This is a genomic window from Pseudomonas machongensis (assembly GCF_034961125.1).
Lineage (GTDB): Bacteria > Pseudomonadota > Gammaproteobacteria > Pseudomonadales > Pseudomonadaceae > Aquipseudomonas > Aquipseudomonas machongensis.
The window spans coordinates 54,423-169,765 of sequence record NZ_JAYFUI010000186.1 but is presented as its reverse complement, the minus strand read 5'-3'; the positions used below and the strand labels follow the sequence as shown (position 1 = coordinate 169,765).

Below are 115,343 nucleotides of genomic sequence, written 5' to 3'. Positions count from 1 at the left end.
CTGGCCAAGGCGCGGCAGGTCGAGATCGAGGCGACCGGCAAGGCGTTGCTGCAGGCTGCCACTGCCATTGATCCGGTTGTCACCCAACTGGATCGCCAGTGCACCGAGCGTCCAGTCCTCACCTGCACCCTTGGCATCCGCCTTGAGCACCGCCGGCTGACCACGCAGGCGCCCTTTGAGGTCGAGTTGGGCATCGAGCTGCAGACGCTCGTTCTTCAATTCGCCCTTGCTGCGCAGCGGACCTGCCAGGGTGCCCGGCAGCTCCGCCAGCCAATAGGCGGGGTCGAGCGCCGACAGTTGCAGATCGACATCCCAGGTAATCGCGTCGGCAAAGCCCAGCGCCACGGCACCCGATGCCCTGCCCTGCCCGGCAACCAGTGCCAACTGTGGCAGGCGCACCTGGGTCAGGTCACCATCGAACGGGCTGGCCAGGCTGAACGCACCGGCCGGGCCATCGAGGTCTCCTTTGAAATCACCGGTGTAGGTACCGTCGCGATAGTGCACCTGGGCGTTGAAGCGTTTGAGCGTGACTTGCGGTGCTTCGTCCATCGGGTACAGACGCAGCCAGGGAAAATCGAGCCAGTCGATCCGGGCATCGGCCGTCAGCCCTTGCTGCCAGTCGGCACTGGCCTGCAACGTGAGGCGCTGGGTCTCACTGGCGCTGAGGTCCAGTGTCTCGAGTCGGGCACCCTTGGCATCGACCTTGCCGCTCAGGGCCAGGGCCACTGGCCCCTGCTCGGCCGGAAGGCTGGCCGTACCCTTGAGCAGGTATCCCTTGAGCAGGTCACCCTTGGCCTGAAGGTTGAGCTGGTTCAGTTGCAGCGGGTCGGGTAACGAGGCAGAGGGTCGGAACGTTTCGGCGCGGATCTGCAGTGTCGCGGGCAGGTGATCGGCCAGCGCTTGCAGCTCACCCTCGAGCTTCGCCTCAAGATAACCCGTGCTGGTGCCCTCGAGGGCCAAGGTCTTCTGCAGGTCGCCCTTGACGTTCAGCACCAATTGCCAGGCGTGACCATCCACTGCCGGCAGTTGCAGGGTGGCATCGGCCTGAAGCGGCCAATCCCCCTGGGGCTGCAGATTGCCCTGCAGGCTAAGGTGCAGGTCGTCACGCTGCAATTGCAGGGCGTCGATACGCAGGCCTTCGGTGGTCCAGTGGGCAGCCAGTTGCAGGTCGCCGAGCAGGTCACTGCCATCCAGGCGTAACTGACCGATCTTGACCTCACCCAGCTCGATTGCGATCGGCAAACGCAGTTCGGGCAGTTGCAACGGCCCTGTGTCCGCCTGCGACTCACTCGCAGCGAACGCCATGTCGATGCGCTCGGCCTGCAACCGCTGCACGCACAGCGTGGCACGCAACAGGCACGACGGTGACCATTGCAGTTGCGGCGCCTGCAGCTCGACCCGGCTGCCATCCTCGGCCCAGACCACACGGGCGGCCTGCCATTGGCCTCCCAGATGGCCCTGGAAGTCCTCGACCTCAAGCCCCGGCACCCGGCTCAGGGCCCAGCGGCTGCCCGCTTGCGTTCCCAGTACCAGCGCTGCGCAAAGCCCCACCAGCACCAGCAAGCCCAATACGATCGACAACACAGGTTTGAGCAGGCGCATCACAGTTCAGGCCCCATGGAGAAATGCAGCCGGATACCACCGTCGTCGTCCAGCGCGCGCGCCAGGTCCAGACGCAGCGGCCCGACTGGCGAGACCCAGCGCACGCCGATGCCGACCCCGGTCTTGAGGCTGGGCAGTTCCAGCGAATTGAACGAGTTGCCCTGGTCGATGAAGGTCGCCACGCGCCATTTCTCCGTGAGCGAATACTGGTACTCTGCACTGCCGGCCACCAGGTAGCGGCCACCGATACGGTCGCCCTTGTTGTTCTTCGGCGACAGCGTCTGGTAGTCATAGCCCCTGACGCTCTGGTCGCCACCGGCGAAGAAGCGTAGTGAGGGCGGGACGTTCTGCTGGTAGCCGTTGGTAGCGCTGCCACCGAACTGCACGCGCCCGAGGAAGCGATGGTTCTGCCCCAGGGTGGTGAGGCCCTTGAGCAGGACATTGCCATGCACCAGGTTGGTGTCGGAGCCCAGCCCTTCCTTGGCCGCCTGCAGGTCGAACTGCAGGCGATAGCCATTGTGCGGGTCGATGCGGTTGTCACTGCGCAAATAGGAAAAGCTCACCCCAGGCATCAGCAGGTTGCTCAGCCCGGAATCGTCGCCCAGGCGATACTCCTCGCGCTGGTACTTCAGCGAGATCACCCGCTGCCAGCCGCTGGGCAGCTTGCTGTGCCATTCGGGGCCGACGGTCAGCAACTTGCTGAGGGTGTCGGTGCCGGCGATCTCTTCGTTCTGGTAACCACCGGCAAAGCGCAGCTTGTCGGTCAGTGGAGGGTCCAGCGGGATGTCATACCACAGGCCGACGTTCTGCCGGGGCGCCGAGAGCTCGGTCTCCCAGCCATAACTGTGGCCTTGGGGATTGACCCAGTGCCGTGTCCAGTTGGCCTTGCCCCGTGGCCCCACGTCGGTCGCGAACCCCAGGCCAAGCCCTAGCGTTCGCGGTTTGCGGGTATCCAGGCGCACGTCCACCGGCACCACGTCATCGACCGCCGCCGTCGGCGCCGCATCGACACGTACTCCTTCGAAATAGCCACTGGACTGCAGGTCGTTATTGAGTTCGGCCACCAGTTCTGAATCGTAGGGTGTTCCCGGCTTGAAGCCGACCATGCGTTGCAGCAGGTCGTCGTCCAGCGGTGCGTCGCCGCCGAAGGTCACCTTGCCCAGGCGATAACGCGGGCCACTCTGGTACACCAGTTCGATATCCGCAACGCCTGCTTGCGGGTCTACCGCAAGGCGCTGACGGGAAAAGCGCCCGTCGAAGAAGCCATAGCGCGAAGCCTGGTTCTGGATCAGCCGCTTGGCGTCCTCGTAGACACCATGATTGAGCTGCTCGCCCGGGCGCAATGCCTTGCTGTCCGGAATGCGAAAGGCCTTCATCTCGCTCGCCGGACCTTCGATGCGCACGGTCACATTGCGCAGGCGCACCGGCTCGCCCGGGTCGACCCGAATGATCAGTTGTACGGGTTGATCGGCCTTGCTCGGCGGCTTGACCTCGGTATCGATCTGCGCCTGGTAGTAGCCCAGCGCCTGGGCCGCCTTGCGCGCCTGCTCCTCAGCCCCGCGGCTGAACCGCAGCAAGGCCTCCTCGTCGCGATCGCCCAGGCTGCCGATGTAGCCTTCGATATTGGCCTGCAACGTCTTGTTGGACGGTTTGACCCGTACCAACAGTTCGCTCTGGCCCCATGCTGTGCAGCTGGCGGCGAGCAACAGCACGCCCCAACCAAGTCTTCCTGAATACGTCATGCGGGGCATGCTACCAGAGCGAAGCGGCAGCGTAAGCCGCAGGAGGTTGCGATCAAGCAATTGGCGGGTTGGAGGACAGCGGATTCGGATGAAAGAACACTCTCTCTCGGATTGGCCCGACCGCGACCTCACCAATCTCCTGATAGCCCTGGCGCTCGTAGAAGGCCAGGTAATGGGCATTGCCGGTGTCGAGGATCACGCCTTGGGTATCGGGATCGTCGGCGCACCAGTCGTGCACCGCCTGTAACAATTGCTCACCATAGTGTTGTCCCTGAAACTGCGGGTGCACCCCCAGCAGAGGCAGCACATGGACTTGCTGACTGGGCAGGCACGCCGCCAGTGCCGCTTGATACTCGAGGTATCGACGGGTGCAGCGCCGGCCTGTTCCCAGCAGCATGCGCAGGCGCCAGGCCCAACTGTCGGCCACGCCAAGGCGACGTTGCGGCGGCACGATCAGCGCGGCACCGACCAGGCGGTCGTCGACCAGCACACCGATTGCCGGCAACTGCAGGTAGAAGTGCTGACGCACCCATTCGCGCACCATTACCCGCAGGCGCCGCTCATAACCCCGTCGCTGTGCATCGAACAGATAGGCGAAGGTCGGCTCGTGGCGATAGGCATGGTAGAGCAGCGAACGCACTTCGCGGCTGTAGCCATCGTCGAGCAGGCTGATGTGCGCCGGGGCGTCGGACATTGCGATGATCCTCCTGGAATGTACGTAACAGAGCCTTGGAGGCGTCGTGTCGCACATCGTTCCCCCTCCAGCACGTTAGCAGCGCCCCGGCGACGCTGCCACGCTGGTGATGACGGCCGATGTCGGCTAGCATCCGAGGCTTTTACCAGGATCGTCTTTCCATGAAGATCGTCTCGTTCAACATCAATGGCCTGCGCGCCCGCCCGCACCAGCTGGCTGCGCTGATCGAGAAGCACCAGCCAGACGTCATCGGCCTGCAAGAAACCAAGGTCAGTGACGATCAGTTCCCGCTGGCCGAAGTACAGGCATTGGGCTATCACGTGCATTTCCATGGCCAGAAGGGCCACTACGGGGTTGCTCTGCTCTCGCGCCAGGCGCCATTGTCGCTGGTCAAGGGCTTCAGCACCGATGAAGAGGACGCCCAACGCCGCTTCATCTGGGGCACCTTCGCCGATGCCGACGGCACCCCGATCACCATCATGAACGGCTACTTCCCCCAGGGCGAAAGCCGCGACCACCCCACCAAGTTCCCGGCCAAGCAACGCTTCTACAGCGACCTGCAGACCCTGCTCGAAGGTCAGTTCCGCAATGACCAGCCATTGGTGGTGATGGGCGATGTGAACATCTCGCCCCAGGACTGCGACATCGGCATCGGTGCCGATAACGCCAAGCGCTGGCTCAAGACCGGCAAATGCAGCTTCCTGCCCGAAGAACGTGAATGGATGGAACGCCTCAAAGGCTGGGGCCTGGTGGACAGCTTCCGTCACCTGCACCCGGAGGTAGCGGACCGCTTCAGCTGGTTCGACTACCGCAGCCGCGGTTTCGAGGACGAACCCAAGCGTGGCCTGCGCATCGACCTGATCATGGCCTCGCAGGCACTGCTTCCACGCCTGAAGGCGGCGGGCGTCGACTACGAACTGCGGGCGATGGAGAAGCCCTCGGACCACGCCCCCATCTGGCTGGAACTGGCCTGACGGCGCAGGCCACCGGACTCAACCGCGCAGGAACGCCTCGACCGCCTGCGCGGCGCTCACCGGGTCTTCCTGCATGAAGCAATGACCACCCGCCACCTGTCGCTCGCTGACATTGGCATTGAGCGCCACCAGGCGCCGCACCGAATGCGGCACGAATGGGTAGGTGGTTTCACCATGCAGGATCAGCGTCGGCGTGGTGATGCGCTGCAGACTGGGCCACATGCGCGCCGGGAAGGTGCTGAAAATCTCCACCTCACGGCCGGGTCGGCACTTGAGCACCACGCCTTCGCCGCAATCGCCGATGGCATGCCCGATATACGCGTGCAGCGCCGCGTCGCTCCAGCCCTTGAAGATCCCCCGCCCCTGCAGCGACGCCAGCGCCGCCTCACGGTCCGGCCAATGGCTGCGCCGGGTTGCGGCCTTGCGCGCCAGGGCATGACGCCGGTGCAGGCCCACCAGTGCCGCCGCGCCCATCACCCCGATCATGCGTCGGCTGAACAACACCGGATCGAGCAGTACTGCACGCTCGAACAACCCAGGCCTGCTGGCGAGGATCAGCCCGGTCAGCACCCCACCAAAACTGTGTCCGAGCGCATGGCGCGGCACATCGCCAAACACCTGGTGTCCCGCCTCGAATGCTTCCAGGACCAACTCCGCAGTGCGGTTCCAGCCACGAAAGGCGCCGCCGTGATCGCTGTCGCCGTGCCCCTGGACGTCGCACAACCACAGGTCGAAGTGCTCCCCCAGGCGCATCAGCATGGGCTCGTATGCCAGGCAGCAGAAACCGTTGCCGTGCAGAAAATGCAGCAACGGTTTGCCGCTCGGCTCGGAATGCCAACCCCGTAGCGTGAAACCTTCCGAGCAATCATGGGACCAGGGAATCAGCTGCATCGTGTACCGCACTCATCGAACTAGGAAAACGACGATTCTACAAACAGCAGCGGATACAACGAAATCACCAGCAGCAAGGCCATCAGGACATTGAACAGCATCAGCCAGCGCGGATTTTGCAGAAGGTTGCGCAAGGCGCTGCCAAACATGACCCAGATCCCCACGCTGGGCAGGTTGACCAAGGCGAACAGCGCGGCGATGACAACCACGTTGAGCACATAGCCCTGGGCCGGGGTGTAGGTGGTGATCGCACCGACCGCCATGACCCAGGCCTTCGGATTGACCCACTGGAAAGCAGCCGCTCCCCAGAAGCTCAGGGGCTTGCGCGTCCCTGCGGCATCCCCGGAGATCGGCCCGGAAGTTGCGATCTTCCACGCCAGGTACAGCAGGTAAGCGGCCCCCACGTAGCGCAGGATGCTGTACAGCGGCGGCCAGGCCTTGAACAGTTCGCCCAGCCCGAACCCCACGCCCAGCACCATCAGCATGAAGCCGATGCTGATGCCCATCGCATGGGGGATCGAACGGCGCACACCGAAGTTGACGCCGGACGCCAGCAACATGGTGTTGTTCGGCCCTGGGGTGATCGAAGAAACGAAGGCGAACAGGATGAATGCGGTGAGCAGATCGTATGAGCCGAGCATGGCAGGGACTTCCGTCAGGTACTGATTATCGTGTCCTGCCACACTAGCGGAACCCCTCTCGCACAGACCGGTACAGTTACCTTAAATTAAACCTGTACACATCACTGTACCGCCGCAGAGGGATCGAAGATCTCTTCGATACTCAACTCGAAAACCCCGGCAATGCTGAAGGCCAGCGGCAGGCTCGGATCGTAGCGACCGGTCTCGATGGCATTGACGGTCTGGCGCGAAACACCGAGCCGCTCGGCCAGTTCGGCCTGAGACCAGCCACGCCCACTTCGCAATTCACGGATGCGGTTGTTCAACGGTAACGCCTCACCCCGATGAAGGTCCCCAGCGCCCACAACGGCCCCATCAGGCTCCAGACCATGAACATCGACAAACGTGGGAAGCCTGCGGTCTCCAGAAAACCGTAGCTGAAGGTCAACAGCGCCGTCGCGACGAACGCCAGCCCCAACGCCTCCAGTTGGATGCGCCGGACCATTTCATCGAGGCTGCGCAGTTGCTGCACCACAGCCCAGGCCATACCGATCATGGCCGGCACCGGCACCAGCGCCACCAGGGTCTTGGCAATGCCTGGTGCCATGGACGCGAGGAAATGGCTGCTGACCAGCACACAGGCCATATAGGCGACGAGGAACAGGACGAATGAAATCACATGACGTTTGTGCAGCATGCCAACAGCCTCGGATGTAAAGTGTGTTTTACATTGAAGGCGAGGCCGCGCATCATGTCAAGCTTGCTTTACATCTCGGCAAGCCGGCCCAGGCCCATTACCATGGTGCCCGCCAACCACAAGGAAGCCTTCATGAGTCTGACCATCCGCCCTGCCCGTCGCGCCGACGCCGCCAAGATCCTCGACTTCATCACCGAGCTTGCCGACTACGAGCGCGCGCGCCACGAAGTGGTAGCAACCCTGGCCGATATCGAGCACAGCCTGTTCGATGAAGGCAGCACCGTGCACAGCCTGATGTGCGAGCGCGACGGCACGGCCATCGGCTTTGCCGTGTACTTCTATAGCTACTCAACCTGGCTGGGCCGCAACGGCATTTACCTCGAAGACCTGTACATCACCCCCGAACAACGCGGCGGCGGTGCTGGTCGCCAGGTACTGCGGCACATCGCGCGCGAGGCCGTAGCCAAAGGTTGCGGCCGCCTGGAATGGAGCGTACTGGACTGGAATGAACCGGCTATCGGTTTTTACCAGGCGCTGGGCGCAGAAGCGCAAGATGAATGGGTACGTTATCGCCTGGACGGCGAGCGCCTGAAGGCATTCGCACAGGGGTAAGCCGCGCCCGACCACACGACTGTGTCAAAAGTGTTACCCGGCCCCGTCCACCCAGCAAAAAATCGGGTAACACGGAAACAATTCGCGAGATTTTCAGGTCGTGAAAAATCGCAAAAAATCTCTAAGCCCTTGATTTTAATGGATATTGAAAAGTTGGCACGGCATCTGCTTTATCTCTGGCACAACAAAAATAAAAAAACGTGATACCCCAATAAAAACAACATGCACCGGCTCTGACATAACAAGAACAACACGGCAGAGGCGCAGCAAGCAGATTTTTTTGGAGTAGACACGCGTTCCAGGGGTTCGTCCCCGCGACCTGACGCAGAACAACAAAACTACCTCGAGGTAGCGACTGTCAGGATCGGATCAGCAATGATGAAGGCAGGTCAGCGCTCAAAAAAATACGTTTGCTCTTGGCCCCGGATAGGGGCCCGGTTACACCGAAACAGGCTGACAAAAACAACAACAGGCCGGTTTTCAATAATAAAAAGAACAGGCAATAACGCTTTGAGGGGAGCTTCGGCTCCCCTCAGTGCTTTGTGTTTTCCTCATTCTTCGCCTCACCACCCTCCCCCTCGACCTTCTCCACCAGCACCGGCATGCTGCTCAACACCAGCAAGGCCAGCACCGTGCTGACCAACGCCGTCGCCTCGCGCCCCATGCCCGCCGCCGTGCCGATCGCCGCCGTCATCCACAGGCCGGCTGCCGTCGTCAGCCCTTTAACGTGATTGGTGTCCTGGCCATGGCCCTTGAGAATGGTGCCCGCGCCGAGAAAACCGATCCCGGCGACGATCCCCTGTATCACCCGGCTCAGCGCCTGTGCATCGGCACCGGCCATGCTCGGTGCCAGCACGAACAGGGCTGCACCCATGGACACCAGCATGTGTGTCCGCACCCCGGCCGACTTGCCCTTGTGCTCGCGCTCGAAACCCAACACCGCGCCAAGCACCGCCGCCATCAGCAGACGCACGAGAATCCGCGTCACCTCGCCTTCATCGGTGATGTCGGTGAACTCTGCCCGTATCGCTTGCCAAACATTCTGCCACCAGGAATCCATGGGTTTCTCCACACCAGCGCGCCGTGGCCTATTGAAAGATTGACCGCTGCGTTTGCCCGGAGTGCGGCAGCATCCGCCCGGCAGAACGACGCAGCAACCCGAAGCTCGCCGTGGTCACACCCGTAACCACCTGCGGAGGGTAACGTCATGCCGGTAGAAATCGACGAAAGCAACCAACGCTGCACACTGATCGGTGACAAGCTGCGCATAGAAGGCCTGGGGCCGGAGATCGAGATCTTCACCGATGAACAACTGCGCATGTCAGTCGCCGTGCTGGCGGGTGAACGCATACCGATCACCGAAGCCGAAGCCGACGCCCTGACCGTGATCGGTGCGGTGGATAGTCGCAGACATCTCAAGAGCAGTGCTCCAGGCTCGGTAATCTGAGGCCTGCAAGGGACTTCTCGTTCATCTGATATGGTTTTTATCGCTCTACCTGAGCCTGTGCTGTAAACAGATCGGGGGCCATAGTGCCCGGGCCTGATCGAGGCCTGATGAGCGAACCACCATGAGCGAGAGAATCCCCTTCCGAATCATCCAGATCGAGCCTGCGGCCAAGACCCCCAAGCGCCACGCAGACGGGCGCATCCAGACCCGCAGCTTCACAGGCCTGTACCGCAACCTGCGGATCGGCTTCGCCGGCCTGTTGTTCGTGTTGTTCTTCGGCACGGCCTGGCTGAACTGGAACGGTCGCCAGGCCGTGCTCTGGGACCTTGCCGACAGCAAGTTCCACATCTTTGCCGCGACCTTCTGGCCACAGGATTTCATCCTGCTGTCGGCACTGCTGATCATCTGCGCGTTCGGCCTGTTCGCCATCACCGTCTTCGCCGGGCGGGTGTGGTGCGGCTACAGCTGCCCGCAGAGCGTCTGGACCTGGCTTTTCATGTGGTGCGAGAAGGTCACCGAAGGCGACCGCAACCAGCGCATCCGCCTGGCCGCCGCGCCCTGGAGCCTCGGCAAGTTCGCCCGCCGCAGCCTCAAGCATGGGTTGTGGCTGGCCATCGGGGTGATCACTGGCCTCACCTTCGTCGGTTACTTCACCCCCATCCGCCCGCTGGCCCAAGAGCTGCTGACCCTTCAGCTGGGCGGCGCAGCGCTGTTCTGGGTGGTCTTTTTCACTGCCGCCACCTACCTGAACGCCGGCTGGCTGCGTGAAGCCGTGTGCATGCACATGTGCCCCTATGCGCGCTTTCAGAGCGTGATGTTCGACAAGGACACCCTGGCCGTGGCCTACGATCCAGGTCGCGGTGAAAGCCGCGGCCCCCGCAAGAAAGGCAGCGACCGTCAGGCACAGCATCTGGGCGACTGCATCGACTGCACCCTGTGCGTGCAGGTCTGCCCCACCGGCATCGACATCCGCGACGGCCTGCAGATGGCCTGTATCGGTTGCGCTGCGTGCATCGACGCCTGCGACGGGGTCATGGACAAGATGGGCTACCCCCGCGGCCTGATCGGCTACAAGTCCGAACACAACCTCCAAGGCGGCCGCACCCACTGGCTGAGACCACGCCTGCTGGGTTACGCCACGGCCCTGCTGGTCATGATCGGTGCCCTGGTGATGGCCTTGCAGATGCGCCCGATGGTGTCGCTGGACGTCATCAAGGACCGCGGCCTGTTCCGTGAGAATGCCCAGGGCCAGATCGAGAATATCTACCTGCTCAAGATCATCAACAAGACCCAGCATCCCCAGCACTATCGACTACGTCTGGTCGACGCCGAAGGCTTCGTGCTGCACGGCAAGCAAGCGATATCCATTCCAGCCGGAGAAATGAGCGAACTGCCGGTATCGGTGGCGATGCTCGCCGACCGCCCAACGAGCAGTTCGGTAGACCTCACGTTCGAGGTACAGGACAACGACCAGCCGCAGGTGCACAGCCGTGCACGCAGCCGTTTCGTTGCGCCGCTCAACCGCTGATCCCTTACACTGCCTTGAACCTTGCCTGCCAGGCCGAATAACACAACGATGAAACGCTACGAACGATTCGCCGACGATATCGCCGAACTGATCCGCTCCGGGGTGCTTGGCCCCGGACAGCGTGTGCCCTCGGTACGCTACGCCAGCCAGACCCACGGGGTCAGCCCCTCCACGGTGTTCCAGGCCTATTACCTGCTCGAGCGCCGCGGGCTGATTCGTGCCCGGCCGCGTTCGGGCTACTTCGTCAATACCCACGCACCTCGCCAGTTCAGCGAACCCCAGGCACAGGCACCGGTCAGCGAATCCACCGATGTCGACGTCAGTGCCCTGGTATTTTCCATCCTTGATTCGATCAAGGACCCTCACACTGTCCCCTTCGGCTCGGCCTTCCCCAGCCCCACCCTGTTCCCGCTGCAGCGCCTGGCCCGCTCGCTGGCCAGCGCCAGCCGCGCCATGGACCCACGCGTGGTGGTCACCGACCTGTCACCGGGCAACCCGCAGTTGCGCCGCCAGATCGCCCTGCGCTACATGGTCGCCGGCCTGATGCTGCCGATGGAAGAGCTGCTGATCACCAATGGCGCGCTGGAAGCCCTCAACCTGTGCCTGCAGGCAGTCACAGAGCCTGGAGATCTGGTTGCCATCGAAGCCCCGGCCTTCTACGTGTGCCTGCAGGTGCTCGAACGACTGAAGCTCAAGGCCGTGGAAATTCCCGTGCACCCACGTGAAGGCATGGACTTGGGTGTACTGGCACAAACCCTGGAGAAACACCCGGTCAAGGCCGTATGGTCGATGACCAACTTCCAGAACCCGGTCGGCGCGAGCATGCCCGAGGCGAAAAAGCAGGCACTGGTCGAACTCCTGCACCGCCACCAGGTGCCGCTGATCGAGGACGACGTCTACGCCGAGCTCTACTACGCCCAGCAAGCGCCCAAGCCGGCCAAGGCCTTCGACCGCGACGGCCTGGTCATGCACTGCGGCTCGTTCTCCAAGAGCCTCGCCCCAGGCTACCGGGTGGGCTGGGTCGCCGCCGGCCGTTTCGCTCAGAAGATCGAGCGGCTCAAGCTGATGACCTCGCTGTGCGCCTCGATGCCGGCCCAGGCCGCCATCGCCGACTACCTGCAACATGGCGGTTACGATCGCCACCTGCGCAAGTTGCGCTACGCCCTGGAAGGCCAGCAGGCCAACATGCTCGCCGCCATTGCCCGCCATTTCCCGGCGCAGACACGGGTCAGCCAGCCCGCCGGCGGCTACTTCCTGTGGCTGGAACTGCCCGAGCAGATGGACGCGCTCAAGCTGTTCCACATGGCCCTGGCGCAAGGCATCAGCATCGCACCGGGGCCGATCTTCTCGCCGACCCGGCGCTTCGGCAACTGCATCAGGCTGAACTACGGCACCCCGTGGAACGACGCCACGGAGACTGCGATGGAGACACTGGGGCGTATCGTGCGCTCATTTTGAAGGATCAGCCGCTATAGTGAGGCTACCTGCACATGGACGAGCACCCGATGGACGACCCCACTCAACTGCGCCAACAGATCCTGGCCTTGCAGCAGCGCAACGGCGAGCTGGAAAACCGGCTGGCGCAGCAAGCCGAAGTATCGCCCTTGGACAACGTCCTGTTGCGCCGAGTGCACGAGCAACTCGAGCAGCGCTTCGACCAGACCCTGGCCGAACGCCGGCTGTTCATCGAGCTGGTCGATCACAGCTTGGCCAATGTCTTCGTCATCGCCCCGGACCTGCGCCTGCAAGCGATCAACCGCACCGGCCGGCAGACATTCCAACGCCTGCACGGTTTTTGCCTCAGAGTCGGCGATCGCCTGGACGAAGCGCTTGCCGGCCTGCCACAGCCGCTCCAATGCCTGCTACCACTGGTCAACCGAGCGCTGGCGGGTGAAACGGTGATCGAAAGCGTCGCCTTCGACGGGCCGCCCTATCGGCGCCACTACGAGCTGCGGATCACCCCGCTGCACAGCGACGAACGCCCGCCACTCAGCGCCTGCCTGTTCGCCTACGACATCACCGAGCGCACCCTTGAGCAGGAGCGCCTGCGCGAAGCCGAGCAGGCACTGCGCCAGGCGCAGAAAATGGAAGCGGTTGGCCAACTCACCGGCGGCATCGCCCACGACTTCAATAACCTGCTCGGCGGCATCTTCGGTGCGCTGGAGCTTGCCAAACCACGCCTGTCCGGGCTGCAGAGCGATGAGGTGAGCCGGCTGTTCGGCATCATCGAGCAAAACGCGTCCAAGGCCGCGTCACTGGTGCAGCGCCTGCTGGCCTTCTCGCGCAGACAGACATTGCTGCCCCGCGCCACCGACATCCAGCAACTGGTCGGCGACATGCTTGCGCTGCTGCAGAGCTCGCTGCGCTCGGACATCGAGCTCATCGATCGCACAGCTTCACAGCTGTGGCCAACCTGCATCGACCCCTCGCAACTGGAAAGCGCGCTGCTCAACCTGTGCATCAATGCCCGCGATGCCATGCCCGACGGTGGCACCTTGGTGATTCATTGCGAAAACCTGGAAATGACCCCGGCGCAAGCCCAACGTCTGCGGCTCGCCCCGGGCCAATACCTGCACTTGCGAGTCGAGGACAACGGCCAAGGCATGCCAGCGGAGGTGGCGCAACGAGCCTTCGAACCGTTCTACACCACCAAGCCGCTCGGGCAGGGCACTGGCTTGGGGTTGTCCATGGTGTACGGCTTCGTGCAGCAGTCTGGGGGGCAAATGCACCTCGACTCGACTCCGGGCAACGGCACCTGCGTTCACCTTTATTTGCCCAGAGCCGAAAACCTCCCGCCCCCCGAACCGCAGAGCCTGCCGGCCCCGCCCCCTGCGCGGTCAATCCTGCTGATCGAGGACCAGGCGGCGATGAAGCTGGTCATCAGCGAGCTGCTGAGCGAGGCGGGCTACGACGTGCATGCCTTCGCCAGCATCGACCGGGCGCTTGCCGCCCTGCGCAAGGGGCTGCGCCCGGACCTGCTGGTCGGCAACATCGCCTTGTCCGACAGCCCCAAGGGTCGGCAACTGATCGAAATGAATGCGGCCCTGACACCTGGCTGCACAGCCTTGCTCATCACCGGCTACGCCACCCAGACGCTGGCAGACCACGACGGGTTGCCAACAAATATCGAAATCATTTCCAGCCCGTTCGAGCTCAAAGCACTGCTCGAACGGGTGACACACATCCTGGGCTGAAGCTCAGCGCCCGCCTCCCAGATCGATGAAGCTGCCGGTGGAATAGGATGCTTTCTCCGACAACAACCAGAGGATCGCCTCGGCCACTTCCTCCGGTTGCCCACCGCGGCCCATGGGCAGGCCAGGTTCGAGCTTGGTGACGCGCTGGGCATCACCGCTCAAGGCGTGGAAGTCGGTATGGATATAACCGGGACGCACGCCGTTGACCCGCACCCCCTCGCCCGCCACTTCCTTGGCAAGCCCAAGGGTGAAGGTGTCCAACGCGCCCTTGGAAGCGGCATAGTCGACGTACTCGTTGGGCGAGCCCAGGCGTGCAGCCACCGACGACACGTTGACGATCGCACCACCCTGCCCGCCATGGCGCCGCGACATGCGCAGCAAGGCATGTTTGGCACAGAGCATCGGGCCGACCACGTTGGTTTTCATCAGCTTGAGCAGGCGGAATTCGGACATTTCGTCGACCCGGCTCTGAGTCGCGATGGTCCCGGCGTTATTGACCAGCGCGGTGACAGGGCCCAGCTCCTGGTCGATCCGCTGGAACACCTGGATCACTTCATCCTCGACGCTGGCATCGGCCCGCACGGCGATGGCCTGGGCGCCCAGCCCCCGAACCTCGGCCAGGATGCGTTCGGCAGCGTGATCGTCGGCGTGATAATTGATGCAGATGCGGTAGCCCTGTTGCGCCGCCAACCTCGCGGTCGCGGCACCGATACCGCGGCTGGCGCCAGTGATGAGAATGACCTTGTCCATGAAACTGCCACTGTCGAAGGAATAGACCTGCAAGGTTAGGGGAAAAGCCCCGATCGCGGCAACGGCTGCACGCAGCCGTGCCGCAAGTACACCTCAGTGCCCCGCCGAAGCGGGTCCGGCTTTGGCCGTGAAAGGCGGGCGAGCGAGCCACACCAGCAGGAACAAGGCGCCAAACACCCAGGTCAGCAAGGTGAAGTAGTCCACCGTCGACATCATGTAGGCCTGGCTGTTGAGAATCTGCTCAAGCTGCGCATAGCTCTGCGGACTCGCCCCGCCGAGTTGCTCGAGGGTGTGACGCGTTGCCGGGTCGTACTGACTGATGTGCTCGCTCAGGTAGGCATGGTGCTGGTCGGCCCGGCGGATCCAGATCCAGGTGGTCAGCGAGGCGGCGAAACTGCCGCCGAGTGTACGCAGGAACGTCGCCAGCCCAGAACCGTCGGCAATCTGATGCGGCGGCAGGTCCGAAAGCAGGATGGTCAGGGTCGGCATGAAGAACAGCGCTACCCCGATCCCCATGAACAATTGCACCAGGGCGATGTGCAGGAAGTCGACCTCGTTGGTGAAACCCGCACGCATGTAGCAGCTTGCGCCAATGGCCAGAAAGGCGATCCCTGCGAGCAGGCGCAGGTCGAAGCGATGCGCATACTTGCCAACGAAGGGCGACATGATCACCGGCAGCAGGCCGATCGGCGCTACCGCAAGCCCCGCCCAAGTCGCCGTGTAGCCCATCTGCGTCTGCAGCCACTGGGGCAGGATCAGGTTGATGCCGAAAAAGCCCGCATACCCGCCCACCAACACCAGGGTGCCGATGCGGAAATTGCGGTGCACGAATAGCCGCAGGTTCACCACCGGGTGCCGATCGGTGAGTTCCCAGATCACGAAGATGGCCAGGAAGACCGCGGAGATCAGGCTACCCACCACGATGAACGAGGACTCGAACCAATCCAGGTCGTTACCCTTGTCGAGCACCACCTGCAACGCGCCGACACCGACGATCAGCGTCAGCAGGCCGATGTAATCCATCGGCTGGCGACTGGTGGTCACCGGACGTGTGCGCATCTGCTGGCGCACAACGGCGGCAGCGAACAGACCGATCGGTACATTGATGAAGAAAATCCACGGCCAGCTATAGCTGTCGGTGATCCAGCCGCCGAGGATTGGCCCGGCAATCGGGGCCACCACCGTCACCATTGCCAGCAACGCAAGGGCCATCCCCCGTTTGGCGGGAGGGTAGACCGCAATCAGCAAGGTCTGGGTCATCGGATACAAGGGGCCTGCGACCACGCCCTGGAGCACGCGAAAGCCCACAAGCTCGGGCATCGACTGGGCAATACCACAGAGGAACGACGCCAGCACGAACAACAAGGTGGCCCAGATGAACAGTTTCACCTCGCCAAAGCGGCGGCTCAGCCACCCCGTCAGCGGCAGCGCAATGGCATTGCTTACCGCAAAGGAGGTGATGACCCAGGTGCCCTGCTCGTAGCTCACCCCCAGATTGCCGGAAATGGTTGGCAACGCCACGTTGGCGATGGTGGTGTCGAGCACCTGCATGAAGGTCGCCAGCGACAACCCAATGGTGGTCAGCAGCAGGCTCGGCGGGGTGAACTGGGCGGATGCGCCGTTGCTCATCGCTGCGCCGTCTTGCCACTGGCGGCGCTGTTGTCATGGATCAGCTGGGCGATCAGACGATCGGCCTCGGCCAACTGACGGTCATACACCTGGGTGGTGTAGCTGGCCTGTTGCGGCGGCTGTTGGGCCAGCGCCGGGCCACTCTGGTCGTGCAGGTCGACCTCGACCACGGTGGACAGGCCGATGCGCAGCGGATGGTCCTTGAGCTGCTCGGGGTTCAGGTGCACCCGCACCGGCACACGCTGGACGATCTTGATCCAGTTGCCCGTGGCGTTCTGCGCGGGCAGCAGGGCGAAGGCACTGCCAGTGCCGGCGCCCAGGCTGTCGACCGTCCCGCTGTACTTGACTTCGCTACCGTACAGGTCGGCGGTGATCTCCACTGGCTGACCGATACGCATGTCACGCAGCTGGGTTTCCTTGAAGTTGGCGTCGATCCATACCTGGTCGAGCGGAATCACCGCCATGGTCGCGGTGCCCGGCTGCAGGCGTTGCCCCAATTGCACGGTGCGCTTGGCGACGTAGCCGGTCACCGGCGCCACCAACGTGGTGCGAGCGTTGTCCAGGTAAGCCTGACGCAGGTCGGAGGCCGCGGCCATCACGTCCGGGTGCGACGACACCACGGTGTCGTCGATCAGCGCAGTGCTGGTGTTGAGTTGCTGGCGGGCGTTGTCCAGGGCGCTCTGCGCAGCGGTCAGGTCGTCGCGTGAGTGCGACAGCTCTTCAGCGGCGATCGCCCCGCTGTCAGCCAGGACCTTGCGCCGGGCGTAGTTCTCGCGAGCCTTCTTCAGTTCGGCCTGGCGCGTCTGCACCTGGGCCTTGAGTGCATCGACGTTACTGTACAAGCCGCGCACCTGGCGCACCGTGCGCGCCAGCTTGGCCTCGCTGGCCTGCAGCGCGACCTCGCTGTCACTGGGGTCGAAGCGCAACAGCACCTGGCCGGCGTGCACCAGGTCGCCATCGTCGGCGCCGATGCTGGTGACGGTACCCGTCACCAGTGGAGTGATCTCCACCACGTTACCGTTGACGTAGGCATCGTCGGTGCTTTCGTGCCAGCGCCCGATCAAGCTGTACCAGGCCCAGCCGGCGGCGCCGGCCAATATCAATACCAGCAACAGGGCCAGCAGCCAGGTCTTGCGCTTGCGCGTGGCGTCGGGCACTTCGGCGGGAGTGGGTGCATCCGAGGGTGTGGCCATGAAAAATACCTTTGAATCAAGTCGGATCAGGGGTGCGATCGCCGAAACGGGCAATCGTCAACGGGTCGCTGGCGGCCAAGAGAATCTTTGCCAGCAGCGTCTCGAGGATCTTGAGCTCGTCGGGTTCGAGCGAACCGACCAGCTCGTTCATCGCCATTGCCCCGATCTCCGGCAGACGGTCAGCCAGACGTTGACCGTCGTCGGTCAGCGCCAGCCGCACCTGGCGACGGTCGTCGGGGCAGCGGTTGCGCAGGATCAGGCCCTTCTGCTCGAGGCGATCGAGCATGCGCGTCATCGAACCGCTGTCCAGCCCCAGGCAGCGGCACAGTTCGGCCGGGGTATCTACCTGGTACTGGGTCACGATGATCAACACCTTGAACTGCGCAGCGGTAACGCCATCAGCTTCCAGGTGCCAGTCGAGAATGCGGTCCTTCAATAACGAGGCGCGGCCGAGCAACATGCCAATGGCGCAGGTCTGGAAGTTTTCCGGGGTGAAATGGGCCATCGGCATCGCTCAGAAAAGATGTTAGAAAATATTACTGCCTAGGCAGTTAATGTCAAAGCTTTTATTAGCAGGCTATCTAAGTCGTTGTTCCCTCAGCCCTCTCGGTGCCCCCCCTATGCCGCTGCGCCGGAAAACCGACGAAAAAAATCGCAACTGATAGTCATTCGCCATTATCTTGGTTCTCGCAGGGCCCCTCTGGCAGGTAGAATGCGCAAAACCGGGAGCCGCAATGAACCAAGACCGCCTCACCCCCCTCGACGACGATGCCATCACCGATGCCGCTGCGCACTGGTGCATGCGCCTGCACGCCGAGGATTGCTCGGCCGCCGAGCGTGAGGCGTTTGCTCAGTGGCTGGCCGCCGACACCCGGCATGCCGAGGAATACCAGGCGATGCTGGAGATCTGGCATACCGCCGACATGCTGCCGCGTGCCACCCACGTGACCGAACTGCCTGCGGCCAGGTCCCACCAGCGCAACTGGCGACCACTGGCCTCAGCCGCGGTGATCACCCTGCTCGCCCTGCCCCTGGCCGGCTGGGTTGGCTGGGAGCAAGGCTGGTTGCCCAATCGCTACCAGCATTTCGACAGCGACCAGCAGGTGCGTACGGTGCAACTGCACGACGGCAGCCAGGTCGAGCTCAACTTGAACAGCGAGCTGCGCTACCTCAACTACAAGGACCGGCGCCAGGTCGACCTGATCAAGGGCGAAGCCTTCTTCAAGGTTACCCACGACAGCGAGCACCCTTTCATCGTTCGCGCTGGTCACGGCCAGACGCGGGTCACCGGCACGCAGTTCAACGTGTGGAAGTACGAAGATCAGGTCAAGGTGACCCTGGTCGAAGGCTCAGTGCTGGTTTCCAGCAACAGTGGCGAAGGCGGCTACCGCCTCGGCCCCGGCATGCAGGCCAGCTACAGCATCGGTGACTTCGAACCGCAACTGGCCCAGAGCGACGACTATGCCAATAGCCTGGCCTGGCGCAGCGGTCGCCTGGTACTCGACAACCTCAGCCTGTCCCAGGCATTGCCGGTGATCAACCGTTACCTGGACAAGCCCCTGTTGCTGGCCGACAGCAGTGTCGGCAACATCCGCATCAGCGGCATCTACGACACCCGCGACGTCAACCGCCTGGTGAACAACCTGCCCAAGGTCCTGCCGATCTACCTGACCCGCAACGACAACGGCAGCACGGTCATCAACCGCATCCTGCCGTCCTCCGACAAGGGGTGATCGGCGCATTACAATGGCGTCATGGGCACGGACCTTTCACAACTGTAAGGCTATCGTCATGCCCTTGTTGGCTGCTGCTCGCTAGCGTGATCCGGAAACCACAGCCCTTCCGGAGAAACCCCATGAAACGACTGAGCACAGCGATCGCCCTGCTCCTGCTGGCCTTCGGCGTCCAAGCCACCGGCTTTTCCGCTCAGCGCAGCGAGCAGTTGCTGCAGGCGCACCAGCAAGCCGTGGCCGCCTACGCCATCAAGCGCGACAAGCCCATGCCGGAGATCGTCGACTACCGCTATGGCATGCCACTGGATGTGGCGCGGCTGGTGCGCCAGTCAGGCGACCCGCGCACGTGCGAGGTGGTACCGCGCCTGATGACCTTCGAGGACAGCCAGGGCACCCTGCGCACCGTGCGTTATTCGGTGCAGTCCGAATGCATCAACAACAAGTGAAAGCCCGATGCCGGCTCAATCGCCCGTCAAGGTCAGGTCCACCAGGCGCATGCTGTCGCGTCCACTGCGCTTGGACTGATACAGCGCGGCATCGCTCTGCTCGATCAGCGCCGTGAGGCTGGCCGGCGGCTGATCGAACAGGTTGGCACCGATGCTCAGGGTCACCGCCATCGGGGTGACGAAGGACTGTGAAGCGATGTCCTGGAAGCGCTCGCGCAGAATAGTGCCCAGCACCTCGACTTCGTCGCGGCGCGCATTGCCCAGCAGAATGACGAACTCATCACCCCCCAGTCGCGCTGCCAGGGCATTGGCCGGCAGCAGGCCACGAATGGTTTCGCTCAGCGCCACCAGCAGCCGGTCACCTGCGGTATGGCCGTAAAGGTCGTTGACCAGCTTGAAGTTGTCGATATCGATCAACAGCACGGCGCCAGGGCGCTCGTGGCTTGTCGCCCGCAGCAACACCGGCGCACGCACTTCCAGGGCGCGGCGGTTGAACAGCGCCGTGAGCGGATCACGCGCGGCGAGAAGCGCGATGCGCTCCTCACGCCGGTAGCGCTCGGTGCCGGTCATCGACAAGGCGATCAGCATGATCGCCATCGCCCCTTCGATCAGCGAAATCTGGATGATTTCACCGCGAAATGCCGCAAGGTCGATCAAGGTTCCCGGAATCACCACGGTCAGGGCCTTGATCACGTAGAACAGCCCGTGGATCAGCATCACGTAGCGCAGTTGCACCGCCCCCACACTCAGCGACACGCCGTGCGGACGCAGCAGGAAACTGGCACGTAGCGACACCAGGGCCACCAGCAGCGAATTGACCACCAGCATGATCTTCGACCACGACGGCCCTTCCGGCAGCAACAGCAGGCTCACCCACACCAGCACGACCAGCAGCCAGCCCCGTGACAATCGCACCTCGGTGAAACGGGCAACGCCCAGCAGGAAGCAGAAATGCGCGAACACCAGCATGCCGTTGGCGAACCAGATGCCAATCAGCAGAAAACCGTTCATGCGCAGCAGCGCGAGGGTGGAGCCTACGGTGATGGTGGCGAAACCGGCACTCCAGTAAAGCAGCGATGATTCGCGCACACTGCGCCATTCGATCGCCAGGTAAAGCGCCGCCGCTGCCGCGAGGGCGACGGTCAGGGCCAAAAGGGTTGGAGGGTCGAGCGTCATTGACCAGCGCGCCTGTCTTGAAGTGCAAAAGCAGTGATTGTAAGCGCTCCGGCCAAGATTGCAGAGTGCCACCTCATCGGATTACTGCCCGGAAAGGAAGGTGACCAACTGTCTGGCGTGGGAGCTGAGAGCTTCCCAGCTGCGAAAGCAGATACGCAGTTCCAGGGTCGCCCAACGCTCCTCCAGTGCTACCCGGCGCACCGCGAGCTCCTGCTCGGCACGCACGGCCGCGATCTCCGGGACAATCGCCAGCCCAGCGCGCTGCGCCACCAACTGGGCGATGGCCTCGAAGCTGGGCGCGCGCACGCGGATCTTCAGCGGCATGGCCAGGTTCATCGCCAGCTCCTCTACGAAGCGCTGCATCGCGCGCTCTGCCGGCAGGCAGACGAAGGCATGATCCAACGCATCGACCAGCCGCACGTGCTCACGCCCGGCCAGCTCGTGATCGGCGGGCACCAGCAGCACCAGGCGCTCGGTGCGAAAGGGCAGCGATACCAGTCCATCATTGACCAGGTTGCCGTCGAACACGCCGATCTCGCATTCCCCGGCCAGCACCACCCGCAGTACATCGACGCTCTTGTGCTCGACCAGCAGCAGGTCGACCTCGGGGTAGTCGGCCAGGAACGGCCCCAGTACTGCCGGCAGCAAGGTGCTGTTGGTGACCGTCGAGGCCGCCAGGTGCAGGTTGATGCGGCGCTGGCCGGCCAGCTCCTTGAGCGTGTCCTGCAGTTTCTGCGCCTCGCCCAGCACCCCACGAGCCGACTCCAGTACCAGCCGCCCGGAGGGGGTCAACTGCATACCGTCAGCCCTGCGGGTGAACAGGATCAGACCGCTGCGTTCCTCGAACAGGCGCAAGCGCGTGCTTGCCGCCGACACCGCCACCGGAAAACTGGCCGCAGCCTTGCTCAGGCTGCCGGTCGCAGCAATGGCAGCCAGCAGGCGCAAGTCCTGAAGATCGAAGTGCATGGGGTTTCTCCAAAAACGAACGCCATGTTCCAGAAAAAGCGATTCTAGCTTTCAAGCCTTCTATTCAGAATAAGCCTCCGACTTATTTTGTTGCGGATTCAACATGAACAGCCTGCGTACCTCACTTGAGCGACACCTGCAAAGCGGCAGCCTCTATGCAGTTCTCGCCGCCTTGGGCTTCAGCTTCAAGGCGATCTTCGTCAAGCTCGCCTACGCCGCGGGGCCTGTGGATGCCGTGACCTTGCTGGCGCTGCGCATGGGCCTGTCGCTGCCGCTGTTCGCCTGGCTGGTGTGGGCCAGTCGTGGCGCAGCGAGCACCCCACTGACCCTGGGTGACGGGTTTCGCGTGGCTGTGCTCGGGCTGTTGGGCTATTACCTGTCGAGCCTGTTCGATTTCTACGGTTTGCAGTTCATCAGCGCGGGGCTGGAGCGCCTGATTCTGTTCACCTACCCAACCCTGGTGCTGGTCTTCCAGGCCATCGCCCTGCGTGAGCGCCCTACCCCGCGCACCCTGGTGGCGATGGGCTTGTGCTACCTGGGGCTGGGGATCGCCTTCGTACATGACCTGGGCACCGCCGGCGGTGGGCACGCGGTACTGGTGGGGTCGCTATGGGTGTTCGCCAGCGCCGTCACCTACGCGCTGTATTACTCCGGTACCGGGATGATGCTCAAGCGCATGGGCTCGATGCGCATGGCCGGGCTGTGCGGTTCGGCCTCGTCGCTGATGGTGCTGGCGCACTACCTGCTGGTGGCGGATGTCACCCAGTTGGCGCAATTGCCCGCCGCGGTGTGGGCCAACGCGGCGATGATGGCGCTGTTTTCCACGGTACTGCCGATCTACTGGGTGGCCCTGGCGATCCAGCGCCTGGGGCCGACACACACTGCGGCGGTCGGCAACCTGGGGCCGGTGCTGACCATGCTCGCATCCTGGGCCATTCTCAGCGAGGCGATCTCGGGCTATCAGATTGCCGGGCTGGTTCTGGTGTTGCTAGGTGTATCACGGCTCAAGCCGGCGAAGCCCAAGGTGGCCGAGGCGCAGAAGGCTGTCGCCTGAGCCGGGTGATGGCGATTGCTTTACCGGCTAGATACAGTAGAGCCCTCAGGGCAAGGGAGCCCGTGAATAAGCCAAGATAAACCAAGCCCGGCCAAGCACTGAGCCCTTCTCGCATGACAAATCCCACAGCACGGAGCACCTGATGGAAGTCTCAAGAACGTCCCTTCTAATGAAACGCATAGGGGCGTACATCATCGATTACGGAACAATCGTCCTCCTCGGCCTGTGGCTTGCTAATCAAGAGACCCTATTGTTCGCAGGGCTTGAACTGGTCTTCGTCTATCTATTCCTATATCCCCTGTGCGAGTGGCTTTTCAAAGGTAGAACACCAGGAAAGTACGTCTTTGGACTGACCGTCATCAACGGAGCAGGCGGGCCACCAACGCTTGTTCAAGCTCTGATCCGAGGGTTCATGAGACACATTGACGTACCTCTGGGGATCATAACGATCTTCATCTATACGCAGTCCGCACGGTGCCAGCGGATCGGTGACATGCTGTCTAGAACCTATGTCATACCGTCCAAGGATCTAGCCCAGCTACGTGCGACGGTACAGGCACCAAGCCTCTGAACAGCAGGTAACCCCAAGCCCGGCCAAGCGCCGGGCTTCTTTTGCACGCAAGGACCAATGGATGCCAGCAACCGCTCAGGGACGAGTTGCCCTACTACGCCAGGTTGCTGGTGTCAGAAGGATACCGAAGTAGGAAAGCTCGGACAGGTCGAAAGTGACGATGGAGAGGATGGCCTTCCCATGGATCACTCTGAACTTGAAATTGTGGGGTATTACGAGTATTGGTGGCGGCTTCAAAAAGTAAGGAAGCTCAATTCAATGTCTTGCATGAAATGCATCTGCCTTGGCGCTCTCGCAGTCGCAACGCTCTCGGGATGCGTTACCGCGCCCACTTGGGTTAACAGGGGCCCAGTGGATCTAGACGCCTGGAACGGTCAGATGAATTGCTATACCGATGCCAATATCATCGACGGCAAACGGGTGGAAGGTACGATCTGCGCCACTGATGAATCTGGTTTCTTCGGAGGCGGCGAGCCGGAGGTCTTTTTCGGGCCTTGGAATCGCAAATTTATGAAAGAGTATGCGAGCGCAACGACTTCTGGTGTAGCTAAGGACTGGGAGGGCAAAAAGGTGCTCTTGCAATGCGCACCCACACTCGCGACTGATAACAAAACAGTCACGAAGCGCTTTTGCAAAGTTACAGTTAACGATCAGTTGCTGGTTAGCGCGACCGTCAAATACGTGCAGTAAAAATTAGGCCTCTCAGGCCTGACGACTCTAAGCCAGGCTCGGAAGGCTCGATCGAACGACCCGAATACTATTTGGGCCACAAAGACTGGACCATGATCGCCAAGGTTTATGGTCCCTGGATGCCCTCCGCTGACGTCGGAGCCGGAGGGCACACAGAGACACTTTTTGCGGGAAATGCCAGCGTTACGACAACATCACCTCTAGACCCCGCGGTTTAAGTCGAAACGATCCAACTCCATCACCTTGACCCAGGCCGCCACGAAGTCCTTGACGAATTTCTCCTTGGCATCGCTGCTGCCGTACACCTCGCTCAACGCCCGCAACTGGGCGTGGGAACCAAACACCAGGTCAACCCGCGTGCCGGTCCATTTCACCTGCCCGGTCTTGCGGTCACGGCCTTCGAAGGTCTCGTTGTCAGCCGAGGTCGGCTTCCATTCCACGCTCATGTCCAGCAGGTTGCGGAAGAAATCGTTGCTCAAGGTGCCAGGCTTGTCGGTAAACACCCCATGCTGGCTGCCACCGTGGTTGGCGCCCAACACCCGCAGGCCACCGACCAGCACGGTCAGTTCCGGCGCGGTGAGGGTCAGCAACTGGGCCTTGTCCAGCAGCAGCTTCTCGGCCTTGACGCTGTACCTGGCCTTGGTGAAGTTGCGCAGGCCGTCTGCCAGCGGCTCCAGCACGGCGAACGACTCGACATCGGTCTGCGCCTGGGAGGCATCGGTGCGACCCGGCCGGAACGGCACGTTGACAGTGTGTCCAGCGTCCTGGGCGGCCTTCTCGACCGCAGCGGAGCCGGCCAGCACGATCAGGTCGGCCAGCGAAATCTTCTTGCCGCCGCTGTTGAATTCGCCCTGGATTTTCTCCAGCGCCTTGAGCACCTTGTCCAATTGCTGAGGCTGGTTGGCGGCCCAGGAGCGCTGAGGTTCCAGGCGCAGGCGCCCGCCGTTGGCGCCACCGCGCTTGTCCGAGCCACGGAAGGTCGAAGCTGCCGCCCAGGCGGTGGACACCAGTTCGGCAACGCTCAGGCCCGAGGCCAGCACCTTGGCCTTGAGCGCCGTGATGTCCTGCTCGTCTACCAGCGGGTGATCGACCTTGGGGATCGGGTCCTGCCAGAGCAGTTCTTCCTGCGGGTTTTCCGGGCCCAGGTAACGGGCCAGTGGCCCCATGTCACGGTGGATCAGCTTGTACCAGGCACGGGCGAAGGCGTCGGCCAGTTGCTCGGGATGCTCCTTGAAACGCCGGGCGATCGGCTCGTAGATCGGGTCGAAGCGCAAGGCCAGGTCAGAGGTGAGCATCATCGGTGAATGGCGCTTGGCCGGATCGTGGGCATCGGGCACGCTGTTGGCCCCCTTGCCATCCTTGGGACGCCATTGATGGGCGCCCGCCGGACTCTTGGTCAGTTCCCACTCGAAGTTGAACAGGTTGTTCAGGTACTCGTTGCTCCAGCGGGTCGGGGTCGAGGTCCAGGTCACTTCCAGGCCGCTGGTGATGGTATCGCCACCCTTGCCAGTGCCGAACTTGTTGGCCCAACCCAGCCCTTGCAGCTCGAGCCCGGCGGCTTCAGGTTCGGCACCGACGTTGTCCGCAGGGCCTGCACCGTGGGTCTTGCCGAAGGCGTGGCCGCCGGCGATCAGGGCCACGGTTTCTTCGTCATTCATCGCCATGCGGCCGAAGGTCTCACGAATGTCCTTGCCCGAAGCGACCGGGTCAGGATTGCCCTCCGGGCCTTCAGGGTTTACGTAGATCAAGCCCATCTGCACGGCTGCCAGCGGGTTTTCAAGGTTGCGCCCTGCCGGCTCGGTACGGCTTTGCTCCTCCGGATGCTTGGCAGGCTCTGCTACCAGATCACCTTTACCGGGCGGCTGGGCCTTGCCGTAGCGGGTGTCGCCCCCCAGCCAGACCTTCTCCGAGCCCCAGTACACATCTTCGTCCGGCTCCCAGACATCGGCGCGGCCTCCGGAGAAACCGAAGGTCTTGAAGCCCATCGACTCCAACGCGACGTTGCCGGTGAGCACGATCAGGTCGGCCCAGGAAATCTTGTTGCCGTATTTCTGCTTGATCGGCCACAGCAGCCGCCGGGCCTTGTCCAGGCTGACGTTGTCGGGCCAGCTGTTGAGCGGGGCGAAGCGCTGCTGGCCGGAGCCCGCGCCACCGCGGCCGTCCGCGATGCGGTAGGTGCCTGCGCTATGCCAGGCCATGCGGACGAACAGCGGGCCATAGTGGCCAAAATCCGCAGGCCACCAGTCCTGGGAGTCGGTCATCAACGCGGTGAGGTCTTTTTTCAGGGCTTGGAAGTCAAGGCTCTTGAACGCCTTGGCATAATCGAAATCCGGGTCCATCGGATCGGACTGGCTGCCGTGCTGGTGGAGAATCCTGAGGTTGAGCTGGTCGGGCCACCAGTCACGGTTGGTGGTGCCGCCGCCTGCGGTTTGATGGAACGGGCATTTCGATTCGTTCGACATCTGCGGGTACCTTATGGGTCGGTTGTCCAGATTTCCGGTCTATGCCAGGTGTTCTGCAGCCCGAGCCGCAAGGCTCGTGCCTTCTCTTCATCAGGGGGTGGTCGGTCTGTTGCCGACGCAGGCCCGCGGCGCTGCACGCGCAAATCGCGAGGCCACGGGAAAGACTAGCCCAGCATGGGCAGAGGTCTAATAGAGCGACTATTGAAAGGCGATAGGCTGGGTCTGTCAGGCAGGTCGAGGCAGCCGCGCCCCATCGACATCGTCGATAGCGACCATGAATATCTTCAAGTTCCACCGCTGGGCCCGGAGGCGGAAGATGGCTTCATTGAACCTTCGATGAGGCATCGATCATGGCATCGATCAGCAAAGGCGGCATGCTCGCCGCGATTTTGGCCCTGCTGTCCGCTCTGGGTGGCTGTGCCGCCTCGGCCACCTCGCAGGTGGCGCAACCCTACGGCCACTTCTATTCGGCCACCGAGCTGTCCAGCGTGTCGCTGAAACCGGGCCAACATGTCGCCGTGCTGTTGGGCCGCAATGCCGCTGCCACCCTGGACTACCTGCAGCGCCATCGCGAGGTCCCTCCTTCAGTGCCTGGCGCCTCGCGTGCCGTGCAAGTGGCCACGCTCAACAGTGGCAGCCAGGCCTATGGCTGGCTGGCCCAGTCGCTGGCGCAGACCTTCGCCGAGGTCACCTTCTACGACGATCTGGACACCCTGCTCGCCGATCGCCCCGACGTGATCGTGCTACTCGATGCCCAGAGCCGCCTCGCCAGCGCCACCAGCCCGGACATCGAAACCCAGGTGGTCGCACGCTTCTACGACGACCAACTGACCTACATCGGCCGCGCCGAAGGCCAGGCCCGTGAAGCGCTGCCCAGCGACACGGCGAATGTCGCCCGCCAGTTGCAGGTCGAGCAACACGTGCAGGCCGACGCCCTGCGCAGCTTCGACGCTTCGCTCAAGGCCCTGGTCAAAGGCTGACGGTCACTTGCGCCGCTGCATCCAGGCGGCACCAAGGCCGCTCAGGCAGATGATGGCGATGCCCACGATACTGGTGGTATCCGGCACCTGGCCGAATACCACCAGGCCCAGCACACCCGCAAACACGATCTGGCAGTAGCTGAACGGCGCCAGCAGCGCCGGAGCTGCATGGCGGAAGGCCTTGGTCAGCAGCAGGTGGGCGGTCATGCCGCAACCGCCAAGGGCGAGCATCAGCAGTACGTGCTGCCATTGCGGTGTCTGCCAGAAGAACGGCACCAGCGCACTCATGATCAGGGTGTTGCACAGGCCTGCGTAGAAGTTGCTGGTGGTTGGGCTGTCATGGGCGGCCAGAATCCGGGTCAGCAGCTGGTAGAAGCAGAAACCCAGGGCCGAACCGAAGGGAAACAGGATCGCCGGGGTGAACATCGCTCCGCCCGGATGCACCACCACCAGTACCCCGATGAACCCCATCACTACCGCCAGCCACTGGCCGAGCGTGACCCGCTCCTTGAGCAGCGGAGCCGACAGCGCAGTGACCAGCACCGGGGCGAGAAAGTTGACCGACGTGGCCTCGGCCAGCGGCAGGTACTGCAGGCCCGCCGTGAACAACAGGCTGGTGCTGAGCAGGCTCAAGGCCCGCAAGGTCTGCAGCAACGGACGCCGGGTGCGCAGTACACGCAGCCCCGCCTGGGGCATGAAGATGCCGGCCATCAGCAGCGTATGCACCACATAGCGCGCCCAGACCACCATGATCACCGGGTAGATACCACCGAGGAATTTCGACAGCCCATCATGGCTGGCGAACAGGAAAGTCGCGGCCACCACCAGGGCGATGCCGCGCAAGGGGTGGTTGACGCCGGACAGCGGGGTGCGGGTGGTCATGCGGATCTCTGGGCAGGACGAACCTTGCGAGTGTAGAAGAGATGGGGCGCCGGATGGCAAGTGTTTTTGCCCGCGTCAGGGCGAGTTTACCCGCGAAGCAGACACCGTGCCTCAGTCCCTGACAATCCTGCCCGGCTTCTTCAGGCGCTCGCTGGCCGGTGCCGGTCGCCCATAGAAGTAGCCCTGGAAATGCGAACACCCTTCTGCCGCCAGGCGCTCCATCTGCTCGGCCGACTCCACGCCCTCGGCCGTAGTCTTGATCTTCAGGCTGTTGGACAGCTCGGTGATCGCGCGGATGATCGACATCGCCTCGCGACTGTCGCACATGTCGTGGACGAAGGATTTGTCGATCTTGATCCGGTCGAACGGGAACGAGCGCAGGTAACCCAGCGACGAATAGCCGGTGCCGAAATCGTCCAGCGAGATCGACACGCCAAGCTCTTTCAGCTCCCGCAGGATGCGCACGTTCTCCTCGCTGTTGCCCAGCAGCACCGACTCGGTGATCTCCAGTTCCAGGCGATGCGGGGCAAGCCCTGAGTCCGACAGTGCCAGGGAAACGGTGTGCACCAGCCCACTGTTCTTGAACTGCACCGGCGACAGGTTGACCGACACCACCTCCTGCCCTTCCCAGGTCGCCGCCTCCTGGCAGGCGAGATTCAACACACGGGCGCCAATCTCGTGGATCAGCCCGGTCTCCTCGGCGATGGGAATGAAATCCATGGGCATGATCAGGCCACGGCTGGGGTGCTCCCAGCGCAGTAGCGCCTCGTAGCCGGTGACGCTGTTGCACTGCTGGTCCACCACCGGCTGGTAGTGCAATTGCAATTGCCCCAGGTGCAGGGCTGTGCGCAGGTCGGTCTCCACTAGGCGGCGCTGGCGTGCGGCAACGTCGAGTTCGACATGGAAGCATTCGTAGCGGTTGCGGCCATTGCGCTTGGCTTCGTACAGGGCCATGTCGGCGTAGCCGAGCAGTTGCTCGGCGTTGTCCTGGTCCTCGGGCGCAAAGGCAATGCCAATGCTCACACCGACAGCGAACTGGTGCCCTTCGATCTGGAACGGCGGACAGATCGCATCGATCAGGCGCCGGGCGGTATTGCAGGCCGCCTCGCGGTTGTCCAGCCCGGCCAGAACCACGGCGAACTCATCCCCACCTAGCCGGGCCAAGGTGTCGTGCTCGCGCAGCTCCCGACGCAGGCGCTTGCCCAGGGCACGCAGCAGTTTGTCGCCGAAGGCATGGCCGAGGGAGTCGTTGATGTTCTTGAAGTTGTCCAGGTCCAGGCACAAGGTGGCGGTCAGCTTGCCACTGTCCTCGCCGCGCGCCAGCGCCTGCTTGAGGCGCTCATGGAACAAGGTGCGATTGGGCAGGCCGGTCAGCGCATCGTGATGGGCCATGTGGTGAATCTGCGCATGGGCTGCCAGTTCTTCAGTGGCGTCCTCGGCGATGAACAGCACGTAATCGGCCTGGTTGTCGCGGTTCTGGCTGAGCAGCGCGCGGCTGCGCAAGGTGCGAGCTCCCGCGACGGTTTCCACACGGGTTTCAGCGGCGTAACCCTTGGTACTGCGTGCGCCGCGCGCCAGTTGCTGCTCGAGAAACTCGGCGGCAGCCGGCACCGCGCAATCTGCGGGCAGCGTGCCAATCAGGCTCGCCCCCTGGCCACCGAACAAGCGCTCGGCCTGCTGGTTGGCCAACAGGATGCGCTGGCTGACCAGGTCCTGGACGATGACACAAGCTGGAATATTGGCGATCACCGAATCGAGAAACTGCGACAGGGTACTCATCTCCTGGCTGTACTGCTCGGCCAGCTCCTTGGCCTGCAGCAGCTCCAGCTCGTAGCGACGACGCTCGGAGATGTCACGGGTAACCTTGGCGAAACCGATCAGTTGGCCGCTGTCCTCGTCATGGATGGCCTCGATCACCACGCTGGTCCAGAAATGCGAGCCGTCCTTGCGCTGGCGTACACCTTCGGCCTGGAAGCGCCCTTCCCGACGGGCCGTCTCCAGCCCCTGTTCGGGCAGGCCGCCGACGCGGTCTTCATGGGTGTAGAACACCGAGAAATGCTGGCCGACGATTTCATCGGCCTTGTAGCCCTTGGCTCGCTCGGCCCCGGCGTTCCAGTTGATCACATGGCCGGCGCTGTCGAGCATATAGATGGCATAGTCGCGCACGCACTGCACCAGCAGGCGGAAATGCCGCTCCTGCTCGCGCTGGGCCATCTGTGCATGGTACTGCTCGGTGCAATCACGGGTGATCTTGGCGAAACCCACCAGTTGCCCGTCGTCGTCATGCACCGCCTCGATCACCACATGGGCGCGCAGCAGGCTGCCGTCCTTGCGCAGGCGCCAGCCATGCTCCTCGAAACGACCACAGCGGCGCGCCTGCTCGAGGTTGGCTTGCGGCAGGCCGGCAGCGCGGTCCGCCTCGCTGTAGAACAGCGAGTAGTGCTGCCCGACAACCTCGGCGGCCTCATAGCCCTTGGCGCGCTGCGCCCCCGGGTTCCAGTTGGCGACCACCCCCTCCGGGGTCAGCAGGTAGATGGCATAGTCCACCACGCTCTGGATCAACAACCGGTACATGACGTCGGGGCTCGCGACTAGCGACATGGCATTCTTCCTGAACCTGCGGGGCCGTTTTTCAAGATACTGGCATTATGCCGTTGAGCGACAGGATTTTGTGAAGTGGTTCACAAAAATTCGCGCACACTGCACCTCAGTGGCGCATCGCTGCAATGCGCCAGGTGTGCAACTGCGGGTCATCTTCCGGCGCGATTACCTGCACGGCGCGCGGCAACTCGGCGACGACGCGGCTGCAAAAGGCCATGGCCGCTTCATCTTGCCGATAGCAGCGCAACAGCCAGTCATGCGCGCCACTGCGGAGCATCTGGCACGCTACTGCCCGGCCAATGCCTTGACGGCGGTAGCGCTTGAGGATGAACAGGTCGGCCAGCTCGAGGGCCTCGACCCCTGGCAGCTCGCTACGCTCGACCAGCACGAAGCCGGCGATGAAGCCGTCGACCAGCACCAGGCTTGCCCCCCAACCGGACGATTGCCAGTAGCGCGCCATGTGCGCCTCGTGCAGGTAGAAACGCCCGTCCGCCTCCACGTCTTCCTGCTCCCAGTCCGAGGACTCGTAGGCATAGAACTGGTAAAGATTGCGGATGATTTCGGCATGTTCAGGGCCGGTCGGGAACAGCTCGAGTGACGGCGCTGACATGGGGCAGGCTCGCTGAAGGCAGGAGCGCCAATTCTACCCGCCCAGACAGGTTTTTCCAGGGATCGGCACCGAGATCCAAGTCCGTGGCGCCTGTCCTTGCGACAGGCGCCAGGCAAGGCTCATTTTTCTTCCAGCACGGCCCTGCCCTTCACCGCCCGCGGCCCGCGCCAGGCCCAGAACAACAGGCCGGGGAACGGCGCCCAAACCACGAACACGACCCACAACATCTTGCGCTCGGCACGGCGCTCGCTGCCGATGATGTGCCATATCGCCCAGATCTGCAGAAGAATCACCAGCACTGCGACGAGGATCCAGACCGTTCCGATTTCCATGAGCGTTCTCCTGTGAGCATGTAATGCATTTGTTCACGCCAGGCGCCAAGGGTTCATTCCAATCCGCATACCGCCAGTGCAGGGCTCGCGGCATTATCCGGCCAGTGATTGTCTTTCCCCGCAACTCCCAGCACACTCCCTGCGCCATCGAAGGAAACGGAGTCCGCTGTGCCCACGCCTCGCCAGTTCAGCAAGAAGACTAGCACCAGTAACATGTTGCGGCTCAAATCCGGCGCCAGCGACGAACAGGTGCCGTACCGCGTCGACTTCGTTCTGCTCGAGCATTTTTCCATGGCCAGTTTCACCGTGGCGATGGACGTGCTGGTCACCGCCAACCTGCTGCGAGCCGACAGTTTCCGCTTCACCCCGCTGTCGCTCGAAGGTGACCGAGTGCTGAGTGACCTGGGGCTGGAACTGGTGGCCAGCGAGCTGGACCCGCGCAAGCTCAAGGAGCCCGACCTCCTGGTCATCTGCGCCGGCCTGCGCACCCCGCTCAAATACCCCGAACTCGACCGCCTGCTGGGCGACTGCGCGGCCCACGGCATGGCCCTGGGTGGCTTGTGGAGCGGTGCATGGTTCCTCGGCCGCGCCGGGGTGCTGGGCGACTACGGTTGCAGCATCCACCCCGAACAGCGGGCCAGCCTCGCCGAACGCAGCCCGCAGACGCGCATCACGCCGGCCAGCTTCACCCTTGATCGCGATCGCCTGACCGCCGCCAGCCCCAATGGCGCCATGGAACTGATGCTGGGCCTGGTACGCCGGCTGTATGGCGATCCCTTGGCCGAAGGTGTCGAAGAGATCCTGTCGTTCTCCGGCGCCCGCTATCGCCAGGTCGGGCCCGGGGCGAAGAAGTCCATGAGCCTGCAACTTCGCACCATTGTCGAGCTGATGGAAAACAACCTGGAAGAGACCCTCAGCCTCGATCAGCTGGCCGCCTACAGCGGCCGCTCGCGTCGGCAGATCGACCGCTTGTTCCAGGCCCAGCTCGGTACCTCACCGCGGCGCTACTACATGGAGCTGCGCATCACCAAGAGCCGGCGGCTGCTGCAGTACTCGGACCTGTCGGTCATGGAAGTGGCGGTGGCGTGCGGGTTCGTTTCGGTGTCGCACTTCAGCAAGTGCTACGCGGCGTATTTCGGCTACCCGCCTTCACGTGAGCAGCGGCTGGGCGAATGATGCAAATGCTGGGCATCAGGCGCGGATGTAGTTGAGCACGGCTTCGCAGATCATCTGCTTGTGGCGCAGCTTGATTGCGTCGTCCGCCAGGTCGATCTGGAAGATCTGGCCGAAGGTATGCCGGTTCGAGACCCGATAGAAGCAGAACGAACTCATCAGCATATGCAGGTCGATGACCTCGATGCCCGCACGGAACATGCCTTCCTCGACCCCGCGCTGCAGGGTGCGCGCCAGTGATTCGAGCACCAGGCTGCTCATTTCGCGGATCACCGGCGCCTGCTTGACGAACTCACCGTAATGGATGTTTTCGGTACAGACGATGCGTACGAAGTCGACATTGTGGTCGTGGTGATCGAAGGTGAACTCCACCAGCCGGCGGATCGCCTGCTCGACCGGCAGCGACTCCAGGTCCAGGCTGTGCTCGGTCTTGCGGATGTCGCCGTAGAGCTTGACCAGGCATTCCAGGTACAGCTGTTCCTTGCTGCCGAAGTAGTAGTAGATCATGCGCTTGGAAGTGGCGGTGCGCTCGGCGATCGCATCGACCCGCGCGCCAGCCAGGCCTTGCTGGACGAACTCGTGGATCGCAGCCTGGAGAATGTCCTCGCGGGTTTTCTCCGGGTTGTTCTTGCGCGACTTGCGCGCCCCGCCCTCGGACTGACCGAGGCTGACTTGCGGATCACTCATACCGACTCACAGGCTGTTGTTTGGAATGTGCGGGGATTATCCGTGAGCCGGGCGGTGCAGGGAAGCGCGAGGGTGGAATGTGAAACGTGCTAGCCACCCGCACTCGCGCGCAGCTTGGCCATGGCCGCCAGGCGCACCGCCACGTTCGCCGCGCCGTACCCCGTGTAGTCCCCCTTGCGCTGGAGGATTTCGAAGAAGAAACGCCCCTCGAACGGTTCGGTGTACACATGGAACAGCTCGCCGCCCTGCGCATCGCGGTCGTACAGCACGTTGTAGTACGCAAGCTCGCTGAGGAACTCATCGTCGAACTCGAAGCGCGCCGCCAGATCGTCGTAGTAGTTCATCGGGATCTCCAGCAATGGCACGCCAGCCTCCTTGGCCCGTGTGACCTCGGCGAAGATGTCGGCGCAGTCGAAGGCGATATGGTGCACGCCCGAACCACGGTAGCTCGACAGGGCGTGGGCGATGGCCGTGTTGCGGTTCTCGGAGATGTTCAGCGGCAGGCGCAACGTCGCGCACGGGCTGCGCAGGGCGCGGCTCTTGACCAGCCCATAAGGGTCGGGCAGTACCACTTCGTCGTCGGCGGTGAAGTCGAACAGGCTCTTGTAGAACAGCACCCAACTGTCCAGACCCTCGGCCGGCAAGGCCAAGGCCATGTGGTCGATGCGCTGCAGCCCGCCAGCGGCAGTGGCCGACGGATCGAGGCAGAAATCACTGTCATAGATGCTCTGCCCTGCCCCGGCCGGCTCCACCAGGTAGATCAGACTGCCATCCGGCGCGCGCACCGCCGGGATTTCCCGCTCGTTGGGGCCGACCAGACCACGGAATGGCTGACCACGATAGGCCATTGCCCGCTGCAGCGCCGCCTGGGCGTCATCCACGCGCAAGGCTGCAGCGCACAGCGATGGACCATGAGCCTCGTAGAAGTTGTGGGCAAAGGAATAGGGTTCGGCGTTGAGCACGATATTGATATCACCCTGGCGCAGCAGCCTGACCGCCTTGCTGCGGTGCTGACCGGCCTCGGCGAACCCCAGGCGCTTCAACCACCCACCCAGCCGCGCACCGACCGCGTCATCTACGGCGAACTCGACGAACTCCACCCCGTCATAACGGCTCGCCGCAGGCGGTGCGAACAGCACGCCGGGTTCCACTGCGACCGCCTGCTCGGCCAGCCGCACGCGGGTCTTTTCCTCCAGGTACAGCAACGAGCGCAGACCATCGGCGGCGTTCTGACGCGAAGGTGCCGCGCGAAAGCCATCGTTGAAGACCTCAAGCGACAGCGGGCCGCGATACCCACTGGCGATGATCGGCGCAAGGAAACCTGCGAGGTCCATCTCGCCCTGGCCGGGGAAACAGCGAAAATGCCGACTCCACTCCAGCACGTCCATGGCCAGGATCGGCGCATCGGCCATCTGCACGAAGAAAATCTCCTCACCGGGAATATCGCGGATCGCACTGGGATCGCCCTTGAGCGAGAGCGTGTGGAAGCTGTCGAGAATCACCCCCAGCGCCGGATGATCGACCTTGCGCACCAGGTGCCACACCTGCTGCCAGGTGTTGACGTGTCGCCCCCAGGCCAAGGCTTCGTAACCGATGCGCAGACCCCGGGCCCCGGCGTGCTCGGCCAGCAGCCGCAGGTCATCGACCAGCACTTGCTCATCGCCCAGCGCATCGGGCTGCACGTTGCTGCACACCAGCACCAGGTCGGTGCCCAACTCCTGCATCAGGTCGAACTTGCGCGCCGCGCGGTCGAGGTTCTTGTGCAGACGATCACGGCGGCAGCCCTCGAAGTCGCGAAACGGCTGAAACAGCGTGATGGCCAGCCCCAGGTCCGCACACCGCTGCCGAATTTCACGCGGGGCACCGGCGTAATGGAGCAGGTCGTTCTCGAAGATCTCGACGCCATCAAAGCCTGCGGCAGCGATGGCTTCGAGCTTTTCAGGCAGGGTACCGCTGAGTGAGACGGTGGCGATCGAACGCTGCATGTTGAGTTCCTTGTTGTTTGCACAGGCGCAGGTTCGTCTGACCTGTGAGCCTGCTTGTTCTCGACGATGGCAGGATCGATTATTCGCAGGTAAAGTCGTGACGGCAATGCACTTTGTACGAAATGGTTAGTTTGTGTTCGATAATCGCACAAAAGCCAGCAAGGCGAATTGATTCACCGCAGATGCCTGGACCACCATGGATTCAGTCGCCGCCATCCGGGCTTATGCCTGCCCGAGGGCGACCGCCATCCGACAACCAACAAGAACAACGGAGACACCATGGCCCACTCTTCACAGGCCAAGAAAGCCACCGCCAGCGGGTGGATCGGCTCGGCCCTCGAGTACTACGACTTCTTCATCTATGCCCAGGCGGCAGCGCTGATCTTCCCGCAGATCTTCTTCCCCTCCAGCGACCCGAAGATGGCCATCATCGCCTCCCTTGCCACCTATGGCGTCGGCTACCTGGCTCGTCCGGTCGGCGCCTTCGTGCTCGGCCATTGGGGTGACACGCGAGGACGCAAGAACGTGCTGCTGCTGTGCATGTTCCTGATGGGCATCTCGACCATGGCCGTAGGCCTGCTGCCCACCTACCACGACATCGGCCTCCTCGCCCCTGCCTTGTTGGTGGTCCTGCGCCTGGTCCAAGGCTTCGCCGTGGCCGGAGAGATCTCCGGCGCCAGTTCCATGATCATGGAGCACGCGCCCTTCGGACGTCGCGGCTACTACGCCAGCTACACCCTGCAAGGCGTGCAGGCCGGCCAGGTGATGGCCGCTGCGGTATTCCTGCCACTGGCCTACTTCATGCCCAGCGAAGCGTTCAACGAATGGGGCTGGCGCATTCCGTTCCTGATGAGTGCAGTGGTGCTGATCGCAGGCTTCATCATTCGCAAGGAGGTGCACGAAACCCCGGCATTCGTTCAGGAAGAAAAACAGGACAAGGTGGCCAAGTCCCCAATCGGCGAAGCGTTCCGCCACAGCTGGAAACACATGGTGCTGGTGATGTTCATGGCACTGATGAACGTGATCCCGGTGGTCGCCACCATCTTCGGCGCGGCCTATGCGGTGCAGCCGGCCTACGCCATCGGTTTCGACAAGAGCGTGTACCTGTGGATCCCGGTGGTGGGCAATATCGTCGCGGTGCTGGTGATTCCGTTCGTGGGCAACCTGTCGGACCGCATCGGCCGGCGCCCGACCATGATTGCCGGGTGCCTGGGATCGGGCCTGCTGGCGTTCGTCTACCTGTATGCGATCAGCATCCAGAACGTGCCACTGGCCTTCGTCGGCTCGATCCTGATGTGGGGCATGGTCTACCAGGGCTACAACGCCGTGTTCCCAAGCTTCTACCCCGAGCTGTTCCAGACCCGCTACCGGGTGTCGGCCATGGCCATCGCACAGAACATCGGCACCATGCTCACGGCGATGCTGCCGGCACTGTTCGCAGCCGTCGCCCCACCCGGTTCGGAGCATATCTGGCTGGTGGTCGGGGCACTGGCCTTCGCCATCACCTGCGTGTGTGCACTGGCCGCCTATGTGGCGCCTGAAACCTACCGGATGGCGATGGAAGACCTGGGTAACCCGCAGGCCAAACCGCTGGAAAAGGACGCCTATGAAGCCAGCCGCAAAAGCAGCTTCGAGGTGGTGAGCCCGTAAGACAGTCGGGGCCGCACAGCGGCCCCGGCAACCTCAAGCCTTGACCACCGCCTGCAGGTTCCTCCACAACCGCTCCACATCCGCCCGTTCCGTCGGCAGCGCGCCGACCGACACCCGTACCATCCACCGGCCTTGCAGGGTGGCCGGGGTCACGTAGGCATCGCCGGAAGCATTGAGCCGGTCTGCCCAGCCACGGGTGTGCTCATCCAGCGCCTCACCGTCCAGCCCCTCTGGTTCATGCCGAATGCACAGGGTCTGCAACTGCACCGGCGCCAGCAGTTTCCAACCCGGCGCCGCCGCGACCTGCTCGGCCAGCCATCGGGCATTTTCCAGGTCTCGGCGCAGGCGCTGCTGCAAGGCCTCGACCCCTTCGCTGCGCAGCATGAACCACAGCTTCAGCGCACGGAACCTCCGCCCCAGCGGTATGCCCCAGTCGCGCAGGTTCTTCACTTCGCCATCCACCGACGACTGCAGGTAGCTGGGGTTGGTACTCATCACCCGGATCAGGTGCTGCGGGTCGCGCACGTAATAGATCGAACAGTCGAAGGCCACGCCCAGCCACTTGTGCGCATTGACTACCACCGAGTCGGCCAGCTCGATGCCGTCCCACATCCAGCGGCATTCGGGGAGGATCATCGCCGAGCCTGCCATCGCCGAATCGACATGCAGCCACAACCCCGCCGCCTGGGCGATCTCACCGACCGGGCGCAACGGGTCCAGGGCCGTGGTGGCGGTAGTGCCGGTGGTGGCAACCACGGCGCAGGGCTGATTGCCGGCGGCCAGGTCCTGCTCGATGGCGGCCTGCAGCGCTTCGGGGATCATGGCGAAGCGCTCGTCCGTTGGGATCTGACGAATGTTGTCGCGGCCGAATCCGGCCAGCAACGCGGCCTTGTCCACCGAGCTGTGGGCATGGGCACTGACGTAGACGATCAGCGGCTTGTCCTGGGCCTGCAGGCCGCCGCGGGCGAGGATGTAGTCGGTGCTGCGCTCACGTGCGCTGATCAGCGCGACCAGGGTGCTGGTGGAGGCCGTGTCCTGGATCACCCCGCTCCACTGCGCCGACAGCCCCAGCAGCTGGCGCAGCCAGTCGAGGGTAGTTTCCTCCAGCTCGCTCAGGGCCGGGCTGGACTGCCAGGACAGGCCGAGCACGCCAAGCCCTGTGCTGAGGAAGTCGCCGAGAACCGACGACAGCGTGCCGTTGGAGGGGAAGTAGCCGTAGAAGTCCGGATGCTGCCAGTGCGACAGGCCGGGCATCACCAGGCTGGAGACATCATCGAGGATGGCGGCGAACGGCTCGCCCTGCTGCGGCGCAGCCTCGGGCAGCGCGGCCTTGAGGTAGCCGGGCTCGACCTGGGCCATCACCGGGCGCTCGCCGACGGTCTGGCGATAGTCGGCGATCAGGTCGATGAGCTGGTGGCCGTATTGGCGGAATTGTTCGGGGGTCACTGGGCTGGCTCCTGGGCGAAGGGATGAGGTGTCAGCACCGACACCCCGCAATCAGCCCAGTCTAGGCAACCCGCCGTCGGGCAATAACCCCGTTTCGCGCATAGCTGCTATCGCAACCGCGCATCCCCGCCCTGCACGCCGAACGACGACTGGCGCCACAGCTCGAATACCCGGTTACGCAACCAGCGGTGCTCGGCCGAGGCCTGCAAGCGCTGGTGCCAGACCACCCAGTAGCGCTGGCTGTGCTCGATGAAGCCCAGCGGCCGCCAGGCCAGGCCATGCAGGCGGGACAGTTGGCGGGCGATATGCTCCGGTACCGTGGCCAACGCCTGACCATTGCCGATCACCTGCACCATGGCACTGAAGAACGGCACCTGCAGCTGCATGCGTCGCTGCAGGCCCTGGGCACGCAGGTGTCGGTCGATGAAGCTGTCCTTGTCGCCGCCGCCGGATACCCGCACATGGCGATAAGCAAGGTAGTCGTCCTGGCTGATCGTGGTGCAGGCGGTCAGCGGATGCCCGCCCGCCATCAGGCACACTGCCCGGTCTTCGCCGAGCAGCCGGCCATGCAGGTTGGGCGGGGACTCATCGAACAGTGTGGTGGCCAGATCGACCTCACCACTGGCCAGCGAGGCGTATTGGCCGGCCTGCCAGGTGCGGTACTCGAGGGATACCCCGGGCGCCTCATGCTCCAGGGCCGTCACCAGGTCCGGAAGGATGTGCTCGGCCACATAGTCGGAGGCGGCGATGCAGAAACGCCGCTCGCAACGCGCCGGGTCGAAGGCGGCAGGCTGGCGCAGGGCGCTGAGCTCATCGAGCACCTGACGCAAGGGTTCGACCAAGGTTTCGGCATGTTCGCTGAGCACATAGCCGCGCCCCTGGCGGACCAGCAGCGGGTCGCCGAAGGCATCGCGCAGGTGAGCGAGCTGCCGACTGAGGGCCGACTGGCTGCAACCCAGGCGCTCGGCGGCGTGGCTGAGGTTCTTCAATTGCAGGAGGCAATCGAGGGTGCGCAGGTGGGCCAGGCTCAGTGAGGCGAAGGTGGGGGTCATGGGGTGACCTGCGCGGGTGAGGTGGAGGGCCCCATGGCGGGGCCCATCGGGCCGCGAGGCGGCCCGGCAGGAAGTCAGTCCGTCAGACCGACATAGACGTTCTGCACGTCTTCGTTCTCGTCGATCGCCTCGAGGAAGGCCTCGACCTCGGCCAGGGCTTCAGCACTCAGGCTGGCGGCGCTCACCGGGTTTTTCGGGGTATAGCCGATCTTCGCCGAGGTGACGGTGAAACCATGCTCGGGCAGGGCCTTCTGCACCGCGTCCAGGTCGGTGGTGTCGGTGATGAACAGGGTCGAGCCCTCTTCCTCGCCGTCCTCGAAGTCCTGGGCGCCAGCTTCGATGGCGGCCATTTCCGGGTCGGCATCACCCTCCGGGGTGGCCTCGATCAGGCCGACATGGTTGAAGTCCCAGGCCACCGAGCCGCTTGCGCCGAGCTGGCCCTTGCGGAACAACACCCGGATCTGGGCGACGGTACGGTTCACGTTGTCGGTCAGGCATTCGACGATCAGCGGCACCTGGTGAGGCGCAAAGCCCTCGTAGCTGACGGCGTGGTACTGCACCGCCTCGCCATCCAGGCCAGCGCCTTTCTTGATCGCACGCTCGAGGGTTTCGCGGGTCATCGAGGCTTTCTTGGCCTGGGCGATCGCCAAGCGCAGACGCGGGTTCATATCCGGGTCAGCGCCCGACTTGGCCGCGATCTGGATCTCCTTGGCCAACTTGCCCATGATCTTGCCCTTGGCGTTGGCGGCCGTTTCTCTATGCTTGGCTTTCCACTGTGCGCCCATCTCGACTCTCTTTGTCTCAGCGGCCGGTTCAGGAAGCGACCGGCCAAAAGTGGGGAGAGTTTATACGCCCTCGCGGGTGGGATCGACAAGAAATCGCATGGCGGACATTCGCGGGCAACTCGCAGCGGCGAACCGCCGCCCCTGCAAGCGGTGGGTACCTGTGGGAGCGGCGGTGCGGCGACCCGACTTGCCCGCGAAAATGCCCACACCGACTCAGCCCTTGTCCGCCTTCCCCGCCGCCGCCGCGAACTTCGCCAACCGCACATCCAGCCGCCGCGGGCGCAGCCCTCGGTCTTCGGCGCGCTCCTTGCGCCGCACGGCATCGCGCACCATCAGCGACCCCAGGTAGCGGATCGGCTCCGGCGGGAACTGCCCCAGCGGCCCCTTGACCAGGGGCGAGCGCGTCCAGGCGTTGTCCATCCCCAGGGCCAGCGACGAAAGGATCTGCCCGCCCATGTGGCAAGGCCCTACCCCGCTGCCGGAATAGCCGAAGCCATAGAACACGTTGCCCTGCCCGTCCAGCCGGCCGAAGAACGGCAAGCCGGTCACCGAGCGATCCGATGGCCCGTTCCAGCTCGCGGCCAGCGGCACCTCGGCCAGCGCCGGGAAGAACTCGCCCAAGGTCCGCTTCAGCAGCGATCGGTAGGGTGATGGCTGATCGAAGACCGGCAGCATGCGCCCGCCATAGGCGAAGGTATTGCCGCCCTTGCCGAGCATCAGCCGACCGTCGGGTGTGTTGTGGTAGTAATGCACGAAGATGCGCGAATCGAGCACGCTGATACCGGTCTCCAGGCCCGTCTGGCGCAACAGTTCGGGGCACGGCTCGGTGATCACCATGTCGCTGGAGACGATCGCCACGCTGCGCCCGAACTGCGCGAACTGCCGCGCCATCCAGGCATTCAGGCCCAGCACGACCCGGTCGGCACGCACGGTGCCGTGGTGGGTGCGCACCTGCACCGGGGCGCCGTGCTCAAGGCTGGTCATCGCCGTGCCCTCGTGGATGCGCACGCCACGCTGCAGCGCGACCCGGCGCAGGCCACGCACCAGCTTGCCCGGCTGTACCGTGGCGGCCGCTGGCGAGAACCAGCCTTCCCGGTGGCGGTCAGAGCCTGCCCGACGCTGCACCTCATCCAGCGCCAGACGCTGGAACGAGTTGATGCCCTGGCGCTGCAGCGCGGCGATCACCGCATCGGTACTGCCGACCTGGGCGGCATTGGTGGCGGTGTACAAGGTGCCGTCCATGCGGTAGTCGCAGTCGATGTGATGTTCGGCGCAGAACGTGCCGATGGCCGCGATACTGCGCTCCGACTCACGGACCAGGCGCACCGCCTCGGCCACACCGAACAAGCGCTCCAAGGTGAAGTACTTGGCCGACCACGACAGCGCACAACCACCATTGCGCCCGCTGGCACCGGCGCCGCAGATATCCGCCTCGATCAGCAGCACATCCAGCGCCGGCAGCGCCTCCTTGAGCATCAGCGCGGTCCACAAGCCGGTATAGCCGCCACCGACGATGCACACATCACAGCGCACATCACCTTGCAGCGGCGGGCATACCGCTTCGTTTTGCGGATCCAGGGCCTGTTGCAGCCAGAACGGTCTCATCGTTTCACTTTCCTTCAGGTACGTACCGGCTTGATCGCCATGCCGGTATTGGGGGCCACGTCATGTACCGCCTGCGCACTGGCCGGGCGGCTGTTCCAGTGCGGCAGCAGCACCAGGGCGGAGAACAGCGCAGTGCCGGCGAACACGATGAACACCGTGACGCTGTCGAAATAGCCCGGCAGAAGGCCACCCAGCACCGCACCCACCGAGCCGCAGCCATTGACGAACCCGGCTGCCGTGGCACCGGCCTTGGCGGTGCCGAAGTCGATCGCGGCCGCGCCGCTGATCATCGAGTCAGGTCCGTACAGGGTCAGGCCCATGACGAACAACAGCGCAACGACCAGCACCACACTGCCGCTGTGCATCGCGGCCATGAAACCGGCCAGGGTGAAGGTCAGCAGCACCAGGCTGATCACGCAGGCCGGCATGCGCCGGGCACCGAACAGCTTGTCCGAGGCCAGGCCGATCAGGATCGGGCCGAGCAACCCGGCCAGCTCGAAGGCTGTGGGAATGATCGCCGCGCCCACCTTGCCCACTGAAGGCATCTGCTCGAAAACGATCACCGGCCCCCACAGCAGAATGGCGTAGCGCGCCGGCTTGAGCATGAAGTAGGCAAGACCCAACGTGAGTACCGTGCGGTTGCGCAGGATTTCGCGCAGCGGCGCCCAGACGCTGCACAGGTTCGCGCCTGGCGCCATGCTCTGAGGCTCCGGCTCCACCGCCGGCAGGCCGACGTCTTCGGGCTTGTTGCGCTGCAAGAAGAAGAACAGCAGCGCCACCGCTGCCACCACCACGGCGCTGGAGAAAAACGCCGCGTGCCAGCTGCCAACCAGGGTGTATGCCCACCACCCGGCAAAGGGCGAGGCCACCAGGCCGCCAAAGGCGTAGCACGAACTCCACAGCCCCAGCACCCGGCCGCGCTGGGATGACGGGAAGAAACTGCCGATGTTCTTGCACAGCCCTGCCCAGCCGGTCGACTGCGCCAGGCCCTGGACCAGCATGCAGGTGGCAAAGATCGGGAAGGTCGCGTAACTGCCCATCACCACCGCTGCTGCGGCCGAGATCAGCAGGCCGCCGAGTACCACCACGCGTGGGCCGAAGCGGTCGGCAAGCATGCCCCAGGTGAACTGACCCACGGCGTAGGCCGCCAGATAGATCGCATCGAGGTTGGCCATGGCGGCCTTGTCGAGCATGAAGCCTGGATCTTCAGCAATGCCAAGCTTGGCGACCGAGAACGCCTTGCGGGTGAAGTAGAAGGCGGCGTAGGCCAGCCAGGTGATGGCGAAGATCTGCATGCGCCACCGCTTGATGGCACCGAAAGACTGGTTCATTTGACTCTGACCTCTTGCTGAGTGTGCCGGCAGAATGTGAAGAAACGCCTGTCTTGTTGTTGTGTTGCGCACTGCATGACGGAGGGACGTCATCTGGCTGGACCATGGCCCGGCGCAAGAGCTTTTGAAGCTGCCCCGGGTTGAGCGACATGGAAGCAGCTGATGACTGATAAATAAAATCGATTTATCGTATTTCACACATAAGCCCAGCTTTTAACTGAACCTGTTCCGAGGTGTTCATGTCGGTCTCGCAAGCGCAGCTCAAGGCCTTTCACGCCGTGGCCGAACACGGCAGCTTCACCCGGGCCGCCGAGAAACTCTTCCTCACCCAGCCGGCGGTGTCCGACCAGGTGCGCAAGCTGGAGGAACGCTTCGGCGTGCTGCTGTTCCAGCGCAACAAGCGCTCGGTGCAGCTCACCGACCTGGGCGAACGCCTGTTGGGCATCAGCCAACGCCTGTTCGCCTGTGAAGCCGAAGCCCTGGAGCTGCTGCAGGATTCGCGTGCCCTGCACACCGGCAGCCTGGTGCTGGCGGTGGATGCCCCCGTGCACGTACTGCCGCAGGTTGCGCGCTTCTGCCAGCGCTACCCGGGGATTCAGGTCAAGATCGAGACGGGCAACACCGATGAGTCGCTGGCGCGCCTGTTCAGCTACCAGGCCGACCTGGCCCTGCTCGGGCGCGACGTCGATGACGAGCGGCTGTTCTGCGTGCCGATGCGGCGTGACCCGATGGTGGCCTTCGTGTCCCGGGACCACCCTTGGGCCAGCCGCGCCTCGATCAGCCTGGCCGACCTGGACGACACGCCGCTGGTCTTGCGTGAGCCCGGCTCGGTGACGCGCCAGACCCTGGAAGAAGAGATGCAGCGCGCGGGCCTGCGCATCCGCCCGGCCATCCAGGTCGAGGGTCGTGAAGCGGCGCGTGAAGCGGTGGTGGTGGGGATTGGCGTGGGCGTGGTGTCGGCGGCGGAATTCGGCGCCGACTCACGGGTGTGCGCACTCCCCATCGTCGATTGCCAACGCCACCTGACCGAGACGCTGGTGTGCCTGAGCGAACAACGCACGCGGCGAGTGGTGGCGACGTTTCTGCAGATGGTGCAAGAAGCGCTGTGACTCCATCGGTGCCGCCCCTGCGATCAGGCCGGCCCCGACAACCCTGCAATCTGCCCTATGCTGATGACTCGCCCCACAGCGGACACCGCCCACCATGCTCTACCGCCTAAGCGCCGACGCCCTGGTCCTGCTGCACCTGGCCTTCATCCTGCTGGTGCTGTTCGGCGGCCTGCTCGTGCTGCGCTGGCGCCGCGCCCTGCTCCTGCATCTGCCGGCCCTGGCCTGGGGGCTTTCGGTGGAATGCCTGCATCTGCAGTGCCCGCTGACCGGCTGGGAAAACAGCATGCGCCTGGCAGCCGGCCAGGCTGGCTACCAGGGTGGGTTCGTCGAGCACTATGTCTGGCCGCTGATATACCCTGCCGGGCTGACACCGCAGATCCAGGTGCTGCTCGGGTTGATCGTGTTGCTGCTCAACCTTGGCATCTACGGCTATGTGCTCTGGCGCGGGTGGCGTGCTAGCGGGTAGCGACCACGAACAACCGCGGGAACGGCAGCAACACCTTGCCATCGGTGGCTTTCGGGTAATCCTGCTCCATGGCCTGCAAGTAGAGCTGCAGGAAGCTTTCGCGCTCGGCCTCGTCCAGCCGCGCCAGGTACGGCCGCAGGCCCGACCCCTTGAACCACTCCACCACGGCGCCCGCGCCGCCCTCGAGGACATGGTGATAGGTGGTACGCCACACATCCACGCGTTCGCACAGCGGGCTCAGCAGGTCGTAGTAGAACGCGCCGCTGTGTCGCGGTGGCAAGGAAAAATCGCTGAACTTGTCTTTCCACGGGCCTTGGCTGGCAATCTCACGCATGCGCTTGTGGGCAGGTTCGTCAAGGTTGTCGGGAGTCTGCACCGCCAGGCTGCCACCCTCGGAAAGCTGGCGGATCAGGTGCGGGTACAGCTCACGGTGGTTCGGCACCCATTGCAACGACGCGTTGGCGAGGATCAGGTCCTGAGGTTCGGCAGCCTTCCAGGTGGCGATATCGGCTACCTCGCAACGCACCCGCGGCACCTTCAGGCGTGGTCGCTCGCGCGCCTTGTCGATCATGTCCTGGTCGCTGTCCAAGGCCAGCACCTGGGCGTCGCCATGCTGTTGCAGCAGGACCTCGGTGGAGTTGCCAGGGCCGCAACCAAGGTCAGTGGCATGGCGCACCGGCCGCGGTGGCACGGCCGCGAGCAGATCGCGCACGGCGCGGGTGCGTTCATTTTCGAAGAGCGAATATTGGGTGGCGGACCAGGCCATGGGCGACTCCTTCGGCAGTTGGAAGCGCTAGCATAGGCCTTTTCCCGAACGTCCGGGGTATCGGTCTGACCGATCCGCTTCGCCTGAACGAAAACAGGAACCGACAGCCTATGCTGGAGGTCATCCGCATAACCTCCACACGTCGCTTGCCATGAATGCCTTCCCCTATCCGCGTCTTGCCCTGCCTCTGGCCATCCTTGCGTTGATCGGCGCCTCCTTCCTGCTCGCCTCGCCCTGGATGGGCCAGGGCTTCGAGCTGTCCGACCTGTCCACCGACAGCCAGAACCGCCTGACCCGGCAACTGGAGGACGGCAGCCTGTTGACCCTGGACAACGGGTCGGCCGTGGACCTGACGTTCGACCGCGCCCAGCGACGGATCGACCTGCTCAAGGGCCAACTGTTGCTGGAGGTGGCGCGGGGCGATACCCGCCCGCTGTTCATCGTCACCCCACACGGCAGCCTGCGGCCGCTGGACGCGAAACTGATCGTCGAAAGGCTGCAGGACAGCAGCGAAGTCACCGTGCTGGAGGGGCGGGTCGAACTGACGGGCAACGACCGCCAACGCTCGCTCAACCGCGGCCAGCAGTTGCGCTTCGATGGCATCACCCCCGGCACCCTGACCCAGGTCGATACCGGCGATACCCAGGCAGCCTGGTACCTGGAGCGCCTACCCGGCGATGGTCAGCCGTTGAACGAAACGCTCGAGCGCCTGGCCCGGCACCACCGTGGCCTGCTGCTGTTCGATGCCTCCTCGCTGGCCGACCTGAAGGTCGCCGACGACCTGGCCCTGGACGACACCGACCAGGCCCTGGATGACCTGCAGGCCGCCCTGCCGATCAAGGTCGCCCGTTACACCGATTGGCTGACGGTGGTGCGGCGCAAATGAAAACGCGGCCGGTCTCTGGAGGAGCCGGCCGCGTTTTCAGTACAACCCAGGTAGCGATCAGTGCCGCTTGGCGCTACGGATCTGATGCACCACACCCATGGCCACCACGATGGCCGCGGCGATACCAGTGGAGATCACCAGGATCTGGTAGTCAGGCATGAAGGCCATGGTCACCAGTGCGGCAACGATGAAAGCGATCACCAGGTAGGTCAGCCAGGGGAACAGCCACATCTTCAGGCGCACCTCACGGCCCTCGGCGATCAGCTTGCGGCGCATGCGCAGCTGCGAGAAGGCGATCACCAGGTACACCAGCAGGGCGATCATGCCGGTGGTGTTCATCAGGGTTTCCAGCACATCCTTCGGGCGCAGGGTCTCGCTGAAGTTGATCAGCGCACAGACCACCGCCACGGCGCAGGAGCCGAGGATCGCGTATACCGGCACGCCGGTCCCGGTGCGGGTGATCTTGAAGAACGACGGTGCATCACCGCGCTGCGACAGCGAGAAGAGCATGCGCGAAGCGGTGTAGTGGCCGGAGATCAGGCAACTGCTCACCGAGGTCAACACCACGAAGTTCATCAGCAGCTCGGCATACGGTACACCCAGCAGTTCCAGGGTGCGACGGTAGGCGCCATAGCCGGAAACGCCCAGGTGCGGATCGTTCCACGGCACCAGGCAGACGATCAGGAAGATCGAGCCGACGTAGAACAGACACACACGCCACACCACCGAGTTGGTGGCCTTGACGATCTGGGTAGCCGGGTCCTTCGCTTCCGAAGCCGCGATGGTCACGATCTCGGCACCGAGGAAGGCGAACATCACGCCGAGCAAGGCGCCGATCACCGTGGTGATGCCGTTGGGCATGAAGCCTTCGGCGGTCAGGTGGGTGATGCCGCGCACCTCACCGAACTGCCAGACGTTCATCACGGCGGCGGTACACACCACCAGGAAACAGACGATCGCCACCACCTTGATCAAGGCGAACCAGAACTCGAATTCGCCGTAGTGCTTGACGTTGAAGAAGTTCACGGTGATCAGCAACAAGGTGGTCGCCAGCACGAACACGTTGACGCTGACATCAGGGAAGAAGCCATGCAGGATCTTGCCCGCCACGTAGGCTTCCCAGGCCATGAGGATGACCCAGTACCACCAGTACAGCCAACCGATGGTGAAACCGGCCCAACGCCCGATGGCGCGGTCAGCGTAGGTCGAGAACGAGCCGGTGTCCGGCGAGGAAGTCGCCATCTCGCCGAGCATGCGCATGATCAGCACCACCAGGATGCCGCCGGCGAGGTACGCCAGGACAGCCGCTGGGCCGGCGCTGTGGATCACGCTGCCGGAGCCGACGAACAAGGCGCCGCCAATGACCCCGGCGATCGACATCATCGTCAGGTGGCGCGACTTGAGCGAGGCACTGAGCTTGCTCTCGTGCCCGCCTTCCGCGGAGGTGGTGGATGTGGATGTTGCGTCCATCAGTTGTGTACCCCGTGCTTCTTTTTATCCAAGGAAAAACTGTGAAACCCCGATGGTTATCGGCCTCACCTGTACATCAGCGCTATTGCGGGCAGGAGGTGTGAAGAACACACGCAGACCATCCATGGCGGCCTGCTGACGCGCCCGAGGGTTGCCGCTCGGGCGAACTGAACGTGTTGCATCTGGCGATATCTGACACCTAATGTAAAAATGTCCGACACATAGAGCCATGCACAGTGGCATGAAACTCGCACTGCACTGTACAGGCCGCCAATGCAATACACCCGCGACACCCTGCAGGCGCTTGGCGTTACGCACACCTGAAGGCACCCCATGCTGCGACTACATCCAGACTCCCCTACCCCGCTGGTCAACCAGATCATCGACGGATTGCGCGAGCTCATCGACAACCAGACCCTCAAGCCCGGTGCCAAGGTGCCGTCTATCCGCGCGTTCGCCTCGACCTACTCGGTGAGCACCTTCACCGTGGTCGAAGCCTACGACCGCCTGGTGGCCCAGGGGCTGCTGGTCAGTCGCGGCAATGCGGGTTTCTTCGTCAGCCGCTCGGCGGGCGAGTTGCTCGACACGCATACCCCGCAAGCTGACACAACCCGACCATCGTTCAACTCCGAGTGGTACCTGCAACAGATCTTCGAGACCCGCCAACTGCCGTTCAAACCCGGCTGCGGCTGGCTGCCAAATGACTGGATGTACGAAGATGGCTTGCGTCGCGGCATGCGCCAGGTGGCCGGCAGCCCGCTGGAGCTGTCTGGCTATGGTGATCCGATGGGCCTGCCTGAATTGCGCGCGCTGACCGCGCAGAACCTGCAGCAGGAGCTGTCGATCGTCGCCAACCCTGCGCAACTGATGCTCACCCATGGCGCCAGCCAGGCGCTGGACCTGGCCGTGCGCACCCTGGTGCGACCGGGTGACGTGGTGCTGGTGGACGACCCAGGCTATCCCAACCTGATGAGCATCCTGCGCTTTCAGGGCGCGACCTTGGTGGGCGTCCCGCGCACACCGGTGGGCTACGACCTCGACCAGTTGGAGCGCTTGCTCGCCCACCATCGCCCGACGGTGTTCTTCACCCAGCCACACCTGCACAGCCCGACCTGTTCGCGCACGCCGCTCGCGCAGTTGCACCGCCTGCTGCAACTGGCGTCGCAGCATGGTTTGCGCCTGGTGGAGAACAACCTCTACGCCGACATGATCGCCGAGCCGCAGCCGTGCCTTGCCAGCCTCGATCATCTGCAGCAGGTGGTATACGTGGGCAGCTACTCCAAGAGCATCTCGCCCAACGTGCGGGTGGGCTACCTGGTGGCCGAAGCCGAAGTGATGCAGCAGCTGTTGCAGTTGAAGATGCGTTCAGGGCTGACCACCTCGCAGGTGATGGAGCGGGTGGTATACGCCGCAGTGATCGACGGTCGCTGGCGCAAGCACCTCAAGCGCCTGCGCCAGCGCCTGGCAGAAGCGCATCAGGAAGTGGGTCGGCACTTGCATCGACTGGGCTTCGAGTTGTTCATCGAGTCGGATGAAGGCATGTACATCTGGACCCGCCACCCGGCCATTCCCGATAGTGCGGCGCTGCTCGACGATGCGCTGGAACAGGGGATCATGCTTGGGCCTGGGCAGTTGTTCATGGTCGATGCGCAGGCCACGGGGTGGATGCGGTTCAATGTGGCGTTCAGTACGGATCCCGGGATGTGGGAGTTGCTGGAGAAGGTGTTGGTGCGGCATGTCAGGCGAGGGTGAGGTAAAGGCTAATGAAAATCCCGACTCCTCACATCCAGCCCCCGCAATAACCCACTGACATCCTCCAACCGCCGCGCGATCAGGTGTCTGACACCCTTCTCCTGCTCCAGCCGGCCACTGACCTTGAGCAATTGCGAGCCCACCAGGGCTCGCCGCTGTCGCTCGGCCAGATCCCGCCACACCACCACGTTGAGCATGCCGAACTCGTCTTCCAGGGTGACGAAGGTCACGCCGCTGGCCGTCTGGGGGCGCTGGCGACCCACGACGATGCCGGCCACGGCGATGCTGTCGCCATGGCTCAAGTCATCCAGCTCACGGGAGCTGCGGCAACCCAGCGCGCGCAGGCGTGAACGCAGCAGCTTCAAGGGATGCGGGCCAAGTGTGGTGCCCAGGGTCGCGTAGTCGGCGAACAGGTCTTCGGCGATGCTCGGCGCCGGCAAGCTCACTTCGCTCTCAGGCGCAGACTCGACCCCAGCGAACAACGGCAGTTGCGCCTGCACGGCAGCGACCTGCCAGCGTGCCTGGTGGCGATCGCGGGCCAGGGCGCGCAAAGCGCCGGCATCGGCCAGGCGGGCACGGGCGCGGCTGTCCAAGGCTGCGCGCAGACACAGGTCCTCGACATCCCGCCACGGCCGCTGCGCACGGGCCTGCTCCAGGCGCCGGGCCTCGTCCTCGCTGAAACCACGGATTTGTCGCAACCCCAGGCGAATCGCCAGGGCGTCATCGTCCTGCGGCTCCAGGGTGCAATCCCAGACGCTGTGAAAGACATCCACTGGCCGCACCTCGATGCCCTGACGACGGGCTTCCTGCAGCAGTTGGTCCGGGCTGTAGAACCCCATGGGCCAACTGTTGATCAACGCGCAGGTGAAGATCGCCGGCTCGTGGCACTTGAGCCAACTGCTGGCATAGCACAGCAAGGCGAAGCTGGCGGCGTGGGACTCGGGGAAGCCATAGCTGCCGAAACCCTTGATCTGCTCGAAGATGCGTTCGGCAAAGGCCAGCTCGTAACCATTGCGCAACATGCCGTCGAGCAAACGCAGCCGATGCGGCTCCAGCCCGCCATGACGCTTCCACGCCGCCATGCTGCGGCGCAACTGGTCGGCTTCGCCTGGGGTGTAGTCGGCCGCGACCATCGCCAGTTCCATTACCTGCTCCTGGAACAACGGCACACCGAGGGTCCGCTCGAAAACCGCCTCGAGTTTTTTCGAAGGATAGGTGACCGGCTCTTGCTTCAGACGCCGCCGCAGATAGGGATGCACCATGTCCCCCTGGATCGGCCCGGGCCGCACGATTGCCACCTCGATGACCAGGTCGTAGAAGGTGCGCGGCTGCAGGCGCGGCAGCATGGCCATCTGTGCCCGCGACTCGATCTGGAACACCCCCATGGTCTCGGCGCGGCTGATCATCGCGTAGGTGGCGGGATCTTCCTGGGGGATGCTGGCCAGTGTCAGCTCGCGGCCACGGTGCAGCCGGAGCAGATCGAAACAACGGCGCAGGGCGCTGAGCATGCCCAGGGCGAGCACATCGACCTTGAGCAGACCCACCATGTCCAGGTCGTCCTTGTCCCACTGGATCACCGTGCGTTCGGGCATGGCGGCGTTCTCCACCGGCACCAGCTGGTCCAGTGGCTGCTCGCAGATCACGAAACCGCCAGGGTGCTGCGACAGGTGTCGAGGGAAACCGATCAGCTCACCCGCCAGCACCAGGATACGCCGCAACGATGGGCTCTGCGCCTCGAAACCAGCCTCGGCCAGGCGCTGCGCATCGGGAATGCGATCGCTCCAGCGCCCGCAGCATTTGGCCAGGGCATCCACCTGGTCGCTCGGCAGACCCAGCACCCGAGCCACGTCACGCACGGCGCCAGCAGCGTGATAGGTGCTGACCACCGCGGTAAGCGCCGCGCGGTGCCGGCCATAGCGCCTGAACACATACTGGATCACCTCTTCACGGCGGTCGTGTTCGAAGTCCACATCGATGTCGGGCGGTTCATTGCGCTCACGTGAGAGAAAGCGCTCGAACAGCAGGCGGTGACTCATCGGGTCGAGCTCGGTGATCCCCAGCACGAAGCACACCACCGAATTGGCGGCAGATCCCCGCCCCTGGCAGAGAATGTTTTGTCGACGGGCGAAATCGACGATGTCGTAGACGGTGAGGAAGTAACTCTCGTACCCCAACTCCTCGATCAGCGCCAGCTCGCCTTCGAGGGTCTGGTACACCTCGGCGCTGGCGCCCTGCGGCCAGCGTATCGACAGGCGCTGCTCGCACAGGTGACGCAACCAGCTCGCCGGGCTGTGGCCTTCAGGGACCAGCTCACGGGGGTACTGGTACTTCAGCTCGCTCAGGTCGAAGCGGCAGCGCTCGGCAATGACCAGGGTTTCGCTCAGCAGGTCGCCGGGGTGCAGCTCGGCCAGTTGCTCGCGGCTGCGCAGGTGGCGTTCGCCATTGGGGTAGAGGTAACGCCCGGCCTCGGCCACCGTGCAGTGCTGGCGGATCGCGGTCATGCAGTCCTGCAAGGCGCGACGACCACGTACATGCATGTGCACGTCGCCACAGGCCACGGCGCGAATCGCCAGTTGCCCGGCCAGGGCACGCAAACGCTGCAAGCGCGCTGCGTCCTCGCTGCCACGGTGCTGGTGCACTGCCAGCCACAGCCGCTCGGGGAACAGTGCCTGCAACCAGCGGCCAGGTTCGGGGTCGCCAGGGTCGTCAGCGATCCACAGCGCCAGCAAGCCTGAGCAATGCGCCTGCAGGTCTTCGGCCAGCAATCGATACTCGCCCTTCTCTGCCCGACGCCGCGCGCGGGTAATGAGCGCGCAGAGGTTCTGGTAGCCGGTCAGGTTCTCCACCAGCAGCACCAGGCGCGGCCCATCCTGCACCTGCACTTCGCTGCCGACGATCAGTCGTACGCCATGCTCGCGGGCCGCCTGCCAGGCGCGGACAATCCCGGCCAGGGTACATTCGTCGGTGATTGCCAGGGCCTGATAGCCCTGCTCTTGGGCACGACGAAACAGCTCGTCGGCGCTGGAGGCGCCGCGCTGAAAACTGAAATTCGACAGGCAATGCAGCTCGGCGTACTCAGGCAGGCTCATGCGAACCAGCCCTGCAGCCACAAGGGGCCGGGTTGGGCGAGGTCGCGGTAGGCCCAACCGCGCAACCCTTCGCGGGTTTCGATGCGGTAGTAGTCACGGCGCACATCTCCGCCATCCCACCAGCCCGATTCGATGCGCTCGGCTTGGCCAAGCCATTGCAGGCCGCCCTCGGGCAAAGCCAGGGCCTGGGGCAGCAACCAGCCAGGACGGCTGCCGGGCGCGACAGCCAGGCTACCGGCAGCGCCCTGCTCGCTGGCCTGCCAGGCATGCTCGGGACGATGATCGGCTTCGGCGCGCAGCCCCATGACCGCCTCGTCGCCCAACCGGGCACGCAAGCGCTCGCGCAACTGCTCCCAGGGCTGGGCCTGCTGCGAACGCGGATCGAACAGCGCGCGATGCTGTGGCACGAACGCTGGCAGGTCGGCGGCCAGCAGGCGCACGTTGCGCACCGGCGCCGGAATGCGCAGCGGCTCCAAACGGCCACGGGCCAGCTCGAAGAGCATCGTCGCTTCGCGCTCGGCCGCCAGCAAGCCGACCTTAAGCACGGTATCCGGCCCTTCTACGTGCTCCAGGTGCAGCTCGAAACGCTGCACGCCGCAGTCACGCCCGGCAAGAAAGGCCGCCAGGTCGTTGATCAGCCGGCGCAGGGGAAACAGTAATGCCTGGTGCGATTCCACATCGAAATTCAGCTCCAGCCTGGACTCGAACCGGTCTGGCGGCTGATAGAAATCCAGCCCCAGCGCACGCTGGCCGAAGAGTTGGTCCAGGTGCAACTGCACAGGCGCAGCAAAACGCTTGGCCAGGGCATCACGCGGCAAGGCCATGACCTCGCCCAGCCGGCGCAACCCCATGCGCGAGAGGGCCTGGGCGGCATCAGCAGGCAAGCCGACCCGATCCAGAGGCATGTTCGCCAATGCTGCGCGCGTCTGCTCGGCGCAGGTCAGCGCCAGGCCATCGTGCCCGTTGACCAGCATGCGCGCCGCCACCGGGTTGCTCGCCAGCACAATGCGATGACGCAGGCCGAGTTCCTGCAGTTCTGTACGCAGACGCGCCTCGAAACTCGTCCACGGACCGAACAGTTGCAGGCTCGACCCCACCTCCAGCAACAACGCACGCGGATAGTGCAGACTGACCTGAGCGCTGAACCGGTAGGCCCAGGCCGCCAACAGTTGCTGTACTTCGTCGATGCGCGCCGGATCGGCCTCGACACAGGTGAAGCCGTCAGCCAGGGCGCGGGCGGCAGTCAGCGTCTGCCCAGCGCGCAGCCCCAGGTCGGCGGCCGCCGCATTGACCGCCTGCAACACCCGTCGTTGCGCTGGGCCGCCAATCAGTACCAGCGGCGAATTGGCGTCGTCACGCCCGCGCTGAACGGTGTCCAGCGCCAGCTGCGGCAGCAGGATGCAGGCCCAGAGCATGGCGATCAGCCTCGTCCGGGAGCGGCGATGGGCGTGGCCGGCACCAGGCCGCCACGGCACTTGAGCACTCGCCACTGTGCCGGACGCGTATCGATGGCGATACGCAAAGCCGCAGGCGACGGGTTGTGCGCCGCCTGCTGGGGTCGGCAGGCGAAGGCCAGCGCCTCACCGGTTTCAGCGGCGACCTGCAGGCGGCGCAATGAGCGGTCGTCGGCGCGCTCCGGCCAGCACAGTACCGCCGCACAACTGCCAGAGCGCAGGCACTGCTCGGCAGCCCACAGCGCATCGTCTGGCTCGGCCGCGACCTGCGCCAGCCAGCGCAGATCGACGCCTGCCGCCTGCCAGGCCGGCGCGTAGGGAATGAACGGCGGCGCTACCAGCACCACCCGCCCACCTTCGCCGCTCAGCCGGGCGAGGGTCGGCCAGAGCAACTGCAGTTCACCGCAACCGGGGCTGGCCAGCAGCAACTCGCTGAGCGCCGCCGACGGCCAGCCCCCTTCAGGCAGGCGCTCGTCCAGCGCGGCATGACCGGTGGGCTGCAAACCGAGCGGGCGTGCCTGGACCTGCCGCCCACGCCAGATTCGGCGCTGGTCGAGCAGCCCATCGAGATCGACTACCGCGCCCATCAGTCACGCCTCAGCAGGCCGCAGAACACACCTTCGATGCAGAAGTCGTGCTCGGGGCCCACGTCGATGGGGGCATAGGCCGGGTTGCGTGGCAGCAGCCGATAGCCGCCCGCCACCCGTTGCAGGCGCTTGATGGTGACCTCGCCATCGAGCCGCGCAACGACGATCTGCCCATCGCGGGCATCGCCCTGCTGGAGAATGCCGACCAGATCGCCGTCGAGGATACCGTCGCCGATCATCGAATCGCCGCGCACCTTGAGCAGGTAGTCGGGCGTGCGACGGAACAGGCTGGGGTCGATCAGCAGTTGTTCGTGGATGCCCAGGTCCGGGCCGATCGGCGCACCGGCGGCGACCCGGCCAAGCACCGGAATCTCGAGGATTTCCGGTCGGCGCAGCGGTTCGGCCAGGCGAATGCCCCGCGCCTGGTTAGGCGTGACCTCGATGTAACCACCCTCATGCAGGGCAGTGATGTGCTTGCGCGCCACGCTGCGCGAGGCGAAACCGAAGCGCTCGGCGATATCGGCCAGGCTCGGCGGCTGGCCGTGGTCGGCGATGCGCTCGCGGATGAATTCGAGAATGGCGCGGCGTTTGGGGGATAATTTGTCCATGGAGCACATTTGTACTCTTTTCCGAAAACACTGAACAGCCCCCTTCGTCGCCGAGTTTGGCTATGATGGCTGCTGAATTGTTTCTTCACTGCCAGGATGCCCGATGCTGACCGCCCTGCTGTTCGACCTCGATGGGACCCTCACCGACACCGACACCCTGCACCTGCAGGCGTTTCGCAAGCTGCTGCACGATTACGACGGCCGCGAACTGACCCAGGAGCAATTCAACGCCCAGGTCAGCGGCCGCTCCAATGGCCTGCTGTTCAAGGAGCTGTTCCCCCAGGCCGATGCCGCCGAGTGCAAGAACCTGGCCGACCGCAAGGAGGCGCTGTTCCGCGAAATGTCGCCCACGCTCGAGCCGATGCCGGGCCTGCTGCGCCTGCTGGAGCACGCCGAGCGCCATGGCATCGGCATGTGCGTGGTGACCAATGCCCCGCGGCTGAACGCCGAGCACATGCTGGGGGCCATGGGCCTGGGCGAGCGCTTCGAGCATGTGCTGGTGGCCGACGAACTGGCCCGGCCCAAGCCCGACCCACTGCCCTACCTCACCGGCCTCCAGCGCCTGGAAGCCAAGGCCCCGCAGGCACTGGCCTTCGAAGACTCGCTGCCCGGCGTGAAGGCGGCGGTCGACGCTGGGATCTTCACCGTGGCCCTGGCCACCACCCAGCCGGCCGAGCGCCTGCTGCAGGCCGGCGCGCAACTGGTGATCGAGGATTACAACGACCCACGGCTGTGGGCGTTGATCGAACGGATGCAGGCTTGACCCTCGCCTCGGTAGGCGCGGCGGTTCGCCGCTGCGACGTGTTCCGCGCCTACCGAAGAGTGGGTCAAGCCCGCCGCGCAACCCTCAGGAAGATCACCAGCGCCAGCCCCGGCAATACCGCGCCCACCAGCGCCACGCCATTCCAGCCATAACCCGCATACAAGGCACTGGCCACTGCCGAACCCAGGGCACCGCCGATGAAGATGCTGGTCATGTACACGGCATTGAGCCGCCCGCGGCTGGCTGGGTCCAGGGCGTACACCTCACGCTGGCCGATCACCATGTTCATCTGCACGGCGAAGTCCAGCAGCACCCCGGTCAACCCCAGGCCGATCACGCTGTAGCCCGGCGCGCTCAGCCCGAACAGCAGCGACAACGGCGCCAGCACCAGGGCCAGCAACGACGCCTGGCGCGCATGCCCGGCATCGGCAAGGCGCCCGGCAATCGGGGCCGCAATGGCGCCCACCGCGCCCACCAATGCGAACAACGCGATCTGGCTCTGCGACAGGCCATGCTCGGTTGCCAGCGCCAGCGGCACGGCGGTCCAGTACAGGCTGAACGTCGCGAACATCAAGCCTTGATACAGCGAGCGCTGGCGCAGCAACGGGTAGCGCCGCAGCAGCCCGCCCAGCGAGGCCATCAACTCGACGTAGCTGGCCTTGTGCTCCGGCACACGCCGCGGCAGGGTCACGGCCAGCAGCACGACGATTGCCGCCATCAGCACCGCCGCCCCCAGGAACACGGCACGCCAGCCGAAGTGATCGGCCACCAGGCTCGACAAGGGCCGCGCCAGCAGGATGCCCAACAGCAGGCCACCCATGATGTTGCCCACCACCCGGCCACGCTGTTGCTCCGGCGACAGATGCGCAGCCAGTGGGATCAGCATCTGCACCGCCACCGAACTGAAGCCGATCAGCAAGGCATAACCGAGAAACAGCTCACCTTGGCCGTTCCCGCTGCTGCCCGCCAGGAGCAGGCTGGCGCAGGACAGCACAGCCGTGGCGATCATCAGCCGACGGTTCTCCACCAGGTCGGCCAACGGCACCAGCAACAGCAGCCCCAGGGCGTAGCCCAGCTGGGTGAGCGAGACGATCAGGCTGGCACGCTCGGTGGACAGCCCAAGGTCCGGCGCGATCAGGCCGACGATGGGTTGGGCGTAGTAGATGTTGGCAACGATGGCACCACAGCAGAACGCCAGCAGCGTCACCAGGCCTCGGCTCAGTGACGTGCCGGATGTAGAGGATGTCGCTAAAGAAGCACTCATTTCAGATTATTCACACATGGCAAGACATGCCACGCACCTTAGCGGCCAGGGCCTGCGGAGGGAATCGGAGCGCAACGCAAAGCGGCTTTGCGCCAGGCGCAACGCCACCACGTTCAGGGCCTGAGCAACGACTCGCAGAACTCGATGAACGCCGTTACCCGCCGCGACCAGCGATGGTTGGGCAGGTACAGGGCGTTGATATTGCAACTGGCAGCGATCGGATTGGCCTGCCAGCCCGGGAACAACCGCACCAGACGCCCGGCAGCGACATCGTCGCGCACCAGCCAGTCTGCCAGCAGGCTGACGCCACTGCCCGCCACCGCCGCCTCGCGCAGCAAGTCGGAGTTGGCGCAGCGCAAGGGCCCGGCCACATCCACCTCGATCAGCTCGTCTCCTTGGCGCAGTTGCCAAGGTCGCCCCAGGCCGCTATAGCGAAAGCGCAAGCAGGCATGCTCGCTCAACTGCGCGGGGTGTTCGAGCGCAGCATGGCTGGCCAGGTAATCCGGGCTGGCCACCAGCCAGCGTTCGAAAGTGCCCAGGGTGCGACTGACCAGCTCGTCGCTCGGCGCCGGATCACCCAGGCGAATGGACAGGTCGTAGCGCCCGTCGAGCAAATCGTCGAAGCGGTCGCTCAGGTCGATATCCAGCTCCAGCGAGGGGTAGCGGGCCATGAAGCGCCCCAGGTGCGGCGCAATCATCCGCCGCCCGAACTCCACCGGCAGGCACAGGCGTAGCACGCCCACCGGTTCCTGCCCGCGATCGGCGACGCTGGCATCGGCCTCGGCCAAGGCCGCGACGATAGCGCGGGCGCGCTGGTAGTAGCCGACACCCGCCTCGGTCAGGCTGACCTGCCGGGTCGAGCGGTTGAGCAGGCTGGTACCCAGCTCGCTTTCCAACGCATCGACCAGGCGTGTCACCGACGAGGTCGCAACCCCGAGCCGTCGGCCGGCAGCAGAAAAGCCCTGGGCTTCAACAGTCGCCATGAACATCTTGATGGCCAGCAGCTTGTCCATTGGCGTGATTCCTTGCGCAGTGCCGTAAAGTAGCTCCGTAAGGTAGCTCCGTAACAACCTAGCTCCGTGCGGAAAATCCCGGAACCTTCCTACAATCACCGTCCGGAATCAAGAAAGGCAAACGTCCATGCCCGACAACCTGTTCAGCCCCCTGCCCCCGCTCGACCCTGCGGCCGCCGAGCAATTCGACGAACTGCTGCGCCGCCCAGGGCTGCGCATCGAGCGCATCGTCTCCAGCGGCCAATGCAGCCCGCCCGATTTCTGGTACGACCAGGCCGAAGGCGAGTGGGTGGTGGTTCTCACCGGCAGCGCCGGGTTACGCCTGGAGCACGAAAGCGAAACGCGGGTACTGAAGGCAGGCGACCACCTGGATATCCCGCCGCATTGCCGACACCGCGTGGAGTGGACGCAGGCCGATGCGACGACGGTCTGGCTGGCAGTGTTCTACACAGCCCCTACGCGCTAGAGCTGCTTGAGCGCGATGTCTCCTGCCCCACCCTTGCCATCACGCCGCTCGCTCATCCAGTCATTGACCTTCTGCCCGAACTCGGCCGGCGCCTTGCGCCCGAAGCGCCGCGCCAGGTCGAGGATGGTCTGCTGGGCCAGTGCCTCTTCCATACGTTTCTGCGCGCTGAGCATCACCGCATGGATGGCACAGGTGCCCTCGGTGGCCCAGCCGGGCGCCGTGCCGTCGAACAGCGAGCAGCGCTCGCGGATCTCGCGGCAATCGAAGATCTTCTTCGGCCCATCGATGGCGTTGACGATATCCAGCACGGTGATTTCGTCCGAAGGCCGGGCCAGGCGAAAACCGCCACGCACGCCTTCAGTGGCCGCCACCAGCCCGGCACGCGCCAGCTTGGTGAAGACCTTGGCCAGGTATTCCTGCGGCACCCCTTGCAGTTCGGCGAGATCGCGCACGCTGGACTCGCGGCTGTCGCCGCGCTCGTCGATGAGGAACAGCAGGCAGTGAATGCCGTACTCGACGCCCGCGCTGTATAACGACATATCAATCTCCGACCAAATTTGTCGCAAATAGTACGCCCTTCTCCAGGAACTGGCAAAGCCATCGGCCACCATCGGTCGTCTGCCTATTTTTCTCAATCGCCCAGAACCCCTGATTTATCGCTGCTTCACCCGCAAAGCGAGGGCCGCCTGCGACTGCCCGCTAAAAAAAAGCTTGTCGCTTTAAACTACGACCAATAGAGTCGTAGTTGTTCGGCAAGCGCAGCAACGCACGCCGAACCTCGACCCAAACCCCTTCGACCCTCTCGCGGAGCCTGTCCATGAACCCACACATCCTGATCATCGGTGCCGGTTTTGCCGGCGTCTGGAGCGCCCTGAGCGCCGCCCGCCTGCTCGACCTCGCCAAGCGTGGCGACATCCACATCAGCGTGCTCGCGCCGCAGGCCGAACTGCGCATCCGCCCGCGCTTCTACGAAGCCGATGTGCACACGATGAAAGCGCCGCTTGGCGAGCTGTTCGAGGCTGTAGGGGTGAATTTCATCCAGGGCCATGCCCAATCCATCGATGCCGACGCACGCTCGGTCACCTATATCGACGCCAATGGCCAGACCCGCCAACTGGGTTACGAGCGCCTGGTACTGGCCGCCGGCAGCCAGGTTGCCCGCCCTGCCGTACCGGGTCTGGACCAGCACAGCTTCGATGTCGACCAGATGGAGTCGGCGGTCAAGCTGGAGCAACACCTGACCGACCTCGCCAGCCTGCCGGCCTCCCCGGCCCGCAACACCGTGGTGGTGTGCGGCGGCGGTTTCACCGGCATCGAGACCGCCACCGAAATGCCTGCCCGCTTGCGCGCAGTACTCGGCGAGCAGGCCAATATCCGCGTGATCGTGATTGATCGCGGCGCACAGGTCGGTGCAGCCCTGGGTGCCGGCATCACCCCAGCCATCGTTGCCGCCTCACAGCACGCCGGCGTGCAATGGCTCACCAATGCTTCGGTGATCGCGGTGGATGCCGGTGGCGTGACCCTGGACAACGGCGAGTACATCGCCAGCAAGACGGTGATCTGGACCGCAGGCGTCAAGGCCAGCCCGCTGACCGCGCAGATCGCCGGCGAACGTGATGCCCAGGGTCGCCTGCGCGTCGACGAGCACCTCAAGGTCATCGGCCAGCAGCATATCTACGCCACCGGCGACGTGGCCTGGGCCGCAGTCGATGACCTGGGCAACCACGCGCTGATGACCTGCCAGCACGCCATCCCCATGGGCCGTCACTCGGGCAACAATGCCATGGCCGACCTGCTCGGCGAGGCGCCGGTGGTGTATCGCCAGCCCAAGTACGTCACCTGCCTCGACCTGGGCGACTGGGGCGCGGCCTTCAGCGAAGGTTGGGAACGTGAACTGAAGCTGCAGGGCGATGAAGGCAAGCAGCTCAAGCGCCAGATCAACTCGGTCTGGATCTACCCGCCCGAGGCCGATCGCAGCAAGGCCCTGGCCGCTGCCGATCCAATGATCGCCATCGTTTAAGCGAATAAACCTGACAGATCCGTCAAAAAATGACGGATCTGTTTATACGTGTAGTTACATTGAATGACTGGTCAATAATAGTGGCACCGTGGCATTATTGACGTCAAAAAACCTACTAAAGTTAAGGACATTGTACTTTCCCGCAGCGCATCGAGACGCCTGGCCCCTTTCGCCGGTTCCGGCACCACGACCCAGCGCTTGAAGCCTGCACGCCACATTCAAGGAGTAGCTCCATGCACTTAAGGAATATGAAGATTGGTATCCGGGCAGCCAGCGTATTTACGCTGCTGGGCGTCCTGGTGCTGGTCATGGGTCTGATATCGCTGTACGAAACCCGGCGCATGGACAGCGCCACCGATGAGATCCGCGTCACCTGGATGCCGGCGATCATTGCCCTGAACGAGGTCAGCACCAATCTCGGCCGCGCCCGCGCCATGACCCTGCGCAGCGTGATCGAGGAAGATCCCGCCGTCCGCCAGACCACCCTCGGCCGCATCGGCGAGATCAATACTTCGCTCGAAGCAGGCATCAAAACCTACGAATCGACCATCATCGAAAAGGACGACCGCGCCCTGTTCGATAACTTCGTCTCTCTCACCCAGCGCTACCACGGTCTGCAGAAGTCGATCCGCGATGCCGCGGCCAATGGCGACATTGCCGAGGCCAGGCGCCTGGTCAACGGCCCGCTGGCCGAGTACGCCGACTCGATGATGAAAGCGCTCGGCACCCTGATCCAGTACAACTCCGACGGTGCCGACAAAGCCTCGCAGCGCAGCAGTGACGCCTATGAAGAAGCCTTTGCCCTGATCGTGCTGTCGCTGGTGGTGATCATCCTCGCGCTGGTGGCCATCGCCGTGCTGCTGACCCGCAGCATCGTCGTACCGCTGGCCGAAGCCGTGAGCGTTGCCGAGCGCGTGGCCACCGGCGACCTGACCCAGGAAATCCGCGTCGTCGGTCGTGACGAGCCGGCGCTGCTGCTGCGGGCCCTGAGCCGCATGCAGGAAAGCCTGCGCGACACCATCCGCAAGATCGCGGCCTCGTCCGACCAGTTGGCCTCGGCCTCCGAAGAGCTGCACACCGTCACCGAAGACACCAGCCGCGGCCTGCACCAGCAAAGCGCGGAGATCGACCAGGCCGCGACTGCGGTCAACCAGATGACCGCAGCGGTGGAGGAAGTGGCCAACAACGCGGTCAGCACCGCCGACGCCTCCAAGGGCGCCGACCAGACCACCCGCGATGGCCGCGACCAGGTCAACCAGGCGCTGAGTTCGATCCAGCAACTGGTCGAGGACGTCACCGGCACCTCCAGCGAGATCGAACAACTGGCCACCAGCGCCAACGAAATCAGCCGCGTGCTCGATGTGATTGGCTCGATTGCCGGGCAAACCAACCTGCTGGCGCTCAACGCCGCCATCGAGGCGGCACGGGCCGGGGAAGCCGGACGTGGCTTTGCCGTAGTCGCCGATGAAGTGCGCGCGCTGGCCCACCGGACCCAGCAGTCCACGGCCGAGATCGAGCAGATGATCGGGGGTATCCAGACCGGCACCGAGCGCGCCGTGGGTTCGATGCACAGCAGCCAGGGCCGTGCCAGCGACACCCTGGAGATCGCCGAGGCCGCAGGTCAGGCACTGGAGCTGATTGCCGAGGCGATCGCCGCGATCAACCAGCGCAACCTGGTGATCGCCAGCGCGTCCGAAGAGCAGGCCCAGGTGGCGCGTGAGGTAGACCGCAACCTGGTGAACATCCGTGACCTGGCGATGCAGACCTCTGCGGGAGCCAACCAGACCAGCGCCGCGGCGCAGGATCTCTCGCGCCTGGCGGTGGAATTGAACGGGATGGTGGCGCAGTTCAAGGTGTGAATGAAACACCGAGGGCCGCTTTGCGGCCCTCTTGCACATCAACTAGTCGCTCACACCTAGCACACGTCCCGCCTTCAGCGCCTTGCCGCGAGTCGCCAGGCAATAATAGAGCGGCACTGTCACCAGCAACCCGAACAGCCACGACAGGTCGGCGCCTTCGACGATGTTCGAATACGGCCCCACATACAGCGCCGTATTGGCGAACGGCAGTTGCACCAGGATCCCGCATACATAGGCAACGATGGCGTGGTGGTTGAAGCGACCGTAGATGCCGCCATCGGCGCGGAAGAACGAGGCGATGTCGTATTCGCCCTTCTTGATCAGGTAGAAGTCGACCAGGTTGATCGACGCCCAGGGCACCAGCACCAGCAGCAGTGCCAGGATCAGACCGATGAACTGGCCGATGAACCCCGCCGAGGCATTCAGCGCCACCAGCCCGCACCCGAACAGGATCACCGACGCCAGCACTACCCGCACCCGCACGCTCGGCGTCCAGTGAGCGACGAACGTCTGGATCGCGGTGACGATCGACAGCACCGCGCCATACAGATTCAGCGCGTTGTGGCTGATGATGTTGAGCAGGAACAGCACCATCAGGACCGGCCCCAGCCAGCCAGTGGCCTGCTTGACCGCATCCATCGCATCGGTGCCTTCAGGCACGCACAACACCGCCACCGCCCCGAAGCTGAAGCACAGGATGGTGCCCAGGGTCGCGCCGAAATAAGTCGCCCAGAACGGCTTGGCGATACCGATCTCGCGCGGCAGGTAGCGCGAATAATCCGAGGTGTAGGGCGAGAAGCTGATCTGCCAGATGGTGCCCAGCGACACCGTGGCGATGAAGCCCGACAGGTTGAAGGCCCCGCGACTGAAGAAGTCGGCTGGCAGCTCCTGGGCGAACATCATGATGAAGCCGGCCAGCAGCGCCGAGCCCATCACCCAGGTACCGATGCGGTTCAGGCTATGGATGAAGCGATAGCCGATCACGCCAATGGCCGTGGCGCTCAGGGCACCGATGACGATGGCCGTGGGCATCGGCACGCTCGGAGCGATGCCGTGGATCGACTTGCCCGCCAGGACGATGTTGGAAATGAAGAAGCCGACATAGATCAGCGCGGTGAAGAACACGATCAGCAATGCGCCGTAGCGCCCGAACTGGCCGCGGCTCTGCACCATCTGCGGAATGCCCAGCTGCGGTCCCTGCGCAGAGGCCAGGGCGATGACGATCCCGCCCAGCAGATGCCCCATCACGATGGCGACCAGGCCCCACAGCAGGTTCAGGTGGAACACCTGGACCACCATCGCGCCGGTGACGATCGGCAGTGGCGCGATATTGGTACTGAACCAGAGGGTGAAGAGGTCGCGCGCCTTCCCGTGGCGCTCGGAGGGGGGAACATGATCGACCGTGTGATTCTCGACAAACTGGTGTTGCGACGACGGTTGGGACATAGGATTTCAGCTCGAAAGGATCATTTTTATCTTTGTATGGAAACCGCTCGGGGCGGCCTCTCAGCTGAAGACCATATTATGGTATTCCAAGCTTTTGACAACACTGCGCTGTGCTTTTTCAGCGCATCTGATCTGCCTTGTGCGCCACTGTGGCGCAGGGCTCTCGTAATCAAGACCAATGAATACGGGGCTTTTACCGTTCATCGTGTGTTCCGGTGCGCGGAAAATTCTGCTTGCAATATAGGTATTACGGTATACCATCAGACACATCAACGATAAAAAACGCGGACCACCGCACGCCCCTTAGAGGTACACGCCATGATCGACGCAACCGTCTACAAGCACGTCCTGGGCTCCTTCCCGTCCGGCGTCACGGTCATCACCACCCTGGACGACGACGGCTCGGTCGTCGGCCTCACTGCCAGCGCCTTTTCTTCCCTGTCCATGGACCCGCCGCTGGTGCTGTTCTGCCCCAACTACAGCTCCGACTCCTATCCTGTACTGATCAAGCAGAAGCGCTTCGCCATCCACTTGCTGTCCGGCGAGCAGCAGGCCGAAGCCTATGCATTCGCCAAAAAAGGCAAGGACAAGGCCAGCGGTATCGAGTGGACCCTGAGCGAGCTGGGCAACCCGCTGCTGGCCGGTGCCACGGCGATCATCGAGTGCGAGCTGTGGCGCGAGTACGAAGGTGGCGATCACGCCATCATGGTCGGCAAGGTACACAACCTGATCGTGCCTGAGGACGCCCCACGACCGATGGTCTACTGCCGCGGCAAAATGGCCAGCCTGCCCGCCTTCGCCTGATACCTGCAGTTCGACGCAAGACTCTGTGGGAGCGGGCTCGTCCCGCGATCACCGGCAAAGCCGGTGTCATTCAGGACGCGGCCTGTTTCCCTGTGCCGCGCCGTCCCCACATCGACCACAACAAGCTCCGAGGAAAGCCCCATGAAATTTTCGTTGTTCGTGCACATGGAACGTTGGGATGACCAGGTCAGCCACCGCCAGCTGTTCGAAGACCTGACCGAACTGACCCTGATGGCCGAGCACGGCGGTTTCAGCACCGTATGGATCGGCGAACACCACGCCATGGAATACACCATCTCGCCCAGCCCCATGCCGCTGCTGGCCTACCTGGCCGCACGCACCGAGACCATCCGCCTGGGCGCCGGCACCATCATCGCGCCGTTCTGGAATCCGATCCGCGTTGCTGGCGAATGCGCCCTGCTCGATGTGATCAGCAATGGCCGCATGGAAGTGGGCCTGGCCCGCGGCGCCTACCAGTTCGAGTTCGATCGCATGGCCGGTGGCATGCCTGCCACCGACGGCGGCAAGGCCCTACGCGAGATGGTCCCGGCGGTTCGCGCCCTGTGGCAGGGCGACTACGCCCACGAAGGCGAGGTGTACAACTTCCCCACCTCCACCAGCGTGCCCAAGCCAGTGCAGCACGGCATGCCACCGATGTGGATCGCCGCCCGCGACCCGGACTCGCACAACTTTGCGGTCAAGCATGGCTGCAATGTCATGGTCACCCCACTGATGAAAGGTGACGAAGAGGTGCTGGACCTGAAGAACAAGTTCCAGGCCGCGTTGGACAACAACCCTGACGTGCCGCGCCCGCAACTGATGGTGTTGCGCCATACCCACGTGCACAGCCCGGCCGAGCCCGATGGCTGGAAGATCGGCGCCCAGGCGATCTCGCGCTTCTATCGCACCTTCGATGCCTGGTTCGGCAACAAGACCACCCCGGTCAATGGCTTCCTGGAGCCCAGCCCCGAGTCCAAGTTCGCCGAGGTACCGGCCTTCGCGCTGGAAAACATCCGCAAGAACACCATGATCGGCACCCCCGAAGAAATCATTGCGCGCATCAAGTACTACCAGGAACTTGGCGTCGACGAATTCAGCTTCTGGTGTGACAACAGCCTGCCGCACGCAGAAAAACGCAAATCGCTGGAACTGTTCATCAAGGAAGTGGTGCCAGCGTTTGCCTGATCGGTAGCCCGCTGCACCTGCCCGCTTTCATGACCTGTGAGAGCGGGCATTTTTTTGGCTGCAGTTTGCCTGCGCCTACCCACCAGAAAATCAATACAGACACCCGAGAAAACCCCGGTACAGCGCACCTTTCGTCCCCCCGCAGGAGAAATTTGCCTTCCCCTCTTGCACATCAAATATTATGGTATACCATCAGACAACAAGAACTGATAACCCTCACCAGGAGCCCCCCATGAGTTTCGAAATCCGCAAGATCGTCACCTACTCCGAAGAAACCCGCATCGAAGGCGGCAAGGCCACCGACAAACCAGTGACCATGGTCGGCCTGGCCGTGGTGATCAAGAACCCATGGGCTGGCCGTGGTTTTGTCGAAGACCTCAAGCCGGAAATCCGCGCCAACTGCTCCGAACTGGGTGCGCTGATGGTCGAGCGCCTGACCGCCGCCATCGGTGGTGCCGACAAGATCGAGGCCTACGGCAAGGCAGCGGTGGTCGGTGCCGAGGGTGAGATCGAGCACGCGTCGGCGGTGATCCACACCCTGCGCTTTGGCAACCACTACCGTGAAGCGGTCCAGGCCAAGAGCTACCTGAGCTTCACCAACAAGCGCGGCGGCCCGGGCACCTCGATCCAGATCCCGATGATGCAGAAGGACGACGAAGGCCTGCGCTCGCACTACATCACCCTGGAAATGCAGATCGAAGACGCTCCGCGCGCCGACGAGATCGTCGTGGTCCTGGGCGCCTCCGACGGTGGCCGCCTGCACCCGCGCATCGGCAACCGCTACATCGACCTGGAAGAACTGGCTGCCGAGAAAGCCAACGCTCAATAACAATAAGCAGACGGGCCGGAGCCAAGCGTCACGGCACCGGCCTTTCAAGGAGCGCCATCCATGATTCAGCCTGTCGCTGAACGTACACCTGCCGGGACCAGCTACCTGAGCCTCGGCCAGGGCCAACCCGTGGTGCTGATCCACGGCGTGGGCCTGAACAAGGAAATGTGGGGTGGCCAGTTCGTCGGCCTGTCCACCGACTACCGGGTCATCGCCTACGACATGCTCGGCCATGGCCAGAGCGCGTTGCCCGCGCCGGACACCGACCTGCAAGGCTACGCCACCCAGCTCGCCGAACTGCTCGACCACCTGCAGATCCCCCAGGCCACCGTCATCGGCTTCTCCATGGGCGGCCTGGTCGCCCGCGCCTTCGCCCTGCACTACCCGCAGCGGCTGTCGGCCCTGGTCGTGCTCAACAGCGTGTTCAACCGTAGCCCCGAGCAGAGCGCCGGTGTCATCGCCCGCGCCGCGCAGGCTGCCGAGCTTGGCCCGGACGCCAACGTCGACGCGGCGCTGGACCGCTGGTTCAGCCGCGAGTACAAAGCGGCCAACCCGGCCCAGGTCGCGGCCATCCGCCAGGTGCTGGCCAGCAACGACCCCCAGGGTTACCACACCACCTATTCGCTGTTCGCCACCCAGGACATGTACCGCGAAGCGGACCTGGGCAGCATCCAGGTGCCAACGCTGATCGCCACCGGCGAGCTCGACTCCGGCTCCACCCCGGCCATGACCCGCCAGCTCGCCGCGCGCATTCCCGGCGCCCGCAGCGTGGTCCTGCCCGAACAACGGCATATGATGCCCGTTGAGGCTCCACGCGAAGTCAACCGCATGCTGCTGGACTTCCTGAGCCAAGCCCGCACCCTCACCGAATCCGCCAAGGGGATAGTTGCATGACCCTCGTTCGTTTCCAGATGTGCATCGACGGCCAATGGCGCGATGCCCAGAGCGGCAAGACCTTCGACAGCCTCGACCCGGCCACCGCCCAGGCCTGGGCGCAACTGCCCGATGCCGACGAGCAGGACGTCGAGCTGGCGGTACAGGCCGCCCAGCGCGCCTTCGACAGCAAGGCCTGGCGCGGGCTCACCGCCACCGCACGGGGCAAGCTGCTGCGCCGCCTGGGTGACCTGATCGCCGAGAACAAGGAGCACCTGGCCCAGCTCGAAAGCCGCGACAACGGCAAGCTGATCCGCGAGACCCGCGGCCAGGTCGGCTACCTGCCGGAATTCTTCCACTACACCGCAGGCCTTGCCGACAAGCTCGAAGGCGGCACCCTGCCGCTGGACAAGCCCGACCTGTTCGCCTACACCGTGCACGAGCCCATCGGTGTGGTGGCTGGCATCATCCCGTGGAACAGCCCGCTGTACCTGACCGCGATCAAGCTCGCCCCGGCCCTGGCCGCTGGCAACACCATCGTGCTCAAACCCTCGGAGCATGCATCGGCCACTATCCTGGAGCTGGCCCGCCTGGCGCTGGAAGCCGGTTTCCCGGCCGGCGTGGTCAACGTCGTCACCGGTTACGGCCCAAGCACCGGCGCGGCGCTCACCCGTCATCCACTGGTGCGCAAGATCGCCTTCACCGGCGGCGCCGCCACTGCCCGCCATGTGGTGCGCAGCAGCGCCGAGAACTTCGCCAAGCTGTCGCTGGAGCTGGGCGGCAAGTCGCCGAACATCATCTTCGCCGACGCCGACCTGGACAGCGCCATCAACGGTGCGGTGGCCGGTATCTACGCCGCCTCCGGGCAAAGCTGCGTGGCCGGTTCGCGCCTGCTGGTGCAGGACGAGATCTTCGACGCGTTCGTCGAGCGCCTGATCGAGCGGGCCAAGCGCATCCGCATCGGTAACCCGCAGGACGACGCCAGCGAAATGGGCCCGATGGCCACCGCCCAGCAACTGGCCGTGGTCGAAGGTCTGGTCGCTGCGGCCAAGGCCGAGGGCGCCAAGCTGCGCCTGGGTGGCAAGCGCGCCGAAGTCGAGGGCGACGGCTGGTTCTACGAGCCGACCCTGTTCGAGTGCGACAGCAACACGATGACCATCATGCAGGAAGAGGTGTTCGGCCCGGTCGCCGCAGTGATCCGCTTCAAGACCGAGGAAGAGGCGCTGGCCATGGCCAACGACTCGCAGTTCGGCCTTGCCGCCGGCATCTGGACTCGCGACCTGGGCCGCGCCCATCGCCTGGCGCGCGACGTGCGCTCGGGGATCATCTGGGTCAACACTTACCGCGCAGTCTCGGCCATGGCGCCGATCGGCGGCTTCAAGAACAGCGGCTACGGCCGCGAGAGCGGCATCGATTCGGTGCTGGCCTATACCGAGCTGAAGACCGTGTGGATCAACCTGTCCACCGCGCCAATGCCCGATCCGTTTGTGATGCGTTGAGAAGGAGCACGAGATGATCGAACCTGGCATCTATAAAGACGTGATGGGCTCCTTCCCGTCCGGCGTGACCGTGGTCACCACGCTCGATGGCGATGGCGGCATCGTCGGCATTACCGCCAGCGCCTTCAGCGCGCTGTCGATCGAGCCGGCGCTGGTGCTGTTCTGCCCCAACTACGCCTCCGACACCTACCCGATCCTGCGCGACAGCAAGCAGTTCGCCATTCACCTGCTGTCGGCCGACCAGACCGCCGAGGCCTACGCCTTTGCGGGTAAAGGCAAGGACAAGGCCAAAGGCATCGACTGGCACCTGAGCGAGCTGGGCAACCCGCTGCTGGCCAAGGCCACGGCGATCATCGAGTGCGAGTTATGGCGCGAGTACGACGGCGGCGATCACGCGATCATCGTCGGCGCGGTGAAAAACCTGGTGCTGCCGGCCGAGCCGGTGACACCGATGGTCTATCACAAGGGCAAGCTTGGCGCCCTGCCCTCGCTGGGCTGATAGACCGCGCGGTCTGCTTCGCGGGTAAACCCGCTCCCACAGGTACTCCACAGGCTTCTGTATCTGTGCGATCCCTGTGGGAGCGGGTTCACCCGCGAAGAAGCCCACACCGATGTCCCTGTTTTTAGGGGCCGCGCTAATCGTCTCACCCTCGGTTGCGGCCCCTGTTTTCATTCGGAGCACTGCAATGAGCAATGAAAAGTACGAGAAGGGCCTGCAGATCCGCACCCAGGTGCTGGGCGAGGACTACGTCAACCGCTCCATCCAGAACGCCGACGACTTCACCAAGCCGCTCCAGGAGCTGGTCACCGAGTATTGCTGGGGTCATGTCTGGGGCCGCGACGGCTTATCGCTCAAAGAGCGCAGCATGATAAACTTGGCGATGATTTCCGCCCTCAACCGGCCCCACGAGCTCAAGCTGCATATCCGCGGCGCCTTGCGCAACGGCCTGAGCCGTGAACAGATTCGCGAAATCCTGCTCCAGGTCGGCATTTATTGCGGCGTGCCCGCGGCGGTGGACAGCTTCCGCCTGGCCCGCGAAGCGTTCGCCGAAGCCGATGCGGAGCCAACCCGTTAACAGCGGGCTGTTCGAACCACTGCAAGGAGCGCCTGGGTTCGGGGCACTCCGACGTTGGCGCAACAGCCTCATAAAGAGCGCACCTGATGAAACGCCAGCCACTCGACGACAGCTTCAAGGTCAACCGCAACCCCGTCACGCTCCGCGAAATCGTGCTCGACAAGCTGCGCGGGGCGATCATGAACTTCCACCTGCTGCCGGGCGACCGTCTGGTCGAGCGCGACCTGTGCGACCGTCTCGGCGTCAGCCGTACCTCGGTGCGTGAAGCCCTGCGCCACCTCGAGTCCGAGGGCCTGGTGGAGTTCGCCGATGCCAAGGGCCCGCGCGTGGCCATCATCACCCTGGAAGACGCCCGCGACATCTACGAGCTGCGCTGCGTGCTCGAAGGCCTGATCGTCCAACTGTTCACCCTCAACGCCAAAGCCAAGGACATCCGCGCCCTGGAGCGCGCCCTGGACGTGAACCGCGAGGCGCTGGAGGATGGCGAGCTGCAGCAGGTGCTCGATTCGGTACAGGGCTTCTACGACGTGCTGCTCGAAGGCTCCGGCAACCACGTCGCCGCTACCCAGCTGCGCCAGTTGCAGGCACGTATCAGCTACCTGCGCGCCACCTCGGTCTCGCAGGAAAACCGCCGCGGCGCCAGCAACCGTGAAATGGAGAAGATGGTCGAGGCGATCAAGAGCGGCGACCCGCTGGCCGCTCACCAGGCCTCGGTCGACCATGTACGCGCCGCCGCCAAGGTGGCACTGGACTACCTGCGCCAGAAGCAGGACGACAATGCCAAGGTCCGCGACATGGTCGAGCCCCTGGCGCTGAAGGATCCACGCATTTAACCCCCCCACAGGCCACCGATCATGCCCAACGCCCCGCGCTACTGCCCGCAATGCACCACGGCACTGGACCGGGGCGTTCCCACCGGCGACACCCACGAGCGCCTGCACTGCCCCGCCTGCGGCTACATCCACTACATCAACCCGAAGATCATCGCCGGCTGCATCATCGAACGCGACGGCAAGTACCTGCTGTGCCAGCGCGCCATCCCGCCACGTCCTGGTACCTGGACCCTGCCCGCAGGCTTCATGGAGGCCGGCGAAACCACCGAGCAGGCGGCGCTGCGCGAGGTCTGGGAAGAAACCGGCGTGCGCGCTGACATCGTCTCGCCGTATTCGATCTTCAGCGTGCCGAAGATCAGCGAGGTGTACATCATCTTCCGCGCCATCGCCACCCAGGAGACCGGCCAGTTCGGCCCCGAGACCCTCGACTACCGCTTCTTCGCGCCCGAGGACATTCCCTGGGACGCGATCTACTACCCCGCGATCCGCCAGATCCTCGAGCGCTATATCCTCGAACGCCAGGCCGGGGTATATGGCATCTACATGGGCAATGACGACACCGGCAAGGTGCATTTCATGCGCTGAATAGCGCCCGTCTCTCAACACGGCCGGCCCTGTCTCACAAATCGCTCGCCAGCCCGACATTCTCGGTGCACCCTATCCCCTCCACGCAAACGAAGCGGCAAACCTCATGGCGAAATGGCTGGATGGCGGCGGGCTAATGGCCGAACGCATCCGCAACCACGACTGGGCGAAAACGCCCCTGGGCGCAATTGATGCCTGGCCCGACGTGCTCAAGACCACCGTGGCCTTGTGCCTGGCCTCGCGCTTCCCGCAGGCGGTGCTGTGGGGCGATGACCTGATCACCCTGCACAACGACGCCTTCAGCGAAATCCTCGGCGACAAGCCTCCGGCCCTGGGTCGCCCCTTCAGCCACGTCTGGCATGAAGCCTGGAACGATATCGGTGCCATGACCCGCCGCGCCCTGGACGGCGAGGCGGTGTACATCGAAGACTTCCCGCTGGTCATCGATCGCCACAACGGGCCGGAGCGTGCCTATTTCACCTTCTGCTACAGCCCGATCCGCGACCAGGACGGCCAGATCGTCGGCATGCTCGACACCGTCACCGAAACCACCGCCAGCGTGGTCGCCAACCGCCGCCTCAACTTCCTCGACGACCTCGGCCGCGCCGTGGCCAACGCCACCGAGCCGGACCGGATCCTGGCCATCACCACCCGCAAGCTGGGCGAGCACCTGCGCCTGTCAAGCTGCGCCTACGCAGTGGTGGAGCCCGATCAGGACGGTTTCACCATCTGCGGAGACTGGGTCACGCCCGGCTCGCCGCGTCTGCTCGGCCAATATCGTCTCGCCGACTTCGGCCGCCTGGCCGTACAGCGCCTGCGCGCAGGCCTGGCGCTGGTGATCAACGACAACTTCAGCGAGCTCGAACCGCAGGAGGCCGCGACCTTCCAGGCCATCGGCATCACTGCGACCATCTGCATGCCGCTGATCAAGGATGGGCGCCTGACGGCGCTGATGGCCATCCATGACAAGCAGCCGCGTGCCTGGACCGGCTACGAGCGGGCGCTGATCAGCGAAGTCACCGAGCGTAGCTGGGCGCACATCCAGCGGGTTCAGGCACATGCCGAAGTACGCGAAGCGATGCAGGCGCTCGAATCGCTCAACGCCACCCTTGAGCAGCGTGTCGAAGAACGTACCGCACAGTTGCTGCACACCGAGGCCGTACTGCGCCAGACCCAGAAGCTCGAAGCCATCGGCCAGCTCACCGGTGGTGTCGCCCACGACTTCAACAACCTGCTGACCATCATCCGCTCGTCGCTGCATTTCCTGCAGCGCCCGGAACTGGATGACAGTCGCCGCCAGCGCTACCTCAAGACCGTGTCAGACACCGTCGATCGCGGCGCCAAGCTCACCGGCCAACTGCTCGCCTTCGCCCGCCGCCAGGCCCTGAGCCCACAGGTGTTCGAAGTGGGCCCGCGGCTGGAAGCCATGGCCGACATGCTCGACACTGCTACCGGCGCACGGATCCAGGTCAAACTGGATCTGCCCGAGACGCCCTGCCATATCCGCGCCGACCTTGGCCAGCTGGAAACGGCGGTGATCAATCTGATGATCAACGGCCGCGACGCCATGAACGGCGAAGGCACGCTGCGCCTGCACCTGCGGCCAGACCAGCTGATGCCGGCGCAACGTGGGCACGCGGGGCAGCCTGGGGTGTTCGCGGCGATCTCGGTGATCGACAGCGGCGTCGGGATTGCCCATGAATTGCTGGAGCGCATCTTCGACCCGTTTTTCACCACCAAGGCCTCGGGCCATGGCACCGGCCTGGGCCTGTCGCAGGTGTTCGGCTTCGTCAAGCAGTCCGGCGGCGACGTGCAGGTCACCAGCGTGCCGGGCCAGGGCACTACCTTCACCCTGTACCTGCCTCAGGTCTCGCCCCCGGAAACCGAACAGAGCCTCGCCAGCGCTGCAAATGCCCCGGTCGACAGCCGGCCGCGGCGCATCCTGGTGGTGGAGGATAACCGCGACGTCGGCAGCTTTACCGCGCAGATACTCAAGGATCATGGCTACCAGATCAGCTGGGCGACCAGTGCCGAGGATGCACTGGCGCAGTTGCACATGACACCGCAAGGCTTCGATGTGGTGTTCTCCGACGTGGTGATGCCCGGTATGGGCGGCCTGGCTCTGGCCCGGGAACTGCGCCGCACCAGGCCGCAACTGCCGGTGATCCTCACCTCCGGCTACAGCGATGCCATTGCCGAAGGGGGGCACCAGGGCTTCGCCTTCCTGGCCAAGCCGTATTCGGCCGAGCAGGTGTGCCAGTTGCTGGACCAGGTGCTCACGCAATAGCTGCAACGGCCTTGCACAGTATTTGTGCGATGGGATCGGTGGGCGCAGGGTCTTTGCAACCGGAGTCTGCAGGGCCCGCCCCCACAAGACACGACGTCAGCCCTCGGATTGCGCGTAAACCAGCGGCAGCAAGCGCGCCAGGCTCTGCGCCAACTCCGCACGGCGGAACGGCTTGCGCAACACCTCGAAGCCACAGAGCTCACGCGGCGTGAGGTTGGCATAGCCGGTGATGATCAACACCGGCAGCGCCGGCATACGCCGCCGCAGCGCCTGGGCGAACTCGGCGCCGGTCCGCTCGGGCATCATCTGGTCGGTCACCAGCACTTCCACGGCGAATCCCTGCTCCAGCACCTGCTCGGCTTCGGCCGCACTCAAGACCGCTTTCACTTCATACCCCAAGTCACGCAGCTGCATTGCCGTGGCATGGAGCACGATGGCTTCGTCATCCACCAGTAATACCCTGACCGGACGCGTCGGCCTGGACACTTCGTCCACCGGGTCATCGCGACACAGGGTTTCGGCGTCAGTGGTCGGCAGCCACAATGTCGCTGTCGACCCTTGCCCCGGCTGCGAACGAATGGCAAACCCGCCGCCAGACTGCAGTGCAAGCCCCTGCACCATTGGCAGGCCAAGCCCGGTGCCCTTGCCCGCGCCCTTGGTGGAATAGAATGGCTCGCAGCAGCGCGCCAGCACCTCATCGCTCATACCGCAGCCGCTATCGGCCACCTCCAGCCATACCATCGCCCCTTGCCCAGGCCCTACAGGCCGATCCGCCCGTGCGGCGTCCAGCCCCGCACGAATCCTCAACCTGCCACCGCCTGGCATCGCATCGCGCGCGTTGAGTACCAGGTTGATCAGCGCAAGCTCCAGTTGATGCGGGTCAACCACTGCTGCCGGCAGCGCCGGGTCGACATCGACCTGTACCTTGATGGTCGGCCCCAGCGAGCGCATGATCAATTCGTGCATGTCACCGATCCGTGCAGCCAGGCAGACGGGCTCAGGCTTGAGGGTCTGGCGCCGGGCAAAGCTGAGCAGACGGCCGACCAGGCTGCGTGCCCGCTCCGCAGCCTGCAGGGCGCCCTCGATCAGACGCGTCGAACGCGCTGCGTCGTCCGGACGCCGGGCGATCAGCTCCAGTGAGGCGATGATTGGGGTGAGCATATTGTTGAAGTCATGGGCAATGCCGCCGGTCAGTTGGCCGACGGCCTCCATCTTGCGTGCTTCATGCAACTGCATGAGGTCCGACTCACGCTCGGCCAGCATGCTGGCAACTCGCTCCTCAAGCGTAGCGTTGAGCGTCATCAGCTCGGCCAGCGTTGCCTCCAGGTGCGCGGAGCTGGCGCGCAACGCTCGCTCCGAGCGGGCATGGATGATCGCAGACCAGGTGAGTTTGGCCGCCTCTTCCACCAGCTGACACTCATCGTCGGCGAACACATGGGGGCGATTGAAGTAGACACACAGCATGGCGTCGAGCACACCGCTGCGCAGCAGCGGCACCTTGAGGCTGGCGCACAGGTCTCTGGAGGCGCCAGCCGGATAGTCGTCATGAACCCCATGCCCCGCCTGAAGTTGCTCACGCAACAACCCGTCATGTCCGCGCCACAAGTGCTGCCCTGTTTGCGACGGCACCCCATCGACCCAGTCACGGGCGACGACATAGCGCTCGTCATCGCCCAGATCCTCGGCAAAGCACACCCGGCAGGCGCCCAGCTCCTCACCGAGCAGGCGGGTGGCAAAGGTCTCGATCACCTCGGGTTCGTCCATCTCCGGAAGCGCCCGGCCCAATGCCAGCAGGAACGCCTGGCGCCGCTCGAACTGAACGCGCTCGGTGGTTTCGGTGACGATGCACAGCACCCCACCCACACTGCCATCGGCCTCGCGTACCGCCGAATAGGAGACATCGAAATAGGCTGTCTCGCCCAGGCCCCGGCGCTCGATATAGAACGGACGGTCGCGCGCCGAGAAGGTCTCGCCGGTGTCACGCACATTGCGTAGCAACGGTTCGAGATCGTCCCACAACTCGCTCCAGTGCTCGCGGGCAGGCCGCCCGAGCGCACGCGGATGCTTGGCACCGATGGTCGGGGCGTAGGCATCGTTGTAGAGCGCCACGTACTCCGGCCCCCAGAACAGGACGATCTGGGCCTTGGCCGGGAGGATAGTCGCCATGAGCGTCTGCAGGCTGAATGACCATGTGCCTGGAGCGCCAAGCGGCGACTCGGTCCATTCCAGGCTCTGCAACAGCGAGCCGACCGTGCCGCCGTTGATCAGAAAGGCGGGCGCCAGGGGCCGGGCGTGTTCGGTATCACCGTCCTGTAGTGATTTCATGTCATGCAGACCATCAGTGTTTCCGGGCACTGTATTGAGTATCTGAGGATATGAAATCAGCACAGCGCAGACGTTCCATCCGTCTTCGCATCAGCGCGTTCAGCGACGCCCTTCAGCCAGCATGCGCACCGCCAGCGCGGCCAATACCGTCCCCATCAACCAGCGCTGAGCCTGCTGCCACAGCGGCCGACCGGCGAGAAAAACGGCAATGGAGCCGGCCATCAGGGCGATGATCGCATTGACCGTGACGCTGATGACGATCTGCGTGGAGCCCAGCACCAGCGATTGCAGCAGTACGCTGCCATGGCCCGGCTCGATGAACTGCGGCATCAGCGACAGGTACATCACCGCGATCTTGGGGTTCAGCAGGTTGGTCAGAAACCCCATCATGAACAGCCGCCGCGGGCTGTCGGCCGGCAGGTCGCGGACCTGAAACGGCGAACGCCCGCCTGGCTTGAGCGCCTGCCAGGCCAGGTACAGCAGGTACAGCGCGCCACCGATGCGCAGTGCGTCATAGGCGTAGGGCACGGCCATCACCAGTGCGGTGATGCCCAGCGCGGCGCAGAGCATGTAGAAGACGAAGCCCATGGCCACGCCGCCCAGCGAGATCAACCCGGCAACCCGCCCCTGGCAGATCGAGCGGGAGATCAGGTAGACCATGTTCGGGCCGGGGGTCAGGACCATGCCCAGTGCGATCAGGGCAAAAGCCAGCAGGTGGGAGAACTCAGGCATCGGGCGCATCCTTGGCGTACGAGGGGAGCGCGAAGTGTATCCGGTGTCGAGGCCATCGTGGAACGGCTGCCCCTGCAAATCCAGGCATTCAACCGAACTGCCCGACTATCAGCCCCAGCGCGATCGTGATCATCACCGCGCCCGACACCCGCCCGACGATCTGCGCCGCCTGTGGCCGGGTGCGCAGCACGGCCTTGGCGCCGTAGCCGACCATCAGGTAGATCACCAGCGAACTGCACAGGTGCACCAGCCCCAGCAGCAGGATCTGCAGCGGCAGCGGCCAGTTGGAGGTGGGGTCGGTGAATTGCGGCAACAAGGCCAGGAACAGCAGGAACACCTTCGGGTTGAGCCCGCTGACACAAAACCCGCGCAGCGCCCAGCGCGAACCGGTCTCCCCCGCCTGAACCACTCCCGCCTGCGGCGCCGCCGGCTTGAGCAACAGGTTGCCCCCCAGCCACAGCAGGTAAAGACAACCGGCAAGGGTCAGCAGCGTCAGTGCCAGCGGGTGCCCTGCGATCAGGCTACCGACCCCGGCCGCCACCACCAGGGTGGCCATGAAATGCCCGGACAACATCCCGGCCACTGCCGGCATCACCCAACGGCCGCGCATCCCGGCCGAGATCGCATAAGCCCAGTCGGCGCCGGGGGTGATGACGAACAGCAACGACACGGCCCAGAACGCGGCCAATACACTGAGGGTCATTTCGGGTGTTCCTTTCAGAGGTCTGGTTGAAAGGAAGATTACGGATTCCGCGCGGGGATTATCTTTCGTATATTGCCGACAACCTTAGAGAGCCTGGAAGATTCTCTCCCATGGATCGCACTGATCGAAAAATCCTTGCCGAACTGCAAAAGGACGGTCGCCTGTCGGTTACCGAACTGGCCGACCGCGTTGGCCTGAGCCTCTCGCCCTGCCATCGTCGGCTCAAGGCGCTGGAAGCGTCCGGGGCGATCCTCGGTTACCACGCACGCCTGGCGCCTTCGGCGGTGGGCCTGAACTTTGCGGCGCTGGTGTTCGTCACCCTGCGCGAGGTGACCCGCCAGCCAGTGGCCGACTTCGAAGCGGCGGTGACCGAGGTGCCGCAGATCGTCGAGGCGCAGCGCCTGTTCGGCGATCCGGATTACCTGCTGCATGTGGTAGCCAAGGACCTGCCGGCGTTCCAGAAGCTGTATGACGAAATCCTCACCAGCATTCCCAATGTGAAACGGCTGAGCTCGACGCTGGTGATGAAGGAAGTGATCCAGGATCGGTTGTTGCCCATGTGAGTGAGCGCACTGAAATGTATCCGGAGGTGGCGCCGCCTTGAAACGCTTCCCTCGGACCGGTAACCTCTGCGCGCTGCTGTAAGTCCAGCAGTCGGGTTTGGTAGCCCGCGATCAATCAAGGCGCACAAGCGCCCGCTCTACGCTTCAGTTGGTTTTTGTACCTGCTGTTGCGTTCGACGGCGGCTGTGCGCAGGGCGCCTTCGTGCGCGCCGGTTTCCTTGATTCCCGGTCTACCAACCTGCGTACAGCCGCCACCCTTTCGTTTGGTAGCGAACGGTGGCGACTCCATTGAATCAAGGAGCGACACAATGACGAAAGGCCTGCCCCACCCTCCAACCCCCACCACCGCACCCGCGCATTTCGGTAGCTGCGACGGTAGTCATCGTGCACTGTTTGCCGTCTGTGCCGGTATCGCCGCCGAAGACGCGCTGGTGCACTTGTCCACTCTGCTCAAGGGCGCTTCAGCAGCAAACCAGACCGCCATGGAACTGGCCACCGGCACCTGTCGGGACCTGCTGCTGAACAACGATCACGGGCTCGATGCCTGCAAAGCGCTGGTCGAATCCTTGCTTGAGGGACTGGAGCAGCAAGTTCAAGGCTGAGATCGCCAGGGCCGCTACGCGGCCCTTCGAGCCCGTTCCTGCAAAAGCCTCCACAAGCCTCAAGCTGCGGCGCCATCAATCCCCGCGAAAGAACCCATCCCCGGCATTTCTCAACAACTCCACCATCGCCCCCGCCGCTGGCGGCAGGTACCCTTCGGCGCGCACCGTCACCCCGACCGTACGGCGCATGGTGGTGGCCTCCAGCGGCACTTCGCGCAGCCACGACATGCCCAGGCCATGCTCCAGCGTCTCGCGTGCGGCAAAGCTCAGCAGACGGGTCTTGGCGATCAACCGGGGCAGCAGCGAGATCGAGTTGGTCTCGATCTGCACCTCGGGCAGCGGCAACTGGTGGCTGCTGAACACATTGTCGATCCAGCGTCGCGCCGTCACCGTGGGAGCTGCCAGCACCCAACGGTAGTTGCACAGGTCCTTCAACTGCACATCACCCGAGAACACCGGGTGATCGGCGCTGGCCACCACCACCGCTTCGTCCTGCAGGATCGGATAGGAGCGAAACTGCGGGTCATCGACGATCAAGCCGCAGATGATCGCGTCCAGCCGCCCTGAGCGCAGCGAGTCCTTGAGCATGTCGTCCTGGCCGATCGACAGTTTCAAGGTCAGTTGCGGCGCCCGCTCCAGCAGCGAAGCGGTCAGTTGCGGCAGCAGGTGCTCGGCCATGCTCGCGGCACATCCCAAACGGATGTTGCCCACCAAACCGCTGGCAAAGTCGCGCACTTCACGCTCGGTCTCGGCGATGCTCACCTGCAACTGCTTGCCGCGCGCCAGCAACAACGCGCCAGCATCGGTCAATTTGATACGCCGGCCATCACGCTGGAACAGCCGCGCGCCCAACGACTCTTCCAGGCGCTGGATGCTTTTGCTCAGCGCCGGTTGGCTGCGGTTGAGTTGCTGTGCGGCGCGCCCCAGGTGGCCGAGTTCGGCAATGGTGGCGAAGTAAGTCAGGTCACGTAGGTCCATGATCGATGAATTTCAGTTATGGATTCATAGAAAGTAGAAAATAGACTTGATCAATCCACAGGTCGATAATTTTCTCTGTCAGCCACCTCTGGCTCTCGCCGTACAGGGAGATCGACTTGCCCACCGCCCTACCCCCCCAAGCAGCAAAGAACGCGTCCCCCACCCTGATTTTGCGATGGCTCGCGCTGATCCTCTGTGCTGGCGCCGCCGGGCAGATCCTCCACGCCCTCGCCGTGCCGGCCGGGCTGTTTCTCGGCCCCATGCTGATGGCCATCATCTTCGGTGTATCCGGCACGCAACTGCGCCTGCATCGCCAAGTGTTCCGCTTCGGCCAGGGCTGTGTCGGGCTGCTGGTGGCGCACTCGGTGACCTGGTCGGTGCTCGCCTCGCTGGCCGACGCCTGGCCGCTGATGCTGTTCGCCACCTTCGTCACGGTGGTGCTCAGCGCCCTGGTCGGCCTCGGTACCGTGCGCTTCGGCGGCATTCCCGGCAGCACCGCTGCCTGGGGTACTGCGCCGGGCGCAGCCTCGGCGATGGTGTCGATGGCCGAAGACAACGGCGCCGACGGACGCGTGGTGGCCACCATGCAGTACGTGCGTGTGGTGTGTGTGGTGATGATCGGCTCGCTGGTCAGTCACCTACTGGGCGCCACCAGCGTTGCTGGCGACGCGGCCCAGGCCGCGGTGGTCGCCGACAGCGTGCAACTGGGCAACCTGCTGCTTGGTCTTGGCGTGGTGCTGGTGGGCGTTGCCGCCGGTTCGAAGATGCCCGCCGGCGCCCTGCTGATACCGTTGATGCTTGGCGCAGTGCTGCAACTCACAGGGGTGTTGCACGTCAGTCTGCCCAGCGAAGTGCTGGCCATCGCCTACGGCGCCATCGGCTGCTACATCGGCCTGCGCTTCGACCGCCAGACCGTGCGCTATGTGTGGAAGCGCCTGCCGACCATGATCGCCGGCGCCGTGGTGCTGATCCTGCTCTGCGCGGGCTGCGCCTGGCTGCTGGCGCGGCTCGCCGGCACCGACTTCCTGTCCATGTACCTGGCCACCAGCCCCGGCGGCCTGGATGCGATGGCGATCATCGCGGTGGAAACCCACGCCGATGTCGGCATGGTCCTGGCGATGCAGACGCTGCGCCTGTTCGGGGTGATCCTGACCGGTGCGTATCTGGCCCGGCAGATCATTCGCCTCACCCAGAACGCCCACTGAAGGGTGCACCAGGCCGAAGGGTAGCTATCCTTCCCCGCACAACAACGACAAGTGCCTGGTAGTCCGCCCCATGAACATCCTGTACGACGAGCGCCTGGACGGCGCACTGCCCACGGTCGACAAGGCCGCGCTGCTGGACACCCTGCGCAGCGCCCTGCCCGACCTCGACATCCTGCACACCGAGCAAGACCTGCGCCCCTACGAATGCGACGGCCTCAGCGCCTACCGCGTGGTGCCATTGCTGGTGGTGCTGCCACAACACCTGGAACAGGTTCAGGCGCTGCTGAAGATCTGCCACGCGCACCAGGTGCCGGTGGTGGCCCGCGGAGCCGGTACCGGCCTGTCGGGCGGAGCTCTGCCGCTGGCGCAGGGGATTCTGCTGGTGATGGCGCGGTTCAATCGCATCCTTGAGATCAATCCAGCAGGTCGCTTCGCCCGTGTCCAACCGGGTGTGCGCAACCTCGCGATCTCCCAGGCAGCAGCGCCACACGGTCTTTACTACGCGCCCGATCCCTCGTCGCAGATCGCCTGCTCGATCGGCGGCAATGTCGCGGAGAACGCCGGGGGTGTGCATTGCCTGAAGTACGGCCTGACCGTGCACAACCTGCTCAAGGTCGAAGTCCTCACCATCGAGGGCGAATACCTGACGCTGGGCAGCGATGCCCTGGACGCCCCAGGCTTCGACCTGCTGGCGCTGTTCACCGGCTCCGAAGGCTTGCTGGGCATCGTCACCGAAGTCACCGTCAAGCTGCTGCCCAAGCCACAGGTGGCGCGGGTGTTGCTGGCCAGTTTCGACAGCGTGGAAAAGGCCGCTCGTGCGGTGGCCGACATCATCGGCGCAGGCATCATTCCCGCAGGCCTTGAGATGATGGACAACCTGTCGCTACGGGCCGCCGAAGACTTCATCCATGCAGGCTATCCGGCCGAGGCCGCCGCCATCCTGCTGTGCGAGCTCGACGGCGTGGACGCAGACGTGAAGGACGACTGCCTGCGCGTCGAGGCCGTGCTCAAGACAGCCGGCGCCAGCGAGGTACGCCTGGCGCGTGACGAGGCTGAGCGCGTGCGCTTCTGGGCAGGCCGCAAGAACGCTTTTCCGGCGGTAGGGCGCATTTCCCCCGACTACTACTGCATGGACGGCACCATCCCGCGCCGGGCACTGCCAGGGGTGCTGCACGGCATCGGCGAGCTGTCGCGCGAGCACGGCCTGCGCGTGGCCAACGTGTTCCATGCCGGCGACGGCAACATGCACCCCTTGATCCTGTTCGACGCCAACCAGCCCGGCGAGCTGGAGCGTGCCGAGGCCCTCGGCGGCAAGATCCTGGAACTGTGCGTGGCGGTGGGCGGCAGCATCACCGGCGAGCACGGCGTGGGACGCGAGAAGATCAACCAGATGTGCGCGCAATTCAACGCCGACGAGCTGACGCTGTTCCATGCGGTCAAGCACGCCTTCGACCCGCTGGGCTTGCTCAACCCTGGCAAGAACATCCCGACCCTGCAGCGCTGCGCCGAATTCGGCGCGATGCACGTGCACCACGGCCAGTTACCCTTCCCCGACCTGGAGCGTTTCTGATGGATCAGGATCACGATGCCAGCGCCGACCTGCTGGAGCAGGTGCGCCAGGCCCTCGAGCAGCGTACGTCATTGCGTATCCAGGGCAGCGACAGCAAAGCCATGCTCGGTCGTCCGGTCGACGGCCAGACCCTCGACACCCGCAGCCATCGCGGCATCGTCAGCTACGACCCCACCGAGCTGGTGCTCACGGCACGCGCCGGCACGCCGCTGCGCGAGATCGAGGCTGTGCTGTACGAGGCCGGGCAGATGCTGCCGTTCGAACCACCACACCTGGGCGACGGCGCCACGCTGGGCGGGATGGTCGCGGCCGGGCTGGCAGGGCCACGTCGTCCCTGGGCGGGCTCGGTACGCGACCATGTGCTCGGCACCCGAGTCATTACCGGGCATGGCAAGCTGTTGCGCTTCGGTGGCGAGGTGATGAAGAACGTGGCGGGCTACGACCTGTCGCGCCTGTTGGCCGGGAGTTTCGGCTGCCTGGGGGTATTGACCGAGGTATCGCTGAAGGTGCTGCCGCGACCGCGCATTTGCCAGAGCCTGCGCCTGTCGATGGATCTTCGGCAAGCCCTGGGCGAGCTGGCAGCCTGGGGTCAGCAAGCGCTGCCGATCACAGCCGCCTGCCATGACGGCGACGCCCTGCACCTGCGCCTGGAAGGCGGGGAAGGCTCCGTGACCTCTGCCGCCGAGCGCCTGGGCGGCGCGCCGCTGGACAACCGCTATTGGCACGATCTGCGTGAGCAACGCCTGGCCTTCTTCGCCGCTGACGAGCCCCTGTGGCGCCTGTCACTGCCGCATAACAGCCCGCCGCTCAGCCTGCCCGGCCGCCAGTTACTCGACTGGGGTGGCGCCCAACGCTGGCTGAAATCCACCGCCTCGCCCAGCGTCATCCGCGAAGCCGTCGCAGGCCTCGGCGGCCATGCCACGCTGCATGCCTGCCACAGCGCCGGGTTCCATCCGCTGCCCGAGCCATTGCTGCGGTACCAGCGCAACCTCAAGCGACAACTCGATCCTCGCGGCATCTTCAACCCCGGCCGCCTGTATGCCGACATATGAGGGCCAGCCATGCAGACCAACCTGAGCGAACAGGCCAAGCGCCTGCCACGGGCCGACGAGGCCGAGCGTATCCTGCGCAGTTGCGTGCACTGTGGCTTCTGCACCGCCACCTGTCCGACCTATCAACTGCTGGGCGATGAGCTGGATGGGCCGCGTGGGCGCATCTACCTGATCAAGCTGCTACTCGAAGGGCAACCGGCCACCGCCAGCATCCAGACTCACCTGGACCGCTGCCTGAGCTGTCGCAACTGCGAGACCACCTGCCCGTCCGGTGTGGAGTATCACAACCTGCTGGACATCGGTCGTGCCGTGGTCGACGCGCAGGTGCCGCGGCCGCTGGGCGAGCGCCTGCTACGCCACGGATTGCGCCTGTTTGTCCCCAGGCCTGCGTTGTTCAAGGCCCTGACCCGCACAGCCAGGGCCTTTCGGCCACTGCTGCCGAAGCCGGTGCAGGCCAAGCTGCCGCGCCATGAGCCTGTACTCAAGCCGCGTCCCAAGGTCCAGCACGCGCGTCGGGTGCTGATGCTCGAAGGATGCGTGCAACCGGCGCTGTCGCCCAACACCAACGCGGCGGCAGCGCGGGTGCTGGATCGCTTGGGAATCTCGGTGATAGCGGCCCGTGAGGCCGGGTGTTGCGGCGCTGTGGACTATCATGTCGACGCGCAGGCCGTCGGCCTCGATCGCGCTCGACGCAACATCGACGCCTGGTGGCCAGCCATCGAAGCCGGTGCCGAAGCCATCGTGCAGACCGCCAGTGGCTGCGGCGCCTTCGTGCGCGACTACGGGCACCTGCTGGCGGCGGACCTGGCCTACGCCGCCAAGGCCGCGCGGGTCAGCGCACTGGCCCGGGACCTGGTGGAGGTATTGCGCGATGCGCCGCTGGAGCGCCTGGGTATTCGAGCCGACCAGCGTCTGGCCTTCCATTGCCCCTGCACGTTGCAGCATGCACAGAAGCTGGGGGGTGTCGTGGAGGCTGTGCTCGAGCGCCTGGGCTTCAACCTGACACCCGTGCCCGACGGCCATCTGTGCTGCGGCTCGGCGGGCACCTATTCACTGACCCAACCTGTACTGGCGCAGCAACTGCGCGATAACCGCCTGAGCGCCCTGGAAAGCGGCAATCCCGAGGTGATCGTCACCGCCAACATCGGTTGCCAGAACCACTTGGCCAGTGCCGGGCGAACACCGGTGCGGCACTGGATCGAACTGGTAGACGAGGCACTCCCCGATTGAGACATCAGCCATGGCCAGCCCCACCAGGGGCAAATGAAGGTTGCCCCGTCGTCAGCAGTTGCGCAGCTGCCGCAAGCGATGGCGCTGACGCAGCATGACCCAGGTCAGCCCCAGCACCAGAGAGCCCAGCGCCACCACCAGGCCGATCAGCACCTGGCCATAACGGGCCATCAGCGCCTGGAAACCGCTGACCTGGCGTATCACCTGGATATCTGCCGGCCCCTCGGCATGCACGATGCTGATACCACCCTGGGTGATCTGCGAGATGTCGGCATCGAAGTACACCCACACCCGACACACCCCGCCGGCCTCGATGGTTGGGATCTCGATGATGTTGGTGGCGTTCTCGGGAATGCTGTCGTCCCCGGCGTCATCGCGCACCTGCACCAGGCCCTTGGCTGGCAGGCGGATGTGCACTTGTTTGAGTGGTTCGTCACGCGTATTGCGCAAGGTGATGAACAGCCCGGTGCGATGGTCCACCAGCCCCGCCTCGAAGGGCTTGGCGAATAGTTGCATGTAGGGCGTCTGCGCCTGGGCCACCAGGGCCTCGACCTGATCGCGGCTCAATGCACCCTTGGCCAGCGCCTCGACACCTGCGAACAGCCGCTCGTACTTGAGTTGCTCGCGGGCCTGGCCGATGCGCTCGTTGAACTGGCTGGGGTAGGTCAGGGCCTCGTAGGCGACATAGGCCTTCAGGCCACGATCGTCCTTGAGCGACGCATAAAGCGCGGCGCCGGCGACGACGATGACCAGCAGGCCCGCGAGGGCTTTCCCGACTTTTTCCCAACTCACCTTGGCGGTTCCTTGTATCGCGGCATGTGCGTTTGCAGACCGGGGCCAAGCGTGCCAAGTAAACCGCCCATAGGCAAGCGTTCAGCGCCCCAGCAACACCGGCACCGACGCCACCAGCATGGCTATCCCCGACAAGGTCAGCAGCCCGAGCACCAGCCGGCGAAACGCCGCTTCGCTGATGCCCAGGTAGACCCGTGTGCCCAGTACCGTAGGGATCAGCATGGCCAGGGCCACCACGCCGAACCAGGGCAGCATCGCCGAAGTCACCACACCGGTGCCCAGGTAAGTGAGCATGGTCACCGCCAGCATCGACAGGTTGAAGTTCTGAATGACCGCGCGCTGGGTGTCGCGGTCAAAGCCGCGCACCGTGCACCACAAGGTCGGTACGGTGCCGGTGAAACCACCGATGCCACCGAGCACACCGCCAACCATACCCACCGCACCGTCCGCCAGGCGATTGCCCGGCACCCTGGGCAGGCGCGGCGCCAGCAGCATCAGTGGGCACCACAGCACCAGCAGGGTGCCGAACACTGCCTTGAACCAGAGCATGTCCAGGTAGGGCAGCACCCACACACCCAGCGGGATACCCGCAAGCCCACCCAACACAAAGGGCCATAGCAACCGCCAACTGAAACCGCGGCGAACGGTGAACACCGCAATCAACTGCCCGGTGAGGCTGCCGAACACCGTGAGCGACGCCGCCAGGCGTGGCTCCAGGCCCCAAGCCCAGAACGACATGGCGACCATGCCGAAGGCAAAACCGGAAAGCCCCTGGACGAAACCGGCGACACAAGCGCCCAGAGCGATGAGGTAGAGCGGGTCCATGGCCAGTCCGTCGAGCGAAGGGAAGCGGCATTCTAGACCAAGCTGCACTCACTGCGGGCGGCCGATCAACGCCAGGCGCAGGCCAAAGCCGATCAACAGGCTGGCGAAGGTCCAGCGCTGCACCACCTCGACCTTCGGATTGCGCGCCATCCAGTAGCCCAGCGCGGCGCCGATCATGGCGTAGAACAGATCGAACAACAGCCCGACGATCACCAGCACCACACCCAGCAGCAAGAACTGCCCACCGACCTCGCCGACACTGGCATCGATGAACTGCGGTAGCAGGACCGAACAGAACAACAACGCCTTGGGATTGCTGATATTGGTCAGCAGCCCACGCCACACCGCCGTGCCGTAGGCGCGTCGGGCCACTGGCATGTGTGCATCGTTGAGATCAGGCACCAGGCTGGGCGCACGAGCGATGCGCAGCCCCAGCCAGATCAGGTACACCACGCCCACCACGCGTACCAGCTCGAAGGCCCAACCGACCGTCTTGAGCAGTACCGCCAGCCCCAATGCAGCCAGGGTCACGTGTACCGCTCGCGCAATCGCAAGGCCTACTGCGGTCGCTACTGCATAAGCGCGGCCCTGGGTACTCGAGGTGTGCAGCACCAGCACCATGTCCGCCCCCGGGACCAGGCATACCGCGACCAGCGCACCAATGAACACCTCCAGATTCGCCATCTTCGCCTCTCCTGCCTGCAAGGGAACACTGGCTTGAAAGCTTAACGAGCAGCGCGCCGGCGTGCGTTGCGTAGTTCACTACACGCGAGAGGATTATTGGCATATCGTGCCAATCACGATTTCAAAGAAACGGATAAATGCCAAAAATGAAACTCGACAACCTTGACCGCCGGATTCTTGCCGCCTTGCAGCGCGACGCACGCCTGACCAATGTGCAACTGGCCGAGGAAGTTGGCCTGTCACCCTCCCCTTGTCTGCGCCGCGTACGCCTGCTGGAAGAGGCCGGAATCATCCGTGGCTATCAGGCACAGATCGACCGCGATGGCGTGGGGCTGGGGTTGACGGTATTCGTTGGGGTGAAGGTGGAGCGGCACACCGAGGCATCGTCCGCCGCCTTTCGCCAGGCGGTCTCGGCGTTGAGCGAAGTGGTCTCATGCCACCTGGTGTCGGGCGAGTCGGATTTTCTGCTGCAGGTGGTGGTGCCGGACCTGCGGGCCTATGAGCGGTTCCTGATGGAGGCGCTGCTCAAGGTGCCGGGGGTGACGGACATCCGCAGCAATTTTGCGATTACCACGGTGAAGGAACAGACGGGATTGCCGCTCGGGCACCTGCCACAGGCGGTGGGTGAACAGTGATGTGTGGGGGCACGCAGTTGCCCCCACACAGCGCCTCAGGCGAAGCGCTCGACCTGCGCCGGAGTACGGCGCATCAGCACCTTGCCGCCACGCACCGAGACCAGCGCATATCCCTGGCTACGGATCATCTCGTAGTCATCCGGCGCCGACAGCACCAGCAGGTTCGCCGGGCGCCCCACTTCAATGCCGTAGCGCTCGCCCAGGTTCAGGGTGCGCGCACTGTTGTCGGTGATCAGGTCCAGCGCGCGCTGCAGGTCTTCATAGCCGAGCATGTGGCAGATATGCAGGCCCGCTTCGAGGATGCGCAGGATGTTGCCGTTACCCAGCGGGTACCACGGATCGACGATCGAATCCTGACCGAAGCACACGTTCATGCCGGCGCGGTCGAGCTCAGCCACCCGAGTCACGCCGCGGCGTTTCGGGAAGTTGTCGAAACGCCCTTGCAGGTGAATGCTCTCGGTCGGGCAGGACACGAAGTTGATGCCCGACATCTTCAGCAGGCGGAACAGCTTGTAGCAGTAGGCATTGTCGTAGGAGCCCATGGCCACGGTGTGGCTGGCAGTGACGCGCTCGCCCATGTTGCGCACCCGCGCCTCTTCGGCGAGTACTTCGAGAAAGCGCGACTGCGGGTCATCGGTTTCGTCGCAGTGCACATCCACCAGGCAACCGGTGCGCTCGGCCAGGTCCATCAGGAACTTGACCGACGACACACCCTGGTCACGGGTGTTCTCGAAATGCGGAATGCCGCCGACCACATCGGCGCCCAGGGCGACGGCCTCGGTCATCAGTTCGCGACCGTTGGCGTACGACTCGATTCCCTCCTGGGGGAAGGCGACGATCTGCAGGTCGACCAGGTGCCGGACCTCTTCGCGCACCTCGACCATCGCCTTGAGCGCCACCAGCGTCGGATCAGTGACATCGACGTGAGTACGCACATGCTGGATGCCGTGGTCGACCAATGCGCCGATGGTCTTCTTGGCACGGGCCTTGATGTCTTCGTGGGTGGTGATGGCCTTGCGCTCGGCCCAGCACTCGATGCCCTCGAACAGCGTGCCGCTCATGTTCCAGCGCGGCTCGCCGGCGGTCAGGGTGGCGTCGAGGTGGATGTGCGGCTCGATGAAGGGCGGGATCACCAGGTTCTGCGCAGCGTCGATGTCCGCAGCGTTGCTCAGTGCAACCGCCGCGTCCTGGGGTTCGATGGCGGCAATGCGATCGCCATCGAGCTCGATCCGGAACAGGCCGGTCTTGCCGCGCAGGCGGGCGTTGATGATATTCATGGGGTTACTCCTTGCCTTGGCTTTCGCTCATGCGCCAGATCAGCAGCGCGACGGAAGCGTTCATGCGGAAAAGCGAGTCATCGAGCGACTGTCCGCTCAACTGCTCGATGCGTTGAATACGCTGGATGATGGTGTTGCGGTGTACGCCCAGGCGTTGCGCCGCCTGGGCGCCGTTGCCGTTTTCCTTGAGCAGTACATCGAGGGTGTGCACCAGGGCGTAGGGATGCTTGCGCCCGGCTTCGATCAGCGGGCCGAGGGTCTGGGCGACGAAGTTGTCGATCAGCGAACGGTCGGCAATCCCCTGCAGAAGGCGCAACACACCCAGCTCGCTGAAATCGCACAGGCCGGCAGCCGGGCGCATGTTCTGTGCCACTTCGAGAGCCTGGCGCGCCTCGCCCAAGGCCTGACGATAGTGAGCGCAGTCTTCGGCCAGGCACGACAGGCCCATGAACAGCTCCATCTCGCCTGTCCGCTCGGCCAGTTGCCGATACAAGGCTGCGAGCGCCGGGCGCAAGTCCGGTGCGTCGGCCAGCAGCAGCACGAAGAGGTCACCCGGCAATTGCGCCATGACCGCCCCCGCAACCGTGCGGCACCAGGCCTCCAGTTGCTCTTCGAGCGCCTGGCGGGTGTTCTGCCACAGGCGTTCGGCCTGCTCCGGTCGATGCCGCTCGAACAGGCCATCGACCGCCGACAGCCGCAGCGCGACCACACGGCGGGGCTCGTCCAGCGCCAGCTGCAGGTGTGCAGCGCGCTGGCGGGCAATGGCCAGGCTCGGGTAGTCGCCGGTCAACAGCTGGCCGAGAATGTCGTCACGCGAGCGCCGCACCTGGCCCATCTGCACCAGCGCCGTGCCGATCAGGTGGGTGACCACCACCATCTTCAAGGCGTAGGGCTGCTCGATCAACGGTAGCCCCAACTGTTCAGCACGCTCGACCACCGCCGCCGGGATGTGCTGGATGAAGGTACCGCCGGTGAGGATCACCATGCCGGCAATACCGACAGCATCGCCATCCTCCACCAGGCTCAGCAGGTTGGCCTCGCCACGCGGATGGTTGATACCGGTGACGAACACCAGTTCGCCGCCCATCACCCATTCGGCAATGCCTTCGTTCTCCGCCACGTAAGGCCAGCGCACCCGCCGCTGCAGGTTGCGTGCACCGGCCCGCACGGTCATCTCTTCGAGACCGGGCAGCCCCAGCAGCTCATCGAGTGCCAGGCTCACGGCTTGGCCTGTGCCACGGGGCGCACGCGCGCAACGACTTCAAGCAGGACGATGTAGCACAGCGCCGAAGCACCGATACCCACCAACGGGGCGACCCACGGCGAGCTGTAGGCCAGCACCGCCCCCACTGCGTAGGCGAACAGGCCGGCGCGGTTGTAGCGCGGCAGGCTGACCGAAGCCAGGGTCGGATACTTGCCACGGTGGCGGTACCAGAAGTCGGCCATGATCACTCCGCCGACCGGCGGAATGATCGAACCCAGCAGCACCAGGAATGGAATCAGCCATTCATACATGCCACCGATCGCCAGCACGATACCCACGCCGGCCGCCACCAGCGTCGCGGTACGACGACGCTCGCTGCGCACCAGGTGGCAGGTCGCCGCGGCGACGTTGTAGATGGTCGGGCCCTGAATGGTCCAGAGGTTCAGGCACAGCATCACCACGGCGGCGAACGACAGGCCCTGCAGCATCATTACTTCAACAATGTCGGCTTGCTGGTAGACCATCGCGCACCAGGCGCCTGCCACCACCATCAGGCCGTTGCCCACCAGGAACGCCACGACGCTGGCCGTGACCGCCACCCGGCCACTGCGCGACAGGCGTGTCCAGTTGGTGGCCTGGGTCGCGCCGCTGGCGAAGGTGCCGAAGACCATGGTCACCGCTGCCGAGAAGCTCATCGCCTCGTGCGGCACCACGGCCATCAGCCCTTCGAAACCACCCACGTGCCGGGTGGCGATGACCATCGAAATCACCAGCAGCACGAACATCAGGGGCACCGACAGTCGCGAAAGCCAATCCAGCCCCTTGAAGCCAATGATCGCGGTGATGCTGAAGCCCAATCCGAACAACACCATCAGCGGAATGGTCAGGCCCTCGGCCAGCCCCAGCAGCTTGACCAGCACGATCGCCACTGTCGCCGTGCCCCAGGCGTACCAGCCCAGCTCAGCGAAACCCAGCAGAAAATCGGAGAGCCGGCTGCCCGACTCACCAAAACAGAAACGCCCCATCAGCACCGTGTTCAGGCCACTGCGCGAGGCGATGAACGCGAGCGTTGCCGCATAGATCGCCAGCAAGGTGTTGCCGATGGTGGCGATCCACAGCATGTCGACGAAATTGAAGGCCATGCCCAGCTTGCCGCCAGCGAACATGGTGCCGGTGAAGAAGGTGAAGCTGAACAGGACCATGGCAATCGGCAGCAGGCCCTTGCGGGCGTGCCGGGGGGCTTCGGTCAGGGGGAATTCGCCGGGTGAGCTCATTTTTATAGTGTTCCAGTGTTGGGGGGTTGGCGCTGGCGGAGCAATAAGTGGGCCGGATCCAGGGTAGACGATGTTCAGACTGGGAATTGGGCTTTAACGATATCCATCAATGTGCAACACGCACATAAATTATTGATCAGGGTGAAAAATTGTGGGCTTTATATCTCATTTTGATGCACGCGTGCACCTTTGGGTGGCGAACTTGCACTAGCCCGCCGGGGGATTTCCAGCGCTTTGCGCTGACGAACACCTTGAACATCACAGCTATCCTTTTATGGCAGTACAATCATGGCCGCACCGCGCCAAGTCTCGGTGATGCCTATCGGTTCAGGACTTCTCAATGCCCTACCCCATCGAACAGAAACTTGTCGTCGGCGTTGCCTCCAGTGCGCTGTTCGACCTCGCTGAATCCGACGACATCTATCAAAGTGAAGGCGTCGAAGCCTATCGCCAGCATCATGAAGCGAACCTCGACAATCCGTTCCCCAGGGGCGTGGCCTTTCCGTTCATCCGCCGCTTCCTGAGCATCAACAAGGCCTTCCCCGGGCAACTGCCAGTTGAAGTGGTGCTGCTCTCGCGCAACTCGCCGGAAACCGGGCTGCGGGTGTTTCGCTCCATCACGCATTACGGCCTGGACATCACCCGCGCGGCCTTCATGTCTGGCCGCTCGCCCTACGAGTACATCCCGGCCTTCAATGCTTCGCTGTTCCTCAGCGCCAACGAAGAAGACGTGCAGCGCGCCATCGACGCCGACTATCCCGCCGGCCTGGTGCTGCCCACACGCATCTACGACGACGAGATCGACACCGAGCTGCGCGTGGCCTTCGACTTCGACGGCGTGATCGCCGACGACGAAGCCGAGACGGTCTACAAGCAGCACAACAACCTCCACGACTTCCAGGCCCACGAGTTCGCGCGCAAAGCCATCCCGCATCAGCCGGGGCCGCTGGCGGACCTGTACCGCAAGCTCTCGCACATCCGCACCCTCGAAGACCAGAAGCTTGCGCAAGACCCTGACTACAAGCGCATCCTGCGCATTGCCATCGTCACAGCGCGCAACGCACCATCCCATGAGCGCGTGGTGACCACCTTGAAAGACTGGGGCGTTTCGCCGGATGAATCGTTCTTTCTGGGTGGGATGGAGAAGGACCGAGTGTTGTCCATTCTCAAGCCACACATGTTCTTCGATGACCAGCGCAGCCACCTGAGCTCGGCGGCGGGCAACCTGCCGATGGTGCATGTGCCGTTCGGGGTGGCGAACCGCAACGTCGCCAAACCGCCTGCGCAGATGGAGGTGATGACTCAGGGCATTGGCGAGGCAACGGGTGAACAGGCGACAGGCCGATAAAGGCCGCATGCCTAGCGCTTGTCCTGCAACATTTGCCCACGTATTTGCTCCCAGCCCATTTGCCGGTCCGCCGCCTCTTGCCATTGCGCCCGTTGCGGCTCGCGCTGCACGATTGGCAACAGCAGCGGCGGCAAGCGCTCCACCTGGCTGCTGCGGGTGAAGATGCACAGGCGGGTGTAGTCAGGCAGTTGGTGGAGCTTGGCCCCGAGCAGGCTGTGTGGGCACAACAGCAGCAGGTCGCCGAACGCGAACAACTGGTAGGCCCTGACCTGCACCTTGCCATCGTGACGCAGACGGCTGTGCCAGAGCAGCGGATCGATATCGGCCAGTGTCACCTGGCGATCGAACACGTAGCGCTGGGAGAAGCCCTGGCGCACTTCCAGGCTGCCGGCCACCGAATAGGTGATGCTCGACATCGCGCCCTTGGCGGTGGTGAGGAAGATCACGAAGAACAGCAAGGCGCCGCCGATGCCTGCGGCGACTTTGCGGTAGATATCGCCTTTGAACACGAAGTACAACATCGAAGGCAGCAGGCTCATCAGCAGCGTGAACAGTGAAAAGCCTGCCACGAACGATACCGCCGCCTCGTTATCCCGCCCGACGTAAGTGTCGATGATCAACAGCATCGACAACGAGCTGGCGATGACGGCGAACACCAGGGTGAACGACAGGAATATCCCAAGAAACCAGCGATCGGCCTTGCCCTTGTTCTTCGGCGCCGCGAGAACGAACAACGACCTGAACGACCGGGAGAAGAACAACGCGGCAAACGCCAGCAAGGTGGCTGCCGAGATCAACAGCATGGCAACGCCGGGGCTGAGCATTCGGTGGTAGAAGAAGCCCAGGACGATGAAGGCGGCGTAGCCCACTGCCAACGGAATCACCAGCCACAGCGCGACATGGCGGGTGAGCCAGCGCACCCTGCCGAACAGCGATACCGCCGTGCCGTAGAGCCACGACGAGCCCATCAGGATGATCAGGTGCGAGAACATCACCGCGACGACCACGAACATCCAGGCGGCGAGTGACGACTTGGAATCCAGCGCCGACATGAACAGGTCGGCGCGACCGATGGCCCGGGTGTAGATGTACAGGCTCACGCTGCCGAGGAAGGTCCCGAGGAACACCAGCGTCACGGTGAACGGCGTCCAGTGCGTCAGCACCCGCTTGAGATTCTTGCGAAACACCTGGGCGAAGGTCGGGCGCACGCGGCGCACCCGGGGTGTAGCGGATTGCGAGGTCCTGCTCATTTCGAGGCCTGTCCATGGTCTGCAACTACGAGGCCCGGGAATCTATCACGCTTGCCCGCGTGAATCCCGGTGTCTGCTTGCCGATGCGTCCTGCATCAAGGGCTTGCGGTATCGCTAGGACCCCTCCTCGACCGGTACCTCTCCGCGAACGATGGTCAGTTGGCCGTCGATCATCGCCTTGCTCATGCCGCACAGGTAATGGGTGGCGCGGATGAGCGGTTCGGCATCCTGTGGTTTGTCGATGGCTCGTCGGGTGAGTTCGGTCACGCAGCCGAGCAGCGTGGAAATTTCCATCAGCGTTTCCTTCGGCGGCAGCCCGGGTATTGCCTGGACCCAGGCCATGCGTGGCTCGCGGCGGATACGTGCGGGTGCGCTGACCAGTTTCAGGCTCCCGCGCTCATTCGATTGGTCGTCGTTGTCCATGGCTCCCCCAGCGTTGGTTGAAAAGCGCCCGTCGCACACCCTCGCCCGTGTTCCAGCCCGACCCACGCGAACCTGGCGTGTGTCTCTGCCCGTCGGCTGAAAACGCGATGACGATGTGCGACCGACCCCGGGAGAGTAGAAGCACGGACGGCGCCACACAACGGCAAAACCCGGGGAAATGGTATCCCCGGAAATGCCCTACGACGTATTAGGAAGGTTCGCGAAATAGGCCCTAGGCCAGTAGCAATCCGCAGGCATGCGCCGACCACGGCGCATCATCAGGAAGTCCACTCCTCACCACCCGGCCAGTCCTCGGTGGGGATATCGGCCAAGGTGCCGTCCTTGATCCCGTCGATGCCGTAGCGCTCGATCGAATCGCCCAGCAAAGAGCCGAACTTGTCCGACTTGACCTGCTCCTGCCCTTCCTTGACCAGGCCCGGGATGATCGCTGCCAGCACCGCCACGCCCGCGCCGAGGAAACCCAGCACCCCGGCCGTGGCCGCCAGGCCCGGAAGGAAGCGTGGCAGGTTGGCGCCGAGCAGGCCGAGGCCGCCCTCCACCGCCGAGGCACTGCCCGCCAGCACGCCCAGCGAGCCGGCAGTGATGCCGAAGCCACCGGCCAGCTTGTCGCCACGACGCAGCGCGTTCACACCATCGAAGATGCCATAGGCCCCGGCCACGATACCGGCCAGCCCGCCGATGCCTTTGGCAGCTTCCTCGAAGTTCTTCGCCACCACCTTGGCGTGCTTGCCATCCTTGACGTTGGCCTTGACCTCATCGAGCAGGTCGAGCATCACCTTGCCGTCCTTCATGTCGGTCAGCGTCTGCTCACCGTTCTTGATCGCCTTGGTCAAGTGCTCCTGGTAACCCTTGGAGCCGCCCTCGATCAAGACCGTGGTGGTCTGCACCGACCCGGTGGTGATGTCGACGATGTTGCGATCGGTGAGCTTGCCGCCGCTCTGCGCGCCGCGGGCGATGGTGACACCTGCCAGGAACAGCCCGCTCACCCCGTGCAGCACGCCGCTGCCGTAAGCGCCCTTGGCGTTGCCGTTGGGGTCGAAGTCCGACAGCTTGCCCATCTTGTCCAGGGCCTTGGTGCCCTGGCGGAACAGATCCCAATTGCCACGGAAGCCCGTCAGCACCTGGTCGGTGGTGGCCACGGTGCCGTCCTGGTTGAGCAACAGCTCGGGGCTCTCGTCGCGCATCTGGTCGATCAGCTTGCGCACCTTGTCTTCGTCCAACTCGTCCCCGCCATCCTTGCCGAACGCGGTCTTGAGGTCGTCGAAGGTGGCGTCCTTGAACAAATTCTCCTGGGTGATGGTGGAGAAGTTGTCGTTGAGCTGCTTGTCATACTCGGCGGTGAACTGCGGGTCGAGTGCCGAGTTGTAGAGCGCCACCTCAAGGCTGAACTCCGCGGCGGCCTGCTCTGGCGAGTTCTCCTTGAGCAGTTCGCGCATGCGTTCGCCGGTGGCCAACTTATCCTTGTAGAAGGTCTTGAAGTCTTCATTGTGCGACGACTTGCCGACCGCGCCCTGGATCGCCTGGGCGTCGTCGATACCGAGGATCGACTGCAGGCTGGTGGCGGTGGCATAGAAGCTGGCCAGCGCAGTGTGCTGGTCGGTCTTGCCATCCTTGGTGTTGGCGTCCCAGGCAGCGTCCAGCGCCTTGCCAGACTTGACCTCGTCTTCGTAGGTCTTGCTGACGGCGTCCTTGAGCCCCGGGTTTTCCTCGAACAGCGTCTTCACCGCCTCATCGCCCGCGCTCTTGAGATAGTCGGCGGTTTCCTTGTCGTTCTGCAGGATGGTCATGTGGTCGTTGATGTCTTCCAGCAGCTTTTGCGGCTCCCAGATCGCACCGGAACGGTTGGCAATGGCGACCTTGCCGTAGTCGCTGTTCCACACCCCGGCATTGGCGCCATCGACCACCAGTTTCTGCGCCTCCTGCAGATCCAGCAGTACGGCGGCCTTTTCCTCGGCGCTGTAGTTTTCCGGATGCGCGAAGACATCCTCGCCCAGCTTGCGGGTGTCGACCTTGCCGGTGACATTGCCGGTGGCGACATCGGTGATCAGGCTGGCCAGCCCTTGGGCATCGGTGGGTGAGCCGCTCTTCAGCCAGTTCTGCACGTCCTCGCGACTGACCTTGCCGTCAGGCTTGTCGCCAATGCTGTTGCTGGCGGTATCGACCTTGCGGAATGCGCCTGGCTGGGCGAAGAAGTTCAGCGCTTCTTGCTCCTGCTTGCTCAGTTGCGGATTCTGCTTGAGGTAGTCCTTGATGTTGTCTGCGGTGACTGCGCCGTCGGCGCCAGTCTTGCCGCGGATCGAGTCGTACTTGGCATCGAAGATCGCGCCATATTGGGCGATCTGCCTGGAGCCTGCGTCAGCGTCCGGGTTGGTCTTGAGGAACGCCTTGTAGCTGCCGATCTCGTCGTTGGCCGGCGGCTTGGCCAGCGACTCGAAGCCGAACTTGCCGAAGTCCTGCAGGCGCCCGGCCTCGGTGCCGTGACGCGCCTCGCCGCTCTTGGTGAAGCCATCGACACTGCTGTTGGCCACATCCTTGCCGGTGAGTGCCTTGCCATCCTCGTCATAGCCCACCACTCGGTCGAGCACCTGGCTGGCACGGAAGGCGGCGTTGGGATCCTTGTCGAAATCGCCGACCTGCTCCTTCAGCGCATCCTTCACCCCGCTCTGGTTGCCGAGGTTCTTGAGCAGCGGGTTGTCATCGATGATGTCCTGCGCCGAACGCTTGTCGTCCTCGGGCAGTTCCCAGACGATGCCGGCCTTTTCTGCCGCCTCGCGACGTTTGTCATCCTTGCCCACGTCGTCGACATGCTGCAGCTCGCCCTTGAGGCTTTCGAACCCGTACTTGCCAAAATCCTGCAGGCGCCCGGCTTCGGTGCCATGCCTGGCATCGCCGCCCTTGGTGAAACCGTCGATGCTGGTGTTGTCGACATCCTTGCCGGCCAGGCGCTCGCCGTTCTCGTCGTAGCGCACGACGTGGTCCAGCACCTGGGTCGCGCGGTAGGCCGCATCGGCATCGTGCTCGAAGTCGCCGACCTGCTCCTTGAGCATGTCCTTGACCCCACTCTGGTTACCCAGGTTCTTGAGCAGTGGGCTGTCGTCGATGACCTGCTGCGCCGAACGCTCGTCGCCTTCGGGGCGCTCCCAACGGATACCCGCCGCCTCGGCCTTGCTGCGTGCCTCGGGGTCATCGTTGGCCGCCTCGATGTGCTTGAGCTCACCCTTGAGGTTTTCCCAGCTGTACTTGCCGAAGTCCTGCAGGCGCCCGGCCTCGGTGCCGTGCTTGGCATCACCGCCCTTGGTGAAACCATCGACCTTGCCGTTGTCGATATCGCCACCGACCAGCCGCGAGCCGCCCTCGTCGAAGCGCTCGATGTGGTCCAGTACCTGGGTGGCGCGGTAGGCCGCATCGGCGTCGTGCTCGAAATCTCCAACCCGCTCGCGCAGCTTGTCCTTCACCCCACTCTGGTTGCCAAGGTTCTTCAACAGCGGACTGTCGTCGATGATTTCCTGGGCCGAACGGTTGTCGTCCTTCGGGCGCTGCCATTCGATGCCGGCGTCCTTGGCCTTGGCACGATCGACCGCATCGCCCCACTCGGCACTGGCGTCCTTTTTGGTGAGCGTCTTGATATCGGGGGCGTTGGTGACCGGAGCTGACATGCGCGTTCTCCCTGAAGGTGGCTGCCGGGTTGGCGGGCCCGAAGTGTGTGAGTGCAGGGAAAAGCAGCGAGATGACTGAACGATGACAGCCGTGCTGGCGATCAGCCGCTTTTCGCAGCTGCACGCCCGTGATCATTGGGCGGATCGCGCCTGTGAAACGTTGTGAAAATCATCCAATGGAACATCTGTCGGTCTTGGGCCTCCCACACTAACGCAGGGCGAAAGGCGCGCTGCCCATGAAGATCCGGAGGCTTGTCCTGTATGAAAAAGATCCTGATGGTGCTGACATCCCACGACCAGCTCGGTAACACCGGCAACAAAACCGGCTCCTGGCTGGAGGAGTTTGCCGCCCCTTACTACGTGTTCATCGACGCTGGCGCGCAGATCACCCTCGCCTCCCCCAAAGGCGGCCAGCCACCGCTGGACCCGAAGAGCGACGAGCCCGACGCCCAGACCGACGCCACCCGCCGCTTCCAGCAAGACACCGAGGCGCAGATCGCTCTGGCCGACACCATTCCGTTGGGAGAAATCGACCCTTACGACTTCGACGCCGTGTTCTATCCAGGTGGTCATGGGCCGCTGTGGGACCTGGCCGAGGACAAGGATTCGATCACCCTGCTCGAGGCCCTGTACGCCTCGAACAAACCCATCGCTGCGGTGTGCCATGCACCGGGGGTGTTCAAGCAGGTCAAGGCAGCGGATGGCGAGTCGGTTGTGAAAGGCAAGCGCGTCACCGGTTTCACCAACAGCGAGGAAGAGGCTGTCGGGTTGACCGATGTGGTGCCGTTTCTGGTGGAGGATATGCTCAAGGCCAACGGTGGTGAGTACTCGAAGGCGGCCGATTGGGCGAGCTACGTGGTCGAGGATGGCAATTTGATCACCGGCCAGAATCCGGCGTCGTCCGAGGCGGCGGCGCAAGCGCTGCTCAAACGTCTGGCGCACGAACCAGGCGCTTGAGACGAATGGCACAGGCGTTGCCCGCTCCCTCAGATCCACGATCTCTGTAGGAGCGGGCTCGTCCCGCGATCACCGGCAAAGCCGGTGCCATCCCCATCACCGATACAGACGAACTCACATCACCCACCAACCCCGCGTACCCAGCGGCTGGAAACCCCACACAGCATCGGTGACAATCGCCCCTCACTTCCGCATCGACCGTGACGCCCCCTGCCGCCAACCGCAATTGGGCACCCGCTCACCCCTGCTGCACCACGACGGCCGCACCCTCGCCTCGGCACTGCAGACCATCATCGAGATTGGTGACGTCGAAGACCTGGTTGCCGCGCTGGATGACACATTTCCCGGCAGCCGCCTGGAGATCGATGCACCACCTGGCGGGCTGTTCAGCGTAAGGCTTTACCAGCACGGGGTGTTGCGGCCTCTGGGCGGGACGGAACTGTCGGACGGCACCTTGCGTTACCTGTTGCTGATGGCAGCCCTGCTGACGCCCCGACCACCGTCGCTGATGGTGCTCAACGAACCGGAAACCAGCCTGCATGCCGACCTGCTGCCGGCGCGGGCGCGCTTGATCATCCGCGCGTCGCAGCGTAGCCAGGTGTGGGTGGTGTCGCACAGCAGGCCGCTGATCGACGCGCTGACGGCGTGTGAAGGATGCAATGTGCTGGAGCTTGAGAAGGATCAGGGGCAGACGCAGTTGCGCGGGGTCGGGTTGCTGGATGAGCCGTTGTGGCGGTGGGTGGACTGAGCCTTCGAGGCATCACTGCTCCCAGTGCCGCTCGTCAAAATTGTTCCCCCGCTCTCCAGACCATCGCACACCTGCTTCCCACGGGAAATCCGTGTTCATACTCTTCATTCAACAGTGTTGACAGCCTTTCATCGACGTATTGGTCGGATTCAATCTGAAAACCGAGACGAGCGTAGAACGGAGCATTCCACGGTACGTCTTTGAAGGTTGTGAGAGTCAGCGCATGCAGCCCATTGATCTCAACATAAGCCTGCGCCGCTTGAACGAGCTGTCGCCCTATGCCCTGCCCTTGCAGGGTGTGTCGAACGGAAAGTTCATGGATATGAAGGTCTGTACCGTAGATATCGGCGCTGAGAAATCCTTGCGGGCGATTTTCAGCGTCGATGGCCACCCAGCACGTCGAGCGCTCGATGAGCTCAAGATGCCGTTCAACGGGCATAGGAGGAGAATCAGCGAGCCAGCTTAACCCTTCAAAAACACGAAAGGCTTGCGCGGCAGAACGCTCGATTGAGAGTAAGAGGCTCGCGTCCTCAGGCAAAGCAACGCGGACAGTCGTAAACATAGCTACCCGAAATCAGGATCGCAGAATGAAAGCCTGGAGCCTCCTAGTATCAGCAAGGCTTTGACCATTTGTTGCGCCGCTTCGGAAGTGGCGCTGCCACTGGCGTTAGCATTCGATGCCAACGATCCATTGGGTCTTGGCCGCATTGCTGCGGTCCAGATCAGGGCGCCGCACGGCAGGCTGGGTACAGCCGCGCGGTACGATGTACGGCTGGGCGACCGCAGCCGCTTCGGCGAGCTCCATCGGCTTGCCATCGTCACGTTCGACGGTGATGAAGAACGGCTGGTAGAACGGAATGATGTAGGCATCGAGGGTATAGCGCGCACCATTGGCCTCAAGGTTGGCGTGGTACTCATCGAAACGGGTCAGGCGACTGGTGTCGAGCTTGTCCTGCACCGCGCAACCGACCATGGAAAGCCCGAGCAAGGCACCGGTGCACAGTGACATCGTGTTCATTACAACTCCTTTTGAGGTTTGCCCGGATGGGCGCGCCGGGACATTAAAGGCGTGCGTGGTGGTCGTCAAGCGAGCGGCACTACTTGAGCGGCGGCATGATAGGGATCACAATCACCGCGCTAAAAAAAAGGACTAAGAAAGATGGAGCAATGCCTTGAACAAGAAACAACGCGACGAACTCAGTAAGTATCTCAGCTATGTGCTACGCCATGCTCCGCACTCCATCGGCTTGACCCTGGACCGCGAAGGTTGGGCCGAGGTGGATACACTATTGCGCAATGCCGCTGAGCAAGGACGCAGTTTTGACCGCGCCGCCCTGCGCGACGTGGTTGAAACCAACGACAAGAAGCGCTTCACCCTTTCGGACGATGCGCGATATATCCGCGCCGCCCAAGGCCACAGCACGACTCAGGTCGCCCTCCAACATGTCGAAAAGACCCCACCCGCCCTGCTCTACCACGGAACTGCCAGCCGTTTCATGGCGTCCATCGAGGTACAGGGTCTGGTTGCAGGTTCTCGCCACCATGTGCACTTGAGCGACGACCCAGAAACGGCGCTGGGCGTGGGTAGACGCTACGGAGAACCCGTGTTGCTGGTGATAGATACATCGAAGATGCGCGAAGCTGGCGCGCGTTTCTACCAAGCGGACAATGGTGTGTGGTTGGTGAATGAGGTGGCGGTGGGCTACTGGAGTCGAGCGTAGCAGGAGTGATAGATGGCTTCACTCTGGCAAAAAAGTGCCGAGGGAATGGAAAGCATCACGACTAATGGGATCAATCTAAAGCCAGCTTATTCACATCCTATAACCTAGGCATCAGCAATTAAACCTCTGTGAAGTACATCATACTCGTCACCCCCTTGAATCTTGCACCGGCGCTTGCAGCATCCGAAAAACAATTCTCCCATCAACATGAAGCCACCTAGGCTAGCCCCTAGGGCGGCGCCACATTTCATTCAAAATTATTAACAGTCGCGAATAAATGAGCAATGGCACATTTAGCACCAACATTGCGTTTTGTGTGTGTATCTCCATAGGAATTAGGGTATCCACACGCTGATTCTCTGAAGCCTCAGAGAACACCCTTGCGGAAAGATGGCTCGTTATTTTCAGAATCCCTGAAATAACAACTTTCACTTGCACCATCCGATCATCAACCCTGAAACCATTTTCAAACAATTCTATATCGGATTCATTCAAGGGCAATCTGTACACGCTCGCCCCCAATAGTAAATCACTTTGAGGCTCTGAATATTCGCCGTAGCCGGAGGCCTGCAGGCTCTGCAGATACTTCGCAATTGCCATAATTCCGCTCACTGCTTTAGCCCTTTTGAAAACTCGCGCAGTGCCTCTATCGCCCCCCGCTCACGCGGAGTTAAGCTCTCACCAAAATGTTCATTCAAGCCGTTGGCTGTGCTTTTGTTTAGCGTATTACCCCCTGTTTGCAAAACATTAGGTACTCGGCCGGACGCACCTACACAGGAAGGAACGGGTAATGGTAGCCCTTCACTTTCAACCCATTTCCCATTAATGAGCTGATTACCTTTTGCACCAACTAATCAGCCACTATTTTTTGCGTCAAACTAGCGACTTTAGATTTAAGCATTTCATCGTTCAACTCATACTCTTCCCTTGACTCGTCTGGCTGGTACATGTCCGCGGCACAAAAAATGCTCGACAAGCACTCGCTCAGCAAAGGCTCATCGAGTTGCAGGAGGTTCCTATCTCGCTCAATCTTCCATAGCTCAATATATGCCTCAGAAAAAATGTCGGCCGTCAACCTTCCGGCCACATAAGATCTTGCAAACTCCAAGAGAGTAAAACTCATCGTAAAACTCCATTTTTAATAAAGTTATCAAACTGCTGAGTTCCTGGCGAGAGCCTAAAGCCCGTCACAAAATTTCCTGACGCATCGAGCACAACAGCGTTGTGGGTGCTCGAATTAAAGAACACCTTGGAGTCTTTTACGAATCCGTATGTACCTTGCAGAATCGTAGAAGCGGAACTCATGTGAGCTTTGATTGCAGACTCATACTGAGCAAGTGTTTCAGAATTTTTCTTTGTAGTCACCACTCCAAAATCAGAAGCATGCTTGAATTTTTTATCGAGCTGCTTCTGGGTAACGCTAGTTAACGCCTCAGCAACACTATTACCTTTTGGACCTGCAACGCCGTCTCCAGCGCCCTCCGAATAAACAGCACCAGGATTCAGCTGATGCCCAGGAGTGACGTAGATCTCCCTACCCGGTTGCCCATCGAGCTGGTTGCCGCCCGTATGTGGTGTGCTGGACGGCTGCTCCCCGCCAGCATAGCCCCCGCTGCCGGGACTCTGCTTACCCGCTTCGACCAGCAGACCTTCGTACTTCTTCAACCTCGGGTCAAGCACATGTATCGGCAAGCCGGCGTTTTCAATGGCGACATCCACAATCAGCTTAACCATCTCGGCACGCTGATTCAGGTCGCGCACATTCGACTCGATCGAGTCAATGGCACTCGATACCGCCGCCTGCATCTCGGCCTGACGCTCGGGAGGTAACTGAGTGGCAGTCAGCGTGGTCGCGAGTGCCCCCATCAGTACATAGCCGGCCCAAACGGCAGGGACGATGTTTTGCTGGCTTTGTTGCACAAGGTTGGCGCGATTCATCGCGCTCAAGATGCCGAGCACTTTTTCCGGATCGTCTGCCCCGATGGCAGTCAGGCTTCGAGCGACAAGCTCAAAGTCCTGGGTCCGCTCGCCCGGTGCCACTTTGTCAAGAAGTGCATTGATGGTGGCGGCTCGGGTTTCCTCATTTCGGCTGCCGATCTGGCGGGTGAGTTCGCGTGCGACCAGCGCACGATTAGCCTTGTCACTTCCCGCTCCCGTGCCTAGCACGGTCCCGACCACAAACAGGTCAACCACCTGATGTAGCGCTTGCTCGCTATTCTCCCCGTAGCTTGCAATGCTCTGCTGCCAGCGTTGCAACGTGTCCTTGGGGTTCATCACGGCGTTTACCGATGACCCGGAGACATACAAATCCGTACGAGATTCCCGGTCCCGGGTAATCTCGTACGCCTTGTCCAGATCCCGATTCAGCCCGGCTGTCGAGTCCTTCTCGGAACCAGCATCACCGCGCACCACGATGTCGCCCTGGCCCACCGTGGCCCGCACGATCTGCTCGCGATCCTTGTCGTACTTCCAGCCACTGACACTCCAGCCGTTGCTGCCCTGGTCGCCCTTGCCAACCTGGCTGGCATCCTGCTGGGCCCCGCCACCACCGCTGCTCCAGGTACCGCCGGCGTTCAGGTAGTAACCGTGCTCCTTGTCCTTGCCGGCAATGTCGCTGAAGCCCAGGGTGCCGGTATCAAGCTTGAGGTTGCCATTGTCGGCAGCGATCACGGCGCCATCGAGCTGGGTGTGTCGTTCGGTACGGATATCGACTTTGTTGCCAGCGGTGACGCGGGTCTGCTCCTGGACCCAGTCGGTCTTGCCGGTGGTCTTGCCGGCGCCGACCGAGCCACTGACGCTGACACCAACCCCGCCCGAGACCGTCGCACTGAGGTCGTATTCCTTGCCCTGGACCTTGCCGGTGTCGGTGACCGAGGCCACCTTGAGGTCGCCACCGACACGGCCGATCACCTCGTCGCCGCGCAACTGCGCACCCGCGATGGTGGTGTCCTTGCCACTGGTGAACTTGAGCTGGTCGCCGGCGTAGAGGTAAGCCTGCTGTTGCTGCTGGCCCTCGCGTTGCAGGTCGCCCTTACCGATGTTCACGCTGGCGTAGAGACCGACCTTGCCACCGCCAAAGCCGAGGCCGACTTCGCCACCGCCGTTGTGGCGGGTGTTCTGGCTGTTGCTGTCGTTCTGCGCCGAGCGGATGTTCACATCGTTGCCCGCCGCGATAGCGATATCGCGTCCGGCGTTCACCTGGCTGCCGACGATGTTCACATCGTTGCGTGCATCGAGCTTGACGTCGCGCCCGGCGCTCAACTGACTGGCGGTCGAGCCACCCTGGACGCTGTCCTGATCGGCCACCCCATAGCTGCCGCCTACGCCGACCTTGAAGCCGCCGCTGGTCCCGCCGTGGATGCCACTCCAGCTCTCGCGTTGCTGACTCTCCTGGCTGACGCTGCCCTTGGCCACGTCGATATCGATGTCGCGGCCACTGATGGCGATGTCCCGACCGGCCTGCAACTGGCCGCCCTTGATGCTGACGTCGTTGCCAGCGTTGAGCTTCAGGTCGTTGCCAGCATCCAGGCTCGATGCACGGTTGCCCTGCTCTACCCGCTGTTCGCTGCTGCTCTGCTTGCTGTTGCCGAGCTTGACGTCGGCGGTCGGGCCGGCGAAGAACTGGCTGACCGAATCGACCGCACGCAGCACGCCGGAGACCTGGCTGACGGCGTTCTCGCCTTTGCCTGCGTTATCGACGGCATCCTTGGTGCTGCCGAAGTTGTGATTGACGCTCACGCCAAGGCCGTTACGCGCAAGCTCGCGCTGGTGCTCGATCAGTTGCCGCTCGCGTGCGGCATCGATGTTGATGTCGCGACCGGCGTTGAGGCTGACGTCGTGGTTGGCCGCAAGGTCCGAGCCGGTCTGGTTGATATCGCGCTTGGCAGTGATATCCAGGTCCTGCCCGGCCTTGATCTGGCTGGCCGCCGCGAGCTGCTGCTCGAGGCGATCGCGGGCCTTGGCCTGTTCGGCACCGACGAACAGGCTCACGCCGTTATCGTTGCCGGATACACCGATCCCGGTGCGCTTGCTGGTCGACCACTGCTGTTCGCTGTGGCTGTTCTGCGCCGCGGCCACATTGACGTCGCGCCCGGCGTTGAGGCTGACGTTACGTCCGGCGGAGACACCACTGCCGATCACATTGATATCGCGCTCGGCACGCAGGCTCGCATCCTGTTCGGCCAGCACCTGGCTGCCAACGCTGGTGCTGCTCTGCGCCTCCTGCCCGGCCTTCTTCGCCGAAGCCACGGAAACAAACCCGCCGGACGCCGACAGGCCGGTCTTCTTCCGATACTGCTCCGAATGGCTGTAGGCGATGTCGTTGGCGGCAAGCAAGTCGATGTCGCCGTCCTTGTCGAGCAAGCCGGCGCGCAGCTCGACATCCTTGCCCGCGTTGGCCTCGCTGGCGCGCAAACGCACATCGCTGCCCGCGGCGATCACCAGGTCGTTGCCCGCGGCCAGTTCGCTGCCGACCTGAGTGGCCGTGGTGGTCAGCTGGCTCTTGCCGCTCTTGGACAAGCCCAGGAAACCGGACTTGGTCTTCTTGCTGAACTCGCCGTGCTCCTCGACGCCCGAGAGCACCGCCACATCCCCGCCGGCACCAAGCATCAGGTCGCCGCCGGCCTTGAGCTGGCTGCCGACCACGGTGACGTCGCGGCCGCCATCCAGGGCGATGCCACCACTGGCGGTCTTGCTGACGTTGACGGTCAGATCGCCACCGGCCTCGATGACCGAGGCAACGTTGGTGCTGTGGTAGCTCTCCTTCTGCGTCGAACTGCTGCGCCCGAACGAGCCCTTGCTCTTTTTCAGGTAATAGGACGCGCTTTCGTCCTGGTCGGAGGCGATCGTCAGGTCGCGGGTAGCGCCGAGCTCGATATCCCCTGCGCCCTTGACCTGGCTGGCGACGATGGCGATGTCCTGGCCAGCGGCAAGCGCGATATCTCCACCGGCCTTGACCTCGGTGGACACCTGGGTGATCCGGTCGGTCGACTGGGTGACCTTCTTGCTGCGGCTGAAGGTATGGCTCTCGTCGGCCGCAGAGGTCAGGGTCAAGTCCCCGGTGGCGGCCATCGCGATGTCGCGCCCGGCCTCGATGCGGCTGGCCACGGCGCTGATGTCGCGTCCGGCAGCGATGTTCAGGTCACGCCCGGCTTCGAGGGTCGCACCGTGCTGCTGGACGCTGCTGTTGCGTACCGAGCCACTGGCAAGGCCCTGGCGCTGCTCGACGGCGACCAGGCTGACGTCGCGTCCGGCGTTGATCGACAGGTCGCCAGCGCTGCTGATCACGCTACCGATGTTCTTGACGTCCTGACCGGCCTTGAGGCTCAGCGAGTTACCGGCCTCGATGCGAGCGGCATTGTCGAGGTAGTCGCGCTGGTTGCTGATGCCGCCATACGTCATGGTGTGGCGGGTCTGGTCGCGCTGGTTGATGATGTCGCCATTGACCGCAGTCAGGCTGACGTCACGCCCGGCGATGATGCCTGCGGCGCTGTTGACCAGGTTGTTGCCGGCCAACAGATCAAGCCGACCACCGGCCTGGATCAGGCCGCTGTTGACCAGGTCCTTGCCTGCCGTGGCGGAGAGGTTCTGGCTGGCCTTGAGGGTGCCGGCGTTGACCAGGTTCTCACCGGCGATCAACGTGACGTCCTGGCCGGCGATCAACGCACCGCTAGGTGCCAGGCGGTTGTCGGCCTGCGCCAGGTACAGCACCGGTACCAGCACCTGCTCGCCGTTGACCTCATGGGTTTCCATCCACACGATGTCATGGGTCAGCGCCGCCACCTGGGCTGCGCTAAGACCAACGCCCAGATTAAGGCCGAGGGCATCCTTGCTGCGGATGGCGTTGTCCATGAGGTACTTGAACAACTGCTCGCCGTTGTTCTGGCCGTCGATGAACTGCTGCCCGGTACGGGCGACCACCGCCTGCTGTATCAGGCGCTGCTCGTACAGGCCATCGCCCAGGCGCTTCCAGCTCTGGTCAGGGTCATAACCGAGGTTGCCGAGCAGGTAGTCGGAGCTCATGAACTGCTTGAGGTCAGTGAGTGCCGGGTTGGTCTCGATCAGGTACTTCTGCGGCTTGCCGACGAACTGGCTGGAGGGAATGCGGGTGACGCCCGGCACCGTCAGCCGGGTGTCGATACCCAGCGTGCCCACACCGGTCAATTCGCGGCCTTCGGCACCGCCATGGCGCTGGGGCACGGAGGTGTCCACCGCGCCGCCACCGGGAGCGTAGACGCCAATGGCGCTAGCGTTGCCACCCAACGGGCCGCCCTGGTGGGCAATGCGCTCGACCTGCTGGCTGCCCGGCGCCCAAGTGGTGGCATCGACCGTCTGTAGTGCACCGGGCTGACTGCCTGGCGCCGTGGCCTGGCGCTCCTGCACGGAAAGGTCGGCGCCGCCCAGGCTCCAGCCTTCGGCGGAACTGTTCTGGCTGCCGCCACCCTGGCCGCTCAGGCGGAACAGACCATTCTGGCCGGTAGGCAGGGTAAAGTTGCCCAGGGACAACGGGTTGACCTGCTGGCGTGCCAGGTCGGGAGGTAACTGACCGTGAAGGGTGATGACCACCGGATTGGCAGAGGTTGGCAACTTCGGATCGAATGCCTTGCCCGTTGGGCCATCGACTGGCTGGCCTTGCTGTACCACGCTATTGGTCAGGTTCTGCGCCGCATTGAGTTGCACACGGCCACCAGCCTGGATAACCGCGTTGATCGCGCCGCCCTGACCAGGTTTGACGATCGTGCGCGACTCCAGGAACGTTGCATTGCGCACCGCGTCAGGTAATGGAACCCGTACGCCCTGATCATAAGCTGGAGTCGGCGTAGCGAAGGTGAGACCGAAGCTCCATCCCCAAATGTTCATCCAGGCCAGATGCATCGAGCGTTCGTTCTGTGGCGAACTGGTGATGATTGGCGTGGCAGTGGACTCGTTCCAGTTGAGATCCCACACTCGAACATTACCGTAAACGCCCCTGGTCCAAGCATTCCTGACCTCAGACATAAAGTAGCCTGGGTCATTGGCTGCGTTATATCGGTACATTTCTTCCAGAAGCAGCGAACTGCTACGTCCCAAGTCAAATGCCCTGAGCGTGTCCTCGGTGCCGAAACTGGTACCGATATTGTTGATGTTGTCGAAGTTGGCATACAGATCGCGCTGCGCGCTGATGACCGAGTTCTCGTTGTTCAGCGTTGCACCATTGATCACCAGATCACGTCCGGCGCGAATGCTCGCTGCAGGGGCATGCTCGGCAAGCGTTGTCTGATAGGACTCCTGGAGCACGAAGTGGCCTGTGGCTCGTCCGGTCGTGCGCATGCCGATTGCACCCGATACCAGTTGTTTGGACGTCCTGATGAACTCTTTCTTGTTATCGACGACACCGGCATTCAGGCGCATGTCACCGGCGCTTTCCAGGCTCCCCGAAATGTTTTCCAGGACACTCGCCCGGCTCCCCGCTGTATCCCGCGCCACGGTCAACCCGCCGAGGCTGTACACATCCCCGTAGAAGTTGCTCAGGCTATCGGTGTACAGCTGCATGTCGGCACCGCTGAACAGCAGGCCGTGGTCGTTGCGCAGGTTGGCGGCGTTGACGCGCACCAGCTGGTTGCCGCCCAGGGTGCCAAGGTTGTTCAGGCTACCGGCGTTGACCAGCAGATCACCCGCCGAGGTCAGGCGCCCCTGGTTGTTCAGCAAGCCCGCCACGCTGACCGTGGTGTTGCCGACACCTGCCACGCTGGCGTTGGCGCCCAGGCTCATCTGCGCCGCGCTCAGGCCCAAGGTGCCCATGCTGCTGACACGACCGTCGCCACTGTAGGTGCCCGACAGGTTCAGGCTGAGGCTACCGTCGCTGGCAATCAGCCCGGCGTTGCTCCAGTCCACCCCGTTGCCCACCAGGCTGTCGAAGGCCAGCAGTTGGCCGCCGGCGCTCTGGGTCAGGTGATTGATGTTCAGGGTCAGGCGCCCGGCCTGGATCACGCTGGCGTTGGTCCAGCTGTCGGCGGTCAGGGTCAGGCCACCGCGGGTCTGCAGGTCGCCACCGGCACGCGTGAGGTTGGCCATGTCGATATCGAAGGTACCGGTACCGGCATGCACCACCTTGCCGGCGACGTTCTGCAACACGCCGGCATCGAGGATCAGATCGCTGTTGCCGACCTCGACCACGCCGGCACGGTTGTCGAACAGGCCGCCAATGGCGAACCGGCTGTTGCCGGTCGTGCCCAGCGCACGCAACTGGCCACCCTGGTTGTCCAGGCTGGCCGCGCTGATCTGCAGCGCGCTGGTACTTTCGATGATGCCTTGGCGGTTGTCCAAGGCACCGTCCAGGGCCAGCTCGACGCGCTGGCCGACCATCTCCCCACGTGCGCTGCCACCGTTGAGCAGAGCGGTTCCCGACACCTTGAGCAGGCCGCTGGCAGACACGCCACCGGCGCGGTTGTCCAACTGACCGGTACGCAACAAAGCGTCGCCGTTCAGCGCGGCAATACGCCCGCCCTGGTTGTCCAGGCTCGCGCTCTGCAGATCCAGGCGCAGGGCCTGAACAATACCGCCCCGTCCCGCATCGTCACGACCATTGCGCAACACACCAGTGGTCGTCACGCTCAGGGCTTGTTTGAGGCTGGCCAGCGTACCGCCACGGTTGTCGAGGGTCGCTGTCGCTATTTCCACAGCGCCTTGCTGGGCAATGACCTTGCCGCCCTGGTTGTCCAGTTCGTTGTTGACGGCGAGCTTCACCGCACCTTCTGCCTGCAACGTACCGGCGCGGTTGCGAAGGTCTTGCGCGTGCAGATCCAGGTCGCCCTGCTGGCTGTAGATCAGCCCGTCACCGCTGTTGTCGAGCGTAGTGCCACTGCGCAGCGAGAGACGCCCCGTAGCCGCAAGGGTGCCGTTCTGGCTGTTGTCGAAACCATTTGCCAGCGCCGTCAGCAACCCCTGGCTGGCGATCTGGCCACCTTGGTTATCGACCTGCCCGGCGCGTTTCAGCAGCAGATCGCCGCCGCTGGCGAGCTTGCCTTGACGGTTGAGAAGCTCACCCAGCAGGTCGAGCGTCAGTTGCCCTTGAGCGATCAAGCTGCCGTTGCTGTTGTCCAGGCGTGTGCCGACCAAACCGAGGCCTTGTCTGGCACTGACGCTGGCGTTGCGGTTGTCCAGCGACTGCACATCGATCTGCAGTTCACCTGCAGCATCGATCAACCCGCCATCCTGGTTGGCCAGTGCACCTGTCACCGCAAGGCGCTGACCTGCCCCGCTCGAGAGTATGCCCTTGGCGCTGTTGTCCAGGCTGGCGGCGGTGACATCCAGGCGCTGCTGGGCCACCACTGCCCCGCCGATGCTATTGAGCAGCGTGCCGGTGAAGGTCGCCTGCACCGAGCCGGCACGGCTGGAAAGCGTGCCCTGCTCGCGGTTGTCCAGGCTCTGGCCGCTGATCGTCAGGCCCTGCCAGCCCGACACCAGCCCAGCTCGGTTATCGATCACCGCGCTGCCAAGCTCCAGTACCTGCTCGCTGATCAGTTTGCCGGCGCGGTTGTCCAGTTCACGGGTCACCAGTTGCAACGACTGGGCCGTGGAAATCTCGCCGCCCTGGTTGGCCAGCTTGCGCAGGTTAGCCAAGGTCAAGGGGCCGGCGGTGGTGATCAAGCCGGCACCGTTGTCCAGGTCGGTGCCGCGCAAGTCAACGGCGATGGCGCGCCCGAGCAGAGTGCCGCGGGCGTTGTCCAGGCCGGTGCTGGCGAGGGTGAGCGCGTCCTGTGCCTCGATCAGGCCTTGGTCGCGATTGCTCAGTTGTCCATCGACGTCCAGCTTCAATGTGCCAAGGCTGCGCAGAATCCCGCCACTGTTGTCCAGCAGGCCGGCACGGGCATCGAGGGTCTGCCCGGCGACCAGCCCCTTGAGGTTGTCCAGCCGTTGCCCGACCCGCAGCAGCAACGCCTGGTTGCTCAGCAGGCGGCCATCGCTGTTGTCCAGCTGACGGGCATTGACGGTAAGGGCCTGGGCACTGGAGATCTCACCGCCACGGTTATCGACGGTATTCAGGTTTTCGAGCAGCAGTTGCTGGGCATTGATCAGCCCGCCGCGGTTGTCCAGATGCCCTTGGCCGAGGTCCAGGTGCACGGCGCTGTCGCTGAACAGCTTACCGCCCTGCTGGTCGAGGCCGCTGACCTTCGCGGTCAGGGTTTCGTGGCTGCCGAGACGGCCGCCCGCACCATTGCTCAGTTGCCCGGCGCGGATGTCGAGGGTGCGGTTGCTGCTGACGCTGCCCTGGCGGCTGTTGTCGAACTGGCCAGTGACGATGTTCAATGCGCCCTTGCTGGCGAGTACGCCCTGATCAGTGTTGTCGAGGCTGGCGCTTGTCAGCGTCAAGTCGCCATCGGTGAGCAACTCGCCACGGTTGTTGAGCAGCGCACCACGGGTACTGACCTGCAAGGCCGCTGCACTGCTCAGGCTGCCACGGCTGTTGTCCAGCCCCTGCGCGGTGAGCACCACTTGACCTTCGGCGCTGATCAGCCCAAGACGGTTGAGCATCTGGCCACTCAGGGTCAACGTCATGTCTTTCTGGCTGCTCAGGCGACCGCCATCGTTGTCCAGGCTCTGGCCCTCGAGGGTCAGGCCGGTCTGCGCTTCGATACGGCCCTGGGTGCGGTTGAGCAGGTGCTGCAGCGCCAGGGTCAGGCTGCTGCCGGCCACCAGCAGGCCCGCATCACTGTTGTCCAGGCGCTCGCCGACCAGGTTCATGGCCGCCTTGCTGGTGATCTCGCCACCACGGTTGTCGACCTGGTCGACCACCAGGGTCAGCGCGCCGTTGCTGCCGATCAGGCCCTGCTGGCGGTTGTCCAGTTGCGTGCCTTGCAGGCGCACCTGTCCCAGGCCGATCAGCGAGCCACCGTTATTGAGTACCTGCCCGGCCTGCACCAGCAACTGGCCCTTGCTCGACAGTGTGCCCTGAGTGTTGTCCAGGGTTTGCGCGGTGAGTTGGCCGGCCACATCGCCCACTAGGGTGCCCTGGCGGTTATCGATGCGCTGGGCGATGCTCAGCAGCAGTTCGCCGCGGCTGCTGAGCAGGCCCTCGCGGTTGTCCACGGCCATGGCGCTTGCATCCAGGCCATTGGCGGCTATCAGGCCCTTGACGTTGGCCAGGGCCTGGGCGATACGCAGGGTCAGAGACTGCTGGCTGATGAGCTTGCCCTGGGTGTTGTCCAGCGTCTTGGCCGTCAAAGTGAAAGCCTGGGCGCTGGAGATCTCGCCTTGCTGGTTGTCCACCTCGGCAAGGTTGTTCAACACCAGCAGCGGCGCATTGATCAGGCCGTGGTTGAGCAGCGCACCGCCGTTCAGGTCGAGGGTCAGCGCGGTCTTGCTGAACAGTTGCCCGCCCTGCTGATCAAGACCGCTGGCGCTCAGTTGCAGGTCGCGCTCGCTGGCAATACGGCTGGCGCTGCCGTTGTATACCTGTCCGGCGCGAATACCCAGGCGGTCATTGCCCAACAGGCGTGCACCGTCGCGGTTGTCCAAGGTACCGGTGGACAGGTCGATGGCGCCTTGCGCGCCGATCTCGCCACTGCGGTTGTCCAGGCTCGCACTGCGCAGGGTCAGCGCCCCCTCGGTGGTCAGCGAACCGCCCTGGTTGAGCAGCTCGCCTTGGCTGATCAGGGCAAGCGCACCGGCACTGGTCAGGCGGCCGGCACGGTTGTCCAGGCTGGCAGCGCTGATGTCCAGATCGCCTTCGCTGGTGATCAGGCCCTGGCGGTTGTCCAGGGCCTGCTCCAGTTGCAGGTGCGTGCCGCGCTCACCCGACAGACGTCCACCCTGGTTGTCGAGCACCTGGCCTTCGAGCACAAGCTGGCGGTCGCCACGCAACAGGCCCTGCGCCTGGTTGATCACCTGCGCGACTTTCAGCGACACGTCGGTACCGGCAAGCACCTTGCCGGCGCTGTTGTCCAGGCGCTGGCCTTCGAGGGTCAAGGCACGGGCCGAGGACAGTTCGCCCGCACGGCTGTCGACGCTTCCGACGAACAGATGCAGGTCCTGCCCGGCAGCCACCACGCCGCCCTGGCGGTTGTCCAGGCTGGCGCCGCGCAGGGTCAGGTTACCTTGGGCCATGAGCGTGCCAGCCTGTTGCTCCAGGCGTTCGACACGGGCATCCAGGTCGCCGGAGGTGGATAAGCGTCCGGCGCTGTTGTCCAGATGTTCGACCTGCAGTTGCAACGGGCCGACCGCACCGAACACACCCAGGCGATTGAGCAACTCGCGGCCGCTGTAGCTCACAGCGGCTTGGCCGCTGACCACCCCCTGGTCGCTGTTGTCGAGGGCCCCCAGCGTCAGCGCCAAGGCGCCCAGCGCATCGATCCTGCCGCCACGATTGTCCCAACGCTCGCCGCGCAGGGTCAGCAGGTCCTTGCCGCTCAGACGGCCGCCACGGTTATCCAGTTGGCCGGCGTCGATGCTCATTACCTGCTTGCCGCTGAACAGCCCCTGCCCCTGATTGTCGAGCAACCCTGCGACCTTGACCTGCAAGCTGCCGTCGCTGAGGACCTTGCCCTGCCCCCGGTTGTCGATACTGGCGGCCTGGAGGCTCATGGCCTTGCCGCTGGCCAGTACGCCTTGCTGGTTGTCCAGCGCCTGGGCAAGGGTCAGTTGCAAGGTGTCGGAAGCGGTGAGCACGCCGCCGCGATTATCGAGAGTGTCTGCATGAACCTGCGTGGTACCTGCACTGGAAATCTCACCTTGGCGGTTATCGATGGCCGCGCCTGCACTCACCACCAGGCCTGCATCGCTGGTCACGGTGCCGCGCTGGTTGTCCAGGGC

Annotated in this window: 95 protein-coding genes and 1 pseudogene (2 of these 96 cut by a window edge); 43 read left to right on the top strand and 53 right to left on the bottom strand. The window is 63.8% G+C overall.

Features of this window, described 5'->3' with window-relative positions; all coding sequences use genetic code 11:
- The 3 genes in view from VA602_RS18825 to VA602_RS18815 are tightly spaced (at most 52 nt apart) and all read right to left on the bottom strand, a layout consistent with a single transcriptional unit that may run on beyond the window.
- Positions 1-1,602, bottom strand: the 5' end (the start) of a protein-coding gene (locus VA602_RS18825; RefSeq protein WP_323453957.1) for a translocation/assembly module TamB domain-containing protein. 2,070 nt of this gene lie to the left of the window's left edge; the window shows 1,602 of its 3,672 coding nt (coding positions 1-1,602); it begins with the start codon at positions 1,600-1,602; its stop codon lies beyond the left edge, outside the window.
- The gene (locus tag VA602_RS18820; RefSeq protein WP_323453956.1) at positions 1,602-3,344 is read right to left on the bottom strand and encodes an autotransporter assembly complex protein TamA; all 1,743 of its coding nucleotides are present in this window, start codon (positions 3,342-3,344) and stop codon (positions 1,602-1,604) included. Before VA602_RS18820 ends, VA602_RS18825 begins: the two co-directional genes overlap by 1 nt.
- A 52-nt stretch (positions 3,345-3,396) precedes the next feature.
- A complete protein-coding gene (locus VA602_RS18815; protein ID WP_054891530.1) occupies positions 3,397-4,038 on the bottom strand; it encodes a GNAT family N-acetyltransferase in 642 nt (213 codons plus the stop codon).
- 161 nt (positions 4,039-4,199) lie between these two features.
- Between VA602_RS18815 and xthA the strand changes: the two genes are divergently transcribed.
- Positions 4,200-5,012: an exodeoxyribonuclease III gene (xthA, locus tag VA602_RS18810; RefSeq protein ID WP_054891531.1), complete on the top strand. Its 813-nt coding sequence runs from the start codon at positions 4,200-4,202 to the stop codon at positions 5,010-5,012.
- An 18-nt stretch (positions 5,013-5,030) separates the two neighbouring features.
- On the opposite strand, the gene VA602_RS18805 is transcribed toward xthA, so the two are convergent.
- The 4 genes from VA602_RS18805 to VA602_RS18790 form a co-directional block, all read right to left on the bottom strand.
- On the bottom strand, positions 5,031-5,903 hold the full coding sequence (locus VA602_RS18805) for an alpha/beta fold hydrolase (protein WP_323453955.1): 873 nt from the start codon (positions 5,901-5,903) through the stop codon (positions 5,031-5,033).
- Between the two features lie 20 nt (positions 5,904-5,923).
- The gene (locus VA602_RS18800) at positions 5,924-6,544 is read right to left on the bottom strand and encodes a LysE family translocator (protein ID WP_323453954.1); all 621 of its coding nucleotides are present in this window, start codon (positions 6,542-6,544) and stop codon (positions 5,924-5,926) included.
- 101 nt (positions 6,545-6,645) lie between these two features.
- Entirely contained in the window at positions 6,646-6,849 is a 204-nt protein-coding gene (locus VA602_RS18795) for a helix-turn-helix transcriptional regulator (RefSeq protein WP_054891534.1), read from the bottom strand.
- The gene (locus VA602_RS18790; protein ID WP_065862587.1) at positions 6,846-7,220 is read right to left on the bottom strand and encodes a hypothetical protein; all 375 of its coding nucleotides are present in this window, start codon (positions 7,218-7,220) and stop codon (positions 6,846-6,848) included. The genes VA602_RS18795 and VA602_RS18790 overlap by 4 nt, the downstream gene beginning before the upstream one ends.
- A 132-nt stretch (positions 7,221-7,352) precedes the next feature.
- On the opposite strand from VA602_RS18790, the gene VA602_RS18785 reads away from it, so the two are divergent.
- Positions 7,353-7,832 (top strand): GNAT family N-acetyltransferase, encoded by a 480-nt coding sequence (locus VA602_RS18785; RefSeq protein ID WP_065862946.1) that lies wholly within the window; start codon positions 7,353-7,355, stop codon positions 7,830-7,832.
- Between the two features lie 532 nt (positions 7,833-8,364).
- On the opposite strand, the gene VA602_RS18780 is transcribed toward VA602_RS18785, so the two are convergent.
- Complete coding sequence (locus tag VA602_RS18780; RefSeq protein ID WP_054891536.1) at positions 8,365-8,892, bottom strand: MgtC/SapB family protein; 528 nt, start codon at positions 8,890-8,892, stop codon at positions 8,365-8,367.
- Between the two features lie 147 nt (positions 8,893-9,039).
- Here VA602_RS18780 and VA602_RS18775 point away from each other — a divergent pair, with 147 nt between their 5' ends.
- The 4 genes from VA602_RS18775 to VA602_RS18760 all read left to right on the top strand — a co-directional run bounded on the left by VA602_RS18775 (position 9,040) and on the right by VA602_RS18760 (position 14,001).
- Positions 9,040-9,279 (top strand): DUF3203 family protein, encoded by a 240-nt coding sequence (locus tag VA602_RS18775; RefSeq protein WP_054891537.1) that lies wholly within the window; start codon positions 9,040-9,042, stop codon positions 9,277-9,279.
- A 121-nt stretch (positions 9,280-9,400) separates the two neighbouring features.
- Positions 9,401-10,807: a cytochrome c oxidase accessory protein CcoG gene (ccoG, locus tag VA602_RS18770; RefSeq protein WP_323453953.1), complete on the top strand. Its 1,407-nt coding sequence runs from the start codon at positions 9,401-9,403 to the stop codon at positions 10,805-10,807.
- A 48-nt stretch (positions 10,808-10,855) separates the two neighbouring features.
- Complete coding sequence (gene mapR / locus VA602_RS18765) at positions 10,856-12,265, top strand: GntR family transcriptional regulator MpaR (protein WP_323453952.1); 1,410 nt, start codon at positions 10,856-10,858, stop codon at positions 12,263-12,265.
- A 47-nt stretch (positions 12,266-12,312) separates the two neighbouring features.
- The gene (locus tag VA602_RS18760) at positions 12,313-14,001 is read left to right on the top strand and encodes a PAS domain-containing sensor histidine kinase (RefSeq protein WP_323453951.1); all 1,689 of its coding nucleotides are present in this window, start codon (positions 12,313-12,315) and stop codon (positions 13,999-14,001) included.
- 3 nt (positions 14,002-14,004) lie between these two features.
- Here VA602_RS18760 and VA602_RS18755 read toward each other — a convergent pair whose 3' ends face one another.
- From VA602_RS18755 to VA602_RS18740, 4 genes are all read right to left on the bottom strand, one after another.
- Entirely contained in the window at positions 14,005-14,751 is a 747-nt protein-coding gene (locus VA602_RS18755; RefSeq protein ID WP_054891540.1) for an SDR family oxidoreductase, read from the bottom strand.
- A 93-nt stretch (positions 14,752-14,844) separates the two neighbouring features.
- On the bottom strand, positions 14,845-16,380 hold the full coding sequence (locus VA602_RS18750; protein WP_323453950.1) for a DHA2 family efflux MFS transporter permease subunit: 1,536 nt from the start codon (positions 16,378-16,380) through the stop codon (positions 14,845-14,847).
- The gene (locus tag VA602_RS18745; RefSeq protein WP_125929647.1) at positions 16,377-17,573 is read right to left on the bottom strand and encodes an HlyD family secretion protein; all 1,197 of its coding nucleotides are present in this window, start codon (positions 17,571-17,573) and stop codon (positions 16,377-16,379) included. Before VA602_RS18745 ends, VA602_RS18750 begins: the two co-directional genes overlap by 4 nt.
- Before the next feature lie 16 nt (positions 17,574-17,589).
- Complete coding sequence (locus tag VA602_RS18740; RefSeq protein ID WP_054925628.1) at positions 17,590-18,078, bottom strand: MarR family winged helix-turn-helix transcriptional regulator; 489 nt, start codon at positions 18,076-18,078, stop codon at positions 17,590-17,592.
- A 229-nt stretch (positions 18,079-18,307) separates the two neighbouring features.
- On the opposite strand from VA602_RS18740, the gene VA602_RS18735 reads away from it, so the two are divergent.
- On the top strand, positions 18,308-19,306 hold the full coding sequence (locus tag VA602_RS18735; RefSeq protein WP_323453949.1) for a FecR family protein: 999 nt from the start codon (positions 18,308-18,310) through the stop codon (positions 19,304-19,306).
- Between the two features lie 122 nt (positions 19,307-19,428).
- Positions 19,429-19,752, top strand: coding sequence for a DUF2790 domain-containing protein (locus tag VA602_RS18730; protein WP_065862581.1), 324 nt, complete (start codon positions 19,429-19,431; stop codon positions 19,750-19,752).
- Positions 19,753-19,767: 15 nt separating this feature from the next.
- On the opposite strand, the gene VA602_RS18725 is transcribed toward VA602_RS18730, so the two are convergent.
- Entirely contained in the window at positions 19,768-20,928 is a 1,161-nt protein-coding gene (locus VA602_RS18725) for a GGDEF domain-containing protein (RefSeq protein WP_323453948.1), read from the bottom strand.
- A gap of 81 nt (positions 20,929-21,009) precedes the next feature.
- Positions 21,010-21,894 carry a LysR substrate-binding domain-containing protein gene (locus tag VA602_RS18720; RefSeq protein WP_323453947.1) on the bottom strand — a complete coding sequence of 295 codons (885 nt, stop codon included), beginning with the start codon at positions 21,892-21,894 and terminating at the stop codon, positions 21,010-21,012.
- A 103-nt stretch (positions 21,895-21,997) separates the two neighbouring features.
- Here VA602_RS18720 and VA602_RS18715 point away from each other — a divergent pair, with 103 nt between their 5' ends.
- From VA602_RS18715 to VA602_RS18705, 3 genes are all read left to right on the top strand, one after another.
- Positions 21,998-22,948, top strand: coding sequence for a DMT family transporter (locus VA602_RS18715; RefSeq protein WP_323453946.1), 951 nt, complete (start codon positions 21,998-22,000; stop codon positions 22,946-22,948).
- A gap of 142 nt (positions 22,949-23,090) precedes the next feature.
- Positions 23,091-23,519, top strand: a complete 429-nt coding sequence (locus VA602_RS18710; RefSeq protein WP_323453945.1) for an RDD family protein — start codon at positions 23,091-23,093, stop codon at positions 23,517-23,519.
- A 378-nt stretch (positions 23,520-23,897) separates the two neighbouring features.
- Positions 23,898-24,209, top strand: a complete 312-nt coding sequence (locus VA602_RS18705) for a hypothetical protein (RefSeq protein WP_323453944.1) — start codon at positions 23,898-23,900, stop codon at positions 24,207-24,209.
- Between the two features lie 200 nt (positions 24,210-24,409).
- Here the strand turns inward: VA602_RS18705 and katG are convergent, their stop codons facing one another.
- Entirely contained in the window at positions 24,410-26,671 is a 2,262-nt protein-coding gene (gene katG / locus VA602_RS18700; RefSeq protein WP_323453943.1) for a catalase/peroxidase HPI, read from the bottom strand.
- Positions 26,672-27,021: 350 nt separating this feature from the next.
- Here katG and VA602_RS18695 point away from each other — a divergent pair, with 350 nt between their 5' ends.
- Positions 27,022-27,651, top strand: coding sequence for an ATPase (locus tag VA602_RS18695; RefSeq protein WP_323453942.1), 630 nt, complete (start codon positions 27,022-27,024; stop codon positions 27,649-27,651).
- A gap of 3 nt (positions 27,652-27,654) precedes the next feature.
- On the opposite strand, the gene VA602_RS18690 is transcribed toward VA602_RS18695, so the two are convergent.
- The 4 genes from VA602_RS18690 to VA602_RS18675 all read right to left on the bottom strand — a co-directional run bounded on the left by VA602_RS18690 (position 27,655) and on the right by VA602_RS18675 (position 32,076).
- Complete coding sequence (locus VA602_RS18690; RefSeq protein ID WP_054891552.1) at positions 27,655-28,533, bottom strand: DMT family transporter; 879 nt, start codon at positions 28,531-28,533, stop codon at positions 27,655-27,657.
- Between the two features lie 111 nt (positions 28,534-28,644).
- Entirely contained in the window at positions 28,645-31,134 is a 2,490-nt protein-coding gene (locus VA602_RS18685; RefSeq protein WP_323453941.1) for a sensor domain-containing protein, read from the bottom strand.
- Positions 31,135-31,240: 106 nt separating this feature from the next.
- A complete protein-coding gene (locus VA602_RS18680) occupies positions 31,241-31,744 on the bottom strand; it encodes a GNAT family N-acetyltransferase (RefSeq protein WP_323453940.1) in 504 nt (167 codons plus the stop codon).
- A gap of 119 nt (positions 31,745-31,863) precedes the next feature.
- Positions 31,864-32,076, bottom strand: a complete 213-nt coding sequence (locus VA602_RS18675; protein ID WP_054891554.1) for a PLDc N-terminal domain-containing protein — start codon at positions 32,074-32,076, stop codon at positions 31,864-31,866.
- A 168-nt stretch (positions 32,077-32,244) separates the two neighbouring features.
- Between VA602_RS18675 and VA602_RS18670 the strand changes: the two genes are divergently transcribed.
- Positions 32,245-33,252: a GlxA family transcriptional regulator gene (locus tag VA602_RS18670; protein ID WP_323453939.1), complete on the top strand. Its 1,008-nt coding sequence runs from the start codon at positions 32,245-32,247 to the stop codon at positions 33,250-33,252.
- A gap of 15 nt (positions 33,253-33,267) precedes the next feature.
- Here VA602_RS18670 and VA602_RS18665 read toward each other — a convergent pair whose 3' ends face one another.
- Positions 33,268-33,936 carry a TetR/AcrR family transcriptional regulator gene (locus tag VA602_RS18665; RefSeq protein WP_151924938.1) on the bottom strand — a complete coding sequence of 223 codons (669 nt, stop codon included), beginning with the start codon at positions 33,934-33,936 and terminating at the stop codon, positions 33,268-33,270.
- Between the two features lie 89 nt (positions 33,937-34,025).
- Positions 34,026-35,921: a 3-dehydroshikimate dehydratase QuiC gene (quiC, locus tag VA602_RS18660; RefSeq protein ID WP_323453938.1), complete on the bottom strand. Its 1,896-nt coding sequence runs from the start codon at positions 35,919-35,921 to the stop codon at positions 34,026-34,028.
- A gap of 279 nt (positions 35,922-36,200) precedes the next feature.
- Here quiC and VA602_RS18655 point away from each other — a divergent pair, with 279 nt between their 5' ends.
- On the top strand, positions 36,201-37,571 hold the full coding sequence (locus tag VA602_RS18655; RefSeq protein WP_323453937.1) for an MFS transporter: 1,371 nt from the start codon (positions 36,201-36,203) through the stop codon (positions 37,569-37,571).
- Between the two features lie 33 nt (positions 37,572-37,604).
- Here the strand turns inward: VA602_RS18655 and VA602_RS18650 are convergent, their stop codons facing one another.
- The 5 genes from VA602_RS18650 to VA602_RS18630 form a co-directional block, all read right to left on the bottom strand.
- Positions 37,605-39,017, bottom strand: a complete 1,413-nt coding sequence (locus tag VA602_RS18650) for a DOPA decarboxylase (RefSeq protein WP_063545254.1) — start codon at positions 39,015-39,017, stop codon at positions 37,605-37,607.
- Between the two features lie 107 nt (positions 39,018-39,124).
- A complete protein-coding gene (locus tag VA602_RS18645) occupies positions 39,125-40,069 on the bottom strand; it encodes a LysR family transcriptional regulator (protein ID WP_323453936.1) in 945 nt (314 codons plus the stop codon).
- 74 nt (positions 40,070-40,143) lie between these two features.
- On the bottom strand, positions 40,144-40,854 hold the full coding sequence (locus VA602_RS18640) for a YebC/PmpR family DNA-binding transcriptional regulator (RefSeq protein WP_063545256.1): 711 nt from the start codon (positions 40,852-40,854) through the stop codon (positions 40,144-40,146).
- A 213-nt stretch (positions 40,855-41,067) separates the two neighbouring features.
- Positions 41,068-42,459: an FAD-dependent oxidoreductase gene (locus tag VA602_RS18635; RefSeq protein WP_323453935.1), complete on the bottom strand. Its 1,392-nt coding sequence runs from the start codon at positions 42,457-42,459 to the stop codon at positions 41,068-41,070.
- 14 nt (positions 42,460-42,473) lie between these two features.
- Positions 42,474-43,790 (bottom strand): MFS transporter, encoded by a 1,317-nt coding sequence (locus VA602_RS18630; protein WP_323453934.1) that lies wholly within the window; start codon positions 43,788-43,790, stop codon positions 42,474-42,476.
- A gap of 239 nt (positions 43,791-44,029) precedes the next feature.
- Here VA602_RS18630 and VA602_RS18625 point away from each other — a divergent pair, with 239 nt between their 5' ends.
- Together VA602_RS18625 and VA602_RS18620 are read left to right on the top strand one after the other, a co-directional pair.
- Positions 44,030-44,899 carry a LysR substrate-binding domain-containing protein gene (locus VA602_RS18625; protein ID WP_125929634.1) on the top strand — a complete coding sequence of 290 codons (870 nt, stop codon included), beginning with the start codon at positions 44,030-44,032 and terminating at the stop codon, positions 44,897-44,899.
- Positions 44,900-44,993: 94 nt separating this feature from the next.
- On the top strand, positions 44,994-45,365 hold the full coding sequence (locus tag VA602_RS18620) for a DUF2784 domain-containing protein (RefSeq protein ID WP_323453933.1): 372 nt from the start codon (positions 44,994-44,996) through the stop codon (positions 45,363-45,365).
- Here the strand turns inward: VA602_RS18620 and tam are convergent.
- The gene (tam, locus tag VA602_RS18615; protein WP_063545259.1) at positions 45,355-46,131 is read right to left on the bottom strand and encodes a trans-aconitate 2-methyltransferase; all 777 of its coding nucleotides are present in this window, start codon (positions 46,129-46,131) and stop codon (positions 45,355-45,357) included. The genes VA602_RS18620 and tam overlap by 11 nt on opposite strands.
- Before the next feature lie 151 nt (positions 46,132-46,282).
- On the opposite strand from tam, the gene VA602_RS18610 reads away from it, so the two are divergent.
- Positions 46,283-47,017 carry a FecR family protein gene (locus VA602_RS18610; RefSeq protein WP_323453932.1) on the top strand — a complete coding sequence of 245 codons (735 nt, stop codon included), beginning with the start codon at positions 46,283-46,285 and terminating at the stop codon, positions 47,015-47,017.
- 57 nt (positions 47,018-47,074) lie between these two features.
- Here the strand turns inward: VA602_RS18610 and VA602_RS18605 are convergent, their stop codons facing one another.
- Positions 47,075-48,487: an amino acid permease gene (locus VA602_RS18605; RefSeq protein ID WP_063545261.1), complete on the bottom strand. Its 1,413-nt coding sequence runs from the start codon at positions 48,485-48,487 to the stop codon at positions 47,075-47,077.
- Positions 48,488-48,820: 333 nt separating this feature from the next.
- Here VA602_RS18605 and VA602_RS18600 point away from each other — a divergent pair, with 333 nt between their 5' ends.
- On the top strand, positions 48,821-50,239 hold the full coding sequence (locus tag VA602_RS18600) for an aminotransferase-like domain-containing protein (RefSeq protein ID WP_323453931.1): 1,419 nt from the start codon (positions 48,821-48,823) through the stop codon (positions 50,237-50,239).
- 8 nt (positions 50,240-50,247) lie between these two features.
- Here VA602_RS18600 and VA602_RS18595 read toward each other — a convergent pair whose 3' ends face one another.
- The 4 genes from VA602_RS18595 to lexA are packed head-to-tail and all read right to left on the bottom strand — an operon-like array spanning position 50,248 to position 55,977.
- Complete coding sequence (locus VA602_RS18595) at positions 50,248-53,328, bottom strand: error-prone DNA polymerase (protein ID WP_323453930.1); 3,081 nt, start codon at positions 53,326-53,328, stop codon at positions 50,248-50,250.
- Complete coding sequence (locus VA602_RS18590; RefSeq protein WP_323453929.1) at positions 53,325-54,743, bottom strand: Y-family DNA polymerase; 1,419 nt, start codon at positions 54,741-54,743, stop codon at positions 53,325-53,327. Before VA602_RS18590 ends, VA602_RS18595 begins: the two co-directional genes overlap by 4 nt.
- 5 nt (positions 54,744-54,748) lie before the next feature.
- Complete coding sequence (gene imuA, locus VA602_RS18585) at positions 54,749-55,369, bottom strand: translesion DNA synthesis-associated protein ImuA (RefSeq protein WP_323453928.1); 621 nt, start codon at positions 55,367-55,369, stop codon at positions 54,749-54,751.
- Positions 55,369-55,977 (bottom strand): transcriptional repressor LexA, encoded by a 609-nt coding sequence (gene lexA, locus VA602_RS18580; protein ID WP_112899583.1) that lies wholly within the window; start codon positions 55,975-55,977, stop codon positions 55,369-55,371. Before lexA ends, imuA begins: the two co-directional genes overlap by 1 nt.
- 103 nt (positions 55,978-56,080) lie before the next feature.
- Here lexA and VA602_RS18575 point away from each other — a divergent pair, with 103 nt between their 5' ends.
- Positions 56,081-56,740, top strand: a complete 660-nt coding sequence (locus tag VA602_RS18575; RefSeq protein WP_323453927.1) for an HAD family hydrolase — start codon at positions 56,081-56,083, stop codon at positions 56,738-56,740.
- A gap of 64 nt (positions 56,741-56,804) precedes the next feature.
- Here VA602_RS18575 and VA602_RS18570 read toward each other — a convergent pair whose 3' ends face one another.
- Together VA602_RS18570 and VA602_RS18565 are read right to left on the bottom strand one after the other, a co-directional pair.
- On the bottom strand, positions 56,805-58,004 hold the full coding sequence (locus VA602_RS18570) for an MFS transporter (RefSeq protein ID WP_323453926.1): 1,200 nt from the start codon (positions 58,002-58,004) through the stop codon (positions 56,805-56,807).
- Positions 58,005-58,117: 113 nt separating this feature from the next.
- Positions 58,118-59,017: a LysR family transcriptional regulator gene (locus tag VA602_RS18565; RefSeq protein ID WP_063545274.1), complete on the bottom strand. Its 900-nt coding sequence runs from the start codon at positions 59,015-59,017 to the stop codon at positions 58,118-58,120.
- 127 nt (positions 59,018-59,144) lie between these two features.
- Here VA602_RS18565 and VA602_RS18560 point away from each other — a divergent pair, with 127 nt between their 5' ends.
- Positions 59,145-59,483: a cupin domain-containing protein gene (locus VA602_RS18560; protein ID WP_063545275.1), complete on the top strand. Its 339-nt coding sequence runs from the start codon at positions 59,145-59,147 to the stop codon at positions 59,481-59,483.
- On the opposite strand, the gene VA602_RS18555 is transcribed toward VA602_RS18560, so the two are convergent.
- Positions 59,480-60,022, bottom strand: coding sequence for an RrF2 family transcriptional regulator (locus VA602_RS18555; RefSeq protein ID WP_323453925.1), 543 nt, complete (start codon positions 60,020-60,022; stop codon positions 59,480-59,482). The genes VA602_RS18560 and VA602_RS18555 overlap by 4 nt on opposite strands.
- Before the next feature lie 278 nt (positions 60,023-60,300).
- Here VA602_RS18555 and VA602_RS18550 point away from each other — a divergent pair, with 278 nt between their 5' ends.
- A complete protein-coding gene (locus VA602_RS18550; protein ID WP_153772751.1) occupies positions 60,301-61,503 on the top strand; it encodes an NAD(P)/FAD-dependent oxidoreductase in 1,203 nt (400 codons plus the stop codon).
- A 233-nt stretch (positions 61,504-61,736) separates the two neighbouring features.
- Positions 61,737-63,362 carry a methyl-accepting chemotaxis protein gene (locus VA602_RS18545; protein ID WP_323453924.1) on the top strand — a complete coding sequence of 542 codons (1,626 nt, stop codon included), beginning with the start codon at positions 61,737-61,739 and terminating at the stop codon, positions 63,360-63,362.
- A 42-nt stretch (positions 63,363-63,404) separates the two neighbouring features.
- On the opposite strand, the gene VA602_RS18540 is transcribed toward VA602_RS18545, so the two are convergent.
- Positions 63,405-64,808 (bottom strand): purine-cytosine permease family protein, encoded by a 1,404-nt coding sequence (locus VA602_RS18540; protein WP_323453923.1) that lies wholly within the window; start codon positions 64,806-64,808, stop codon positions 63,405-63,407.
- A 318-nt stretch (positions 64,809-65,126) separates the two neighbouring features.
- Here VA602_RS18540 and VA602_RS18535 point away from each other — a divergent pair, with 318 nt between their 5' ends.
- The 10 genes from VA602_RS18535 (at position 65,127) to VA602_RS18490 (ending at position 74,779) form a co-directional block, all read left to right on the top strand.
- The gene (locus tag VA602_RS18535) at positions 65,127-65,612 is read left to right on the top strand and encodes a flavin reductase family protein (protein WP_063545279.1); all 486 of its coding nucleotides are present in this window, start codon (positions 65,127-65,129) and stop codon (positions 65,610-65,612) included.
- Positions 65,613-65,753: 141 nt separating this feature from the next.
- Positions 65,754-66,797 carry an LLM class flavin-dependent oxidoreductase gene (locus tag VA602_RS18530; protein WP_323453922.1) on the top strand — a complete coding sequence of 348 codons (1,044 nt, stop codon included), beginning with the start codon at positions 65,754-65,756 and terminating at the stop codon, positions 66,795-66,797.
- A gap of 232 nt (positions 66,798-67,029) precedes the next feature.
- Complete coding sequence (locus tag VA602_RS18525) at positions 67,030-67,626, top strand: amino acid synthesis family protein (RefSeq protein ID WP_054892016.1); 597 nt, start codon at positions 67,030-67,032, stop codon at positions 67,624-67,626.
- A 60-nt stretch (positions 67,627-67,686) separates the two neighbouring features.
- On the top strand, positions 67,687-68,520 hold the full coding sequence (locus VA602_RS18520; RefSeq protein WP_153772754.1) for an alpha/beta fold hydrolase: 834 nt from the start codon (positions 67,687-67,689) through the stop codon (positions 68,518-68,520).
- Positions 68,517-69,998 carry an aldehyde dehydrogenase gene (locus VA602_RS18515; protein WP_323453921.1) on the top strand — a complete coding sequence of 494 codons (1,482 nt, stop codon included), beginning with the start codon at positions 68,517-68,519 and terminating at the stop codon, positions 69,996-69,998. Before VA602_RS18520 ends, VA602_RS18515 begins: the two co-directional genes overlap by 4 nt.
- A 13-nt stretch (positions 69,999-70,011) precedes the next feature.
- Positions 70,012-70,497 (top strand): flavin reductase family protein, encoded by a 486-nt coding sequence (locus VA602_RS18510; RefSeq protein ID WP_065862551.1) that lies wholly within the window; start codon positions 70,012-70,014, stop codon positions 70,495-70,497.
- A gap of 187 nt (positions 70,498-70,684) precedes the next feature.
- Positions 70,685-71,074 carry a carboxymuconolactone decarboxylase family protein gene (locus VA602_RS18505; protein ID WP_054892020.1) on the top strand — a complete coding sequence of 130 codons (390 nt, stop codon included), beginning with the start codon at positions 70,685-70,687 and terminating at the stop codon, positions 71,072-71,074.
- A gap of 86 nt (positions 71,075-71,160) precedes the next feature.
- On the top strand, positions 71,161-71,907 hold the full coding sequence (locus VA602_RS18500) for a GntR family transcriptional regulator (RefSeq protein ID WP_323453920.1): 747 nt from the start codon (positions 71,161-71,163) through the stop codon (positions 71,905-71,907).
- Between the two features lie 21 nt (positions 71,908-71,928).
- Positions 71,929-72,492 (top strand): NUDIX hydrolase, encoded by a 564-nt coding sequence (locus VA602_RS18495; protein ID WP_054892022.1) that lies wholly within the window; start codon positions 71,929-71,931, stop codon positions 72,490-72,492.
- A 106-nt stretch (positions 72,493-72,598) separates the two neighbouring features.
- Positions 72,599-74,779, top strand: coding sequence for an ATP-binding protein (locus VA602_RS18490; RefSeq protein WP_323453919.1), 2,181 nt, complete (start codon positions 72,599-72,601; stop codon positions 74,777-74,779).
- 96 nt (positions 74,780-74,875) lie between these two features.
- Here the strand turns inward: VA602_RS18490 and VA602_RS18485 are convergent, their stop codons facing one another.
- The 3 genes from VA602_RS18485 to VA602_RS18475 form a co-directional block, all read right to left on the bottom strand.
- A complete protein-coding gene (locus tag VA602_RS18485) occupies positions 74,876-77,104 on the bottom strand; it encodes an ATP-binding protein (RefSeq protein WP_323453918.1) in 2,229 nt (742 codons plus the stop codon).
- A 99-nt stretch (positions 77,105-77,203) separates the two neighbouring features.
- Positions 77,204-77,836 (bottom strand): LysE family translocator, encoded by a 633-nt coding sequence (locus tag VA602_RS18480; RefSeq protein WP_153772759.1) that lies wholly within the window; start codon positions 77,834-77,836, stop codon positions 77,204-77,206.
- Positions 77,837-77,924: 88 nt separating this feature from the next.
- Positions 77,925-78,539 (bottom strand): LysE family translocator, encoded by a 615-nt coding sequence (locus VA602_RS18475; protein ID WP_197891327.1) that lies wholly within the window; start codon positions 78,537-78,539, stop codon positions 77,925-77,927.
- A gap of 110 nt (positions 78,540-78,649) precedes the next feature.
- Between VA602_RS18475 and VA602_RS18470 the strand changes: the two genes are divergently transcribed.
- Together VA602_RS18470 and VA602_RS18465 are read left to right on the top strand one after the other, a co-directional pair.
- On the top strand, positions 78,650-79,102 hold the full coding sequence (locus VA602_RS18470; RefSeq protein ID WP_054892027.1) for an Lrp/AsnC family transcriptional regulator: 453 nt from the start codon (positions 78,650-78,652) through the stop codon (positions 79,100-79,102).
- Positions 79,103-79,410: 308 nt separating this feature from the next.
- On the top strand, positions 79,411-79,704 hold the full coding sequence (locus VA602_RS18465; RefSeq protein ID WP_323453917.1) for a hypothetical protein: 294 nt from the start codon (positions 79,411-79,413) through the stop codon (positions 79,702-79,704).
- A 75-nt stretch (positions 79,705-79,779) separates the two neighbouring features.
- Here VA602_RS18465 and VA602_RS18460 read toward each other — a convergent pair whose 3' ends face one another.
- Positions 79,780-80,682: a LysR family transcriptional regulator gene (locus VA602_RS18460; protein WP_054892028.1), complete on the bottom strand. Its 903-nt coding sequence runs from the start codon at positions 80,680-80,682 to the stop codon at positions 79,780-79,782.
- 116 nt (positions 80,683-80,798) lie between these two features.
- Between VA602_RS18460 and VA602_RS18455 the strand changes: the two genes are divergently transcribed.
- The 4 genes from VA602_RS18455 to glcF all read left to right on the top strand — a co-directional run bounded on the left by VA602_RS18455 (position 80,799) and on the right by glcF (position 85,739).
- Complete coding sequence (locus VA602_RS18455; RefSeq protein WP_323453916.1) at positions 80,799-81,887, top strand: AbrB family transcriptional regulator; 1,089 nt, start codon at positions 80,799-80,801, stop codon at positions 81,885-81,887.
- 70 nt (positions 81,888-81,957) lie between these two features.
- A complete protein-coding gene (gene glcD, locus VA602_RS18450) occupies positions 81,958-83,457 on the top strand; it encodes a glycolate oxidase subunit GlcD (protein ID WP_323453915.1) in 1,500 nt (499 codons plus the stop codon).
- Positions 83,457-84,509, top strand: coding sequence for a glycolate oxidase subunit GlcE (glcE, locus tag VA602_RS18445; protein ID WP_323453914.1), 1,053 nt, complete (start codon positions 83,457-83,459; stop codon positions 84,507-84,509). The genes glcD and glcE overlap by 1 nt, the downstream gene beginning before the upstream one ends.
- A gap of 9 nt (positions 84,510-84,518) precedes the next feature.
- On the top strand, positions 84,519-85,739 hold the full coding sequence (glcF, locus tag VA602_RS18440) for a glycolate oxidase subunit GlcF (protein WP_323453913.1): 1,221 nt from the start codon (positions 84,519-84,521) through the stop codon (positions 85,737-85,739).
- Positions 85,740-85,790: 51 nt separating this feature from the next.
- Here glcF and VA602_RS18435 read toward each other — a convergent pair whose 3' ends face one another.
- The 3 genes from VA602_RS18435 to VA602_RS18425 form a co-directional block, all read right to left on the bottom strand.
- Positions 85,791-86,531 carry a hypothetical protein gene (locus VA602_RS18435; protein WP_323453912.1) on the bottom strand — a complete coding sequence of 247 codons (741 nt, stop codon included), beginning with the start codon at positions 86,529-86,531 and terminating at the stop codon, positions 85,791-85,793.
- 81 nt (positions 86,532-86,612) lie between these two features.
- On the bottom strand, positions 86,613-87,356 hold the full coding sequence (locus VA602_RS18430) for a sulfite exporter TauE/SafE family protein (protein WP_054892033.1): 744 nt from the start codon (positions 87,354-87,356) through the stop codon (positions 86,613-86,615).
- A 48-nt stretch (positions 87,357-87,404) separates the two neighbouring features.
- Positions 87,405-88,040 carry a LysE family translocator gene (locus tag VA602_RS18425; RefSeq protein WP_323453911.1) on the bottom strand — a complete coding sequence of 212 codons (636 nt, stop codon included), beginning with the start codon at positions 88,038-88,040 and terminating at the stop codon, positions 87,405-87,407.
- Between the two features lie 146 nt (positions 88,041-88,186).
- Between VA602_RS18425 and VA602_RS18420 the strand changes: the two genes are divergently transcribed.
- Entirely contained in the window at positions 88,187-88,675 is a 489-nt protein-coding gene (locus VA602_RS18420) for an Lrp/AsnC family transcriptional regulator (RefSeq protein WP_063545292.1), read from the top strand.
- Between the two features lie 35 nt (positions 88,676-88,710).
- On the opposite strand, the gene codA is transcribed toward VA602_RS18420, so the two are convergent.
- Genes codA through codB form a run of 3 tightly spaced genes read right to left on the bottom strand, consistent with a single transcriptional unit; the run spans position 88,711 to position 92,430 of the window.
- Positions 88,711-89,952 carry a cytosine deaminase gene (gene codA, locus VA602_RS18415; protein WP_054892036.1) on the bottom strand — a complete coding sequence of 414 codons (1,242 nt, stop codon included), beginning with the start codon at positions 89,950-89,952 and terminating at the stop codon, positions 88,711-88,713.
- A gap of 4 nt (positions 89,953-89,956) precedes the next feature.
- Positions 89,957-91,174, bottom strand: a complete 1,218-nt coding sequence (locus VA602_RS18410; protein ID WP_323453910.1) for a PucR family transcriptional regulator — start codon at positions 91,172-91,174, stop codon at positions 89,957-89,959.
- The gene (gene codB / locus VA602_RS18405) at positions 91,171-92,430 is read right to left on the bottom strand and encodes a cytosine permease (RefSeq protein ID WP_153772769.1); all 1,260 of its coding nucleotides are present in this window, start codon (positions 92,428-92,430) and stop codon (positions 91,171-91,173) included. Before codB ends, VA602_RS18410 begins: the two co-directional genes overlap by 4 nt.
- 340 nt (positions 92,431-92,770) lie before the next feature.
- On the opposite strand from codB, the gene VA602_RS18400 reads away from it, so the two are divergent.
- Entirely contained in the window at positions 92,771-93,778 is a 1,008-nt protein-coding gene (locus VA602_RS18400) for a 5'-nucleotidase (protein WP_153772770.1), read from the top strand.
- An 11-nt stretch (positions 93,779-93,789) separates the two neighbouring features.
- On the opposite strand, the gene VA602_RS18395 is transcribed toward VA602_RS18400, so the two are convergent.
- From VA602_RS18395 to VA602_RS18385, 3 genes are all read right to left on the bottom strand, one after another.
- Positions 93,790-95,028 carry a hypothetical protein gene (locus tag VA602_RS18395; protein WP_153772771.1) on the bottom strand — a complete coding sequence of 413 codons (1,239 nt, stop codon included), beginning with the start codon at positions 95,026-95,028 and terminating at the stop codon, positions 93,790-93,792.
- A 114-nt stretch (positions 95,029-95,142) separates the two neighbouring features.
- Positions 95,143-95,451 carry a DUF3077 domain-containing protein gene (locus VA602_RS18390; protein WP_323453909.1) on the bottom strand — a complete coding sequence of 103 codons (309 nt, stop codon included), beginning with the start codon at positions 95,449-95,451 and terminating at the stop codon, positions 95,143-95,145.
- A 278-nt stretch (positions 95,452-95,729) separates the two neighbouring features.
- Positions 95,730-99,128: a type III effector HrpK domain-containing protein gene (locus VA602_RS18385; protein ID WP_323453908.1), complete on the bottom strand. Its 3,399-nt coding sequence runs from the start codon at positions 99,126-99,128 to the stop codon at positions 95,730-95,732.
- A 261-nt stretch (positions 99,129-99,389) separates the two neighbouring features.
- Here VA602_RS18385 and VA602_RS18380 point away from each other — a divergent pair, with 261 nt between their 5' ends.
- Both VA602_RS18380 and VA602_RS18375 read left to right on the top strand, forming a co-directional pair.
- The gene (locus VA602_RS18380; RefSeq protein ID WP_323453907.1) at positions 99,390-100,085 is read left to right on the top strand and encodes a type 1 glutamine amidotransferase domain-containing protein; all 696 of its coding nucleotides are present in this window, start codon (positions 99,390-99,392) and stop codon (positions 100,083-100,085) included.
- A gap of 184 nt (positions 100,086-100,269) precedes the next feature.
- A pseudogene (locus tag VA602_RS18375) lies at positions 100,270-100,833 on the top strand (AAA family ATPase); the annotation flags it as partial.
- A 34-nt stretch (positions 100,834-100,867) separates the two neighbouring features.
- Here the strand turns inward: VA602_RS18375 and VA602_RS18370 are convergent.
- Positions 100,868-101,395, bottom strand: a complete 528-nt coding sequence (locus VA602_RS18370) for a GNAT family N-acetyltransferase (RefSeq protein ID WP_323453906.1) — start codon at positions 101,393-101,395, stop codon at positions 100,868-100,870.
- 105 nt (positions 101,396-101,500) lie between these two features.
- A complete protein-coding gene (locus VA602_RS18365; RefSeq protein ID WP_323453905.1) occupies positions 101,501-101,851 on the bottom strand; it encodes a hypothetical protein in 351 nt (116 codons plus the stop codon).
- Positions 101,852-102,005: 154 nt separating this feature from the next.
- Between VA602_RS18365 and VA602_RS18360 the strand changes: the two genes are divergently transcribed.
- Positions 102,006-102,554: an RNA 2'-phosphotransferase gene (locus tag VA602_RS18360; protein ID WP_323453904.1), complete on the top strand. Its 549-nt coding sequence runs from the start codon at positions 102,006-102,008 to the stop codon at positions 102,552-102,554.
- 850 nt (positions 102,555-103,404) lie between these two features.
- On the opposite strand, the gene VA602_RS18355 is transcribed toward VA602_RS18360, so the two are convergent.
- Together VA602_RS18355 and VA602_RS18350 are read right to left on the bottom strand one after the other, a co-directional pair.
- The gene (locus VA602_RS18355) at positions 103,405-103,677 is read right to left on the bottom strand and encodes a colicin immunity domain-containing protein (RefSeq protein ID WP_063545304.1); all 273 of its coding nucleotides are present in this window, start codon (positions 103,675-103,677) and stop codon (positions 103,405-103,407) included.
- Positions 103,674-115,343 carry the 3' portion of a hemagglutinin repeat-containing protein gene (locus tag VA602_RS18350; RefSeq protein ID WP_323453903.1) on the bottom strand. The gene runs 1,977 nt beyond the window's last position, so 11,670 of the gene's 13,647 nt are visible here — the last part of the coding sequence; its start codon lies off the right edge, out of view — the gene reads right to left on this strand; it ends in the stop codon at positions 103,674-103,676. The genes VA602_RS18355 and VA602_RS18350 overlap by 4 nt, the downstream gene beginning before the upstream one ends.

Coding starts and splice junctions, on each gene's coding strand:
- VA602_RS18820 (WP_323453956.1), bottom strand. CDS start 3,344: ATGACGTATTCAGGAAGACTTGGTTGGGGCGTGCTGTTGCTCGCCGCC.
- VA602_RS18815 (WP_054891530.1), bottom strand. CDS start 4,038: ATGTCCGACGCCCCGGCGCACATCAGCCTGCTCGACGATGGCTACAGC.
- xthA (WP_054891531.1), top strand. CDS start 4,200: ATGAAGATCGTCTCGTTCAACATCAATGGCCTGCGCGCCCGCCCGCAC.
- VA602_RS18805 (WP_323453955.1), bottom strand. CDS start 5,903: ATGCAGCTGATTCCCTGGTCCCATGATTGCTCGGAAGGTTTCACGCTA.
- VA602_RS18800 (WP_323453954.1), bottom strand. CDS start 6,544: ATGCTCGGCTCATACGATCTGCTCACCGCATTCATCCTGTTCGCCTTC.
- VA602_RS18790 (WP_065862587.1), bottom strand. CDS start 7,220: ATGCTGCACAAACGTCATGTGATTTCATTCGTCCTGTTCCTCGTCGCC.
- VA602_RS18785 (WP_065862946.1), top strand. CDS start 7,353: ATGAGTCTGACCATCCGCCCTGCCCGTCGCGCCGACGCCGCCAAGATC.
- VA602_RS18780 (WP_054891536.1), bottom strand. CDS start 8,892: ATGGATTCCTGGTGGCAGAATGTTTGGCAAGCGATACGGGCAGAGTTC.
- VA602_RS18775 (WP_054891537.1), top strand. CDS start 9,040: ATGCCGGTAGAAATCGACGAAAGCAACCAACGCTGCACACTGATCGGT.
- ccoG (WP_323453953.1), top strand. CDS start 9,401: ATGAGCGAGAGAATCCCCTTCCGAATCATCCAGATCGAGCCTGCGGCC.
- mapR (WP_323453952.1), top strand. CDS start 10,856: ATGAAACGCTACGAACGATTCGCCGACGATATCGCCGAACTGATCCGC.
- VA602_RS18760 (WP_323453951.1), top strand. CDS start 12,313: ATGGACGACCCCACTCAACTGCGCCAACAGATCCTGGCCTTGCAGCAG.
- VA602_RS18755 (WP_054891540.1), bottom strand. CDS start 14,751: ATGGACAAGGTCATTCTCATCACTGGCGCCAGCCGCGGTATCGGTGCC.
- VA602_RS18750 (WP_323453950.1), bottom strand. CDS start 16,380: ATGAGCAACGGCGCATCCGCCCAGTTCACCCCGCCGAGCCTGCTGCTG.
- VA602_RS18745 (WP_125929647.1), bottom strand. CDS start 17,573: ATGGCCACACCCTCGGATGCACCCACTCCCGCCGAAGTGCCCGACGCC.
- VA602_RS18740 (WP_054925628.1), bottom strand. CDS start 18,078: ATGGCCCATTTCACCCCGGAAAACTTCCAGACCTGCGCCATTGGCATG.
- VA602_RS18735 (WP_323453949.1), top strand. CDS start 18,308: ATGAACCAAGACCGCCTCACCCCCCTCGACGACGATGCCATCACCGAT.
- VA602_RS18730 (WP_065862581.1), top strand. CDS start 19,429: ATGAAACGACTGAGCACAGCGATCGCCCTGCTCCTGCTGGCCTTCGGC.
- VA602_RS18725 (WP_323453948.1), bottom strand. CDS start 20,928: ATGACGCTCGACCCTCCAACCCTTTTGGCCCTGACCGTCGCCCTCGCG.
- VA602_RS18720 (WP_323453947.1), bottom strand. CDS start 21,894: ATGCACTTCGATCTTCAGGACTTGCGCCTGCTGGCTGCCATTGCTGCG.
- VA602_RS18715 (WP_323453946.1), top strand. CDS start 21,998: ATGAACAGCCTGCGTACCTCACTTGAGCGACACCTGCAAAGCGGCAGC.
- VA602_RS18710 (WP_323453945.1), top strand. CDS start 23,091: ATGGAAGTCTCAAGAACGTCCCTTCTAATGAAACGCATAGGGGCGTAC.
- VA602_RS18705 (WP_323453944.1), top strand. CDS start 23,898: ATGAATTGCTATACCGATGCCAATATCATCGACGGCAAACGGGTGGAA.
- katG (WP_323453943.1), bottom strand. CDS start 26,671: ATGTCGAACGAATCGAAATGCCCGTTCCATCAAACCGCAGGCGGCGGC.
- VA602_RS18695 (WP_323453942.1), top strand. CDS start 27,022: ATGGCATCGATCAGCAAAGGCGGCATGCTCGCCGCGATTTTGGCCCTG.
- VA602_RS18690 (WP_054891552.1), bottom strand. CDS start 28,533: ATGACCACCCGCACCCCGCTGTCCGGCGTCAACCACCCCTTGCGCGGC.
- VA602_RS18685 (WP_323453941.1), bottom strand. CDS start 31,134: ATGTCGCTAGTCGCGAGCCCCGACGTCATGTACCGGTTGTTGATCCAG.
- VA602_RS18680 (WP_323453940.1), bottom strand. CDS start 31,744: ATGTCAGCGCCGTCACTCGAGCTGTTCCCGACCGGCCCTGAACATGCC.
- VA602_RS18675 (WP_054891554.1), bottom strand. CDS start 32,076: ATGGAAATCGGAACGGTCTGGATCCTCGTCGCAGTGCTGGTGATTCTT.
- VA602_RS18665 (WP_151924938.1), bottom strand. CDS start 33,936: ATGAGTGATCCGCAAGTCAGCCTCGGTCAGTCCGAGGGCGGGGCGCGC.
- quiC (WP_323453938.1), bottom strand. CDS start 35,921: ATGCAGCGTTCGATCGCCACCGTCTCACTCAGCGGTACCCTGCCTGAA.
- VA602_RS18655 (WP_323453937.1), top strand. CDS start 36,201: ATGGCCCACTCTTCACAGGCCAAGAAAGCCACCGCCAGCGGGTGGATC.
- VA602_RS18645 (WP_323453936.1), bottom strand. CDS start 40,069: ATGACCCCCACCTTCGCCTCACTGAGCCTGGCCCACCTGCGCACCCTC.
- VA602_RS18640 (WP_063545256.1), bottom strand. CDS start 40,854: ATGGGCGCACAGTGGAAAGCCAAGCATAGAGAAACGGCCGCCAACGCC.
- VA602_RS18635 (WP_323453935.1), bottom strand. CDS start 42,459: ATGAGACCGTTCTGGCTGCAACAGGCCCTGGATCCGCAAAACGAAGCG.
- VA602_RS18630 (WP_323453934.1), bottom strand. CDS start 43,790: ATGAACCAGTCTTTCGGTGCCATCAAGCGGTGGCGCATGCAGATCTTC.
- VA602_RS18625 (WP_125929634.1), top strand. CDS start 44,030: ATGTCGGTCTCGCAAGCGCAGCTCAAGGCCTTTCACGCCGTGGCCGAA.
- VA602_RS18620 (WP_323453933.1), top strand. CDS start 44,994: ATGCTCTACCGCCTAAGCGCCGACGCCCTGGTCCTGCTGCACCTGGCC.
- tam (WP_063545259.1), bottom strand. CDS start 46,131: ATGGCCTGGTCCGCCACCCAATATTCGCTCTTCGAAAATGAACGCACC.
- VA602_RS18610 (WP_323453932.1), top strand. CDS start 46,283: ATGAATGCCTTCCCCTATCCGCGTCTTGCCCTGCCTCTGGCCATCCTT.
- VA602_RS18605 (WP_063545261.1), bottom strand. CDS start 48,487: ATGGACGCAACATCCACATCCACCACCTCCGCGGAAGGCGGGCACGAG.
- VA602_RS18600 (WP_323453931.1), top strand. CDS start 48,821: ATGCTGCGACTACATCCAGACTCCCCTACCCCGCTGGTCAACCAGATC.
- VA602_RS18595 (WP_323453930.1), bottom strand. CDS start 53,328: ATGAGCCTGCCTGAGTACGCCGAGCTGCATTGCCTGTCGAATTTCAGT.
- VA602_RS18590 (WP_323453929.1), bottom strand. CDS start 54,743: ATGCTCTGGGCCTGCATCCTGCTGCCGCAGCTGGCGCTGGACACCGTT.
- imuA (WP_323453928.1), bottom strand. CDS start 55,369: ATGGGCGCGGTAGTCGATCTCGATGGGCTGCTCGACCAGCGCCGAATC.
- lexA (WP_112899583.1), bottom strand. CDS start 55,977: ATGGACAAATTATCCCCCAAACGCCGCGCCATTCTCGAATTCATCCGC.
- VA602_RS18575 (WP_323453927.1), top strand. CDS start 56,081: ATGCTGACCGCCCTGCTGTTCGACCTCGATGGGACCCTCACCGACACC.
- VA602_RS18570 (WP_323453926.1), bottom strand. CDS start 58,004: ATGAGTGCTTCTTTAGCGACATCCTCTACATCCGGCACGTCACTGAGC.
- VA602_RS18565 (WP_063545274.1), bottom strand. CDS start 59,017: ATGGACAAGCTGCTGGCCATCAAGATGTTCATGGCGACTGTTGAAGCC.
- VA602_RS18560 (WP_063545275.1), top strand. CDS start 59,145: ATGCCCGACAACCTGTTCAGCCCCCTGCCCCCGCTCGACCCTGCGGCC.
- VA602_RS18555 (WP_323453925.1), bottom strand. CDS start 60,022: ATGTCGTTATACAGCGCGGGCGTCGAGTACGGCATTCACTGCCTGCTG.
- VA602_RS18550 (WP_153772751.1), top strand. CDS start 60,301: ATGAACCCACACATCCTGATCATCGGTGCCGGTTTTGCCGGCGTCTGG.
- VA602_RS18545 (WP_323453924.1), top strand. CDS start 61,737: ATGCACTTAAGGAATATGAAGATTGGTATCCGGGCAGCCAGCGTATTT.
- VA602_RS18540 (WP_323453923.1), bottom strand. CDS start 64,808: ATGTCCCAACCGTCGTCGCAACACCAGTTTGTCGAGAATCACACGGTC.
- VA602_RS18535 (WP_063545279.1), top strand. CDS start 65,127: ATGATCGACGCAACCGTCTACAAGCACGTCCTGGGCTCCTTCCCGTCC.
- VA602_RS18530 (WP_323453922.1), top strand. CDS start 65,754: ATGAAATTTTCGTTGTTCGTGCACATGGAACGTTGGGATGACCAGGTC.
- VA602_RS18525 (WP_054892016.1), top strand. CDS start 67,030: ATGAGTTTCGAAATCCGCAAGATCGTCACCTACTCCGAAGAAACCCGC.
- VA602_RS18520 (WP_153772754.1), top strand. CDS start 67,687: ATGATTCAGCCTGTCGCTGAACGTACACCTGCCGGGACCAGCTACCTG.
- VA602_RS18515 (WP_323453921.1), top strand. CDS start 68,517: ATGACCCTCGTTCGTTTCCAGATGTGCATCGACGGCCAATGGCGCGAT.
- VA602_RS18510 (WP_065862551.1), top strand. CDS start 70,012: ATGATCGAACCTGGCATCTATAAAGACGTGATGGGCTCCTTCCCGTCC.
- VA602_RS18505 (WP_054892020.1), top strand. CDS start 70,685: ATGAGCAATGAAAAGTACGAGAAGGGCCTGCAGATCCGCACCCAGGTG.
- VA602_RS18500 (WP_323453920.1), top strand. CDS start 71,161: ATGAAACGCCAGCCACTCGACGACAGCTTCAAGGTCAACCGCAACCCC.
- VA602_RS18495 (WP_054892022.1), top strand. CDS start 71,929: ATGCCCAACGCCCCGCGCTACTGCCCGCAATGCACCACGGCACTGGAC.
- VA602_RS18490 (WP_323453919.1), top strand. CDS start 72,599: ATGGCGAAATGGCTGGATGGCGGCGGGCTAATGGCCGAACGCATCCGC.
- VA602_RS18485 (WP_323453918.1), bottom strand. CDS start 77,104: ATGAAATCACTACAGGACGGTGATACCGAACACGCCCGGCCCCTGGCG.
- VA602_RS18480 (WP_153772759.1), bottom strand. CDS start 77,836: ATGCCTGAGTTCTCCCACCTGCTGGCTTTTGCCCTGATCGCACTGGGC.
- VA602_RS18475 (WP_197891327.1), bottom strand. CDS start 78,539: ATGACCCTCAGTGTATTGGCCGCGTTCTGGGCCGTGTCGTTGCTGTTC.
- VA602_RS18470 (WP_054892027.1), top strand. CDS start 78,650: ATGGATCGCACTGATCGAAAAATCCTTGCCGAACTGCAAAAGGACGGT.
- VA602_RS18465 (WP_323453917.1), top strand. CDS start 79,411: ATGACGAAAGGCCTGCCCCACCCTCCAACCCCCACCACCGCACCCGCG.
- VA602_RS18460 (WP_054892028.1), bottom strand. CDS start 80,682: ATGGACCTACGTGACCTGACTTACTTCGCCACCATTGCCGAACTCGGC.
- glcD (WP_323453915.1), top strand. CDS start 81,958: ATGAACATCCTGTACGACGAGCGCCTGGACGGCGCACTGCCCACGGTC.
- glcE (WP_323453914.1), top strand. CDS start 83,457: ATGGATCAGGATCACGATGCCAGCGCCGACCTGCTGGAGCAGGTGCGC.
- glcF (WP_323453913.1), top strand. CDS start 84,519: ATGCAGACCAACCTGAGCGAACAGGCCAAGCGCCTGCCACGGGCCGAC.
- VA602_RS18430 (WP_054892033.1), bottom strand. CDS start 87,356: ATGGACCCGCTCTACCTCATCGCTCTGGGCGCTTGTGTCGCCGGTTTC.
- VA602_RS18425 (WP_323453911.1), bottom strand. CDS start 88,040: ATGGCGAATCTGGAGGTGTTCATTGGTGCGCTGGTCGCGGTATGCCTG.
- VA602_RS18420 (WP_063545292.1), top strand. CDS start 88,187: ATGAAACTCGACAACCTTGACCGCCGGATTCTTGCCGCCTTGCAGCGC.
- codA (WP_054892036.1), bottom strand. CDS start 89,952: ATGAATATCATCAACGCCCGCCTGCGCGGCAAGACCGGCCTGTTCCGG.
- codB (WP_153772769.1), bottom strand. CDS start 92,430: ATGAGCTCACCCGGCGAATTCCCCCTGACCGAAGCCCCCCGGCACGCC.
- VA602_RS18400 (WP_153772770.1), top strand. CDS start 92,771: ATGCCCTACCCCATCGAACAGAAACTTGTCGTCGGCGTTGCCTCCAGT.
- VA602_RS18395 (WP_153772771.1), bottom strand. CDS start 95,028: ATGAGCAGGACCTCGCAATCCGCTACACCCCGGGTGCGCCGCGTGCGC.
- VA602_RS18390 (WP_323453909.1), bottom strand. CDS start 95,451: ATGGACAACGACGACCAATCGAATGAGCGCGGGAGCCTGAAACTGGTC.
- VA602_RS18385 (WP_323453908.1), bottom strand. CDS start 99,128: ATGTCAGCTCCGGTCACCAACGCCCCCGATATCAAGACGCTCACCAAA.
- VA602_RS18380 (WP_323453907.1), top strand. CDS start 99,390: ATGAAAAAGATCCTGATGGTGCTGACATCCCACGACCAGCTCGGTAAC.
- VA602_RS18370 (WP_323453906.1), bottom strand. CDS start 101,395: ATGTTTACGACTGTCCGCGTTGCTTTGCCTGAGGACGCGAGCCTCTTA.
- VA602_RS18365 (WP_323453905.1), bottom strand. CDS start 101,851: ATGAACACGATGTCACTGTGCACCGGTGCCTTGCTCGGGCTTTCCATG.
- VA602_RS18355 (WP_063545304.1), bottom strand. CDS start 103,677: ATGAGTTTTACTCTCTTGGAGTTTGCAAGATCTTATGTGGCCGGAAGG.